Annotated in this window: 79 protein-coding genes and 1 pseudogene; 30 read left to right on the forward strand and 50 right to left on the reverse strand. The window is 74.0% G+C overall.

Annotation, left to right across the window (positions count from 1 at the left end; all coding sequences use genetic code 11):
• Positions 1 to 515 precede the first annotated feature (515 nt).
• The 14 genes from IH54_RS0118530 to IH54_RS0118605 all read right to left on the reverse strand — a co-directional run bounded on the left by IH54_RS0118530 (position 516) and on the right by IH54_RS0118605 (position 26,204).
• On the reverse strand, positions 516 to 1,514 hold the full coding sequence (locus IH54_RS0118530; RefSeq protein ID WP_031518170.1) for an acyltransferase domain-containing protein: 999 nt from the start codon (positions 1,512 to 1,514) through the stop codon (positions 516 to 518).
• 428 nt (positions 1,515 to 1,942) lie between these two features.
• A complete protein-coding gene (locus tag IH54_RS41750; RefSeq protein ID WP_031518172.1) occupies positions 1,943 to 2,881 on the reverse strand; it encodes an AfsA-related hotdog domain-containing protein in 939 nt (312 codons plus the stop codon).
• Between the two features lie 22 nt (positions 2,882 to 2,903).
• Entirely contained in the window at positions 2,904 to 4,958 is a 2,055-nt protein-coding gene (locus tag IH54_RS0118540) for a beta-ketoacyl synthase N-terminal-like domain-containing protein (RefSeq protein ID WP_052397599.1), read from the reverse strand.
• Entirely contained in the window at positions 4,955 to 5,242 is a 288-nt protein-coding gene (locus IH54_RS0118545) for a hypothetical protein (protein ID WP_031518176.1), read from the reverse strand. The genes IH54_RS0118540 and IH54_RS0118545 overlap by 4 nt, the downstream gene beginning before the upstream one ends.
• Positions 5,239 to 19,323: a type I polyketide synthase gene (locus IH54_RS47940; protein ID WP_052397600.1), complete on the reverse strand. Its 14,085-nt coding sequence runs from the start codon at positions 19,321 to 19,323 to the stop codon at positions 5,239 to 5,241. Before IH54_RS47940 ends, IH54_RS0118545 begins: the two co-directional genes overlap by 4 nt.
• Positions 19,324 to 19,376: 53 nt before the next feature.
• Positions 19,377 to 19,823 carry an ester cyclase gene (locus IH54_RS0118560; protein ID WP_031518178.1) on the reverse strand — a complete coding sequence of 149 codons (447 nt, stop codon included), beginning with the start codon at positions 19,821 to 19,823 and terminating at the stop codon, positions 19,377 to 19,379.
• Positions 19,786 to 20,709, reverse strand: coding sequence for an MBL fold metallo-hydrolase (locus IH54_RS0118565; RefSeq protein ID WP_159011927.1), 924 nt, complete (start codon positions 20,707 to 20,709; stop codon positions 19,786 to 19,788). Before IH54_RS0118565 ends, IH54_RS0118560 begins: the two co-directional genes overlap by 38 nt.
• Before the next feature lie 5 nt (positions 20,710 to 20,714).
• Positions 20,715 to 21,155, reverse strand: coding sequence for a nuclear transport factor 2 family protein (locus IH54_RS0118570; protein WP_031518182.1), 441 nt, complete (start codon positions 21,153 to 21,155; stop codon positions 20,715 to 20,717).
• 5 nt (positions 21,156 to 21,160) lie between these two features.
• Complete coding sequence (locus IH54_RS0118575; protein WP_031518185.1) at positions 21,161 to 21,493, reverse strand: antibiotic biosynthesis monooxygenase family protein; 333 nt, start codon at positions 21,491 to 21,493, stop codon at positions 21,161 to 21,163.
• Entirely contained in the window at positions 21,490 to 22,131 is a 642-nt protein-coding gene (locus tag IH54_RS43360) for a cupin domain-containing protein (protein WP_234343606.1), read from the reverse strand. The genes IH54_RS0118575 and IH54_RS43360 overlap by 4 nt, the downstream gene beginning before the upstream one ends.
• Positions 22,132 to 22,531: 400 nt before the next feature.
• Positions 22,532 to 23,152, reverse strand: a complete 621-nt coding sequence (locus tag IH54_RS0118590) for a LuxR C-terminal-related transcriptional regulator (RefSeq protein ID WP_159011931.1) — start codon at positions 23,150 to 23,152, stop codon at positions 22,532 to 22,534.
• Between the two features lie 249 nt (positions 23,153 to 23,401).
• Complete coding sequence (locus IH54_RS0118595; protein WP_052397602.1) at positions 23,402 to 24,658, reverse strand: beta-ketoacyl synthase N-terminal-like domain-containing protein; 1,257 nt, start codon at positions 24,656 to 24,658, stop codon at positions 23,402 to 23,404.
• Positions 24,655 to 25,959 (reverse strand): beta-ketoacyl-[acyl-carrier-protein] synthase family protein, encoded by a 1,305-nt coding sequence (locus tag IH54_RS0118600; protein ID WP_031518190.1) that lies wholly within the window; start codon positions 25,957 to 25,959, stop codon positions 24,655 to 24,657. Before IH54_RS0118600 ends, IH54_RS0118595 begins: the two co-directional genes overlap by 4 nt.
• Positions 25,956 to 26,204 (reverse strand): acyl carrier protein, encoded by a 249-nt coding sequence (locus tag IH54_RS0118605; RefSeq protein WP_159011933.1) that lies wholly within the window; start codon positions 26,202 to 26,204, stop codon positions 25,956 to 25,958. The genes IH54_RS0118600 and IH54_RS0118605 overlap by 4 nt, the downstream gene beginning before the upstream one ends.
• A gap of 224 nt (positions 26,205 to 26,428) precedes the next feature.
• Between IH54_RS0118605 and IH54_RS0118610 the strand changes: the two genes are divergently transcribed.
• The 6 genes from IH54_RS0118610 to IH54_RS0118635 all read left to right on the forward strand — a co-directional run bounded on the left by IH54_RS0118610 (position 26,429) and on the right by IH54_RS0118635 (position 31,367).
• Entirely contained in the window at positions 26,429 to 27,280 is an 852-nt protein-coding gene (locus tag IH54_RS0118610; RefSeq protein WP_031518192.1) for an SAM-dependent methyltransferase, read from the forward strand.
• An 86-nt stretch (positions 27,281 to 27,366) separates the two neighbouring features.
• The gene (locus IH54_RS39930; protein ID WP_031518193.1) at positions 27,367 to 28,068 is read left to right on the forward strand and encodes a class I SAM-dependent methyltransferase; all 702 of its coding nucleotides are present in this window, start codon (positions 27,367 to 27,369) and stop codon (positions 28,066 to 28,068) included.
• Positions 28,068 to 28,754 carry a sensor histidine kinase gene (locus tag IH54_RS0118620; protein ID WP_159011935.1) on the forward strand — a complete coding sequence of 229 codons (687 nt, stop codon included), beginning with the start codon at positions 28,068 to 28,070 and terminating at the stop codon, positions 28,752 to 28,754. The genes IH54_RS39930 and IH54_RS0118620 overlap by 1 nt, the downstream gene beginning before the upstream one ends.
• Complete coding sequence (locus IH54_RS0118625) at positions 28,751 to 29,446, forward strand: response regulator (protein ID WP_052397603.1); 696 nt, start codon at positions 28,751 to 28,753, stop codon at positions 29,444 to 29,446. The genes IH54_RS0118620 and IH54_RS0118625 overlap by 4 nt, the downstream gene beginning before the upstream one ends.
• Positions 29,446 to 30,300, forward strand: a complete 855-nt coding sequence (locus IH54_RS0118630) for a class I SAM-dependent methyltransferase (RefSeq protein ID WP_043181478.1) — start codon at positions 29,446 to 29,448, stop codon at positions 30,298 to 30,300. The genes IH54_RS0118625 and IH54_RS0118630 overlap by 1 nt, the downstream gene beginning before the upstream one ends.
• Complete coding sequence (locus tag IH54_RS0118635; protein WP_031518197.1) at positions 30,300 to 31,367, forward strand: FAD-dependent monooxygenase; 1,068 nt, start codon at positions 30,300 to 30,302, stop codon at positions 31,365 to 31,367. The genes IH54_RS0118630 and IH54_RS0118635 overlap by 1 nt, the downstream gene beginning before the upstream one ends.
• A 77-nt stretch (positions 31,368 to 31,444) precedes the next feature.
• Here the strand turns inward: IH54_RS0118635 and IH54_RS0118640 are convergent, their stop codons facing one another.
• From IH54_RS0118640 to IH54_RS0118660, 4 genes are all read right to left on the reverse strand, one after another.
• A complete protein-coding gene (locus tag IH54_RS0118640; RefSeq protein ID WP_031518198.1) occupies positions 31,445 to 32,449 on the reverse strand; it encodes a tyrosine-protein phosphatase in 1,005 nt (334 codons plus the stop codon).
• A gap of 30 nt (positions 32,450 to 32,479) precedes the next feature.
• Positions 32,480 to 33,055 carry a PadR family transcriptional regulator gene (locus tag IH54_RS0118645; protein ID WP_031518199.1) on the reverse strand — a complete coding sequence of 192 codons (576 nt, stop codon included), beginning with the start codon at positions 33,053 to 33,055 and terminating at the stop codon, positions 32,480 to 32,482.
• A 266-nt stretch (positions 33,056 to 33,321) separates the two neighbouring features.
• Positions 33,322 to 35,352: an ABC transporter ATP-binding protein gene (locus IH54_RS0118655; protein WP_078862333.1), complete on the reverse strand. Its 2,031-nt coding sequence runs from the start codon at positions 35,350 to 35,352 to the stop codon at positions 33,322 to 33,324.
• 767 nt (positions 35,353 to 36,119) lie between these two features.
• Complete coding sequence (locus tag IH54_RS0118660; RefSeq protein ID WP_159011937.1) at positions 36,120 to 37,373, reverse strand: hypothetical protein; 1,254 nt, start codon at positions 37,371 to 37,373, stop codon at positions 36,120 to 36,122.
• 341 nt (positions 37,374 to 37,714) lie between these two features.
• Between IH54_RS0118660 and IH54_RS0118665 the strand changes: the two genes are divergently transcribed.
• The 8 genes from IH54_RS0118665 (at position 37,715) to IH54_RS41765 (ending at position 43,770) form a co-directional block, all read left to right on the forward strand.
• A complete protein-coding gene (locus tag IH54_RS0118665; RefSeq protein ID WP_031518202.1) occupies positions 37,715 to 38,560 on the forward strand; it encodes a lysozyme in 846 nt (281 codons plus the stop codon).
• Between the two features lie 399 nt (positions 38,561 to 38,959).
• Entirely contained in the window at positions 38,960 to 40,228 is a 1,269-nt protein-coding gene (locus IH54_RS0118670) for a phosphatase PAP2 family protein (RefSeq protein ID WP_267965208.1), read from the forward strand.
• A gap of 27 nt (positions 40,229 to 40,255) precedes the next feature.
• On the forward strand, positions 40,256 to 40,834 hold the full coding sequence (locus IH54_RS0118675; protein ID WP_031518204.1) for a hypothetical protein: 579 nt from the start codon (positions 40,256 to 40,258) through the stop codon (positions 40,832 to 40,834).
• Positions 40,824 to 41,030 carry a hypothetical protein gene (locus IH54_RS43365; protein WP_078862335.1) on the forward strand — a complete coding sequence of 69 codons (207 nt, stop codon included), beginning with the start codon at positions 40,824 to 40,826 and terminating at the stop codon, positions 41,028 to 41,030. Before IH54_RS0118675 ends, IH54_RS43365 begins: the two co-directional genes overlap by 11 nt.
• Positions 41,014 to 41,538 (forward strand): DUF6879 family protein, encoded by a 525-nt coding sequence (locus IH54_RS0118680; RefSeq protein WP_031518205.1) that lies wholly within the window; start codon positions 41,014 to 41,016, stop codon positions 41,536 to 41,538. The genes IH54_RS43365 and IH54_RS0118680 overlap by 17 nt, the downstream gene beginning before the upstream one ends.
• On the forward strand, positions 41,528 to 42,370 hold the full coding sequence (locus IH54_RS0118685; protein ID WP_031518206.1) for a helix-turn-helix domain-containing protein: 843 nt from the start codon (positions 41,528 to 41,530) through the stop codon (positions 42,368 to 42,370). Before IH54_RS0118680 ends, IH54_RS0118685 begins: the two co-directional genes overlap by 11 nt.
• A 69-nt stretch (positions 42,371 to 42,439) precedes the next feature.
• Positions 42,440 to 42,904: a hypothetical protein gene (locus tag IH54_RS41760; RefSeq protein ID WP_031518207.1), complete on the forward strand. Its 465-nt coding sequence runs from the start codon at positions 42,440 to 42,442 to the stop codon at positions 42,902 to 42,904.
• Between the two features lie 71 nt (positions 42,905 to 42,975).
• A complete protein-coding gene (locus IH54_RS41765; RefSeq protein WP_159011939.1) occupies positions 42,976 to 43,770 on the forward strand; it encodes a hypothetical protein in 795 nt (264 codons plus the stop codon).
• Positions 43,771 to 43,890: 120 nt separating this feature from the next.
• Here the strand turns inward: IH54_RS41765 and IH54_RS0118700 are convergent, their stop codons facing one another.
• Together IH54_RS0118700 and IH54_RS0118705 are read right to left on the reverse strand one after the other, a co-directional pair.
• Positions 43,891 to 44,610: a GNAT family N-acetyltransferase gene (locus IH54_RS0118700; RefSeq protein WP_324607805.1), complete on the reverse strand. Its 720-nt coding sequence runs from the start codon at positions 44,608 to 44,610 to the stop codon at positions 43,891 to 43,893.
• 40 nt (positions 44,611 to 44,650) lie between these two features.
• Positions 44,651 to 44,887, reverse strand: coding sequence for a tautomerase family protein (locus IH54_RS0118705; RefSeq protein ID WP_031518210.1), 237 nt, complete (start codon positions 44,885 to 44,887; stop codon positions 44,651 to 44,653).
• Positions 44,888 to 45,087: 200 nt separating this feature from the next.
• On the opposite strand from IH54_RS0118705, the gene IH54_RS0118710 reads away from it, so the two are divergent.
• Positions 45,088 to 46,065 carry a helix-turn-helix transcriptional regulator gene (locus IH54_RS0118710; protein WP_078862336.1) on the forward strand — a complete coding sequence of 326 codons (978 nt, stop codon included), beginning with the start codon at positions 45,088 to 45,090 and terminating at the stop codon, positions 46,063 to 46,065.
• Positions 46,066 to 46,075: 10 nt separating this feature from the next.
• Here IH54_RS0118710 and IH54_RS0118715 read toward each other — a convergent pair whose 3' ends face one another.
• Positions 46,076 to 46,681: a TetR/AcrR family transcriptional regulator gene (locus IH54_RS0118715; protein ID WP_031518212.1), complete on the reverse strand. Its 606-nt coding sequence runs from the start codon at positions 46,679 to 46,681 to the stop codon at positions 46,076 to 46,078.
• Between the two features lie 67 nt (positions 46,682 to 46,748).
• Here IH54_RS0118715 and IH54_RS0118720 point away from each other — a divergent pair, with 67 nt between their 5' ends.
• Positions 46,749 to 46,943: a hypothetical protein gene (locus IH54_RS0118720; protein ID WP_031518213.1), complete on the forward strand. Its 195-nt coding sequence runs from the start codon at positions 46,749 to 46,751 to the stop codon at positions 46,941 to 46,943.
• Between the two features lie 106 nt (positions 46,944 to 47,049).
• Here IH54_RS0118720 and IH54_RS0118725 read toward each other — a convergent pair whose 3' ends face one another.
• The 6 genes and pseudogenes from IH54_RS0118725 to IH54_RS0118750 all read right to left on the reverse strand — a co-directional run bounded on the left by IH54_RS0118725 (position 47,050) and on the right by IH54_RS0118750 (position 51,191).
• The gene (locus IH54_RS0118725; protein ID WP_234343610.1) at positions 47,050 to 47,334 is read right to left on the reverse strand and encodes a CPCC family cysteine-rich protein; all 285 of its coding nucleotides are present in this window, start codon (positions 47,332 to 47,334) and stop codon (positions 47,050 to 47,052) included.
• 121 nt (positions 47,335 to 47,455) lie between these two features.
• Positions 47,456 to 47,857 carry an SSI family serine proteinase inhibitor gene (locus IH54_RS41770; RefSeq protein WP_063762328.1) on the reverse strand — a complete coding sequence of 134 codons (402 nt, stop codon included), beginning with the start codon at positions 47,855 to 47,857 and terminating at the stop codon, positions 47,456 to 47,458.
• Positions 47,858 to 48,019: 162 nt separating this feature from the next.
• On the reverse strand, positions 48,020 to 48,277 hold the full coding sequence (locus IH54_RS0118735) for a DUF397 domain-containing protein (RefSeq protein WP_031518216.1): 258 nt from the start codon (positions 48,275 to 48,277) through the stop codon (positions 48,020 to 48,022).
• Positions 48,274 to 49,113, reverse strand: coding sequence for a helix-turn-helix domain-containing protein (locus IH54_RS0118740; RefSeq protein WP_031518217.1), 840 nt, complete (start codon positions 49,111 to 49,113; stop codon positions 48,274 to 48,276). Before IH54_RS0118740 ends, IH54_RS0118735 begins: the two co-directional genes overlap by 4 nt.
• Positions 49,114 to 49,353: 240 nt before the next feature.
• A pseudogene (locus tag IH54_RS43370) lies at positions 49,354 to 49,538 on the reverse strand (IS5/IS1182 family transposase); the annotation flags it as partial.
• 123 nt (positions 49,539 to 49,661) lie between these two features.
• Positions 49,662 to 51,191 carry an MFS transporter gene (locus IH54_RS0118750; protein WP_234343612.1) on the reverse strand — a complete coding sequence of 510 codons (1,530 nt, stop codon included), beginning with the start codon at positions 51,189 to 51,191 and terminating at the stop codon, positions 49,662 to 49,664.
• A 122-nt stretch (positions 51,192 to 51,313) separates the two neighbouring features.
• Between IH54_RS0118750 and IH54_RS0118755 the strand changes: the two genes are divergently transcribed.
• Positions 51,314 to 51,679, forward strand: a complete 366-nt coding sequence (locus IH54_RS0118755) for a winged helix-turn-helix transcriptional regulator (RefSeq protein WP_031518220.1) — start codon at positions 51,314 to 51,316, stop codon at positions 51,677 to 51,679.
• Positions 51,680 to 51,932: 253 nt separating this feature from the next.
• Here the strand turns inward: IH54_RS0118755 and IH54_RS0118760 are convergent, their stop codons facing one another.
• The gene (locus tag IH54_RS0118760; protein ID WP_031518221.1) at positions 51,933 to 52,577 is read right to left on the reverse strand and encodes a gamma carbonic anhydrase family protein; all 645 of its coding nucleotides are present in this window, start codon (positions 52,575 to 52,577) and stop codon (positions 51,933 to 51,935) included.
• A 294-nt stretch (positions 52,578 to 52,871) separates the two neighbouring features.
• On the opposite strand from IH54_RS0118760, the gene IH54_RS0118765 reads away from it, so the two are divergent.
• The 3 genes from IH54_RS0118765 to IH54_RS0118775 all read left to right on the forward strand — a co-directional run bounded on the left by IH54_RS0118765 (position 52,872) and on the right by IH54_RS0118775 (position 55,748).
• On the forward strand, positions 52,872 to 54,134 hold the full coding sequence (locus tag IH54_RS0118765; RefSeq protein WP_031518222.1) for an MFS transporter: 1,263 nt from the start codon (positions 52,872 to 52,874) through the stop codon (positions 54,132 to 54,134).
• Positions 54,135 to 54,246: 112 nt separating this feature from the next.
• Positions 54,247 to 54,957 carry an MOSC domain-containing protein gene (locus tag IH54_RS0118770; RefSeq protein WP_031518223.1) on the forward strand — a complete coding sequence of 237 codons (711 nt, stop codon included), beginning with the start codon at positions 54,247 to 54,249 and terminating at the stop codon, positions 54,955 to 54,957.
• 218 nt (positions 54,958 to 55,175) lie between these two features.
• The gene (locus tag IH54_RS0118775; RefSeq protein WP_031518224.1) at positions 55,176 to 55,748 is read left to right on the forward strand and encodes a DinB family protein; all 573 of its coding nucleotides are present in this window, start codon (positions 55,176 to 55,178) and stop codon (positions 55,746 to 55,748) included.
• Positions 55,749 to 55,891: 143 nt separating this feature from the next.
• Here the strand turns inward: IH54_RS0118775 and IH54_RS0118780 are convergent, their stop codons facing one another.
• Positions 55,892 to 57,253 carry a cation:proton antiporter gene (locus IH54_RS0118780; RefSeq protein ID WP_052397606.1) on the reverse strand — a complete coding sequence of 454 codons (1,362 nt, stop codon included), beginning with the start codon at positions 57,251 to 57,253 and terminating at the stop codon, positions 55,892 to 55,894.
• A gap of 506 nt (positions 57,254 to 57,759) precedes the next feature.
• Here IH54_RS0118780 and IH54_RS0118785 point away from each other — a divergent pair.
• Positions 57,760 to 58,443 (forward strand): pentapeptide repeat-containing protein, encoded by a 684-nt coding sequence (locus tag IH54_RS0118785; RefSeq protein WP_031518226.1) that lies wholly within the window; start codon positions 57,760 to 57,762, stop codon positions 58,441 to 58,443.
• Between the two features lie 18 nt (positions 58,444 to 58,461).
• Here the strand turns inward: IH54_RS0118785 and IH54_RS0118790 are convergent, their stop codons facing one another.
• On the reverse strand, positions 58,462 to 59,151 hold the full coding sequence (locus IH54_RS0118790; RefSeq protein WP_043181481.1) for a DUF6215 domain-containing protein: 690 nt from the start codon (positions 59,149 to 59,151) through the stop codon (positions 58,462 to 58,464).
• A 137-nt stretch (positions 59,152 to 59,288) separates the two neighbouring features.
• On the opposite strand from IH54_RS0118790, the gene IH54_RS0118795 reads away from it, so the two are divergent.
• Positions 59,289 to 59,945, forward strand: a complete 657-nt coding sequence (locus IH54_RS0118795) for a phosphotransferase (RefSeq protein WP_031518228.1) — start codon at positions 59,289 to 59,291, stop codon at positions 59,943 to 59,945.
• On the opposite strand, the gene IH54_RS0118800 is transcribed toward IH54_RS0118795, so the two are convergent.
• Positions 59,936 to 60,997 (reverse strand): hypothetical protein, encoded by a 1,062-nt coding sequence (locus IH54_RS0118800; RefSeq protein WP_052397608.1) that lies wholly within the window; start codon positions 60,995 to 60,997, stop codon positions 59,936 to 59,938. The genes IH54_RS0118795 and IH54_RS0118800 overlap by 10 nt on opposite strands.
• A gap of 297 nt (positions 60,998 to 61,294) precedes the next feature.
• Here IH54_RS0118800 and IH54_RS0118805 point away from each other — a divergent pair, with 297 nt between their 5' ends.
• Complete coding sequence (locus tag IH54_RS0118805; RefSeq protein ID WP_052397609.1) at positions 61,295 to 62,971, forward strand: esterase-like activity of phytase family protein; 1,677 nt, start codon at positions 61,295 to 61,297, stop codon at positions 62,969 to 62,971.
• 59 nt (positions 62,972 to 63,030) lie between these two features.
• On the opposite strand, the gene IH54_RS0118810 is transcribed toward IH54_RS0118805, so the two are convergent.
• The 3 genes from IH54_RS0118810 to IH54_RS0118820 form a co-directional block, all read right to left on the reverse strand.
• Complete coding sequence (locus tag IH54_RS0118810; RefSeq protein WP_159011942.1) at positions 63,031 to 65,256, reverse strand: hypothetical protein; 2,226 nt, start codon at positions 65,254 to 65,256, stop codon at positions 63,031 to 63,033.
• Between the two features lie 271 nt (positions 65,257 to 65,527).
• Positions 65,528 to 66,331: a DUF6928 family protein gene (locus IH54_RS0118815; protein WP_052397611.1), complete on the reverse strand. Its 804-nt coding sequence runs from the start codon at positions 66,329 to 66,331 to the stop codon at positions 65,528 to 65,530.
• Positions 66,332 to 66,460: 129 nt separating this feature from the next.
• Entirely contained in the window at positions 66,461 to 68,050 is a 1,590-nt protein-coding gene (locus IH54_RS0118820) for a Na+/H+ antiporter (RefSeq protein ID WP_031518233.1), read from the reverse strand.
• A 244-nt stretch (positions 68,051 to 68,294) separates the two neighbouring features.
• Here IH54_RS0118820 and IH54_RS0118825 point away from each other — a divergent pair, with 244 nt between their 5' ends.
• Entirely contained in the window at positions 68,295 to 69,044 is a 750-nt protein-coding gene (locus tag IH54_RS0118825; protein WP_031518234.1) for a class I SAM-dependent methyltransferase, read from the forward strand.
• 12 nt (positions 69,045 to 69,056) lie between these two features.
• On the opposite strand, the gene IH54_RS0118830 is transcribed toward IH54_RS0118825, so the two are convergent.
• From IH54_RS0118830 to IH54_RS0118870, 9 genes are all read right to left on the reverse strand, one after another.
• Positions 69,057 to 70,025, reverse strand: coding sequence for a bile acid:sodium symporter family protein (locus IH54_RS0118830; protein WP_052397621.1), 969 nt, complete (start codon positions 70,023 to 70,025; stop codon positions 69,057 to 69,059).
• Between the two features lie 415 nt (positions 70,026 to 70,440).
• Entirely contained in the window at positions 70,441 to 70,938 is a 498-nt protein-coding gene (locus IH54_RS39945; protein WP_043181484.1) for a hypothetical protein, read from the reverse strand.
• A 14-nt stretch (positions 70,939 to 70,952) separates the two neighbouring features.
• Positions 70,953 to 71,846, reverse strand: coding sequence for an isocitrate lyase/PEP mutase family protein (locus tag IH54_RS0118840; protein WP_031518237.1), 894 nt, complete (start codon positions 71,844 to 71,846; stop codon positions 70,953 to 70,955).
• A 218-nt stretch (positions 71,847 to 72,064) separates the two neighbouring features.
• On the reverse strand, positions 72,065 to 73,177 hold the full coding sequence (locus tag IH54_RS0118845) for a serine hydrolase domain-containing protein (protein WP_234343614.1): 1,113 nt from the start codon (positions 73,175 to 73,177) through the stop codon (positions 72,065 to 72,067).
• Positions 73,174 to 74,103, reverse strand: a complete 930-nt coding sequence (locus IH54_RS0118850) for a DUF6895 family protein (protein ID WP_031518239.1) — start codon at positions 74,101 to 74,103, stop codon at positions 73,174 to 73,176. Before IH54_RS0118850 ends, IH54_RS0118845 begins: the two co-directional genes overlap by 4 nt.
• On the reverse strand, positions 74,100 to 75,047 hold the full coding sequence (locus IH54_RS0118855; RefSeq protein ID WP_052397612.1) for a DUF6895 family protein: 948 nt from the start codon (positions 75,045 to 75,047) through the stop codon (positions 74,100 to 74,102). The genes IH54_RS0118850 and IH54_RS0118855 overlap by 4 nt, the downstream gene beginning before the upstream one ends.
• Positions 75,044 to 75,763 carry a hypothetical protein gene (locus IH54_RS0118860; RefSeq protein WP_234343616.1) on the reverse strand — a complete coding sequence of 240 codons (720 nt, stop codon included), beginning with the start codon at positions 75,761 to 75,763 and terminating at the stop codon, positions 75,044 to 75,046. Before IH54_RS0118860 ends, IH54_RS0118855 begins: the two co-directional genes overlap by 4 nt.
• Positions 75,764 to 75,779: 16 nt before the next feature.
• Entirely contained in the window at positions 75,780 to 75,968 is a 189-nt protein-coding gene (locus IH54_RS0118865; RefSeq protein WP_031518242.1) for a hypothetical protein, read from the reverse strand.
• A 162-nt stretch (positions 75,969 to 76,130) separates the two neighbouring features.
• Positions 76,131 to 78,683, reverse strand: coding sequence for a tetratricopeptide repeat protein (locus IH54_RS0118870; protein WP_159011944.1), 2,553 nt, complete (start codon positions 78,681 to 78,683; stop codon positions 76,131 to 76,133).
• A 347-nt stretch (positions 78,684 to 79,030) separates the two neighbouring features.
• Here IH54_RS0118870 and IH54_RS0118875 point away from each other — a divergent pair, with 347 nt between their 5' ends.
• The gene (locus IH54_RS0118875; RefSeq protein WP_031518244.1) at positions 79,031 to 80,104 is read left to right on the forward strand and encodes a methyltransferase; all 1,074 of its coding nucleotides are present in this window, start codon (positions 79,031 to 79,033) and stop codon (positions 80,102 to 80,104) included.
• On the opposite strand, the gene IH54_RS0118880 is transcribed toward IH54_RS0118875, so the two are convergent.
• From IH54_RS0118880 to IH54_RS0118900, 5 genes are all read right to left on the reverse strand, one after another.
• Positions 80,093 to 80,707 carry a histidine phosphatase family protein gene (locus IH54_RS0118880; protein WP_031518245.1) on the reverse strand — a complete coding sequence of 205 codons (615 nt, stop codon included), beginning with the start codon at positions 80,705 to 80,707 and terminating at the stop codon, positions 80,093 to 80,095. The genes IH54_RS0118875 and IH54_RS0118880 overlap by 12 nt on opposite strands.
• Before the next feature lie 340 nt (positions 80,708 to 81,047).
• The gene (locus IH54_RS0118885; RefSeq protein ID WP_031518246.1) at positions 81,048 to 81,596 is read right to left on the reverse strand and encodes a hypothetical protein; all 549 of its coding nucleotides are present in this window, start codon (positions 81,594 to 81,596) and stop codon (positions 81,048 to 81,050) included.
• Between the two features lie 491 nt (positions 81,597 to 82,087).
• Complete coding sequence (locus IH54_RS0118890) at positions 82,088 to 83,578, reverse strand: hypothetical protein (protein WP_052397615.1); 1,491 nt, start codon at positions 83,576 to 83,578, stop codon at positions 82,088 to 82,090.
• A 281-nt stretch (positions 83,579 to 83,859) separates the two neighbouring features.
• Positions 83,860 to 84,834 carry an oxygenase MpaB family protein gene (locus IH54_RS0118895; RefSeq protein WP_052397616.1) on the reverse strand — a complete coding sequence of 325 codons (975 nt, stop codon included), beginning with the start codon at positions 84,832 to 84,834 and terminating at the stop codon, positions 83,860 to 83,862.
• A 113-nt stretch (positions 84,835 to 84,947) separates the two neighbouring features.
• Complete coding sequence (locus IH54_RS0118900; protein WP_031518249.1) at positions 84,948 to 86,372, reverse strand: FAD-binding oxidoreductase; 1,425 nt, start codon at positions 86,370 to 86,372, stop codon at positions 84,948 to 84,950.
• 352 nt (positions 86,373 to 86,724) lie between these two features.
• On the opposite strand from IH54_RS0118900, the gene IH54_RS0118905 reads away from it, so the two are divergent.
• Positions 86,725 to 87,924, forward strand: coding sequence for an esterase/lipase family protein (locus IH54_RS0118905; protein WP_199923414.1), 1,200 nt, complete (start codon positions 86,725 to 86,727; stop codon positions 87,922 to 87,924).
• Here the strand turns inward: IH54_RS0118905 and IH54_RS0118910 are convergent.
• Positions 87,879 to 88,562 carry a lysophospholipid acyltransferase family protein gene (locus tag IH54_RS0118910; protein ID WP_031518251.1) on the reverse strand — a complete coding sequence of 228 codons (684 nt, stop codon included), beginning with the start codon at positions 88,560 to 88,562 and terminating at the stop codon, positions 87,879 to 87,881. The genes IH54_RS0118905 and IH54_RS0118910 overlap by 46 nt on opposite strands.
• Positions 88,563 to 88,743: 181 nt before the next feature.
• On the opposite strand from IH54_RS0118910, the gene IH54_RS0118915 reads away from it, so the two are divergent.
• The 4 genes from IH54_RS0118915 to IH54_RS42480 all read left to right on the forward strand — a co-directional run bounded on the left by IH54_RS0118915 (position 88,744) and on the right by IH54_RS42480 (position 95,944).
• Positions 88,744 to 90,009 carry a beta-ketoacyl-[acyl-carrier-protein] synthase family protein gene (locus IH54_RS0118915; RefSeq protein ID WP_031518252.1) on the forward strand — a complete coding sequence of 422 codons (1,266 nt, stop codon included), beginning with the start codon at positions 88,744 to 88,746 and terminating at the stop codon, positions 90,007 to 90,009.
• Between the two features lie 654 nt (positions 90,010 to 90,663).
• Positions 90,664 to 92,895 (forward strand): MMPL family transporter, encoded by a 2,232-nt coding sequence (locus IH54_RS0118920; RefSeq protein WP_052397617.1) that lies wholly within the window; start codon positions 90,664 to 90,666, stop codon positions 92,893 to 92,895.
• A 65-nt stretch (positions 92,896 to 92,960) separates the two neighbouring features.
• Positions 92,961 to 93,899 (forward strand): acyl-ACP desaturase, encoded by a 939-nt coding sequence (locus IH54_RS0118925; protein WP_031518254.1) that lies wholly within the window; start codon positions 92,961 to 92,963, stop codon positions 93,897 to 93,899.
• 161 nt (positions 93,900 to 94,060) lie between these two features.
• Positions 94,061 to 95,944 carry a serine/threonine-protein kinase gene (locus IH54_RS42480; RefSeq protein WP_063762326.1) on the forward strand — a complete coding sequence of 628 codons (1,884 nt, stop codon included), beginning with the start codon at positions 94,061 to 94,063 and terminating at the stop codon, positions 95,942 to 95,944.
• A 103-nt stretch (positions 95,945 to 96,047) separates the two neighbouring features.
• Here IH54_RS42480 and IH54_RS43375 read toward each other — a convergent pair.
• A partial coding sequence (locus IH54_RS43375) for an isocitrate lyase/PEP mutase family protein (RefSeq protein WP_052397623.1) occupies positions 96,048 to 97,621 on the reverse strand: 1,574 nt, incomplete at its 5' end.

Genomic DNA, 97,621 nt, shown 5'->3' on the forward strand with positions numbered 1-97,621 from the left:
TGCTTCGGTGGGTGGGGTCGGGTGCCACTCCGGGGGTACCTCCTCGGAATGCGCGTTCGCCCTCATCCGAGGTTGGCAAGGGGCTGGGAAGCGCATTCCTGCGGGGGCACCCCCGGATCGTCCCCCTCCCGACGTCTCGTCGGCGGCTGCCTGCCGGTGGGGGTGGGGGTGGGTGGGCGCATCGTCCCCCCTCCAGCGTTGCGTAGGCGGCTGCCTGCCGGTGGGGGTGGGTGGGGTGATCGTCTCCCTCATCCTGCGGTGCGTTGGCGGCGTGCCTGCCGGTGGGTGATGTCCACGGGACCGCGGTTCGCCCCCGACGGCGGGTCGCCCCCACAGGTGGACCGCAACTGTCGCTCCTACTCGCACGGGTGGTGGGGGTGGGAAACACCCCGCGCCGCAGGCGCGGGCACCCCCCGCGGCGGGGCAGCCGACCGCCGGGGGCGCGGGGGAGAGCGGGGCGGATCGTCCCCCCTCCCCCGTCGCGTCGGCGGCCGCCCGCCGGTGGGGGTACGGGTTCAGGCGCTCAGGGACAGTGCCGTCTTCACCGCCTCCTCGAAGACGGGGCCCGCCGGGCGGCGGGGGGTCGGGGGGAGGAGGGACAGGACCGTGTGGGGGCCCGACTGGACGGACGGGTCGAGGCGGAGGGGGGCGGCGCAGCTGCCCCGCGGGCCCACTTCGAGGAAGACGCGCGGGGGTGTCGGGGTCAGCAGGGGGGCGATCGCGGGCCAGAAGAGGACGGGGCGGGCCATCTGAGCGGCCCAGAAGGAAGGGGTCACGGCCTCCGTAGGGGTGACCAGGCGGGTGGTGGAGGTGGAGCGGACGGGGAGGGACGGCGGAGTGAGGGTCACCGTCGCGAGGAGGTCCGCGAAGCGGCGGGCGGCGGGAGCGCACAGCGGGCTGTGGAAGGGCTGGCGGGCCCGGACCGGGACGCATGCCACGACGGACGCGGTCAACGCCTTCTCGGCGACGCGGAGTTCGGCGGTCGCACCGGAAAGCACCGTCTGGTAGGGGCTGTTGACCGCGGCGACCGCGATTCCCTGCGCCGCCAGGTCCGCACCGAGGACCTCGCGGATACGGTCCGGCCCGGCGGCAACCGCGAGCATCCCGCCGGGCGGCGTCGCCGCCATCGCTGCGGTGCGCGCGGCCAGGACACGGCCGCCGTCCGCGATGCCGAAGACCCCGGCGACCGCGGCTGCGGCAAGCTCCCCGACGCTGTGCCCGACGAGCACGCTCGGCCGCAGCCCGCGCGCGAGGACCGCCGTGCCCAGCGCCGCCCCGACAGCGAAGAGCAGCGGCTGCGCGCGGCTGCAGTCGTCGAAGTCGGGCCCGGGCCGCTCGGCGAGCCAGTCGGCGCGCAGCGCCGGGCCGTCCGCGCCGGACGCGGCGAAGAACTCGTCCATGGCCGCGGTGAAGACGGGCTCGGCGCCGTACAGGTCGGCGCCCATGCGCGGCTGCTGCGCGCCCTGGCCGGGGAAGACGAGGGCGACCTCGCGCGGGATGTCGGTGGGTTCCACGGGTTCGCCGCCTCCTTGGCAGGGCCGATCATCAGTACGGGGGGGTGGGGTGGGGCTCCCGGAGCCGGGTGGCTACCGGGATTGCGCTGGGTGGGCTGCCGGGGCTGGGTGGGTGCCGGGGCTGGTGGGCTGGTGGGGCTGGTGGGCTGCCGGTAACGGTGGGTGCCGGAACCGGTGGGTGCCGGAACCGGGTAGGTGCCGGTAACGGTGGGTGCCGGAACCGGGTAGGTGCCGGAACCGGGCGGACGACCGTAGCGGACGCTGTGGCTTCCGGAGCCCGGGGGGCTTACCGGGACCGGATGGGTGCCGGAACCGGTGGGTGCCGCAACCGGTGGGTGCCGCAACCGGGGGCAACCGGCGCGGGCCCCGCCGCCACCGGAACCCCGCGGGCTACCCGGACCCGGGCCGGGGGACGGCAACCCGCCCGTTTACCGCGGCTCGGTGAGTGTGAGTGTGCCGCTCGCTACGCGGACGCCGCCCTGGTCGATGCCCACGGTCGCGGTGATCGCGCCGGGCTCGCCCGTCACGGACACCACGCACTCGGCGGGCACGTCGATCTCGACGAAGATCCCGAAGTCGAGTTCGGCGCCGGTGAGTACGGCCTCGCCGTTGCGCAGGCCGGCTTCCGTGGCGGTGTGGAGGGCTGCTTGGCGCATGCCCTCGATGAGGAGGGAGGCGGGGATGTGGTCGTAGTCGCGGTCGAAGAAGGAGGGGTGGGTGCGGTCGACGAGGAGGGGGAAGCGGCCGGGGCGGTCGGGGACGGCGGGGGCGATGACGACGTTGGACGGGTCGCGGCGGCCGACCGCCTCGGGCTGGAAGGGCTTGGTGTCGGGGGCGGCGGGGGCACCGGCGGTGTCGGCGAAGCGCCGGGTGCGCTGGTAGGCGCGGATCTCGCGGTAGGACTCGCGGGGGAAGAGGACGCTGTCGAAGGAGAGCGTCATGGCGGGTGCACCGGCGACCGCGAAGGTGCCCGCGATGTCGTAGGCGGTGTCGCTCCTGGTGACGCGTACGGTCACGACGCCCTGCAGCGGCGCGGAGCCGTCCGCACGGAAGGCCGTCAACTCCGGTACGCCGAGGGTCAGGTGCTGGACGGCGGAGGGGGTGCCGCGCTGCACGTCGAGGTAGCCGTGCCGGACGACGACGAAGGCCTGCCGGAAGGCCTCGATGATCGCGACGGGGTCGTGCCAGGGCGCGACCTGGTCCGACCACAGCGGGTGGCCGGGCTCGACGCGCACCGCGATCGCGTACTCCTCCGGGCCGACCTGGGTGTGGTCGGTGACGAACACCTCCACGGCGGAGCGGCGGTTGACGGTCGCGGGCGGCACGAAGGTGTCGAAGGTCAGGGCGGCGGCAGGGTCGTGGGGCATCGGAACCTCCAGGGGCGGGACGTCAGCGCTCGTCGAGGAAGCGCGCCAGCGAGCGGATGGTGGGGTGGTCGAAGATGTCCGCCAGGCTGATGCGCGCGTCGGTCAGCGCCTGGAGGCGGCCCCGCAGCTCCACCGCGGAGAGGGAGTTGAGCCCGTGCGCGGTGACGTCGTCGTCGAGGCCGATGGTGCCGTGCTCGCCGAGGACGTCGCCGAGCGCGGCGCGTACCGTCTCGACGCTGTCGACCGCGGGGGCGGGGGGCCCCGCAACGGGCTTTTGCGCCAGAGGGGTTCGGTCGGCCGGTGCGGGCCAGTGGCGCTGCCGGGCGAAGGGGTACGGGGGCAGGGTGATCCGGCGGGCGCCCGTACCGGCGAAGACGGGGGCCCAGTCGACGGTGCCGCCCGCGGCGAAGCGCTCGGCCTGTGCGCGCAGCGCCGTCTCCCCCACGACGGTGCCGGGTTCGGGGGACGCGGCCAACGTCCGCAGGCCCGCGATGAGTTCGGCGGCGTCGGTGCCGAGGACGGCCGCGCGGCAGGCGAACCGGGCGCGGTGCAGGAGGGTGAAGCCGACGTCCACGGGGTCGGCGTCCGCGCCGTCGAGGGCGGCGAGCAGCCGCCGGGCGTGGGCGGCGAGGGCCTGCGGGGTCTTCGCCGAGAGCACCCACGGCACGGCGGGCGGCGGCTTGCGGTCCGGCTCGGTGACGGGCGGGGCCTGTTCGAGGACGACGTGCGCGTTGGTTCCGGAGATGCCGAACGCCGACACGGCCGAACGGCGCGGCCGGCCGGTGACCGGCCAGCCCTGCGCGCCGGTCGCGAGCCGCACCGCGCCGGCCGTCCAGTCGACGTGCGGGCTCGGCGCGTCGACGTGCAAGGTGGCGGGCACGACGCCGTGCCGCATCGCCGCGACCATCTTGATGACGCCCGCGACGCCCGCGGCGGCCTGCGTGTGGCCGAGGTTGGACTTGAGCGAGCCCAGCACGAGCGGCCGGTCGGCGGGCCGCCCCTGCCCGTACGTCGCGAGCACCGCCTGCGCCTCGATCGGGTCGCCGAGGGCGGTGCCGGTGCCGTGCGCCTCGACCACGTCTACGTCGCCGGGTGACAGGCCTGCGTCGGCGAGGGCGGCGCGGATGACGCGTTGCTGGGCGGGGCCGTTGGGGGCGGTCAGGCCGTTGGACGCGCCGTCCTGGTTGACGGCGCTGCCGCGGACGAGGGCGAGGACGTCGTGGCCGTGGCGGCGGGCGTCCGCGAGCCGTTCCAGGACGAGGACGCCGACGCCCTCCGCCCAGGCCGTGCCGTCGGCCGCGGCCGCGAAGGACTTGCAGCGGCCGTCGGGGGCCAGGCCGTGCTGCCGGGCCATGTCGACGAAGCCGCGCGGGGTGGCCATGACCGTGGCGCCGCCCGCGAGGACGAGGTCGGTCTCGCCCACGCGCAGCGACCGGCACGCAAGGTGGACGGCGACGAGCGAGGACGAGCAGGCCGTGTCGAGGGTGAGGGCCGGGCCTTCGAGTCCGAGCGCGTAGGCGACCCGGCCGGACACGAGGCTGCCCGCCGTGCCCGTCAACCGGTAGCCCTCGGTGCCGACTTCGACCAGGTCCTGGCCGTACTCCTGCGCCATGTGGCCGACGAGGACGCCGGTGGAGCTGCCCGCGAGCGTGTGCGGGTCGATCCCGGCGTCCTCCAGCGCCTCCCACGCGACTTCGAGCAGCAGCCGCTGCTGCGGGTCCATCGCGACCGCCTCGCCGCGGCCGATGCCGAAGAAGCCCGCGTCGAAGTCGGCGGCGCCGGGCAGGAATCCGCCCTCGCGGACGTACGTGGTGCCGGGCCGGTCGGGGTCGGGGTGGTAGAGGGCGTCGAGGTCCCAGCCGCGGTCGTCGGGGAAGCCGGAGATCGTGTCGCGGCCGTTCGCGACGACGTCCCACAGCCCGGCCGCGGAATCCGCGCCGCCGGGGAAGCGGCAGCCGATGCCGACGATCGCGACCTGGTCGTCGCCGCTGCCGCGGGCCCGTCCGCGCAGCCACTCGATCTCCTTGAGCGACTCGCGCAGCGCCTTGACGAGCCGGGCCTCGGTGTACTCGCTCATCGCGGGTCTCCCCACCCGGAGTCGTAGGGAAGGTAGGGGTCGAACCACTCGTCGAACCAGTCCTCCGGCCAGTCCAGCGGTTCGAACGTCTCGTCCTGGACAGGAAGTTGCGGGACGAAGGCGGCGCCCATGGAGACCAGGACGTGCCACAGGGCGAAGGCCCAGTCCCGGCGGTAGAGGGCGGGGTCGACGCGCGGGCGGGCGGACGGTTTGCGGGCTGCCCGCCCGGCGGTGCGGGGGTCGCGGGGCGAGGGCTCCGGTTCCGGTGCGCGGCGGCCGGTCATCGCGGACCGCCCTCGCCCAGCGCGTCCGCGATGAGGGCTTCGACGTCCATGGTCTCGATCAACTCCCTACGGCTCGGCTCCGCGTCCGGCTCCCCTTCCGGGGGGACGAGGATTCGGTGGATGTGGTCGGTGAGGGCGGCGGGCGTCGGGTGGTCGAACACCGCGGTCGCGGCGAGCGGAGTGCCGGTCAGCGGCGCGAGGGCGTTGCGGAGCTCCACCGCCTGCAGTGAATCGACGCCCAGGTCACGGAAGTTGCGGGCCAGGTCGAGGGGCCGCCCCTCGGGGTGGCCGAGCACCGCGGCGAGCCTGCGGCCCACCAGTTCGAGCAGCCGCTCCCGCCCGGCGTCGCGGTCGAGGCCCGCGAGGTCGGCGCGGAGCCGGGCGGCGTCGTCGTCCGGGCCCTGCGCCGGGTGGGCGGCGGGCGCGGTGAGGGCGACCGCGGCGACATGGGCGCGCGGCGCGGCCAGGGCGGCGTCGAACATCGCGAGCCCGGCGGCCTCGGAGATCGGGGCGAGGCCGCGGGTGTGCAGCCGTGCGAGGTCGGCGGCACCCAACTGTGCGGCCATCCCGCCGTGTTCGCCCGCCCACAGCCCCCACGCGACCGACACCGCGGGCAGCCCCGCGGCCCGGCGCCGCGTGGCGAGCCCGTCCAGGAAGGCGTTCGCGGCCGCATAGTTGGCCTGGCCCGGCGAGCCGAGCGTGCCCGCGACGGAGGAGAAGAGCACGAAGGAGGTGAGGCCGGGGAGTTCACGGGTGGCCTCGTGCAGATGCCAGGCGGCGTCCGCCTTGGCCGCGAGCACCGCGGACAGCCGCTCCGGGGTGAGCGAACCGAGCACGCCGTCGTCGATCACGCCGGCCGCGTGCACGACGCCGGTGAGGTCGGGCGTGACCAGCGCGGCCACCGCCGCCGGGTCGGCCAGGTCGCAGGCGACGATCTCGGCGTCGGCGCCCAGGCCGGCGAGCCGCGCCCGGAGTTCGCCCGCGCCGGGGGCGTCGGGCCCGCGCCGCCCGGCCAGCACCAGCCGCCGGACGCCGTAGGCCGTGACCAGGTGCCGGGCGAAGAGCGAGCCGAGCCGTCCGGTGCCGCCGGTGACGAGGACGCGGGAGGCGGGGCCGAAGGGGCGTGCCTCGTGCGGGACTTGCGCCGGGTGCGCCGCGAGGGGGGTGAGGCGGGGTGCGTAGGCCGCTCCCGCCCGTACCGCCACCTCCGGCTCGCCGAGGCCCGACACGGCCCGCGGGTCCACCTCCCCGTCGGTGTCGACAAGCACGAACCGCCCCGGCTGCTCCGCCTGCGCGGCCCGCACCATCCCCCACACCGCGGCCCCGGCGGGATCCGCGACCCCGCCGCCGTCCACCGCGACGGCCCCCCGCGTGACGACCACGATCCGCCGCGCCCCGTCGCCCGCGAGCGCGCCGAGCACCCCGCGGGTGAGGGCGTGGAGCGAGGCGACGGCGTCCGCGCCGGGCGGGGACACGGCCCGCAGGACGGCGAGATCGCGCCCGAGGGGGGTGAAGGTGACGGCGTCGGGGGCGTGGGCGGATCCCGCTCGGCGCTCCGGCACGGGGACGAGGGCGGCGCCGAAGCCGGAGAGCGTTGCCGGGGCCGGGGCCACCGCGGGCCGCGCGCCCGCACGGACGCGGCCGGCGGCCGGGCGGACCGCGGGGACCGTCCGGACGAGCGCGGCGCCGAAGCCCGACGCGAGCGCGGGGGCCGGGGCGGGACCGGCGAACAGGCCGGGCACCGAAGGCAGCGGCTCCCAGGCCAGTTCGCGCAGCAGCGGCGCGGCCGGGCCCGGGGGGCGCAGGCGGACGGCGGCCGCCGTCAGGACGGGGTGGCCCGCGACGTCGTACGCGGTGAGGGACAGGGCGTCCGGGCCGGACGGGGTCAGGCGGGCGCGCAGGGCGGTGGCACCGGGGCGGTGGAGGGTCACGCGCTCGAACGCGAAGGGGACGTCCGTGCCGCCGCGGGCCGTGCCGGCGGGCCAGGCGTGCAGGGCCGCGTCCAGCAGCGCCGGGTGCAGACCGTAGCCCGCGGTGCCGGTGCCGGCGTCCGGGGCGATCTCGGCGAGTACGGCGTCGCCGTCCCGCCACAGCGCCCGCACGCCGCGGAAGGCCGGGCCGTAGCCGTACCCCTGCTCGGCGAGCCGCTCGTACGCCCCCTCCGCGTCGATCGCGACAGCACCGGCGGGCGGCCACGAGGCAAGCTGCGGCAGCGCCGTGTCCGGAGCGCCCAGCGCCGCGGTCGCGTGGACGGTCCAGGGCGCGCCCGGCGTCTCCGGGCGGGCGGACAGCACCACCTCGCCGGACGGGCGGGCGACCGCCTGGAGCGTCACCCTGCCCTCCGCCGGAAGCGGCAGCGGGGCCTGGACGAGCAGCTCGCGCAGCGCGGGCGGGGCGCCCACGGCCGCGGCGGCGTGCAGGGCCAGTTCGGCGAACAGGGCGGCGGGGACGAGGACTTCGCCGCCCACCGCGTGGTCGGCGAGCCAGCCGGGCTCGGCGCGGGAGACCGTGCCGGTCAGCACGGCGGTGCCGTCCGCGGGCAGGTCCATGCGGGCGGTCAGCACGGGGTGGCCGGCCGCGGTGAAGCCCGGCCCGGCGGTGGCGGGCGGTTCGGCCCGCAGCCAGTAGCGCTGCCGGTCGAAGGCGTAGGTGGGCAGCTCGGGCAGCGGCCCGGCGGGCGGCTCGCCGAGCACCGCCCGCCAGTCCACCGGCCTTCCGTGCGCGGTGAGTTCGGCGAGCGCGGGAAGCAGCGTGGCGATCTCGGGCAGGTCGCGGCGCAGCAGCGGGATGCCCGTCACGGGGGTCGGGATGCTCTGCGCGGTGAGCGTGGTGAGCGCCCGGCCGGGCCCGATCTCGACGAAGGTGTGCGCGCCGGCCTCCGCGAGGGCGGTGACGCACGGCAGGAACCGTACGGCGCCGCGCGCGTGCCGCATCCAGTAGTCGGCGGACCGCAGGTCGTCCGGCCCGGCGGGCGCGCCCGTGACGTTCGACATGAGCGGGATCGTCGGGGGGTGGTACGTGATGTCCGCCGCGACGGCGGCGTATTCGCCGAGCCGGCCGTCGAGTTCGGCGGAGTGGAAGGCGTGCCGGTTGCGCAGCTTGACCGAGCGCCTGCCGCGTTCCCGCCAGGCGGCGACGACCCGGTCCACCGCCTCCGGGGTGCCCGAAACGACTGTGGCGTTGGGGGCGTTGACCGCCGCGATGGACACGCCGGGCTCCAAGGTGGGCTCGATCTCGTCCGCGCCCGCCTGGATCTGCACCATCGCACCGGGCGGCAGCGCCGCCATCGACCGCCCCCGCGCGGTGATCAGCCGCGCGGCGTCCGGCAGCGTGAGGATGCCGGCGACATGGGCGGCGGCCAGCTCGCCGAAGGAGTGGCCGAGGAGGCGGTCCGGCCGCAGCCCGCAGGACTCGACGAGCCGGAAGAGCGCGACCTCGACGGCGAAGAGCGCGGGCTGGGTGAATTCCGTCTGGTCCTGGAGGATGCCCGCCTCTGGCGTGCCCTTGGCGGCGAACAGCAGCTCGGCGAGAGGCCGTTCGAGGTTCGCGTCGAGGGCGGCGACGACCTCGTCGAGAGCGGCGGCGAAGACCGGGAAGTGGGCGTGCAGGCTCGCGCCCATCCCGGCGTACTGGCTGCCGTGGCCCGGGAAGAGGAAGACGAGGGGGCCGCCGGTGGGGGGCTTCTCGGGCGGTTGGCCCTCGCTGAACGCCGCGAGCCTGTCCAGGAGTTCGCCGCGGTCGGCGCCGGTGAGGACGGCCCGGTGCGGGAGTTGCGCGCGGGTCGCGACGAGTGAGGCGGCGACGGCGGCGGGGTCGAGCCCGTCACGCTCCCGCACGTACCCGAGCAGCCGCGCCGCCTGCCCGCGCAGGGCGCGCTCACTGCGGGCGGACAGCACCCAGGGGATGACGGGCCAGCCTGGGCGTCCGGTACCGGTGGCTTCGGCCGACCCACCGGCGCGGGCCGCGGGGGCGGTCGCGGGCGCGGGGGTAGTCGCGGGCGCGGGGGCGGTCGTGGGCGCAGGAGCGGTCCCGGCCGCAGGAGCAGTCGTGGGCGCAGGAGCACTCCCGGCCGCAGAGGCACTCACGGCCGCGGGAGCACTCCCGGCCGCAGAGGCACTCACGGCCGCAGGAGCGGTCCCAGGCGCAGGGGCAGTCCCGGGCGGTACGGCGGCGGTACGGCCCGCCGGAGTGGCCTCGTCGGCGGCGGGCGCGGAGCCCGCGGGCAGGGTGGCGGCCTCGTCCTCCTGCGCGGGACGGGGCCCGCCCGGTACGGCCGACGCCGCATCGCGCGCGGGCACGCCCGCCTGATGCCCCGGCCCGGATCCCACCGGCGGCGTTCCGCCCGGCCCGGAACTCTCCCCGGGCGAGCCGGGCACGGGTTCGCCCGGCCCCACCGGCGCGGAGGCGGGTTCGCCCGACGCCGCCCTCGCGGAAGCGGATCCGCCGGGCCCGGACGCCGCGAACGCCGAGCCGCCCGACGCAGGCGCCCCAAGCGCGGGCGCGCCCTGCCCGGACTCCGCCTCCGTCCCCGACCCCGCCGGGGGCTGTTCAAGGATCACGTGGGCGTTCGTGCCGGAGATGCCGAAGGCCGAGACGCCGGCGCGGCGGGGGCGGTTCGTCAGCGGCCACGGGGTGCGGGCCGTCGCCAGGGTCACCGCGCCCGTCGACCAGTCGACGGCGGACGTCGGCGGGTCGGCGTGCAGGGTGGGGGGCATCACGCCGTACCGCATCGCCGCGACCATCTTGATGACGCCCGCCATACCCGCCGCGGCCTGCGTGTGGCCGAGGTTGGACTTCACCGAGCCGAGGAGCAGCGGGCGGTGGGCGGGACGGTCCTGGCCGTACGTCGCGAGGAGCGCCTCCGCCTCGATCGGGTCGCCGAGCACCGTGCCGGTGCCGTGCGCCTCGACGGCGTCCACGTCGGCCGCCGCGAGGCCCGCGTCGGCGAGGGCGGCGCGGATGACGCGCTGCTGGGAGGGGCCGTTGGGGGCGGTCAGGCCGTTGGACGCGCCGTCCTGGTTGACCGCGCTGCCACGCAGCACCGCGAGCACACGGTGGCCGAACTCGCGGGCTCGAGAGGCACGTTCGAGCACGAGGACGCCCGCGCCCTCGCTCCAGCCGGTGCCGTCCGCGCCCGCGCCGAAGGACTTGCAGCGGCCGTCCGCGCCGAGGCCGCCCTGCTTGGCGAAGTCCAGGAAGACCCGCGGGGTGGCCATCACGGTCGCGGCCCCGGCGAGCGCGAGGTCGCACTCCCCCGACGCGAGCGACCGCGCCGCGAGGTGCAGCGCGACCAGCGAGGACGAGCACGCCGTGTCGACGGTGACGGCGGGCCCTTCCAGGCCCAGCGCGTACGCGACCCGGCCGGACGCGACGCTGCCCTGGCTGCCGATGAGCCGGTAGCCCTCGACGCCCGCGGCGGCGTCGTCCGCGCCCGAGCCGTACTCCTGGGCCATGATCCCGGCGAAGACGCCGGTGCGGCTGCCCGCGAGGGTGTCCGGCGCGATGCCCGCGCGCTCGACGGCCTCCCAGCTCACCTCCAGCAGCAGCCGCTGCTGCGGGTCCATGGCAGCTGCCTCGTGCGGGTTGATGCCGAAGAAGTCGGCGTCGAAGGCGCCCGCGTCGGCGAGGAAGCCGCCCTGCTCCGCGGGGACTCGCGCAGGGTCCCAGCCGCGGTCGGCGGGGAGGGGGCCGATGACGTCCCGGCCGCCGGCCACGGCCTCCCACAGCTGCTCCGGTGAGTCGATGCCGCCGGGGAAGCGGCAGCTCATGCCGACGACGACGATCGGGTCGGCGTCCGAGGCCGCGCCCGCACCCGTGCCCGCCACGGGGGCGGGCCGCGGGGTCGTCCGCCCGGCGGTGCGGTCGCGCAGGTAGTCCGCCAGCGCGGACGGCGTGGGGTGGTCGAAGACCACACCTGCGGGCAGCGGGATGCCGGTTGCGGCCTTGAGCCGGTTGCGCAGCTCGACGGAGAGCAGCGAATCGAAGCCGAGGTCGCGGAAGTTGCGGTCGGGGTCGACCTGCCCGGCCCCGCCGTCCCGCCCGAGCAGCCGGGCGGCCTCGGTGCGGGTGAGGGTGAGCAGGTCGGTGGGGGTGGGGGTGGCGGTCGGCACGGCCTGGGACTTGCGGCGGGCGGGCGCGATGTCCCGCAGGACGGTGGGGAGTTCGCCGCTGTCGGCGGACGCCTGCAGCGTGGTGCGGTCCGCGACGAGCGCGGCGACGTACGGGCGCTGCTGCGCGAGTGCCGCGTCGAAGAGCGACAGGCCCGCCTCGACGGGGAGTTCGGCGAGCCCGCGGCGCCGCAGCCGGGCGATGTCCGCGTCCCGCAGCTGCCCCGTCATCCCGGCGGCGCGGTCCCACGGCCCCCACCCGATCGCGAGCGTCCGCAGCCCGCGACTGTCACGGAGGGCGGCAAGGGCGTCCAGGAAGGCGTTGGCGGCCGAGTAGTTGGCCTGGCCGGGCCCGCCGGTGACGCCGAGCACGGAGGAGAACAGGACGAGGGCCGCGCCGGTCCGCGCGGTGGCCTCGTGCAGATGCCAGGCGGCGTCCACCTTGGGCCCCAGCACGGCGTCGAGCCGCTCGGGCGTCATGGCGTCCAGCACCCCGTCGTCCAGCACACCCGCGGTGTGCACGACCGCCGCCACGTCGGGCGTCACCACCGCGCGGACCGCCGCGCCGTCCGTGACGTCGCATGCCACGACCCGTACGTCCGCGCCCAACTCCGCCAGCTCGGTGACGAGTTCCCGCGCACCGGGCGCGTCCGCCCCACGCCGGGAGGCGAGCACGAGCCGCCGCACACCGTGCCGCACGACGAGATGCCGCGCGAGCGCGGACCCGAGCCCACCCGTCCCACCGGTGAGGAGGACGGCTCCGCCGGGAGAGGCGGCAGGGTCGCCGGTCACGGCCGCCCGGAGGGCGTTCGGTCGAGGCTCGGCCGCCTCGTACGCGGCGGCGGGCGCGCCGATGCCCGCAGCGGACTCTGCCGCGCTGCCGGCCGACAGCGCCGGTTCGCCCGCGCCGGGCACACCGGAGGCCGCCGACGACCCCCGTTCGCCGGTGGGCGCCTGCGCGGGCCCGGTCCCGCCGAGCCAGGCCGCAAGGCCCTCCGCGGGCGGGGCGTCCGGGAGCGGCGTCAGCCTCGGCACGCGGATCACGCCCGCGCGGATCGCCACCTCGGGCTCGCCCGTCGCCAGCACCGAGGCGATGTCGATGTCTGCGCCCTCGTCGGCGTCGGCCAGGACGATGCGGCCCGGCGATTCCGCCTGGGCGGCGCGAACCAGTCCGCGGACCGCGGCGGACGCGGGGTCCGGGGGTCCGGCGGCGCTGCGGGTCGTGACGAGGAGGGTGCTGGAGGAGGTGCGTTCGTCGGCGAGCCAGTCCTGGAGGGCGGCGAGGACGCGGTGCGTCGCGGCATGCGTGACGTGGAGCACGTCGGCGCCGGGGCCGGACGGGGCCGGGTCGGCGCCGGGAACGTACCGGGGCGCACCGGCATCAACACCAGGGGCGTACGGGCCCGCACCGGCACCGGGTACGTGCGGCAGCGAACCGGCGTCACCGCCAGGCGTGCGGGGAGCCCGGTCGGCGTCGGCAGCAGGAACGTACGAGGCAGCACCGGCGCCAGGAACGTCCCGGGGCGACCCGGCGTCGACGCCGGGGACGTACGGGCCCGAGCCCGCACCGGCACCCGCACCGGCACCGACACCCGCACCCGCACCCGCACCCGCGTCGAGGATCACGGCGTCCGGGAGCGGGGCCGTACGGTCCAGGTCCTCCCATGCGGCGACCGACACCGGGACGGCGCGCGGCCGGTCGAGTACGCGCCAGGTCAGCTCCAGCAGGCGGTGCGCGGCGTGGCGTCCGGCGCGCGTCACGGCGGCCTGCTGCTCGGGCGAGAGGCGGCGCAGTACGAGGGAGTCGGCGGTGAGGACGGGCCGCCCCGCGGGGTCGTACGCGGCGAGCGCGACCTCGTCCGGCCCGCCGCCCGGTGTGACGGCGACCCGCAGCGCGCTCGCGCCCGTCGCGTGCAGCCGCACCCCGCCCCAGGAGAAGGGCAGCGCGAGCCCTTCACCGGCGACGGTGAGCAGCACGGCGTGCAGGGCCGCGTCCAGGAGCGCGGGGTGCAGGCCGAAGCCGCCGTCCTCGGCGCCTTCGGGGAGCGCGACCTCGGCGAGGACCTGCTCGCCGAGCCGCCACACCCCGCGCAGGCCGCGGAAGACGGGCCCGTAGCCGTAGCCGCGGGCGGCGAGCCGTTCGTACGCGTCCGCGAGGTCGACCGGCTCCGCCGCGGCGGGGGGCCAGGCGGCGGGAGCGCCGGTCAGGGCCTCCCCTGCCGCACCGCCGGGCGCACCGGCGGCAAGCCCCTCCCCGGCCCCCTCTTCCGCGAGTTCGCCGCGCGCGTGCGTCATCCAGTCGCCTGCGGCGCCGTCCGGCCGGGAGTGCACGGTCACCGTGCCGTCCTCGGCCGTGACGCGGACGGCGACGGATCCCTCCGCCGGGAGGACGAGCGGGGCCTGCACCACCAGGTCGGCGAGGCCCGGGCGGGACGTCTCCGCGGCGGCGCGCAGCGCCAGGTCGAGGAAGGCGGTCGCCGGGAGGAGGGGCGCACCGGACACCGCGTGGTCGGCGAGCCAGGGGTGGGTGGACAGGGAGACGCGGCCGGTCAGCAGCACCGCGCCGGAGGTGGGGACTTCGGCGACGGCCGCCACCAGCGGGTGGTCCGCTGCGGTCAGTCCGAGCCCGGCGGCGTCGAGGGAGGGGCGCGGCGCCGGCCAGTACCGCTTGCGGGCGAACGCGTAGACCGGCAGCGGGACTTGCCGGGCGGCGGACCCGAACGCCGGCTCCCACGTCACCGCGCCGCCGCGCACGTACCGCTCGGCGGCGGAGGCCAGGAAGCGCGCGGTGCCGCCCTCGCCGCGGCGCAGCGACCCGGTCACCGTGACCACGCGGGAGGCCTGTTCGGCGGTCTGCTCGATGTGCATCGCCAGCGACGGGTGCGGCGAGCACTCGACGAAGTGCGTGAAGCCGTCGGCGAGCAGCGCCTCGACGGCGGACCGGAAGGCCACCGGCTCGCGGCAGTTGCGGTACCAGTACCCGGCCGTCAGCTCCTCGCCCGCCGCGACCGCGCCCGTCACGGACGAATACAGCGGCACGGCGCCGGCGTTGGGTCGCACGAAGTCCAGCAGCTCGGCGAAGCGCGGCTCCAGCGGGTCGACGAGCGGCGAGTGCGAGGCGATCGACGCGACCGTCCGCGCGGGCACGCCCGCCGCCCGCAGCTCCGCGACGAACGCCGCGAGTGCCTCCTCGGGCCCGGCGACGGTCGTGCCGTTCGGCCCGTTGACGCCCGCGATCGTGAGGCCGGGCCCGAGCCGCCGCGCGACCTCCGCCGCCGGGGCGCCGACCGAGGCGATCGCCCCGGTGAGCCCCTCCGCGAGCAGCCTCGACCGCGTCACGACGAGCCGCCCGGCGTCCTCCAGCGACAGCGCCCCGGCGACGTACGCGGCGGCGATCTCCCCCTGCGAGGACCCGACGACGGCGTCCGGCCGCACCCCGAGCGAGCGCCACAGCTCGGCCAGCGACACCATCACCGCGAACAGCGCGGGCGGTACGACATCGGCCCGCTCCAGCCATGCGGCGTCCGCGGCGTCCCGCACGGTGTCCAGCAGCGACCAGTCCACGAGCGGGTCGATCACCCGCGCGCACCGCGCCATGTGCGCGGCGAACACGGGCGAGGAGTCGAGGAGTTCGGCCGCCATCCCGGCCCACTGCCCGCCCTGCCCGGGAAAGACGAACGCCGTCCTGCCCGGCTCCTCGTCCGCCTCCCCGTAGGTGACGTTCCCGGCCGGGAGCCCCGCGGCCACCGCGGAGAGCCCCGCGGCCAGCTCGGCGGGGCCGCCGCCGACGACGACCGCGCGGTGCGCGAAGCGGGAGCGGGTGGTGACGAGGGAGCGGCCGATGTCGGAGGGGCCGCCGGCCTCCCCGTCCGACACGTGCGCCAGCAGCCGCGCCGCCTGGCCCCGCAGTGCCTCCGGGGACTTCGCCGACAGGACCCACGGGAGGGCGGGCCAGGGCGGCTCGGCCCCTTCGCCCGACGCCACCACCGGTGTCGCCGGGGGCTGTTCGAGGATGACGTGGGCGTTCGTGCCGGAGATGCCGAAGGAGGAGACCGCCGAGCGGCGCGGGCGGCCGGCGGTCGGCCAGGGCTCGGTGCGGGTGGCGAGGCGGACCGCGCCGGAGGACCAGTCGACGTGCGGGGTGGGGGCGTCGACGTGGAGGGTGGGCGGCACCACGCCGTACCGCATCGCCGCGACCATCTTGATGACGCCCGCCAGGCCCGCGGCGGCCTGCGCGTGGCCGATGTTGGACTTCAGGGAGCCGAGCAGCAGCGCCTTGCCGCGTGGGCGGTCCTGGCCGTACGTCGCGAGCAGGGCGTGCGCCTCGATCGGGTCGCCGAGGGCCGTGCCCGTGCCGTGGGCCTCGACGACGTCGACGTCCGCCGGGGCGAGCGACGCGTCTGCCAGGGCGGCGCGGATGACGCGCTGCTGGGAGGGGCCGTTGGGGGCGGTCAGGCCGTTGGAGGCGCCGTCCTGGTTCATGGCGGTGCCGCGCACCAGGGCCAGCACCTCGTGGCCGTTGCGGCGGGCGTCGGCCAGGCGTTCCAGGACGACGACGCCGACGCCCTCCGCCCAGGCGGTGCCGTCCGCGTCCGCCGCGAAGGACTTGCAGCGGGCGTCCGGCGACAGCCCGCGCTGGCGGGCGAATTCGAGGAAGACCCGCGGGGTGGACATCACGGTCGCGCCGCCCGCGAGGACGAGGTCGGTCTCGCCCGCGCGCAGCGACCGGCACGCCAGGTGCAGGGCGACGAGCGAGGACGAGCACGCGGTGTCGAGGGTCACCGCGGGCCCTTCGAGGCCGAGCGCGTACGCGAGCCGGCCGGACGCGACCGCCGACAGGCCGCCCGTGATGCGGTAGCCCTCGACGGAGTCGGCGGAGTCCCAGCCGTACATCCCGACGAAGGCGCCCGTACGGCTCCCGGCGAGCGTGTGCGGGTCGACCCCGGCGTTCTCCAGGGCCTCCCACGTCACTTCGAGCAGCAGCCGCTGCTGCGGGTCCATCGCGAGGGCCTCGCTCGGGCTGATCCCGAAGAAGCCCGCGTCGAAGCCGGCGACGTCGTCGAGGAAGCCGCCCTCGCGGACGTACGTGGTCCCGGCGCGGTCGGGGTCGGGGTCGTACAGCCGCGCCAGGTCCCACCCGCGGTCGGCGGGGAAGCCCGAGATGACGTCCCTCCCGCCCGCCGCGACCTCCCACAGATCGGCGGCGGAGGCGATCCCGCCGGGGTAGCGGCAGCCGATCCCGACGATGGCGACGGCGTCGTCCGCGGCGCCCCCGCGCACGGCCTCCGCCGTCCAACCACCCGCCGCCGCACGGTCGTCGGCCCGGCCGCCCCCGGCGGAGGAGCCGCCGCGCGCGGCATCCGCCGTCCAACCGCTCACCGCCGTACGGTCGTCGGACCGCCCGCCCCCGGCGGAGGAGCCCCCGCGCACCGCCTCCGGCGTCCAACCACCCACCGCCGCAAGGTCGTCGGCCCCCCCGCCCCCGGCGGAGGAGCCCCCGCGCACGAGGGCGACGGCGTCGTCCGCGGCACCCCCGCGCAGGGCCTCCGGCGACCAACCACCCGCCGCTGTAAGTTCGTTGTCCCGTTCGCCCGCGGCGGAGGAACCCCCGCGCGCGGCATCCGCCGTCCAACCGCCCACCGCCGCACGGTCGTCCGACCGCCCGCCCTCGGCGGGGGAGCCGTCGTCGCGCGGATCTCCCCCGGCGGCGGGGCCGGACCGGCCGGCCGCGGGCGCGGGGCCGGCGGCCGCGCGGGCCGCGGCCTCCTCGGTGGCCGCGGTCTCCGCCAGCCGTGCCGCGAGTGCGGCGGGCGTCGGGAAGTCGAATGCCTCGGTCGCGTCGACCTGCCGCCCGAGCACCTCGGTGAGCCGCTCGGCGAGTTCGACGATCGCGAGCGAGCCGAAGCCGAGGTCCTTGAAACTCCGCCCGCGCGGCACCGCGTCGGCGTCCGCGTGCCCCAACTGCGCCGCGATCTCGGCCCGTACGGTGGCGAGCAGCGATTCGCCGGACACCTCCCGCGCGGGGAGCGCGGAAGGCGCGGAAGGCGCCGCGTCGCCGGGTGGAGCGGACGGCTGCGGGGCGTCCGGCCCCGGCCGGTGACCGTCACCGGACCGCCGGTCGGCGCCGCCCGCCGGGCTTGCGGCCGCGCCTGCCCCGGCACCGCCGCTCGCGCCGTCGTCCGGGGATGTCGCGTCCCGTGTCGCGGCCTCCGGCGCCGGGGAGCCGTCCCCTGCCACGTCCGCGACCGCACCCGGCGCCCCGCCACCGCCGGTGCCCGGTGTCCGCTCGCCGCCGGACGGAACCCCGTACGCCCGGCGCTCGAACGCGTACGTCGGCAGCTCCACCGCCCGCGCGCCCGTGCCCGCGAAGACCGCCGTCCAGTCGGTGTCCGCGCCCGACACGAAGTCGGCCGCGGGTGACGACGGCCCCCGCCCGTACACCCCGGACGGGTCCTCCGCTGCCGCCAACTCCTCCAGCCCCGCGCGCAGTTCGGTGGCGTCGCCGCCGAGCACCACCGCGCGGACGGGGAAGGCCGTGCGGGTCGCCGCGAGGGAGTAGCCGGTGTCCAGCGGGTCGTCCTCGAGGGACGAGGCGAGCAGGCGGCCGGCCTGGGCGCGCAGGGCGGCCGGCGACTTCGCCGAGAGCACCCACGGGATCACGTCGGGGCCCGGCCGAGCGGGAGCCGGGGCGGGCACGGGCGGGGCCTCCGCCAGGATGACGTGGCAGTTCGTGCCGCCGAGGCCGAAGGAGCTGACGCCGGCGAGGGCGGGGCCGTCCGGCCAGGGGCGGGGGGCGGCGTTGACGCGGAGGTTCAGGGCCGCGAGGTCGATCGCCGGGTTCGGCTCGGCGAAGTGCAGGCTCGCGGGCAGCTCGCGGTGCTGGAGGCTCAGGACGGTCTTGAGCAGGCCCGCGATGCCGGCCGCGGTGTCGAGGTGGCCGATGTTGGTCTTGACCGAGCCGACGAGCAGCGGCGCGGTACGGGTCGGCGCGGTGCCGAGCGCGCCGCCGAGCGCGGTGGCCTCGACGGGGTCGCCCACCGCCGTTCCCGTGCCGTGGAGTTCGACGTACTGGACGGCGCCGGGGTCGATCCCGGCCTGCCGGTAGGCGCGGGAGAGCAGCTCCTGCTGGGCGGCGGCGCTGGGGGCCGTGAGGCCGTTCGTGCGGCCGTCGTTGTTGACGGCGCTGCCCGCGATGACCGCGGCGATGCGGTCGCCGTCCGCGAGCGCGTCCGCCAGCCGCTTGAGGACGACGAGGCCGCCGCCCTCGCCGCGGACGAAGCCGTTGGCACGCCGGTCGAAGACGTGGCAGCGCGCGTCGGGCGACAGCACCCCCATCTCGGCGAGGCCCACGTGCTCGTCGGGCGCGAGCATGAGCGCGGCGCCGCCCGCCACCGCGAGGTCGCACTCGCCGCTGCGCAGCGACTGCACCGCCAGGTGCACGGCGACGAGCGACGAGGACTGCCCGGTGTCGACGGTGAGGCTCGGCCCGTGCAGGCCGAGCGCGTACGACAGCCGGTTGGCGATCATGCTGCGCTGGCGGCCGGTGAAGGTGTAGTGGTCGGGCGCGGCGGGAGGCGCGGCTTCGGCAGGCGCGGACACGAACACCCCGGTGTGGGTGCCCGCCAGCCGGTCCGCGGTGAGCCCGGCCCGCTCCAGCGCCTCCCAGCCCAGCTCCAGGACGAGCCGCTGGTGCGGGTCCATGGCGGCGGCCTCCCGCGGGAAGATCCCGAAGAAGCCCGCGTCGAAGGCGTGGATCGCGGGGATCGCCGTGATCCCCGCGGCATCCGCGCCGCCCGAGGCCCCCGCCTCCCCCGGGACGTCGTCGAGGAACGCACCGCGCCGGGTGGCCGTACGTCCCGGTGGCGGGTCGGTGACCGCGTCGCCGCCCGAGCGCAGCAGCCGCCACAGCCCGGACGGCCCGTCCGCCCGGGGCAGCCGCGCGGCCAGTCCGATGATCGCGAACCCGTCAGTCATGATGCATCTCCTCGACGAAATCCCGGATGGGGACGCGGGGGCCGGGGCGCCGGTCAGGCGCCGGCGTTCTCCCGGCGGAAGGCGGAGGTGTCCGGCGGGGCGATCTGGCCCAGCTGGATCATCAGGACGTGCAGGTCGTTGCAGGCCCAGTGGTCGCTGACCTTGCCGTCCCTGACCTTCGCGATGTGGATCTCGTTCCAGCTGATGACCCGGCCGGTCGGCTCCGCGCCGAAGACCAGGCCCTTGTGGGTGCCGGTGAGCTTGACGTGCTGGATGACGTATTCGCCGTCCTCGAAGTCGCGGATGATCTCGGCCTTGAGGTCGGGAAAGCCCTGCCGCTCGATCTTGATGACGGACTTGACGCCCTCGCGGCTGGTGTCCATTCCGGGAGGCGCGTTGTGGTTGACGAAGTCCTCGGTCATCAGCTCGTCGAGGACCTCGGTGTCGCCCTTCGAGAACGCCTCAGTGAGAATGCGGCGAATGTTGACCTTGTCGGACACGGTGTTCTCCTTCGAATGGCTTGCCGGTCATCTCGGCAAGGGCTACCTGGATGTTCACGAGGGTTCGTTCGGGTTCGAGCCAGCCCGCCGCCGGGCCCGGGTCGAATGACGACCAGACCGTTTCCGCGGGCAGTTCCTCGGCGTGCGCCAGCCGCGCGGCGGCCAGCACCCGGTCGAAGTAGTCGGCGAGGTCGTGCAGGGCGCCGATCCCGGCCGGGACGCCGTGGCCGGGTACGACGGCGGCGGGCTGCAGCGCGATGAGCCGGTCGAGGGCCGTACGCCAGCGGCTCACCCGGCCGTGCACCGCGAGCGGGGTGACCCCGGCGAAGCACAGGTCACCGCTGACCAGCACCTTCTGTGCGGGCAGCCATACCGCGAGGTCGGCCGCCGAGTGGGTGTCGGTGAATTCGAGCACCTTCGCCCCGGAGGGGAGGGCGCGTTCGATGCCGTCGGGGGGTACGGGCTCGGCGGCGACGCTGTCCCAGTCGGCGAGCCGCGTCGCGAAGCCGGGCATGACCTTCGCGAGCAGGGCGGGCAGGCCGCGCTCGCCGATCATCTTGCGCATGCCGGCCACCGTGCGCGGGTGGGCGACGATGGGCACGTCGTCGAAGAGCAGGTTCCCGCCGATGTGGTCGGTGTGGATGTGGGTGTTGACGACGAGCCCGGGGCGGCGGCCGCGGCGCTCCAGCGCGGCCGGGATCGCGGCCGCCATCTCCGGCAGCAGCATGGTGTCGACGACCGTGACCGGCTCGCCGAGCAGCAGCACGCTGTTGGACTGGCCCGCGCCGCCGTCGCCGTTGACGAGCGCGACGACGCCGTCGGCGACCTCGACCTCCCGGACCTCCGGGACGGCCTCCAGCGAGGCCCCCGGTATGCCGGCCGGCACGGCCGTCACACCTTCCAGGACGTGCCGGCCCCGCCGCTCTTCCCCTCGCCGGCCTTGGCGGCGTGCAGCTGCTGGATCTGCTGGATCAGGCCGGTGCGGTCGAGCATCGCGTGCCAGGACACGATGCGGCCCGCGTCCGCGCGGATCACCTCGATGACGTTCCAGGTCAGCCGGGTGTCGGTGCCCTTGGGGATGCCGGTGAGCGTCAGCTCGACGGCGAGCGCGGTGCCGTCCCCGGATTCGACGATGCTGTCGACCTTGTGCTCCAGCTCGGTGTAGAGGCCGCGCTGCTGGGCGAACATGTCACCGAGCCGCTTGGCGCCCTTGGTCTCCTGGCTGGCGGTGCGGATCTCCACCTCGCCGTCGCACAGGTCGTACAGCAGGAAGCCGTTGACCTCCTCGACCGCCTGGTAGACGGCCTCCCACAGTTCGCGGGCGGTCTTCATGGTCGTCATTTCCCTTCGCCGGACATGATCCAGTCGACCTGGTAGACGTGTACGTCCACGTTGTCGGCGTATTTGTGCAGCTCGGTGATGAGGGCGCGGCCGGCCTCGCTGCGGATGTGCTCCTGGAAGGCGGCCAGGGTGCTCCACTGGGCGTAGTTGGTGACCCGGGTGCCGTCGACGGAGCAGTGCACGTTCGCGGAGACGAACCCGGGCATGTGCCGGACGATGTCCTCGGTCTCCCTGCGGATGGCGGCGGACAGCTCCTGCTGCTTGTCCGGCGTGCAGTGGAAGACGTTGATGTACGTCATGAGCCGGTCCTCGGCGGAGATCGTGCTCATGGCCGCGCCCCCGCCGTCGTCCCCGACGTGCCCAGCGTCTCGGCGACGACCGTGAAGCTGCGGAACTCAGGGTCGGAGTAGCAGGCGCGCATCGGCCGGACCAGCTCCTTGTGCTCCTCGGACTTCTCCCAGGTGAAGAAGTCGGCGAGCGACGTCCACTCGCTCACGATGAGCCAGCTCGCCGGGTCGTCCGGCGCCTGGCAGATCTGGTCGCGGATGTGGCCGCGGGTGGCCGCGACGCTGAAGCGGACCTTCTCGTAGGCGGCGAGGAACTCCTCCCGCCTGTCCTCGGCGACCTTCATCCCGAACAGCACGCGGGCGGTGCCCGCGGCGGTGTCCTCCTGCTCGGCGTCCTCGGACCCCTCGGCCCCCAGCACCTCGGTGTCGATGTGGGCCAGCGACGGGTCCGGGGCGAGCGGGCCGATGTGGTAGACGGTCAGCGACTCGGTGGTGCCGACGTTCCGCAGCCGGTGCCGCTTCCCGATGGGCACGTAGATCCCCTCGCCGGCGCCCACCGCCCATTTCTCGCCCTCGACCTCCAACTGGAGATCTCCGGTGATGTTGTAGAGGAACTCCTCGCCGTAGGGGTGGAAATGCTCCACCACATGCTCGCCGGGCTGGAGGATCGCAGTTCCCATGTAACCGGACCTGCTACCCACCGAACCCGGGTGGAGCACCATGCGCAACTGGCCGCCGCGCGCCCGATAGGGCTCTATTTCCTCGGCGCGGATCCGGCCTACCCGTGAATCACTCATGAGGAAATCCTCGCCGTCGGGCGGCCGCTGCCGCATCGGAATTCTGCCGCGAATTCCCTGCGGGAATTCCGCGGCCGGACTACGGGAAACCCGCAGGCCGGGAATCCGGGAATCCGGGAACGGGTCCGCCCCGGCGCCGGCGCGCGGGGCGCCGGCGCCGGGGCGGACCCGGTGGAGCGGGGTGGGGCGGTGGAGCCTGGTCGGGCCGGTGGAACGGTGGGGTTCGGTCGTGCCGGGCCGAGCGGTGGGGCCGGCGGGTCCGGCAGAGCGGTGGCGGGCCCGGTCAGCCCACCGCCGCGTGCGTCCGGAAGCCGTGCGTGCAGGCGTACACCGCCAGCTGGGTGCGGTCGCGCAGGTCGAGCGCCCGCAGCAGCGAGGAGATGTGCGTCTTCACGGTGGGCCGGCCCAGTTGGAGCTGGTCGGCGATCTCGACGTTGGTCAGCCCGTGGCCGATCAGACCGAGGATCTGCCGCTGCCGCGGGGTGAGCTTGACCGTTTCGCCCGGTCCTGCCGGGGTCTCGTTGGGGACGTTGTAGCGCAGGGTGCTGACCAGCTCGCCGGCCACCTGCGGGTCGAGGGCGACACCGCCGCGGTCGACGGCGCGTATCGCGTCGACCAGGACCTGCACAGGGGTGTCCTTGTGCAGGAAGCCCTGGGCGCCGCCGAGCAGCACCTTGATCGCGGTGCCCGCGTCCAGGCTCGCGGACAGCGCGAGGACCTTGACGCCCAGCCCGTCCGTCTGGCTGACCAGCTGCCGGGCGAGCAGGTGCTCGACGTCGAAGCCGTCCAGGTCCATCAGCAGCACGCGTGGCCGATGATCCCGCAACAGCCTGGGACTATAACTCTCGGTGTCGAATTCGACCACGACGTCGATACCCGGGACACCGCACAGAACCGCCATCATTCCTGCCCGGTACACGCCAGGACCACCGCAAACTGCGACAGGCAACAAATCGTCTAAACCACGTACAATGTCCATCGAGACCCCCGCAGAGTGATAAACCATCTGTGGATTTGTGGGACAGACAGCACTGCCATCCGCAGGTGGCTCCCCTTCGGCGCGCACGCGTAATCAGTGGAGCCGGTGTAATCGGCGCCAAGCGCACTTGCACCGAATACCGGTACCGCATGTCCCGGGTCTGACGGCGTCGGCTCATCTCCCCCCGGCGGCAGGGGCGTCCGCGCCGTGCGGCGGGAGTGCGCGCAGCACCAGCGCGCTGTTGAAGCCGCCCTGGCCGCGCGCGGCCACCAGCACCGCCCGCAGCGGACGCTCGCGCGGTTCGCGGACGAGGTCGAGGCCGTACGCCGGGTCCGGGTCGTCGAGATTGCCGACCGGCGGGATCACCCCGGCCCGCATCGCCAGCAGCGCCGTCGCGACGTTGAGCGCGGAGCCGCCCGCGAGCAGCCGCCCGGCCAGCCCCTGCGGGGCGGTGACGGGGACGCCGAACGGGCCGAAGACGGCACGCAGCGCGCTCGCCTCGGCTGCGTCGGCGTCCGGGCGGCCGGCGCCGTCCGCCAGCACCATGTCGATGTCGGACGGGACCAACCCGGCCCGCTCGACGGCGAGTTCGACGGCGCGGGCGTACTGCCGGCCGTCCGGCGCGGTGTCCCGGTAGTGGTGGGCGTCGTGGGTGGCGGCGTAACCGGCGAGGGTGGCGTAGCCGGCGGGCCCGGACCTGGCGCGTACCGCCTCCTCGTCCTCGACCAGCAGCACCGCGCCGCCCTCGCCCGGGACGTGCCCGGCCGCCGCGCGGTCGAAGGGCTTGTAGCCGGCCCTCGGGTCGGTCGCCGTGGACAGCTTGCCGCCGGCCATCTGGGCGGTCAGCGCGTACGGGGCGATCGGCGCCTCGGTGCCCCCCGCGAGCACGGCGCCGGTGCCGCGCCGGATCGCGCGGTCCGCCCAGCCGAGGCTGTCGAGGCCGGACGCGGCGTCCGCGACCAGCACCCCGCAGGGGCCCTTCGTGCCGTGGTGGATGGCGAGTTGGCCGGTGCTCGCGGCGTAGAACCAGGCGATCGACTGGTAGACCCCGACCGCCTTGCGGCCCCGGCTCCACAGCGCCTGGATCTCGCGCTGCCCGAATTCGTTGCCGCCCGAACCGCTGCCCAGGATCACGGAGGTGGCGTACGGGTCGTGCGCGGCGGGGTCGTAGCCGGCGTCGTCGAGGGCCATCGCGGTCGCGGCGAAGGCGAGCCACGTCCAGCGGTCGGTCTGGATCGCCAGTCGGCCGGGGACGTGCGCGTCCACGTCGAAATCCGGGATCTGGCCCGCCAGTTGTGTCGCGTAGCCGCGGGCGTCGAAGGAGTCGATGCGCCGCACCGCCAGCTCCCCGGCGAGCGTCGCGCGCCAGTGCTCGGCGGCGCCGACACCGGTCGGCGCCACCACGCCGAGCCCGGTGATCACGGCGGTCATCGGGTCACCGCCGTGAGGACGACGGCCGACTGGAAGCCGCCGAAGCCGCTGCCGACCGACAGCGCGGCGGCCACCCGGTGGTCGCGCGCGGTGTTGGGCACGTAGTCGAGGTCGCACAGCGGGTCGGGCTCGGAGTAGTTGGCGGTGGGCGGCACGACGTCGTGCTCGATCGCCAGCGCGGTCGCGGCCACCTCGATGGAGCCGATCGCGCCGAGCGAGTGCCCGACCATGGACTTGATGGAGCTGACCGGCACCCGGTAGGCGTGCTCGCCGAGGCTCGCCTTGAAGGCGGCGGTCTCGTGCCGGTCGTTCTGCTTGGTGCCGGAGCCGTGCGCGTTGACGTAGTCCAGCGCGGTGGGGTCCAGCCGGGCCTGGTCCAGCGCGCTGCGGATGGCGACGGCCATCTCCGCGCCGTCCGGGCGCAGTCCGGTCATGTGGAAGGCGTTGCAGCGGTTCGCGTAGCCGCGGATCTCGGCGTAGATGTGCGCGTCCCGCCGCCGGGCGTGCTCGTACTCCTCCAGGACGAGCACCGCGGAGCCCTCGCCCATCACGAAACCGTCGCGCGTGGCGTCGAAGGGGCGGGAGGCGTGCGCGGGGTCGTCGTTGCGGGTGCTGGTGGCGCCGATCGCGTCGAAGCAGGCGATGGAGATGGGGGTGATGGGCGCGTCGCTCGCGCCGGCGAGCGCGACGTCGGCCATGTCGTCCTGGATGAGCTGGTACGCCTGGCCGATCGCGTCGATGCCCGAGGTGCAGCCGGTGGAGATCACCGACGCCGGGCCGTGCGCCCCGAAGCGGAAGGCGACCTCGGCCGCCAGGCTGCTGGGTATCCACGCCTGGTAGAGGAAGTCGGAGGCGAACTGCGGGTCGACGAGCCAGTTGCGGCCGCCGTCGCTCGCCACGACGTACTCGTCCTCGAGGCGGGTGCTCGCGCCGACGGCGCTGCCCAGGCACACCGCCATCCGGTCGTGGTCGACACCGCCCGGGCCCTCGGCGTCCAGCTCCAGGCCGGAGTCGGCCACCGCCTCGTCGGCGGCGACCAGCGCGAACTGCACGGAGCGGTCGTTGCGGAAGACCTCCTGCCGGGTCAGGCCGGCGGCCAGCGGGTCGAAGTCGACCTCCGCCGCCAGTTGGGAGCGGAACTGCGCGGGGTTGAACAGCGAGATCCGCCGGGTGGCGGTGCGCCCGTCGGTCAGCATCTGCCAGAACGCCTTGCGGGTGGCCCCGCCGGGGGCGACCACCCCGATCCCGGTGACCACGATCCGCCGTCCGCCGCCCGGAGGGCCGGCCACGGGGCCGCTCATCGTGCCCGCTCGCTCAGTCCCTCGTTGACCAGCGCCACCAGCTCGCCGAAGGTCGCATGGGCGTGCTCGTCCTCCAGCGCGATCCCGTAGCGGTCCTCGATCTCCGCCCTGACCTGGAGCTGCGCCAGCGAGTCGAGGTCGACGTCGCTGAGCGTGGCGCCGGGGTCGGCGGTCACCGCGGAGCGGGGCAGTCCGGTTTTGACGACCAGGATCTCCATCAGCTCGTTAATTGTGAATGTCGGCACAGCGATTCCCCTTTCACATTTACAGCAACGGAACCCGGCGACTCAGGTTACGCAATATCCGGCAGGAATATCTTCAGCCCAGAGAACTAAATCGACTCATACCCGAGAACGAGGCCCACCCATCCTCGGGGACGAACCTTTGCCGACCGGAGGAATTATTGACGCAATTTCCGGGCCGGTGCTTCACTGGCGTCAATTGATTTCCCGATTGCGAGGAGACGGTAATGGACTCGTCAGCAGCGGCCTCCGTATCCGCGGCGCCGGCCGGCGCCGGGGTCACCTCGGTCGCGGTCGCGATGGCCAGGGCGCTCGAATCGGCCCGGCCCGACCGGATGTTCCACGACCCGTACGCGCAGGGGTTCGTGGACGCGGCCAAGGACGTGCTGGAGCCGGCCGAGTGGCCCTCGCTGGAGGCGTGGGTCGACCTGTTCTACTCCCGCGGGGTCGTCCGCACGCGCTTCATCGACGACTACGTGTGCGAGGCGGTGGCCGGCGGCTGCCGGCAGGTCGTCATCCTCGGCGCCGGGCTCGACGCGCGCGCCTTCCGGCTGCCGCTGCCGGACGCGGACGTGTACGAGGTCGACACCCCGTCCGTCTTCGGCTTCAAGGACGCGGTGCTGGCCGCCGCGGGCGCGAAGCCGACCGCCCGCTCCCGCACCGCCGTGCGCGCCGACCTGCGGGAGAACTTCGCCGCCCGGCTCGCCGGGCACGCCTTCGACCCCGCCCGGCCCACCGCGTGGGTCGCCGAGGGCGTACTGCCGTACCTCACCGGCGAGCAGGCGCGGAAGGTCGTCGGGGACGTCGGGCGGCTGTCCGCGCCGGGCAGCAAGCTCGTCTTCGAGCACTCCGACAAGGCCGGCCCCGACCCGCGGGCCAAGAACGCCGCCCTCAGCACGCCGGGCGCGGACCGGATCAGCGCGATGGTGCGCGGCGGCCTCGGCCCGGAGGGGCGGGACTGGGTGGCGGGGCAGGGCTGGAGCCTGCACGTGACCGACCGCGGCGAGTTGGGCGCGCGCTACGGGCGGCCCGACGGGCGGCTGCCGGGCGGCCAGTTCGTCACCGCGACCCGCGTCTGACGCGGCGGGGCCGAAGTCCGCCGCCGAACGCCGACGAACGCCCACGAACGCAGAGGACCGCGAAGGACGCCGAAGGATTGACTGCCATGGAATCGAACCGCGCGCAGACCGAACTTTCCGAACCGACGCAGGAGCGCATTCAGGCGGGTGCCGAGTCCTATCGGCGGCCCATGCTCGCCGCGTACGACCTCTTCGTGCTCGGCATGATGAGCCGCTTCATGTGGCGCTGCCCGCGCAGCAGAATGCTGGCACACTACAACCGCCACGCCGGGGCCGCGCATCTCGATATCGGGCCGGGCACCGGATGGTTCATGGACAAATGCAGATTTCCGGTGGAATCCCCGTCGATCACCCTGCTCGACCTCAACGAGGTCGTCCTCGCGACGGCCGCGCACCGCATCCGGCGCTACCGGCCCGAGATCCGCACCGGTGACGCCTTCCAGCCCTTCGACACGCTCGGCGGCGCGCGCTTCGACTCGGTCGGCATGAACTTCCTGCTGCACTGCCTGCCGGGCACGATGGCGCAGAAGGCGGTGGTCTTCGACCACGTCACGCCCCATCTGCGGCCCGGGGCCCGGGTGTTCGGCGCCACCGTGCTGGGCCTGGGCCCGCACCACAGCAAGCGCTCCGGCAAGCTGCTGGCCAAGCTCAACCGCAGCGAGGTCTTCAGCAACCTGGCCGACCGGCAGGACGACCTCGCCGAGCAGCTCGGCGCGCGCTTCACGGACGTCGAGACGGTCCGCTCCGGGACGGTCTGCCTGTTCGCCGCGCGCCACCCGGGGGCGTGATGAGCGGCGAACCGTCCGTATCGGCCCAGGCGTTGCACGACGGAGTGCTGCAGGGCCTGGCCGTCGCCCGCATCCGGCTGGGCCGGGCCCTCGCGGGGCCCGGCCCCGTGCCCCGCGAAGTGGCCGAGGAGTTACGGGAGTTGCTGGACGGCGAAATCGCGGGGCTGCGGCGGCTCATCGCGGGGGACGGCTCCGTGGCCGCCGGCCCCGCGGACGCCCCGGACGACCCGGACACACCGGATGCCCCGGACACACCGCCCCACGAGGACCTGCCCAGCGCGCTCGCCGCCACCGCAGCGCACCTCCAGTCGGCGACCGGCGTCCGGATCCGCGTCGACAACCACACCGCCGGGTCCGGGAGGTGGACGGGCAACGACCTCGTCGCGTATCGGATCGTCCGGGAGGCCCTGCACAACACCGCCCGGCACAGCGGCGCCGCGCACGCGTGGGTGTCGCTCGCGGCCTCCGGGAGCCGGCTGGTGTGCGTCGTGTCGGACGACGGCCACGGGTTCCTGCCCGGCCGGGCGGCCGCGCCCCGCGCGCACTTCGGGCTCGGCGCGAGCTACGCCCGCGCGCGGGCGGCGGGCGGCTACCTCGCCGTACGGTCCGGCGGCGACGGCACCTCCCTCACCCTCTCGCTGCCCCGGCAGCCGCACACGCCGTCCGACGGAGGGACCCGGCGATGACGAGCCCCGACCGCGCGAGCACGACCGTGCCCTCACACGCACCCGCACCCGCCCCTTCGCCCGCACCCACCGTCCTCATCTGCGACGACCACCCGGTCGTCCGCTACGGCATCCGCACCCTGTTGGACGGCGAGCGCTACCGCATCGCGGGGGAGGCCGCCGACCTGCCCGGCACCGTCGCGCAGGTCCGCCGGCACCGCCCCGACGTGCTGCTGCTCGACCTGAGCTTCCTCGGCACCCTCAGCCTCCCCGTCCTGCCGACCGTACGGGCGCTGTCCCCGGCCACCCGGGTGCTCGTCCTGACCATGCGCAACGACCTGGACTCCGCGCGCGACGCGCTCGCCGCCGGGGCCCACGGCTTCCTGCCCAAGGACGCCGCCGCCGAGGAGCTCGTCGCCGCCGTCGACGCGCTCGCCGCCGGCGGCCGCTACCTCCAACCCGCCCTCGGCGCAGCCCTGCTGGACAGCCCCGCGGGCCCCGACGGTCCGCTCAGCCGCCGCGAGCGGGAGGTGCTGGGCCTGATCGCCGACGGCCTCACCCACCCGCAGATCGCCGACGAACTGGGCCTGTCCGTCCGCACCGTCGAGGCCCAGCGGGCCTCGATCAAGGTCAAGCTCGGCGTCAGCCGCCGGGCCGAACTGATCAGCCACGCACGACGGTTGCGGCTGACCACGACAGGAGGAGAGCGCTGATGCAGACGGGCCGGCCCAGCCGCACCGCGATGAGTTCGGCGCACGCCCGCGCCGCCCACCAGACGGCCGACTCGGCGCGGGTCTTCGCCGATCCGCTGGCGGCGCGCATCCTGCCGTCCGCCGCCGGGCCGGGCAGACCCGCGGGCGGTGCGCCGCACGGCATGCCCGCCGAGGTGCGGCTGTTCATGGCGCTGCGCCACCGGGTCGCGGAGGACGCGCTGCTCGCCGCGACCGGCACCCGGCAGGTGGTCATCCTCGGGGCGGGCCTCGACACCTTCGCGTACCGCAACCGCAATCCCGCCCTGCGGGTCTTCGAGGTCGACCTGCCCGCCACCCAGGAGTGGAAGCGGGAGCGGCTCGCCGCGGCCGGCATCGACGTCCCCGACACGGTCGTCTTCTGCCCGGCCGACTTCGCCGAGCAGACCGCCGAGTCGGCGCTGGTGGCCGCCGGGTTCGACCGCGCCGCGCCCGCGTTCTTCCTGCTGCTCGGGGTGGCGCCGTATCTGGAGCGGGAGGCGCTGCTGGACACCGCCCGCTTCGTCGCGGGCCTGCCCGCGCCCGCCGAGCTGGTCTTCGACTACAACCAGCCCGCCGCCGCGCTGCCCCCGCACCGCAGGCCCGCGCTCGCCGCGCAGGCCGAGGCCATGGCCCGGATGGGCGAGCCGTGGCGGTCCTTCTTCACCCCGCCGGAGATCGCCGCCGAGCTGGCCGACGCGGGCTTCGGCAGCATCGTCGACGTCGGCTGGCGGGACTGCGTGACGCGGTACGACCTCGACCCCGCGCTGCCCGACCTGTTCGGCGGCCGCATCGTGCACGCCCGCACGTCGTCGTCCCCCTACGAGAGGAGCCAGTGATGCACGCCCTGGTCATCGGCGGCGGGGTGGCCGGTCCGGCCACCGCCGTCGCGCTGCGTTCGATCGGCGCGGAGGTCACGATCTGCGAGGCCCGCCCGGCGGAGGACAAGGACGCCGGGCTGTGGGTCATGCTCGCCCCCAACGGCCTTGCCGCGCTGGACGTGCTGGGCCTGAAGGAGGCGGTGCTGCGCGAGTCGCTCGCGGGCGCGGCCGGTCCCTCCGGCTTCGCGCCGATCCGCCGGGCCGGCCTCTACCGGGTGCTGCGCGAGGCCGCGGCGGCGGCCGGGGCCCGTATCGTGCACGACCGCAAGCTGGTCGCCGCGGACACCTTCGCGGACGGCGTGGTCGCGCGCTTCGCCGAGGGGCCGGCCCTCTCCGGCGACCTGCTCGTCGGCTGCGACGGCATCCACTCCCGCACCCGCACGCTCATCGACCCGGACGCGCCGCGGACCCGCTACGTCCCCCTGCTCAACCTCGGCGGCTTCGCCTCCGGCGTGGACGCCCCCGGCGAGCCGGCGCAGCTCCAGTTCGTGCCCACCCCCAAGGGCTTCTTCGGCTACACCGTCTCCGGCAGCCGCGAGGTGTGGTGGTTCGCGAACCTCCCCTGGGGCGCCGAGCCCACCCGCGCCGAGCTGGCCGCGATGGACCGCGCCGCCCTGACCGCCCGCCTCCTGGACACCTTCTCCGCCGCGCCGCGCTTCGTCTCCGACGTCATCCGCGCGACCTACACCGACCTCTACGCGCTGGCCACCCACGACCTCCCCACCGTCCCCGTCTGGAGCCGCGACCGCCTCGTCCTCCTCGGCGACGCCGCCCACGCCACCACCCCCACCTCCGGCCAGGGCTCCTCCATGGCCCTGGAGGACGCCGTGGTCCTCGCCAAGTGCCTCCGCGACCTCCCCTGGTCCCAAGCCCCCACCCGCTACGAGCAGTTGCGCCGCACCCGCGTGGAGTCCATCGTCGCCCTCGGCGCCCGCGCCTCGGCGGCCAAACTCAACGCCGACCTCCCCGACAACTCCCTCGATTGGGTCCTCGACCACCGCATCGACTGGCCCTCCCGCGTCTGAGAGCCCGCTGTCGGAGCGGCCCGTACACGCCTGAGGGGCGCGGCGAACCCGCCGCGCCCCTTTCGGTGTTCGCACCCTCAGACCACCAGCTTCTCCCGCAGCGCGGCCAGCGTCTGCGCCGTGACGCCGCACGCGGTCGTGAGGTAGGAGTCGATCGAGCCGTGGCGCTCGCGCAGCGTGGCGAGGGTCGCGGACATCGCGGAGCGGGGGGCGCCGAAGACGGCGTGGTAGCGGGATTCGTCGAGGCCGAGGCGGCGCAGACGGGGGAGCATCGCGGTCAGGCGCTGCTCGCTGTAGTGGCGGCGGCTGAGGGTGTAGTCGTCGAGGATCGCGGGGGTGGGGACGCCGAGGGCGGACAGCAGGAGGGCGGCGGCCATGCCGGTGCGGTCCTTGCCCGCGGTGCAGTGGACGAGGGCGGGGGCGCCGTCCGGGGTGGCCAGGGCGGTGAGGACGCGGCCGAAGGTGGCGGCGTCCTGGTCGGCCATGTCGAGGTAGACGCGGTGCAGGAAGTCGTCGGGCAGGTCGTCGAGGCGCCCGGTACGGAAGAGGTCGCCGAGCAGCGTCGTACGGGACGCGTCGCCGCCGATGTCGTACGGCTCGTGGCGGACGGCGGCGGGGAGCGCCGAGGGGGCCTTGGCGCGCTCGTCGGGGGTGCGCAGGTCGTAGGCGACGCGCAGGCCGAGCGGAGCGAGGGCGGCGAGGTCGGCGGGGGTGAGGCGGTCGGGGGCGTCGGCGCGGAAGACCAGGCCCCAGCGGGTGCGGCCGCCGCCTTCCGTGGGGTAGCCGCCGAGGTCGCGGAAGTTCGTCGCGCCCTCCAGCGGCAGCACGCGTTCGGCGGCGAGCACGGCGGGGCCGCCGCCCGTGGGGGCGACGCGCACGTAGTGGCGTCCGGGCCCGAGCCCGTCGAGGGCGATCCGGCGGGCGCCGTCCACGACGCGGGCGACGGGCGGGCCGCTGCCGGCCGCCTCGGGCGTCGGCCCGACCGCGACCTCCACGGCACCCGGGCCCGCCGCCTCCCACGTCACGTCGAGCCCGCCCGTGGCGCCGCGCACCACGTCGACCGCCAGCACGACCGTTCCCATGTGCTTCCTCCGCTCGTTGACGAAGTGCGCTTACGTACGGCCTTCCGGCCAGGGCAGCTCGCCCGCCTCGATCCCGGCGGCCACCCGGTCGAGCCAGGCCAGTTCGGCGACCCGCAACGCCTGGGCGTAGTCGGCCTCCAGCGTCACGACCCGCGGCAAGTGGGCGGTGTCGGCGTCCAGTTGGGCGGCGACCCGGTCGTGCTCGGCCTGGATCGCGGCGCGCCGCTCCCGCAACAGCGCGGCGGCGGTGGCGGGTTCGAGGTCGAGGATGTGCGCGAGCCCGGCGACGAAGACCGGGAAGTCCTGCGCGGGGCTGCGCAGGTAGTCCCGCACGAGCGCCTCGGCCACGGCGACCCCCTCGTCGGTGATCGCGTACACCGTCCGCTCCGGCCGCGCGCCCGCCCGCTCCGACGTCACGCTCGTGACGAGCCCGGCCTCGGCGAGCCGCCGGATCGCGTCGTAGAGCGACCCGCCGCGCATCTTCACGACCTCGTCCACATGCCGCTCCCGCACGAGCGCCTGGATCTCGTACGGATGCCTCGCCCGCTCCCTGAGCAGGCTCAGCACCGCCAGCGTGAGCGGGGTCCGCACCGCGCGTGCCGCCATCCCGCCCCCTCCCCTTGACCGACTTCGATTACCCGAGTTCGACTATACTCCTCGGGTCCCCTACGTGCGGCCCGCATCCGGAATGCCGCTTACATGGACGTATGCGACGGTGAGGGGGGAACGGGAGGAGGGCGGAGCGATGAGGGCGTTGGAGACGATCGGGTTCTCGCTGGCGGTGATCGCGATCTGCGTCGGCACGCTGCTCGTGCTCATGGGCGGCACGAAGTACCAGCGCAAGGACTGAGTTCGGGAGGTCCGCGGGCGGGTCACAGCGTGGTGGGGGCGCGCTCGGTCTCGCGGTCGTTCTGGAGTGTCCACAGGTCGTGGAAAAGTCCGGGGGAATCGCGCAGCTCGGCGAAGGTGCCGTACTGGACGAGGCGGCCGCGGTCGAGGACGGCGATCTTGTCGGCGACGACGACATTGGTCAGCCGGTGCGTGACCAGGACGACCGCGCGGTCGGCGGCGAGCGTGCGCAGGCCGGTGAAGATGCGGTGCTCGGCGCGCGGGTCCAGGGCAGCGGTGGGCTCGTCGAGCACCAGCAGGCCCGCGTCGCGGTGGAAGGCGCGGGCCAGCGCCACCCGCTGCCACTGGCCCCCGGACAACTCCTGGCCGCCCCACCACTCGCGGGCCAGCAGCGTGTCGAGGCCCGAGCGCAGCGCGTCCACGACGTCGTCGGCCCCCGAGGCGAGGGCCGCGGCGCGTACGGCGTCGTCCGCGCCCGCCAGCGGCTGGCCGAGGGTGATGTTCTCGCGGGCGGTCAGCGGCCACTTCGCGTACTCCTGCGGGACGACCGCGACCCGCCGCCAGGCCGCCTGCGCGTCGAGCGTGCGGGTGTCGGCGCCGTCCCATGTGACGCTGCCGCTGCCGGGGAGGTAGAGGGCGGCGAGCAGCTTGCTCAGCGTCGTCTTGCCCGAGCCGTTCTCGCCGACGAGCGCGAGCACCTCGCCGCGCCGCACCTCCAGGCTGACGCCGTCCAGGGCGGGCCGCTCGGCGTGCGGGTAGGTGTAACCGAGGCCCTCGGTACGGACGACGGCCGGGCCGTACGGCACGGTGTCCCCGCGGTCGACGCGGTGGCCGCCGGCCTCGTCCAGGAAGTCCGACCAGTCGTCGAGGTACATCCCCGTACGGAAGATGATCGCCCCGTAGCCGACGACCCCGCGCAGCCCCGTCCCCACCGACCGCAGCGCGAACGTCGCCGTCCCCGCCGCCGCGACCGACACCCGCCCCGTAGCGATCAGCCACAGCAGCGTCGCCCACACCGCGCCGGACGCCACCCCGCCCGCCAGACTCCCTGCCAGCGCCATCTTCGCCGCCCGCCACGCCGCCCGGTCCGTCGCCGCGTCCACCCGCGCCCCGGCCGAGCGGTACTTGCCCAGCAGGAAGCCCGCCATCGTGCCCGAGCGGATCTGGTCGGCGTTCTGCTTGTCGACCAGGTACCAGCGCAGGATGCCCAGCAGCCGCCGGTCCTTCATCGTGTCCAGCGAGGCCAGGTACGTCAGCCGCGCCGCGCGTACGCCCGCGATCGCCTGCGGGGTCGACGCGAGCACCAACAGCGGCAGCAGCACCGGGTGGACGGTCGTCAGCACCGCCGCCGCCGCTACCAGCGAGGCCGCGGCCGCCAGCACGCTCTGCGACTGGTTCAGCAACTCCTGCGACACCTCGACCCCGCGGTCGGCGGCGTCCCAGCGGTCGTTGTAGCCGGGGTGGTCGTACGCCGCCAGCTCCGCGTGCGTCGCCGCGTCCAGCAGCCGCAACTCCGCCTCACGCGAGATCCGCGGCGCCAGCCGGGTCGACAGCGCCGTCACCGCTATCCCCAGCACCGCCCGCAGCCCCGCCGCCGACGCCAGCAGAACGAGCGAGGGCGCGGCCTGGTGCAGCCGCGCGGCGATGTGCCCCGACCCGATGACGGCGGTGATCGTGCCCGTCATCGCCAGCAGCCCCAGTGCCTCCAGCACGCCGGAGACCACCTGGCACACCAGCAGCGCGACCACCGCTGCGCGGTCCACCTGCCACGCCATCCCCAGCGCACGGCCGATGAGCTGCGGCAGCCGCCGCGCCATCGCCCCGAGCGTGATCGCCTTGCCGGCCTCCAGCCGCCGGTCCCCGGGGAGGTCGAGCTTCAGCACTTCCGCGTTCGCGGGGCCCGCGGGGCTTGCAGGGTTTTCGGGGCTGCCGGGCTTCGCGGGGCCCGCGGCTATCTCGGCGCCGGGCGACTCGTCCTGCGCCGCCGCGGAGCCCCCCTCCCCCGCGGTACCGCCCGCGCGCTGCCCCGGTGAGCCCGATCGCCGCTTCGTCATGACCCCGCCTCCCCCACCCGTGGTGGTCTCGCGACGCGGCTCATGGCGTGTCGGCCGCGATCCGGCCCACCAGTGTGCTCCCGCCGCCCACCCCGGCACCGCCCCCGCCGCAAACCTCGTCCGGCGCGCGGACGCATGCCCCCCGCATATGGCGTACGCCGGAGCGCACCGCGCCACCACGCGAGGTGAGCGTTGCCCCGCCGCCCGCTCCGAATGGCTTGCGCTACCGCGCGTCCGGCGGCGAGCGCTTTCGGGTGCAACCGCACCGCGGGGCGAACGCTTCCCCCGCCCGCCCCGGACGGGCCCGCGCCGCCACGCGAGGGGTGCGCGTTGCCCCGCCGCCCGCTCCGAATGGCTTGCGCTACCGCGCGTCCGGCGGCGAGCGCTTACGGGTGCGACCGCACCGCGGGGCGAACGCTTCCCCCGCCCGCCCCGGACGGGCCCGCGCCGCCACGCGAGGTGAGCGTTGCCCCGCCGCCCGCTCCGAATGGCTTGCGCTACCGGCGTCGGGCGGCGAGCGCTTTCGGGTGCGGCTGCACCGCGGGGCGGACGTTCCCCCCGCCCCGGACGGGCCTGCGCCGCCACGCAGGCGGCGAGCGTTTACGGGTGCGACCGCGCCGCGCGGTGAACGCTTCCCCCGCCCGCCCCGGACGGGCCTGCAGTGCCACGCGAGGGGTGAGCGTTTTCAGGGGCGGGGGGAACCGCGCTCCCCCGGAGTTTCGCCTGGGAGGTACCCCCACGCGCCCCCGGCGGCGGACCGCACCGCCCTACGCCGTCGGCCGCTTGCGCCTCGCGGCGAGCGTCAGCGCGGCGCCCGCCGCGGCGAAGAGGGCTGCCGCCCCGGCAAGCAGGTCGGCGTGCGAGGTGCCGGTGTGGGCGAGCTGCGAGGCGGCGCCGGAGTCCACCGCACCGGTCCCACCGGTCGTACCGGTCGTACCGCCGGAAGCGGCCGGCGTCGTCGCGGACGGCGAGGACGTCGGCGTACCCCCCGCCGCGGGCGCGTAGTGCAACGCCCCTTGCGCCGAGGCGATCGTGCCGCCGAGCCGCAGCAGCGAGTCGATCGTCAGGTCCTCCGCCGTCGTGCGGTTGCCGCTGCCCGCGGGGAGGGAAAAGCGCAGGTCGAAGCTGTGCTTCTGCTGGTAGGCGAAGCCCGCGGGGATGTCGGGGAGCGCCCAGCCCTCGCCCGGCTCGATCGCGCGGGCCTGCTTCCAGGCGCCGCCGCCGGTGCGGTATTCGAGGGCGAGGCCCTTGAGGTCCGGCAGCGCGTCGCCCTTGGCGGGGTGGACCTCGACGATCGTCTCCAGCGGGCTGGTGAAGCTGCCGCCCGCACCGTTGTCCACCTCGAGGGTGGTCTGCCCGGGGTGACCGGGCGAGAGGCTGACGTCACCGGTGAAGTGCTCGGTGATCTTGCCGTCGGGGAGGGCGGGCGACAGGTCGAAGTCCATCGGGGCCGCGGGGTCGGGAGTGACGTGCCCGCCGGAGGGGACGGAGATGTCGACGGCGGCCTGCACCCCGTCGTCGTTGCCGGGGAAGCCGGCGGCGAAGCCGAAGGTGACCTTCCAGCTGTAGCTGGACCCGGCCGGCAGCTGGAAGGGGTCCTTCAGCGCGTTGCCGCCCTTGGGGAAGAACTGCGCGAAGAGTCCCGGGTTCTCGCCCAGTACGGAAGTGTCCGTGGCGGGCGCGGTCAGCGGCTGGACGCCGACCGTGAGCTGGCCGGGCGCCAGCGGGCTGGGACCGCCGGCCGGGGTGAAGATCACGGTGCCGGTGAAGGGCAGCGCCTTGGCGGTCGGGTTGCTCACGGTGACCGTGAAGCCGTCCTCCCCGTGCCCGCGGGTGACGGTGTCGCGGACGACATCGGTGACGGTCACGCCCAGACCGTCGGTGGAAGCTGAGCCGGAAGCAGAACCGGCGGCAGAGCCGGAAGCGGGCGCAGCCGAGGCGGCGGCCGGTACGAGCAGGACGCCACCGATGACGGCGGCAGCGACAAGAGCGGCGGATGCGGCGCCACGTCGAACGGACACGGGAATTCCCCCCAGAATTCATGAGCATGGGTCACGGTGGAACCTCGCACCGCGATCGGTGCGAAGCTGCTGGTGAGAGTCTCGGCGATCAACGGTCCCGGGCCCATGGGTGAACCGTCACCGCTCGGCAACAGACCCCTGGGTGAACGCCCGGTGCCCCGCGGGTGGTTGCGCGCCGGTCCGCGCCGGGACACGCCGCCCGCACCGTCCACCCGCACCCCGCGCGTGGAAGTTTTTTTTCATGCGCCTTGTGCCGGACGAAAGTTACCTTCACTCTTGGCTTGGACGATGCCGTCCCCACACCCCCCACCCGGAACTCCCTTCCCGTCCGGAGGAATCCCATGATTTGGCATGCCCCCGTCAGCTCCCGCGGGCTGGCCGCCTGCGCGGTGCTGGCCTGCGCCGCCCTCGGTGCCACCGCGATACCGGCCGCGGCCGCCCCTTCCCACACCGCCAAGAACCCGATCACCCACCCCGAGCTGGACTGGGCCGGGTCGCAGACCGCCAAGCACCAGTCCGCCTCCGCGGACGCGAGCCACCTCACCGTCACCCCGAACGTGGCGGGTACGCCCGGCCTCGACGTCAGCGGCTACCAGGGCAACGTCAACTGGTCCTCGGTCGCGGCGAACGGGGGGCGTTTCGCGTACGTCAAGGCGACGGAGTCCACGACGTACACGAACCCGTACTTCACCCAGCAGTACAACGGTTCCTACAACGCGGGCCTGATCCGCGGCTCGTACCACTTCGCGACGCCCAACACGTCCTCGGGCGCCACCCAGGCCGACTACTTCGTGGCCCACGGCGGCGGCTGGTCGAAGGACGGCAAGACGCTGCCCGGCATGCTCGACATCGAGTGGAATCCGTACGGCGCGAGCTGCTACGGCCTCTCGGCGTCCGGAATGGTCAACTGGATCCTGTCGTTCAGCAACGAATACCACGCCAAGACGAGCCGCTGGCCGGTGATTTACACGGCGACGAGCTGGTGGAGCCAGTGCACCGGCAACACGGGCGACTTCTCGTCCACCAACCCGCTGGCGCTGGCCAACTACAACGGCAGCCCCGGCACGATGCCGTACAAGTGGCCTTACCAGACGATCTGGCAGTACGCCGACAGCGGCATCTTCCCCGGCGACCAGGACACCTTCAACGGCGACTTCAGCCGGGTGCAGGCCCTGGCCAACGGCTGATCCCGCCCCGGCGGCAGCACGCCGCCGAGGGGACCGGAGCCCCCATCCGCTACGCGCGTAGCGGATGGGGGCCCGTCCTGCACCCGGGGCCCTTCCACGTACGTGGCGCGCACATGCATGGCAGCGGCACCCGCTCTTCGCGTTCCGTTAACATGTTCGAGCCTATGGCGAATCTCCTTCGCCGCTCGTTCACCGGAAAGCCCTGCATTACGGCATGAAAAACGCGATATCCAGCCCCATTCTGACAAATCGGCCAGTCCGTTGACGCAGACGACCTCGCGAATACGGGCCCGAATACCCCGGCAGTCCCGGACGTCCCGGCACCCGGACCGCTCCACCGACGCAGCGCCCGCCACCGGCGCGGACGCGGCGGTGAAGCCGATCCGGGTGCCGGGATGGCTGTGGGGCGTGGCCGGGGTCGTGACCGCGGCCTTCATGGCCGGGATGGAGATCGCCGCCCGGCACTACGACCTGCCGGGGCCGGTCACCAACCAGGTGAAGGAGGTCGTCCTCGCACCGAAGTCCGGCTTCCTGCTCTACGCGAGCATGGCGCTGATGATGGTCGTGCTCACCTGGCGGGAGCGGGCGGTCGCGCTCGGCGCGGCGGTCGGCATCGACGCCGTCTTCCTGCTGGTGCGCTGGGCTGCGGGGGCGAAGCCGGCGTTCGGCAACGGGGCGCTGTGGGTGATCATCGGCTGCGTCGTGATCGCGCTGACCCGCCGCACCGGGCGGGAGCGGGAGCTGCTGCTCAAGGGCGTCGGGCTGGGGCTGCTGCTGGTGACCGGGCGCAAGGTCGGCGACACATGGCTGCTCATCACGTCGAAGGCCCGCCCGTCGGTGCTCGACCCGTACGCCGAGACCGCCGACCGCGCGCTCGGCAACCCGTCGTGGCTGGTCGGCCGGATGGTGCACGCCACCGGGCCGGTCGGCGAGCACCTGCTGGACTACGTCTACATCCAGCTCGCGGTGGCCGCGGTCGCCGTCGCCTTCTACCAGCTGCGGCACGTCGCGACCGAGCGCGCCTTCCCGCGCCGGCACCTCGTCCGCACCTTCCTGGTCATCGGCCTGGTCGGGCCGGGCATCTACATGCTCTTCCCGACCGTCGGCCCGGTCTTCGCGTACGGCGGCGACGGCGGCCACTGGGCGCTCGCGAACCTCTGGCCGCACACCCCGCCCGCGCTCACCGCCCCGCACCCGATGCCCTTCGACGAGGTCACCCCGCGCAACTGCATGCCCAGCCTGCACACCGCGTGGGCCACCGCGATCTTCGTCCACTCCCGCCGCGGCCCCCGCGCCCTGCGCTGGGCCGGCGCCTTCTGGCTCGTCGCGACCCTCCTCGCCACCCTCGGCTTCGGCTACCACTACGGCGTCGACCTCGTCGCGGGCGCCGTGTTCTCCCTCACGATCGAGGCCGCCCTGCGCACCCTCGACCGCGGCTGGGACCCCCGCGGCCTGGCCCTCGTCGGCTACGGCACGGCCGTCTTCACCGCCCTCCTCCTCTCCTACCGCTACCTCCCGATGCAGATGGCCCACCACCCCTGGCTCTTCGGCCCCCTGCTGATCCTGTCCCTCGCCTCCGTGATCACCGCCTACGCCCGCACCACCCGCCCCTGGGACCCGCCCCTGCCCCGGACACCGGATCCGGAACCGGCGGCGGTGCTGGTCTGAACTGAGCGTCCTGCCAGCGTGCGCGCCATGGCCGCCGGGGTGGGGAAGCTGGTCGGGGAACGGGTCGTCCAGATGGAGTCGGGGTCGGACGCCGGATACCGGCAAGCCATGTCGGCGCTTTCCGGGGCCGTACGCGAGGGGCTGCCCGGCAGCCGGAAGCGGAAGCTGGACGCCGCGATCGAGGCGCTGGCGCCCGTGCTGCCGCTGCTGTCCGGGGACTTCGCGAAGACCGCGGTGCTCGCGGGGGCCATGGTGGGGTGGGGCGGTTCGCCCATGCCGCGTACGTGGGTGGCGGCCGCGACGACCGGCGACCCCGCGCTCGGCGCCGCCGATCCCGCGATCCGCGCCTTCCGGCTCTTCGACGGACACGGCGCGTACGTCCATCCTGGCTCGCCCGCGTCCACCCGGTGGTGGAGGACGACCTCATGGCCCCCTGACCGGCCGCCCCGGCCGCATCTTGCCGACTCGCCGTACGCTGAGGCCGCTTTATGCGATGACGCAAATATTGGGGCTTTCGCATGGACGCCCCGGACGCCCCGCCATTACCGTCGTGACAACCGGCCCGCACGAGGCCGGTCCGAGGGGGTTCACCGTCATGGCTCATGAAGAACTGACCCTGCTCACCGGCAACGGCAACGGCACGTGCGGCAAGGACGACTGTCCGAACGTCTACCGGACGGCATCGGGGTCATTCGTGGTCCAGGGAGAGGTGTCCCACGCCTTCACGACGCCTGACGGAGAAGCACTCGTGGAGATTCCGGAGGAGATTTTGAGGGAGGCCGTTCGTGCTCTTGGCTGGTGAGGAATGGGTGGCTCGGTTTGAAGGGTTCCAGTGGGAGGCCTGGCGACTGGAGACTCTTCCGCAGTACCTCATGCCGCAGGAGGAGGATGAATTCGCGGCATTCAGGGCCGGGGCGCGTATCGACCCCCGGGAAGTCTCGAACGAGTACACGGACCGGCTCCGCCGACAGGTGGCGGAAGGACGCTCGCAAGGGCGCGTCCATATCGTCACCCGCCCGCTCTCGCCATACCTGCGATTCGAGTTCTCCCAGTATTACGCACCCCACTCGCTGGCGGGCGAGGAGATCCGCATCCTGGATGTGACGAGTCGGGCCAACCCCCTGGAAGGCGTTCAGGATTTCTGGATCTTCGACGGTACGGAAGTGGTCCTGATGAACTACGACCCGGACGGGCGCCAGCTCAGCCGCGAGGTCCGTGGCGGCGTCGCGGCGCAGTTCGTCGAGTACCAGCGCATCGCAGTCGCCGCATCGGTGCCCTTCGAGGAGTACGTGAAGGGCCTTGACGCTTGATCCCGAGACGCTGGGACCTGCCAGGTCCGACCTGGCAAGCTCGCTGAGGAGCCAGCGCAGACGAGCCGGGAGGACACAGACCTGGCTCGCCCGCCGCTGTGCGATGTCACAGACCAAGGTCAGCAACATCGAGAGCGGGAAGCTCACACCGTCTCTGGTCGACGTCGAACTCATCCTGGACGCCCTCGGCGCGGAGGAAGGTTCCGCGGCAGAGATCATCGCCCTCGCGCGGACCGCGAACACGGAATGGCAGGATCATTGGTCCTCGCGCCGGCGAGGTCTGGACAAGAAGCAGAACGAGTTGGCCAGGCTGGAGAGCGCGTCGAAAGACTTCCGCTTCTTCCTCCTGTCGATGATCACCGGACTGCTCGCCACGCCGGATTACGTGCGCGCCAGCATCGCCGATGTTCCGGGCGACCAGTCGAAGACCATCGCCAAGAAGCTGGAACGGCAGCAGATTCTCTATGATCCCGCCAAGTCGTTCACCTTCATCCTCACCGAGCAGGCGGTCAGGTGGCCACTCCTGCCACCCATGGCGATGGCCGTGCAACTGGATCGCCTCGCATCGGTTTCCCGCATCCCGCAGGTACGCCTGGGTGTGATCCCGCTGGACGGGTACGTCCCGGAGCGGCCGCTCAACACTTTCACGGTCTACGATCAACGGCTTGCAACGGTGGAGACCGGAACCGGCGCGCTGATATTGCGGGATCGCAAGGATGTGTCCGCCTACCTCAAGGACTTCGAAACATATGAGCAGTACGCGCTCTTCGGGGATGAGTGCCGCGAACTCCTCGCCGATTGGTCCGTGATTTTTACCCGACAACGCCAATAATTCTGGTTCCGCAGTGCTCCCTTCCTTAGCGTGTCCCTCGTCGCACCCACCAGTGGGAAGGGAAGCCGCATGACCGACACGACCGCGTATCTCGTCGACCCGCGCGAACTCCTGTCGCCGGACGACCGCGAGCGGATCATCACGACTGTCCGCGCGCAGCACCCGGGGATCACCGAGGACCGCGCGAACACCGGCGTCGGGCAGATGGCCGCGTTCCTCGCGGCCTGCGCCTCGTCCGACCGGCCGCTCAGCCCGTCGCCCGAGGTCGACGACTACTGGCCCGCATGGCTGATGCACACCGAGGCGTACATGGCCTGGTGCACCGACCGCTTCGGCGCGATGGTCCACCACAAGCCCGGATACCTCGACCCGGAGGAGCACGGCGGCGGCAAGGTGCTCCGCCGGCGCGCCGTCGACACGATCACAGAGCTCGGATTCCTGGTGGACCCCGGCTTCTGGCCCGAGATAGACCTGGCGGAGTGCTCGCAGTGCCACGCCAACTGCTCCGACAGCCCCCTGACGCCTGAGGGCTGACCCCCCACGGCGGGCCGGCGCTCCGGGAAGCCGGGGCTCCGGCCCGCACCGAGCGAGGAGGACGGCCATCCGTGATCCGCACCCGTTGGACAGACCTCCCCGACGACGCCCGACGAGCGGTTGAGCACGTCATCGGCCCCGTCCGCTCCGCCACCACACCGGTCGCAGGTGTGATGTCCGCGTTCGTCGCCCGACTCAGCACCGGCGGGAAGGCGTTCTTCGCGAAGGGCACCCCCGCTGACGCGCCGGACGCATGGACGTACCGCCATGAGTTCCGCGTCGTCGCGCACGCGCCCATGGCGCCGCTCCCTGAGTGGGAGGCGGAGGGGGCTGGGTGGCTGTTCTACGGCTACAGCGTGCTCCCCGGGCGGCACGCCGATTTCGCGTGCGGCTCACCGGACCTCCTCCCCGTCGCGGAGGCGCTGGCGCTGCTCTCGGCGACGCGGTGGCCGACGGAGATCGGCAAGCGTCCGCTGCGGGATCGTCTGGCGCCGTTCACCCCCGCCGGCCAAGGGCCGGTCCTCGACGGGTCGGCGCTCGCGCACACCGACCTCGGGGAGCGGAACATCCTGGTCTGCGGCCCCACGGTGGGCCTGGTCGACTGGGCCCTGTCCTGCCCCGGGCCGGAGTGGGCCGACACCGCGTTGTGGATCCCCCGGCTGATCGCGGCGGGACACGGCTTCCGCGACGCGGACGCCCTCGCCCGCGTCGTGCCCGCCTACGCGGAAGCCGCCCCGGCCGCCCTCGCCGTCTTCGCCCGCACCGTCCGTGCGTTCTGGGAGCACCGCGCCGAGGCGGATCCGATGCCGCACCGTGCCGCCCTGCTCTCCGCAGCGCGGGAATGGGAGCGTTCGGCCGCCGGATAGGGTCGCCCGGCACTCCGGTCGGCAGCGTCAGCCCCCGGCCCGGGTGCCGGATCCGGAACCGGCGGCGGTGCTGGTCCGAGCCGGGCCCACTTTCGGCTGACGCGCCGGGGGGGCGGGGGTTCAGGCGGGCGGGGTGAGGACCGCGCCCGTCAGGGGTCCGTACGACGTCCAGCCCAGGTGTTCGTAGAGGGCGCGGCCCTCGGTGGTCGCGCCCAGGACGGCGGCCGGGGATCCGGCGGCCGCCGCCGCGTTGCACAGGGTGTGCATGACCAAGCTGCCGAGGCCGTGCCGCTGGTGGTCCGGCGCCGTCTCGATCTGGTCGATCACGGCGGCCGCGCCGGGTGCGGGGACCGCGATCTGGCCGCGCGCGGCGAAGGCGTGGTCGCCGGTGGTGACGAGCGCGCGGGTGAGGCCGCCACGGGTCCAGGTGCGCAGCCGGTAGCCGCCCGGGCAGCGGGGTTCGGGCACCGGGGCGAGCCGGGTCGCCATCAGGAAACCGGGGGTGTCGAGCGCCCAGCCCGGGGCGAGCCAGGCCTCGACGATCTCCGGTTCCAGGAAGCACTTGATCCATGTCCCTGGCGCGGTGACGGTCCGCATGAACATACGGACGAGCCCCTCGTCCGCGTCCGGCAGCACGTACCGGCGCACCTGCGGCACCAGCCCCACGTCGACCGTGAAGCCCCACGGCTCCTCGACCGGCGGGGCAGCCGCCCGGGAGACCACCCAGCCCTCGACCCACGCGCGCTTCAGCTCCGCGAGGCCAAGGCCGAGGTCGAGGCCAGGGCCGACGCCGAGGCCGTCCGTACCGCCGGCACCTGACGAGGTAATGGTCTCAGTCACCTAGCGAACCTTACACACGCCCGCCCGACATGTCAGCGGGTCATCCGGCGTCCGCCGCCGGCTCCGCCGGTGCCGCCTCGCCGAGCACGGCGAGGGTCAGGACGTTTCCGCCGATGCCCCAGCCGCCGTCGGCCACCTCCTCGACCAGGACCATGGTGTTGCCGCGGACCTGCTCGCCGTAGATCTCGATGTACAGCTCGGTGGTACGGGTGACGATCTGCTCCTTCTGCTGCGCGGTGAGGGTCTTCTCGGGGACCTTGAAATTCGCGAAAGGCATGGCCGGTGGGCTCCTGATCGTTGAGTCGGACGCGTGGAACTGATCGGTGCGGGCGGGGCGGCGGCGTGCGGCCGGCGCCCTGCCCGCGCCGTCCACGATCGGCCGCTCCGCCGTCCTCGGCCAGGGCTGCACCTACCCGGGGGACGGCACCCCCTGGATACGGCCTGGATACGGCCTGGCGCGCGAGCGACGATGGAGCGGTGAACCTTCCGCAGCTCGGCGCCTTCCTCAGGACGCGCCGCGACCGCATCCGTCCCGCCGACGTCGGCCTGCCGCACGGCCCGCGCCGGCGCGTCCCCGGGCTGCGCCGCGAGGAGGTCGCGCAACTGGCCGGGCTGTCGGCCGACTACTACACCGAGCTGGAGCGCGGCAGCACGAAGAACGGCGTGCAGCCCTCGGCGCAGACCCTGGCCGCCCTCGCCCGCGCCCTGCGGCTCGACGGCGACGAGCGCGACCACCTGTTCCGGCTGGCCGAACGGCCCGTGCCGCCGCCGGCGCACGGGCCTGCGGGGCATGTGCAGCCCGCGCTGCTCGCGCTCCTGGACCGGCTCGCCGACACGCCCGCACGCGTCATGACCGACCTGCACGAGACCCTGGTGGAGAACAGCCTCGCCCGGGCCCTCCTCGGCGGCTCCCCGCCGCCGCGCGGTCCGGCGGCGAGCTTCGTGTACCGCTGGTTCACCGACCCGCGAGCCCGCGACTACTACCTGCCGGAGGACCACCCGCACCACTCGCGGGTCTTCGTGTCCGACCTCCAGGCGGCGGCCGCCCGCCGCGGCCGGGACACGGAGGTCGCGAGGACGGTCGCCGCGCTGCGCCGCCGCAGCCCGGAGTTCGCGGCCCTGTGGGACACCCAGGACGTCGCCGTCCGCCGCGAGGAGCGCAAGCGGATCCTCCACCCCGCGCTCGGCGTCATCACGCTCGACTGCCACACCCTGCTCAGCGAGGACGGCCGCCAGCGCCTGCTGTGGTTCACCGCGCCGCCCGGCAGCCGGGGGGCCGAGCAGCTGGCCCTGCTGTCCGTGATCGGCACCCAGGAGCTGGGCGCGGAGGAGCGGGCCGCCCGAGGGGAGGGCGCGGCGCCCGAGGGGCCGACTGCGGACGCGGGACCGGCCATGCACGCGGGACCGGCCACGCACATCGGACCGGCCCTTCCGGAGCCCGGCGCGCAGCGCTGACCCGCCGCCGTCAGCCCGCCCGGTGGGCCAGGTCGGCGAGGTGGCCGGCCAGCAGGGCGCGGGCACGGGGCGGGGTCAGACGGGTGGGGCGGGCGAGGAGCTGGAGGACGAGGCCGTCGAGGAGGGCGTGCAGTCGGGCGGCCTCGGCGGCGAGGACGCGGCCCTCTCCGAGCCTGCCCAGCTCCGCCAGCGCGGCGACCGCGCTCTCGACGGAGTCCCGGATCAGGTCGTCGACCTCGGCGCGGCGCTCGGCCGCCGCGGGGTCCCGGTGGGCGAGGACGACGAGCGCGAACCACGCCTCGGACTCCAGCCGCCGCTCGTCGTCCAGCGGCAGCAACTGCTCCAGGTGCGTCTGCACGAACTCCGGCGAGAGCGCGCCCGCGGCGGCGTTGGCCGCGGCGACCCGTTCCCGTACGGCGGCCACGGCGTGGTCGACGGCGAAGAGCACCATGGCCGTCTTGTCTGCGAAGTAGTGCCGCAGCGCTCCGGCCGACCAGCCGGACTCCCGCGCGACCGAGCGGACGCTCACCGCGTCGAAGCCCTCCCGCAGCGCGACGCGCCACAGCGCACCGGCCAGCTCCGCGCGCCGCTCCTCGTGGTCGACCACCTTCGGCATCCCGCCATTATCGCACGCCCGTGTTATCTTGTAAGTGACACAGCCGTGCTAAAAAGGGGGTACGGGCATGCGCCGTTTCGACAAGGCCTCGCGGTGGACGTTCGCCGCCGTCACGATCGTCCTCAACGTCGCCCGCCAGGCGGCCTTCCCGCCCTCCGAGGTCGGCTCCGCCGCGACGATCGGCCTGGCCTTCGCGGTCGTGGCCATCGCCTTCGCCCTCACCGCGGCCTTCCGGACGATGTTCCGCTCGGGCGGCGACTAGGACCCGTCCGGCCGGTCAGGTGGCCGCCCCCGCGCCCGGGCCGTCCCTGCGCCGTCCGCCTCCGCCGGCGGGGCACGTACGCGACCCGCGCACGCGAGAGGCCCGGCTACTCTGCCGGGTCCGGGACCTGGCGGTGCGCCTCCGACAGCCACAGGCCCGGTCCGCCGTGCGTCACGGACCCTTCGTCCGTCTCGGCCACGTACGCGCGGTAGTCGAGGCGGGCCTGCGTCAGGCTCAGGCGCCCGTTGGGCCCGCCGCGGACCATGTGGGCGTCCGCGTCATCCTGCCCGTCGTCCTCCCAGCCGCACTCCAGGCAGATCTCGAAGTCGGCCCGCTCCTTCAGGGTCAGTTGGAAGCAGCAGGGGCAGGCGACGAGATCCGCGGAGGTCATGGCTGACATCGTTGCCCGCCCGCGGGCGCGCACACAAGGCGCGAGCCGGGTACGTGACGCGTGACCCGTACGGACCGGGCCGCCGCCGGATGACGCGGCGGCGCCCGACGCGCGGGGCGGGTCAGAAGCGGAAGACGTAGTCGCTCAGGACCCCGGCCGCGCAGTCGTTGGTGTAGGTCTGCGTGAAGGACACCGTCTTGAAGTGCCAGGTGCCGCTGACGCTCACGGTGACCGGGTCGTAGGTGGCCGGACACGCCGCCCACACCGTGGGCAGCTTCGCGAACTGCCCGTCCACGGCGATGAGGGACGCGCAGGCCGCGTCGGGGGTGGGATGGCTGCCGCCGGTGGGCTCGCACTGGAGCGTCACCGAGTGGTCCTTCTCCCCCGGGGTGGGCCCGCTGAAGACCTTGCTCAGGACGAGGCTCGTCCCCGCGTCGGCGGCCGACGCCTGGGCGGCGGGCACGAGTGACGCGGCGGTGGCCGCGAGGCCGACGGCCAGGAGTGCTACGGGAGTTCTTCGCACGTTCTCCTCCAACTCGTCGTACGGATTCCCCAGTCATTCCGTACGCCGCAGCAGGCGGCAAGGTGCATGTTCGGCCACTTTCCGGCCACTCGCGGCCCCGCACACACGCCGACCGCCGCCCGGGCAGCGGAGAGCCCGAACGGCGGTCGGTACGACGCGGTTCTACGCGGTCGCCACGTCCTGCGCCGCGGCGAACGCGGCGAACGCGGACCATGCGTCGGGGCTGAACGTGAGGGCGGGGCCCTCCGGGTCCTTCGAGTCCCGTACGTGAACGGCCCCGGGGTGGGCGGCGACCTCGACGCAGTTGCCGCCTTCTTCGCTGCTGTGGCTCGACTTCCGCCAGGCGTAGGCGATCTCCACGCAGTTACCGCCCTGGCTGCCGCTGTAGCTGGACTTGAACCACTTCAGGGACTCGGTCATCGCTCTCCTAGCAGCTGCTCCAACAGGCCCTTCGTTTCCTCGGGGTTGAGAGCCTGTGATCGCAGCATCGCATACTTCGCGGCCAGGATGCTGACCTCGTCGGGGTCGTGGATGAGTTGGCTGCCGCGCTGCGTCTCGACATACGCGAGGTGCTCGTGATCAGGGGTTTCCAACAGCACGAATGGCCCGGAAAGCCCTGCGTGACCCGCCAGACCGAGAGGCAGGATCTGGATCGTGATACCCGGCACGCCCGCACACGCGCGCAGATGCGAGAGCTGTTCTCGGTAGACCTCGGAACCGCCAAAGCGATCCCGCACTGTTGCCTCGGACAGAACGAAGCTGACGATGGGAGGCACGTGGCGTTGCAGGATCTCCTGCCGTTCGAGTCGAGCGGCGATCTGACCTGTGGTTTCCTCGGGGCTCTGAACCGGCACGCGGTAGTCATAGAGCGCGCGCATGTATGCCTCGGTCTGGAGGAGACCTGGCAATACCTGGTTCTCGAACGACGAGATGGTAATGGCAGTTCGTTCCGCGTCCATGAACGCCAGCGCCCAGACGGGAATCGCAGCTGCCAGGTCCGGCAGGTTCTCGACGCCCACCTCCAGCGTGCCGCCGGTATCCAGCAGTTCGTCGAACTGCTGCGCCAACTCCAGCGTCAGCGGACGACGGCCCTGCTCGATGGACTCCAGCGTGCTGAGGCTGATCACGGCAGCCGTGGCCAACTGGGGCTGCGTGTAGCCCCGCGCCGCGCGAACCCGCCCTAATTGCGCACCCAGAGCCTCGAAGGGAGTCGGGTATTTCTTCCTCGGCCCTCGCCGAAACCGTGGGTTCGCCATGACTCTGGATTACCCCACCCCCACCCTGCGTGTCTGCCCTCCTTACCCGTACAAACGAGATGTACGGCTAAGCAATTCGCCCGCGCCCCCGAATACGCCCCCCGAGCGCCCCCGGCGCGAGCACACCAACGCAACGCGCCGGTGCCGAGGCCGAAACCCCCGCACCGGCGCGGTGAGCGAACAGCGAACGTGGAATCCGGACGGCGCGTCACCTCACCACAGCACAGTGAGCCTTTTCCGTCATCGCTCTGAGCTGGTCAGATGCAGGGTGAGGACGGCTTGGACGAGGCCGTGATCCGGGTGGTGGCGCACGGGATCTCGCGCAGGAGCCACCAGTTTTTGAGGGTGGCCTTGGTTTGTTCGACGAGTGCGCGGATCTTCGCGTGGGACCGATTCACGGCCTTCCGACCTGGGGAAAGGGTCTCTCATCGTCCCCAGTACGGGCCCTTTTCGACTCACACGTTCCATCATCGGTTGAGATACGGCTTCTGAGCCAGACCCAGATCAGCCGCAAGCTGGCCGGGGCCGCCGCGTGGTCCCTGACCGCTCTATGGCTTCTCCGGCGGGCGCAACACAACGGCTGCGGCGGCAGCCGTGGCGATCAGGCCGACGGAGGCGATGACCAGCACGGTGGTGAAGCCCTGACCATAGGCCTCTCGTGCCGTACGCAGCAGTTCCTGCGCGGTTTCGGACGGGAGGCCGGCGGCAACATTTTCGGCGCTGGAGAGCGATTCACCGACCGCTGCCCGCTGGGCCGGATCGAGATCTGACAGTGGGGGCAGACCGGTCCGGTACACGGCGCCAAGGACGCTGCCCAGGACGGCGACACCGAGGCCGGCGCCGAGTTCGAAGGAGGTCTCCTGGATCGCGGCCGCCTCCCCCGAGCGCTCCGGCTGGGCGGCGCCCATGATGGAGTCGGCACCGAGTGTCATCACGATGCCGGCACCGTATCCCGCGCCGAGCAGCGGGAGGAGCAGCACGCCGTAGTGGCCGGTGTCGCCGGTGGTGGCCATGGCGGAAAGGGCGGTGGCGAATAGGACGAGTGCTCCGGTGAGCGCCCACCGGTTGCCCCATCGGCTCGAGATCCCGGGTGCGGTGATCGCGCCGATGGCGTTGGCGGCCGCGAGGGGCATCAGAGCGAGTCCGGCGCGCGGGGGTGTGTACTCACCCACCTGCTGCAGCCACTGGGTGAGGAAGAACAGCAGGGCGACGTAGGAGCCGAAGCAGCCGATCACGCACAGGGTGGCGGTGGTGAAGCGACGCTCGCTGAAGAGGGAGAAGTCGAGGAGCGGCTCGTCGATGCGTCGCTGGCGGCGTGCGAAACGGTGGAGCAGGAAGCTCCCGATGGCGGCCGCAGTGAGAATGGGCCGGTTCACGCCCGCGTGTTCGCCGGCCTGCTTGAGCGCGTAGACCACGCAGGCCAGGCCGATGACGGACAGCGCCACGCTTGCCAGGTCCCAGCGGCGGGGGACGGGATTCTTCGACTCGGGAATGACTCTGCCACCGACGGCGAGCAGGACGACGACGATCGGAACGTTGATCAGGAAGACCGCACCCCAGCCCCATCGCGCGGTGACCAGACCGCCGACCAGCGGGCCGATCGTGGCGCCGACACTGTGGGCGGAAGTCCAGATCCCGATGGCGAAGGCGCGCTCGCGGTCGTCGGTGAAGACGACCCTGATGATCGCCACTGTGGATGCCATGATCATGGCGGCGCCGATTCCGAGCGCGGCCCGCGCCGCGATGAGCTGCGCCGTCGAGGTGGAGAAGGCCGCCGCCGCCGAGGCCAGTCCGAAAACGGCGAACCCGCTGAGCACCATGCGGCGCCGACCGAGGCGGTCGCCGAGCGTGCCGCAGGTGACGAGCAGGGCCGCGAGCGTGAGCGAGTAGACATCGACAATCCACAGCAGTCCCGAGGGCGTGGGATTGAGTTCCCGGCTCATGCTGGGCACGGCGACGTGCAGCACGGTGAGGTCGATGCCGCACAGCAGCAGGCTTCCCGACACCACGGCAAGCACCAGCCACCGCCGTTTGGACGGGGCCTGAGAAGGCCCCGTGTTTTCCGTCTTGCCGGTCACCCGCACCGGTGACGGTGCCTCCCTTTTTGACATACGCTCAACTTCAGGGAGAACCAATGCTCCTGACAAGTACGGTCTTTGATGTTCCCTAGGCACATTCTGTATACCAATGGAGGTCAGCAGTGCGTTCTGGCGTCGAGGACGTTCCGGAGGAATGTGCGGTCGAGTTCGCCATGGAAATACTCGGGGGTCGTTGGAAGCTGGCCGTGCTCAAACAGCTGGTCTCGGGCACTCACCGGTTCGGTGAACTGAGGCGCGCGCTGCCGGGTGTCACCTCGCGCATGCTGACCCGCCAGCTGCGGGAACTGGAGGCCGACGGCCTGGTGACACGCACCGTGTATGCCGAGGTGCCGCCGAGGGTCGAGTACGCACTCACCGAGGTCGGGCACAGCTTGGAGTCCATTACCGACGAGCTGGATAAATGGGGCCGCTGGTACCGCGAGACGATACGCCGCGAGGCACCCTTCGACCTTCGTCCCACGGCGTGATCCGGCGCGAAGGCCGAGGGAACCGGCGTCACAGCGTCGTGCACATCTCCTTGTGGGCGAGGCGCGGTGCCCGCGTCCGCGCGTCCCCCGGATCGGGCCGACACGTCCACGCCGGACGGGTAGACAAGCATGCGAAGCCTCTGGTGGAGACGGTTCTCTTGGTCGAAAACCCATCTGTCGGGGGCTTCACTTCGTTGTCACCCCAACTGTGCAGCATCAGCAGGTTGGAAAAGGCTCATTGGCCCATGAGGCGTCATTGGCCGAGATTCAGAACCTCGTCGTCCGCGTGCGTGCCGAACTCGGCGACGCGCACCTCCGCAATGTGCTCGTACCGGTTGATCCGGTCGGTCCACTCCGCGTCGACGCCGAACGCCACTTGCGCGAAGCCCACCTGCCCGATGGCCTCGGCAAGGCCGGGATCGCCAGGGGCCAGCAGCCGCACCGGCGCGTCAAGCGCCACGGTGTGCGGCGGCACGAAGTACTCGTCCGGCAGAACGGTGCGCGCATGGACGAGCGCGCCGACAGCGACAACCGAGCCGGCCCCCAACCGTGCGCGCTGCAGGACCGTCGCCGCGGTCGCCACGTAGACGCATCTGCCGACCTCGCAGCCCAGCAGCGTGGCGTGCGGCCCCACGAAGACGTGGTCGCCGACAAGCACCGGCTGATCGCCGGCGACCGCAGACCCGCGCAACACCGCGTTCTCGCAGATCACCGCCGCCTCTCCGACCTCGATCCGAGACCCCTCGGCATCGAGCACCGCACCGTACATCACCCGCGCCCTCGGCCCCACGCGGACATCACCGACCAGCGTGGCCGTCGGGGCGATGTAAGCGGTGGGATGGACCTGCGGTTCATGCCCGCGATGCCGGATGCGGATTCCCTGCGGTTCAGCGATCATGAGCGGATTCTCGCCCGACCGACCACGAGCATGCTGGCAGATTTCCGACATCGCGTTCGCCGAGACATGTGCCATCCGCGATCTGCGGCACTACATGACGACCGGGACCGGCTCGCGTGATCGTGTCACGAGCTCTACGGGAGTACAGGTCGGACCGGCCTGGTCGAGCGGGCACGCGTGGGTGATCTGCCGGGGAGCGGCCCGGCAATGTACGGCGGTGCTAGTGTCGATCCGTTTCCCACCCGCCGTCCGGGCATCCTCGGATCACGGGGGGAACGTGACGGAGCGCGCACGATGACTGCCGAGGAACAGACCGCGGCGCATGCGACACCGACGGCTGCCGGCCCGGTCCGGGACGGCTCGACCGCACCAGAGGATCCAGGCGGACCGGGGAAGTCCGGACGGTGGCCGGCCACAGCGGTCTTCTTTCTCAACGGGCTCACGCTGTCGACGTATGTCGTCCGGCTGGCATCGCTGAAGAGCAAGCACCATCTGAGCGACGGGCAACTCGGGCTCATCGGCATGGTTTTCGCCGTGGCGGCCATCGCCTCCATGCAGGGCGTGGGCCCCCTGGCGGCGCGGATCGGGACGCGGCCGGTGCTGCGCACCTCGCTCGTCGTCATGCCCGTGCTGCTGGCGCTTGTCGGCCTGGTGGGCGGAGTTGCCGAACTCGTGGTGGTCGTCATGGCGCTCGGCGCCGTGCACGGCGCCACCGACGCGGCCATGAACACGCACGCCGTCACCGTCCAACAGCGCGTCGGACGTCCCATACTCAACGGCTGCCACGCCGCATGGAGCATCAGCGCGGTCGTGGCCTCACTCGCCACGGCTGCCCTGGAACGTGCGGGCGTCTCGTTCGCCACGCACCTCGCCGTAGCCGCCGCCGTGCTCATGGCGGGAGGGCTGCTGCTGGGACGGCTGTTGGTGGAGACCGGCACGCGCGACCGCGCCCCCACGTCCATGCCCGCACAGCGCCACCGAGGCCGACGCGGAGGCTGGAGCCGCCAGGTCGTGGCACTCGGCCTGACGGGCACCGCGCTGATGGTCTGCGAAGGCGCCGCCCTCGGGTGGAGCGCGATCTTCCTCCACGACTCCCGGGGCGCGTCACTCGGCCTCGCGGCGACGGCCGTGACCGCCTACACCGGCGCTCAGGCGGTCGGCCGGGTGATCGGCGACCGCTTGACCCTCCGCTACAGCGCCCCTGCCCTTTTCCGTACCGGCGGCCTCGTCGCGGCATGCGGCCTGGCGACGGCGCTGCTTTCGCCGAACCCGGCCACGGCCATCGGCGGGTTCGCGGTCGCGGGCGCGGGCGCCTCGGTCCTGATACCGCTGGCCTACAGCGCGGCCGGGCAGGCAGAGGCGGACGGCCCGGAAGCCGCCGCGCTCATCTCCCGATTCACCACCTTCACCTACGCGGGGATCCTGTTCGGCCCCGCCGTGATCGGCTGGGCCGCCGAGTTCGCCGGCCTGACCTGGACGCTCGCCGCGCTGATCCCCGTGCTGTGCGGTGTCGCACTCCTGCGCCCACTGCCGAGCCGCCCACAGCACAACCGGTGACGAGCGTCGGGACGAGCGTCTCGTCCGCCCACCAACCGCTGGGGCCGTCGGCCCGGGTCTGTACGGTTCGCTGCACAGAGTCGGGTCCTGGGCGTGCGCTAGCCTCGGCCCGGTGGCGAACGTCGTGGGCACGATCGAGCAGCTGTGGCGGTACCCGATCAAGTCGACCGGCGGCGAGAAGCTCAGGAGCGTCGAGGTCGACGCGCGGGGCGTCAGGGGCGACCGGCTGTTCGCAGTCCGCGATGCGGAGGGCAAGTTCGGTTCCGGGAAGAGCACCCGGCGTTTCAGGCGCATGGATGGCCTCCTGCACCTGAGCTCCCGCTACACGGACGATGCCGACGAGCCGGAACTGATGGACCAGCACGGCCGACCTGTAGCCGACGCCACGGCTTTCGTTCGCGCCTACCTCGGCCGAGACGACGTCGAGGTGGCCCGCGAGGGCGATGTCTCGCACTTTGACCAACTGCCGCTCAGCATCCTGACCACTGCCACCCTCGACTGGGTCCGCCGGGCAGTACCGGACGTGCCCATCGACGAACGTCGGTTCCGGCCGAACATCCTCGTGCGCACCCCGCCCGGCACTCCACCGTTCGTCGAGGACGACTGGTTCGGACGCAAGGCCCGTATCGGAGGCACCCTGCGCATTGAACTCGTGCGCTCCAGCGAGCGTTGCGTGATGACCAACCAGGCGCAGCAGGACCTGCCCCACTCGCCGCTGGTCCTCAAAGCCATCGCTGCGGCGCACGACAACCGGCTCGACGCGCTCGCCAGGGTGGTCGACGCCGGGCAAGCCCGGCTGGGGGATGCTCTCGCACTCGAATAGCGATGCGGCGCGGGAGCGCCCTCGCCCGGCGGCCACCGATCGCTTCGGAACAACTCGTCCAGCGTGCCTCGGCGCACCCTCGCGGCGAACGGCACGTCCGTCACCCACCTCCCGGGCAGCCGACAGGCACCGGCCGCGGTTGACCGGGGCGGGCGGGCCGTCCATCCTGATCAACCCCACCGCCCGCCGCGGAACGACCTGCCCCGGAGCTGACCGACATGGCTGACGTGAACGCGCCCGACCCCGTCACCCGCGACGTTCTCGCGGTCTTCGAGAACGTGCGGTTCCGGCTGTTCGAGCGGCTGGAGGGCCTGACCGACGCGGAGTACCTCTGGGAGCCGGTCGACGGCTGCGTCAGCATCCGGCCCGGCGACGACGGGGTCTTCCGCGTCGCCACGCTGTTCCCGGAGTCGGGTCCGGACGAACCGGATCCCTTCACGACGATCGCCTGGCGCATCTGGCACATCGGCAACCTCTGCCTGCGCGGCTACGTGATCCACTTCTTCGAGGACGTTCCCGCGCTCGGCGACCGCCACGAGTGGCCGGGCACCGCGAAGGAGGGCGTCCGGGCGCTGGCCGAGGACTGGGAGCACTTCGTCTCCCGTGTCGCGGCCCTCGGCGACGAGCGGCTCCTGGCGCCGATCGGCATGGGCCCCGGCGGTTGGGCCGACGAGACCTATCTGAAGCTCGCGCTGCACGCCCTGAAAGAGGTCACCCATCACGGCGGCGAGATCGGCCTGCTGCGGGACCTGTACCTGCGCGACCCGCGCGACCTGCCCGGAGGCGCCTGATCCGGTGGTGGGCGGCCTCTTCCGGCGGCCGGGGCGCGGACGGCATCGCGCGCCGGTACGGAGGGCGTCGCGCGCCGGTACGGAGGGCGTCGCGCGCCGGTACGGAGGGCGGGCCCCCGTACCGGCGCGGTGGAAGGGCCTGGTCAGCCGTGGGAGCCGGGTTCGGCCTTCTGGGCGGCGGGCTCCTCCGCCGGAGGGGCCGGGTCCGGGGTGCGGGCGGGGGGCGGGACCTCGACGCCCGCGCTCGCGAGGACGCCGGAGCGCGGGAGCAGCGGGCCCGCCAGCGCCGTGGTCACGAGGGCCATGATCACCATCATGGTGAACATCTGGCTGTCCAGGACGCCCAGTTGGACGGCCACGTTGAGGATGATCAGCTCGGTCAGGCCGCGGGTGTTCATCAGCAGGCCGAGCGCGCGCGACTCCGTCCACGACAGGCCGAAGACGCGGGCCGGGCCGATCGCGCCGAGGAGTTTGCCGAGGCAGGCGACGGCGACGATGGCCAGCAGCTCGACGTACTGGCGGCCGCCGAGTCCGTTGATGTCGACGCCGAGGCCGGTGACGATGAAGAAGACCGGCAGCAGCACCGTACTGACGTTGTCCAGCGGCTTGCGCAGGTGCTCGGTCAGCTCGCGGGCGGGCTCGCGCGGCATGATGAAGCCGAAGAGGAACGCGCCGAAGATCGCGTGGATGCCGATCCAGGTCGTGGCGTAGGCGGAGAGGAAAGCACCCGAGGCGAGCATCACCAGCAGCTCGCGCCATTTGCGGCGGGCGGCGAAGAAGCCCACCAGGCGGGCCAGCGCGGGCTTGATCACGAAGAACATCAGCGCGACGTAGACGGCGCTCAGCGACAGCACCTGCGCGAGGTCGCGCGGGCTGCCCGAGGTCACCAGCGCGGAGACGTACGCGAGCATGCACCACGCGAGGATGTCGTCCACGGCGGCGCTGGCCAGCGCCAGCGTGCCCACCCGGGTGTGGCCGAGGTTGCGGTCGGTGATGATGCGGGCGAGCACCGGGAAGGCGGTCACGGACATCGCGGCGCCCATGAAGGTGGAGAAGGTGGTGAAGGAGATGTGGTGCCCGGCCACGGTGTTGTGGTGCGGGTAGAGGAAGACGGCGACGAGCACGCCGAGCCCGAAGGCACACGCGATCGACGACATCGACACGGCCGCGGCGAGCCCACGGTGCGGACGCAGGATGCGCTTCTCGAACTCCCACCCCACCATGAACATGAAGAGGGCGAGCCCGACTTGCGACACCGCGGAAAGCATCGGGCGCGAATCGACGGGGAAGAGTTTGTGCGTCAGGTCGCCGGGGAACTGCCCGAGAACGCTCGGCCCGAGAACGATACCGGCGAGCACCTCGGCCATGACGACGGGCTGCCGAAACCGCGGCGCAATGCCGCCGAGGGCGAGGCCGACCAGCAGCACGAAGGCGATACCGGCCATCATGATGGCGATTTGTAAATCGGCGTGCGGGGCGAGCGAATGCAGCGCGACGTTCGTCATGTGAGCGGATCTCCTCAGGAGGCCGCCGAACCGCGCGGGCCGCGCGGCTCCGGCGGGAGCGGTCACAGCGGTCGTGATGCCCACCAGGCGCTACGGGCAGCCTGGTTGAGAACACAAGGGACGGGCGCGGCGGCGTGCGGGCACGCGCTGGCCTAAATGTGGCGCCAGGACACTGGGCGAGGATGACTGTCCTCCGGACCTCTCCGGAGGCAGCGAGTGTAATTTGCCAGAGGCGCGGGCGTCTACGATTACCCGGGCAGGGGAAATTCCCCCGGACGACGGCGGATTCACGCCAGAGCGGACACCGCAGGCCGGAACGGGTGCGTGTGAGGTGTTATCCCGCGTTTCATGAATTCCTCACACCCGACGGTGAATTCATCACATCGAGCGGATGAATCCACCCGGCGGCCCGGCCGTCCCGCCATCCCGTAGAAGTCGTGAACGATGGCATCCGGACCCTCCCGGCCCCGGCCACCCCCGACCTGACGCACCCAAGGAACACCCCCGTGGACACCCGCCGCTTCGGCGCGATCACCGTGACCTTGCCGAACCTGGACTCGTTCGGCGCCACCCTGACCGACGTCCCCCACCTCGGCACCACCCACGATGCGATCGAGGCCTTCCGGTACGCCGACGAGCGGCTACGCGATCTCGACCTGACGGCTACGCGCTTGGTCGGCGGCCGACTCGAAGGTGTCCGGGCCGACCGCGTGCGACTTGACGAGGCGCGCCTCCACGCGGTCGAGTTCACCAACTGCACCTTCGACGCCCTGCGCTGCGCGCGCGGCAAGTTCAGCCGCGTGCTCTTCCGCGACTGCACGCTCATCGGCGCCGCCTTCGAGGAGTGCACCTTCGACAACGTGCTCTTCGAGGGCTGCCGCCTCGACTACGCCACCGTGGCCGGGGCCCGCGCCACCGGCCCCCTCGTCTTCACCGGATCCTCCCTCAGCGAGGCCGAGTTGACCGGCAACGAGTTTGCCGGGGAAACCGCTGTCCACCACTGCACCCTGCACCGGACTGCCTTCCGGAGCGGCAACTACCGCGGGACCGATCTGCGGGGGAGCGGGCTGGACGCGCTGGTCGGGGGCGCGAACCTGACCGGCGCCGTCGTCAGCTCCGGTCAGGAGCCGCAGCTCGCGCGGGCGGTGCTGGCCGACCTCGGGCTCAGCGTCTCCGGGGAGGAGGTGTGAGCGGGGAGGGTTCGCGGGTCAGGTGGTCGTCCAGCCCGGGAGGGTGGGGAGGAGGGAATCGGCGACGCGGAGGAGGGTGGTGTCGTCCGGCGGGGAGGCGCCGTCGGTGCGCCAGAGGGTGAGTTCGAAGGATTTGCCGGAGCCCGCGGGGTCCATGGACACGGACAGGACGGTCGACGGGGCGCCGGGCGCGGATCCGCCGGAGCCGGAGCCGAGGCTGATCCTGATCGCGCGATCCGCGTAGGAGACCGCGGGGTGGCCCAGGACGGTACGCTGCCGCGCGTCCGCGCCGAAGATCTTCACCACCTGGGCCATCGGGAGGTTGTGGTACGTGGCGGCCAGGTTCACGGTCCAGGTCGGGAACGAGACCTGGGCGTAGGGGCCGGACAGGCCCTTGTCGTCGGTCGGCGGCGTGCTCCCGCTGGTCGTCGTGGACTTCGCCTCCTCCCCCGGCGTGCCCAGTAGTTCGGCCAGGTTGGGGACGTACAGCAGCTCGCACAGCTGCGTCCCGGACAGGTAGGGGGAGCCCTTCGCCGTCGGCTTGTCGTGCGAGCACGTCACGGCCGGGGACGATCTCGCGCCGTCGTCGGGGTGCGTGTGCCGGAAGATGAGCAGGGCGGCGCCGAGCCCCCCGATGAGCACCACCGCCGTGATGGCCTGACCCCAAGCGCCCGCGCCTTTCGGCCGAGCCTGATTCTCCCCGGACATGTCCCCCGCCTGCGACAATTCTTGATATGCGGCGGAGGGACACTAACCTTTGCCCGCCGGGCGCACAAGCGTTCCCCTGCGAGGAGTTTTGGGCCCCGATCGGGCGGCGGCGCAAGGGAGTTGGCAGACTCCCCCGCATGGACCTGATCGCGAAGGGCCGCGAGGCGGACGTGTACGCCGTGGGCGAGGGGTGGGTGCTGCGCCGCTTCCGGGACGGGGGCCGCTCCACCGCGCAGGAGGCGCGCATCCTGCGGTGGCTGACCGCCGCGGGCTACCCCGTACCCGTCGTGCACGCAACGGACGGGGCCGACCTCGTCATGGAGCGGCTGCACGGCCCCACCATGGCCGAGGCGCTGCGCGAGCACCCGTGGCGGGCGGCGGAGTACGGGGCGGTACTCGGGGGGCTGCACCGCGAGCTGCACGAGCTGCGGGCGCCGGAGTGGCTGCCGCCTCTCGGGGAGGACGGCGCCGGTGACGCCCGGGTGCTGCACCTCGACCTGCATCCGGAGAACGTGCTCCTCACCGCGGACGGCCCGCGCGTCATCGACTGGTCCAACGCGCGGGCCGGGGGGCCCGAGGTCGACGTCGCCATGACGTCGGTGATCCTGCGCTGCCTCGAACTGCCCCTGGCCACACGGCTGGTGCTGCGCACCCTGCTGCGGTCGGCGAACCGCACCGCAGGTGCCGACGTGCGCGCCGGCCTGCCCGCCGCGACCCGCCTCCGCCTCGCCGACCCGACCCTCAGCCCCGCCGAGATCCGCCTCGTGGAGGACCTGCAACGCCGCTACGGCTGAGCGCCCTCCTCGTCGTACGCGTCCGAGTCCGCGTCCTCGTCCGAACCCGTGTCCTCGTCCGCGTCCTCCTCGCCGTCCTCCGCCGCGTACGGGTGGACGAAGCGGTCGTCGGAGAGCGGGGTGAACCAGTCGGCCACGGGGGACGGGGCCGTGGTCGCGTCCAGGCCCGCGGCGAAGTCGCCGAAGGCGGTGCGGACTTCGGCGTCCAGCAGGCCGTAGAGGTCGGCGGTCGCCTCGGCCCGGTCCAGCAGCAGACGCATGAGCAGGCGCTCGGCCGGGCAGGCCGGGGGCGCGGGCAGCGGCTGGGCGAGGCGGCCGGTCATGGTCACCGCGGTCGTGACCAGGCGGCGGACGAAGAGCACGTCGTAATGGCCGGTGTACTCCGCCGGGAGGTCGTCCAGGACGAGGAAGGGATCGCCGCGTCCGGCGCACCCCGGGCCCGTGGGTTCCAGCCGCCCCAGGTCTGCGAACAGCTCGTCGACGAGCAGGTGGACGCCGTAGACAAGGGCGCCCGCGGCGATCTCCGCGGCGCTGCCCGCAGTGTGCGGGAAGGCCCGCAGCTGGGGGGCCATCGCGCGCAGCCTGCGCCGCATCGCGTCGGCCTCCGCACCCGCGCTCCCCGGCGCGTCCGGCCCGCCCGCCGGGTGCGCACGGGCCGCGTGCCGGCGGGCCCGCTCGGCAAGGTCGGACGGCGGAGCGTCCGGGCCGTCCGCGGCGTCCAGGCTCTCCTGGGCGATGCCGTCGTGCAGCTGCACCTCGCACCGGGTGACCACCCAGTGCGCGAGCAGCCCGCTGCGGACGAGCACCTCCGTCACGACGGCGTGCACCGCGTCCTCCGCGGGCTCCAGCCCGGGGGCGTCCACGACGACCTTGAGCAGCGCGCCGCGCGGGTGCCCGGCGATCACCCGGCCGAGGAGGGTGACGCCGGGGCCGTCGGGCCCCAGCGCCTCGAAGTGCCGCTCCAGCAGGCTGACCGCGCCCTCGCACTGCAGCGCGTCCAGCGCGGGCGCACCCGCGGGGATCTCCGCGTCGACCGTCACCGCGTACGTCATGAGGCCGCATCGTTCCTTACGGGCCCACCCCGGGGGACCGGAACGTCTCAACTGGTGGACGCCCACCGGCGACTCTGGTAAAGCGGCGCACCCGCACCCCGCGGGCACGCCACCGCACGCTCGCGGGCACACCACCGCACCCCGCCCGGGCACACCCGCCCCACCGGTCCCCGCAGGGAACACGCACGTCACAGCCACCTCGGGCGGCCCGGCCGGCGCCAAGAACGGTGCTGGTTTCAACCGGGGGTTCACCCTCGGGCGGCGCGGAGTTCACCGGGGAAGGACACCTTCGGGGGCATGACTTCACGATCCCTCCTCGCGCGCAGGCGTACGCGCGTCGCGATGGCGATAGGCGTGGCCGTCGCCGTCGCGGGCGCGGGCACCGCGGCCGCGCAGAGCGCCGGACGGCTCTCCCCGTCGCACGACTTCCGCGCGAGCGCGGACGCGTACTCCACGCACGGCGGCACCGTCTCCGGCGACGTCCTGCGCAACGACTCCGGCGCGACCGCGGTCGTCCGGCACACCGCCCCCGCGCACGGCGCGCTCACGATCGGCGCGGACGGCAGCTTCAGCTACGAGCCTCAGGCCGGCTTCCACGGCACAGACACCTTCACCTACACCACGACCGACGCGGTGGAGCTGTTCGGGGACACCACGGCGAAGGGCACCCCCCTGGCGCCGCTCGCGCAGGTCAAGGGGCCGAACGGCACCACCACGCGGCTGTCCGGCGAGGGCTACGGCTCGTCGCTGACGCCCGTCCCGCACAAGAAGGGCTACTTCTACGGTCTGACGGACCGCGGCCCGAACGCGGATGCCCCCGACGGCAACAAGTCCGAGATGCTGCTGGACTTCACCCCGCAGATCGGCGAGTTCAAGCTCGTGGACGGCAAGGCGGAGCTGGTCGCGCAGGTCACGCTGAAGGGCCCGAAGAGCCTGGGCGGCGTCAAGTACAGCGGTCTGCCGCCGCACGACACCACCGAGGTCATCGACGACGTCGACAAGACCAACGCCAACGGTGGCACCCCCGTGCCCGTGGCGCGCGACGCGTACGGCTACGACTCCGAGGGCCTGGTCGCGCTGCCCGACGGCAGCTTCTGGGTGTCGGACGAGTACGGCCCGTACATCACGCACTTCGACGCCGACGGCTACGAGCTGGGCCGCCTGACGCCGTACCGCGACAGCGTGGACAACGCCGAGCACAAGATCCTCGGCTACCTGCCCGCCGAGCTGGCCCACCGCGCCACCAACAAGGGCATGGAGGGCCTGACCGTCAGCCCCGACGGCCGCACCCTCGTCGGCATCATGCAGTCCGCGCTGCAGCAGCCCGACCTGGGCAGCACGAAGGCCAAGAACGTCGCGCCGACCCGTATCGTCACGGTCGACCTGCGCACCTTCGCCACCAGGCAGTACCTGTACCTGCTGGACGACCCCGACTCCACGGGCGACGCCAACAGCGAGATCACCGCGCTGTCCGGCACGAAGTTCCTGGTCGACGAGCGGGACGGCAACTACCAGCCGTTCGCGAAGAAGACGCTGTACACCGTCGACGTCAACGGCGCCACCGACGTCAGCGGGCTCACCATCGGCGGCAAGTCGCCGGAGGCCTTCGTCGGCAAGGACGGCACGAACGACGCGCTCGCCGCGCTGACCGCCGCGGGCGTGAACGTCGCGCAGAAGCAGCAGACGCTGGACGTCGGCGCGCTGGTCAGCCAACTCGACCCGACCGGCGGCTTCTTCGCGCACGACAAGGTCGAGGGCGTCGCGACGCCGGACGGCGGCAGGACGCTGTACCTGTCGAACGACGACGACTTCGGCATCGACAGCATCGCCGTCGACCCCGACGGTACGTGGACGGTCCACCAGAAGGTCCTGCCGTCGACGGGCGCGGAGGACAGCGGCGAGATCCTCAAGGTCGACACGACCAGGCTGCCGGCCGTGCTGAAGACCGTCACGGTCACGATCACCGTGCGCTGAGGACGGCGTGACGAGGGCCCGGCCGTCGTGACGGCCGGGCCCTCGTGGTTGTCAGAGCCTTACTTGGCGAAGTACAGGTACCGCCACGAGGTGTAGGTCGTCGAGTTCACGTTGTCGCCGGACAGCGTGTCGATGTACGCCGACCTGACGCGCGCCTTGATACCGGACTGGCCCGGTGCGCCGAGGTCGACGGTCACCTTCCCGGACTTGCTGAGCAGGAAGTACTCCGACTCGGGGTACCACTTTCCGGCGTAGTAGACCTGCAGGTCCACGCGCGCGGCGCGTCCGGGGTAGTACGTCATGGACGTCGTGACGTACGGAGCCGTGGACTTGTGGAACCAGTAGTACGTCGTCGAGCCGATCTTGCCCGTCCTGTACTGGTGGGAGATGGCGGTCGAGAGCGAGACCCGGGTGTACACCTTCGCCTCCACCGCGTGGGGAGAGGTGAGCGCGTCTCCCCGGTAGACGACGGTGAAGGTCGTGTCCCGCACCAGCTGGAGGGACGCGGACAGGTCGCCGTGGGAGTTGACCGTGCCCGTCTTCAGGAGCTTCTTGCCCAGGTCCGAGCCGTAGGGGTCGTCCCAGATCTCGACCACGCGGTTCCTGTACGTCGCACCGAGGTGCGCGGTGAAGGTGACCGTGGAGTGGTAGTTGTACGTCTTGCCGGTGTTGCTCAGGGTCAGCGTCGTCGCGTTGCGGGGCACCAGGACGCTGCGGGACGCGCTGACCGCCACGTGCCCTGCGTCGCCCAGGAAGGTGACCTTGTACGTGACCGTGCCGCCGACCGGCGGGACGTCGGTGAAGGCGTACGACCCGTCCGCCTTGAGGGTGGCGGCGACCAGCCCCCTGCCGTTGGGGCTCGCCAGGTCGGTACGGACGACCTGGAGCTTGGTGCCGGCGGCCACCGGTACGGTCGTGGACAGCTTGCCCGTCACCGTGAGGGTCTTGGCGCGGGTGGCGGTCGCCGGGGCGCTCACCGTCAGGGTCGGGACGTTCTTCGTCGGGTCGGTGAGCGGCTTGAGGGTGTAGCTGCTGCCGCTTCCCACGAGCGCGAAGACACGTGAGGAGTCCGGGGCCCACGCCAGGTCGCCGACCGCCCCGCCGACCGCGAACGTGCGGAGCGGCTTGGCGGCGTTCGGCCGGTAGACCGCCACGTTGGTTCCCGTCGCCTGGGCGACCAGCCCGTCGGCGGCGACGTCGGCGAGCTGGCCCCCGGGGTAGACGCTGCCGGCGGTGAACTTCCCGTTCGCGTAGTTGTCCAGCTGCGAGCCGTTGACCAGCACCTGCGAGGAGCCGGGCACCAGGTCGATGTCGGAGATGCCGGAGTTCAGCGTGTAGTCGCCCGCGTACCAGGCAGTGCGCTGCGGGGTGCCGCTGGAGACGTCCACGACGGCCATCGAGTCCGTGGAGATACCGGTCTGGCCGATGACGAGGACGCCCGGGACCGACGGGTTGGTGTCGAGGATCCCCGGACCCCAGATCCCCGAGAACTGCCCGAGCGTCACCGGGTCCACCGGGGTCGGAGTCGTCGTCGGGTCGGGGGTCGGAGTCGCCGTCGGCTCCGGCGTGGAGCTCTCGGACGGCTCGGGTGTAGCCGTGCCGGTCGACTCGGGCGTCGTCGTGTCGGACGGCTCCGGAGTCGCGGACTGCGTCGGGTCCGCGGTCGGGGAGACGCTCGGGTCGGGCGTCGGCGGCTCAGTCGGTTCCGCGGTCGTCGTGTCGGACGGCTCCGGAGTCGCGGACTGCGTCGGGTCCGCGGTCGGGTCGGCCGTCGGAGGCTCCGTCGTGTCCGCGGAGAGCGACCGGGCCGACGAAGGGGCGGCCGTCACGGACGGGTCGACCGACCCCAGGTTGCCGCTCCACTGGTCGCCGTACGTGAACCAGACCTTGCCCGCGGCGAACGCCACGTAGCGCGGGCCCTTGTTGGTGGCGACGGAGTAGCGGGTCTTGACGTCGAGGGTGGCCGCGTCGAGGGCCACGATCTGGTGGGCACCCTCGGAAGCCGCGTAGAGGACGGACCCGTCGTCGGACACCGTCAGGTCGGAGACCCCGCTGATGCCGCTCACCGAGTCGACCAGATTGCCGTTGTAGTCGGTGGCCACGATCTTCCCCGACGAGCGGTCGCCGACGAAGACCTTGTGCAGTGCACCGTCGACGGCGATGCCACCGGGTGAGGTGACAACTGCCGACGCCGCGGTAGCGGAACCCGCTACCGCGATGCTCAGCGCCGCCGAGCTGAATGTGACCGCGAGCGCTGTCGCGGTAGAAATGCTGCGCCTACGCACAGTGATTTCCCCCCACAGGAAAATCCGGTGAACCCGCCGGAGTCGAGAGCGCCGCTCAACCCTCGCGCCATCCTCGGGGAAACCGGGCAGATGTGCGATGTGCGGCTGCTGTGCGCAGCATACGACACGGCTACGACCACGCACACCGCGTATCCCCGAAACGCTGCCGCCGGGCAGGCGGGGGGCTCAGGCCGAGGCCCGGCGGGCGGACGGACGGGCGGACGGGCGGACGGGCGGACGGGCGGACGGGCGGACGGGCGGACGGGCGACGCTACTCGCCGGAGACGGCCTGGACTCCGCCGCCCGCGAACGGCGGGGCGACCTCGGCGAGCGAGCCGTCCGGCTGGAGGCCGTAGAAGCGCGGCGGGGGCATCGACTCGACCAGCCGCCGGATCTCCGCCGCCCGCTCCTCCGGCGTCGGGCCCGCCGGGTCGCGCAAAGCGAAGCCGCGCAGCGGCACCGCCCGCGGGTCGACGTCCGCGGGGGCAGGGCAGCCCTCCACGGTGAAGCCGAAGAGGGCGCGCAGCGCGTCCTCGCCGAGCTGCAGCGGGTGGAAGGGGAGCGAGTAGGCCTCCTCCTCCCCGTCCTCGTCGGGCCACGGCACGACGTCCGCGGGGCGGTCACCGGCCCAGTAGGGGCGCTCGAAGGGCAGCGGCTCGCCGATGTCCTCGGTGATCCCGTCCTCCGGGGAGACGCTCAGGGAGCGCACCAGCACGCCGTCCTCCCACACCGCGAAGGCCAGCCAGTCGACGGCGCTGTGCATGGCGTGCAGCACCAGCCGCCGCCCGCGGCTCGCCTCGACGAGCCGGGCGGGCAGCTGGGAGGGGAAGTCCAGCATCACGCCCTTGTCGCACACCAGGTCCAGCCCGGGCCAACTCCCGGCGAAGGCCGTTCCGTTGGCGGGATAGGTGTCTTCGAGGGTGCCGTCCGCGGCGGGGGTGACCTCCCAGCCCGGGTAGAGCCGCCGCATCAGGGCGTGCGTCCGCTCCCGGTCCGGCTCCCCCGTCGCGACCTGCCGCAGCGCGTCCGGTACGGCCCCGTCGGCGTACCCGAGCAGTCCGGTCTTGGCTCCCACGGTTGTCTCCCCCTGTGCTCGTGCGGTGCGCTGGATGTGATCGTCGTGCGTGATCGTCTTCGGGCCCGCACCGTATCCGGCCGCACTGTCAGTGCCCGAATCCGCCGGTGGGGAGGGGTGGTCGGAGCGTCACGGGCCGCCCAGGGCGGCTTCCTCGCGGTCGAGGTCGAGTTGGAGTCGGCGCCGGGTGGTGTCGCTGATGCGGTGGCCGTCGTAGAGGCGGAGCAATTCTTCGCGTTGGACGATGATGGCCTCCTGGCGGAGCAGGCGGTAGGCCTCGTCGGCAGTGTTTACGTTCCCGTTCCCGTTCCGGTCACCCTTACCGTCACCGTCGGCCCCGGCGGCACGGTCCAGGCGGTCGGCGAAGGCGCGCCGGACGCGGTCGAGGGCGGTCGCGGGCGCGGCCTCCAGCCCGGCGAGCGTGTCGACGTGGGCGAGGGCGGCGCGGCTGAGCGCGTCCCGCGCGGCGGCCTCCTCGCGGGCGGTGTGCTCGGGCTCCAGGGCGAGGCCGGAGCGGCCCACCACCCCGGCGAGCGTCAGCCCCTGCACGACGAGGGTGAGAACGACGACGGCCGTGGTGAGCACCAGGACCAGTGGCCGCCCGGCGAGCGGCGTCCCGTCGTCGGCGGTCAGCGGGATGGACAGCGCGGCGGCGAGCGGCATCACCCCGCGCGTCCCGGCCCACGTCACGACCCCCGCGGCCCGCCACGGCAGCCGCCCCGCCGCCCCGGCCGGCTGCACCCCGCGCGTCAACGGCAGCGTCCACAGCACCCGTACGGCCAGCAGCACCGCGGCGAGCCCGAGCGCCTGCACCGGCCACCACCGGCTGCCCGCGGGCAACTCCTCGACCAGCGCAGGCAGTTCCAGCCCGATGACGCCGAAGACGACGCTCTCCAGCAGAAAAACCACCACGGCGTAGACCGCCTGCACCTGCAGCCGTACGTGCGCGTCGCCCAGTTTGTGCCCGGAGCGCCCCAGCAGCACCCCGGCGACGACGACCGCGGTCACCCCGGACGTATGGGCCGACTCACCGAGCACGTAGGCGGCGTACGGGGTGACGAGCGCGATGACCGTCTCCAGGACGGGGTCGGTGGTACGCCGCCGGATCAGCCGCACCGCCCCCGCGACGGCCCCGCCGACCGCGGCCCCGCCACCGCCCAGCAGCAGGAACTCGCCACCCGCGGCGGGCACGCCCACCGCCGCCCCGCCCGCGGCCACCGCCACGCCCACCGCGACCTTGAACAGCACCAGCGAGGTCGCATCGTTGAACAGGCTCTCCGCCTGCACCAGCACCTGCACCCGCCCCGGCAGCGCGAGCCGACGCCCCAGCGCCGTCACCGCGACCGGATCGGTACTGGCCAGCACCGCCCCCAGCACGAACGCCATCTCCGCCGGGAGCCCCGTCACCGCGACGGCCACGAAGGCGATCGCCGCCGCCGACGCGAAGACCAGCCCCAGCGCGAGCACCGTCACCGGCCGCCACACCGCCTTGAGGTCCCGCAGCGACAGCTCCTCCGCGGACGCGTACAGCAGCGGCGGCAGCACCACCAGCGCGATCGCCTCCGGGGGGAGATCCAGCGCCGGGACCCCCGGCACGAGCGCCACCCCGACCCCGGCCAGCACCAGCACGGACGGCGCCGGCAACTGCCACCTGCGCGCGAACGTCGCGACCACGGTGGCCAGAACGACCAGCAGAAGAACAACCCCTACAGCGTGCACCTTGCGTACGACCCCACGACGACACCGGGCCGACCGCCGCCCTTACGCGACCACCGCACCCACGCCGACCAGGCTTCCCGGCACACCAGGGGTCATTTTATCGGAACCTTGACGCCTCCCTCGGGGATGAGCTCTGCGCTGACGCGCGGGGGTGAGCTTTGCGCTGCCGCGCCGGGTGGCCTTTCGCTGCCGCGCCGGGCGAAATCGAGGTGCCCGGCGGACATGGGCTGCCTAGGGTGACGGGATGGATGCCGCCGACTTCTACACCGGTCTCGTCGCCGACCTCTACGCCCCGCTCAAGTCCTTCTCCCAGAACCCCGAGCCCTACGCCGCCTTCGTCACCGAATCCGGTCTGCCCGCGCTCGAACTGGGCTGCGGCGACGGCGAGCCGCTGCTGGAGCTGCGGCGTCGCGGGCTCGACGTGGACGGCGTCGACTCGTCCGGCGACATGCTCGACCGCCTGCGGTCCGCGGCCGCGCGGGAAGGTCTCGCGGTCTCCGTCTTCCAGCAGCGCATGGAGGAGCTGTCGCTCCCGCGCCGCTACCGGTCCGTCTTCCTCGCCGGGCCGACCTTCACGCTGCTGCCCACCGACGCGCTCGCGCTCGCCGCACTGCGTGCGGTCCGCGCCCATCTCGCCCCGGGCGGCTCGGCCCTCGTCCCGCTCTTCACGCCCGGACCGACACCGGCCGCGGACATCGGCCGCGTACGCTCCACCGCCGGGCCCGACGGCGCCGAGCTGCGCTTCCGCGTCGTCTCCGAGCAGCGGGACGAGGGCGCCCGCACGCAGACGACCCTGCTCCGGTACGAGCGCCTGCTCGGCGCGGAGACGGAGGTCCTGGAGCGGCCGTGGGTCATGCACTGGTATCCCCGGCGGATCTTCACGGACCTCGCCGCGGCGGCGGCCCTCACCGTCGTCTCGGTGACCGACCCGCACGGCGGGGCCGTCCCCGAGGATGCGACCGACGTCCACGTCCGGCTCCGCGCGGCGGACTGACGTACGGACCGCTCACGCCGGAGCCGGCTCCGGGGCGCCCGGCGCAGCCGGGGACGGCGCGGGGCGGCGGGACCAGTGGGTGGCGATCACCGCGCAGACGGCGAGCTGCATCTGGTGGAAGAGCATCAGGGGGAGGATCGCCAGGCCCGCGCGCGGGCCGAAGAGGGCCGCGGCCATGGGCAGGCCCGTGGCCAGGCTCTTCTTCGAGCCGCAGAAGACGATCGCGATGCGGTCCTCCTCGGGGAAGCCGAGGCGGCGGGCGGCGAGGGAGGTCGTGGTGAGGGCGACGGCGAGCATCGCGGCCTCCACCAGGAGGAGGGCGGCCAGGCGCGGGAGGGTCACCTGGTGCCAGATGCCCTCGGACACGCCCTTGCTGAAGGCCGTGTAGACGACCAGCAGGATGGAGACGCGGTCGAGGCGGCCGAGGACGCGCTTGTGGCGGGTGACGAAGCCGCCCGTCCAGCGGCGCAGGAGCTGGCCCGCCAGGAAGGGGGCAACGAGCTGCAGGCCGAGCGCGGCGAGGCCGTCCGCGGAGAAGCGGACGGTGGAGCCGATGAGCCAGGCCGCCAGCAGCGGGGTGAGGAGCATGCCCAGCAGGGTGCTGTACGTGCCCGCGCAGATCGCCGCCGCGACGTTGCCGCGGGCGGTGGAGGTGAAGGCGATCGACGACTGCACGGTGGACGGCACCACGCACAGGAAGAGCAGCCCCGTCGCGAGCTGCGGGCTCAGCAGCGCGGGCGTGGCGGCCGCGCCGACCGCGAGGCCGAGCAGCGGGAAGAGCACGAACGTCGCCGCGACGACGACGGAGTGCAGCCGCCAGCCGCGCAGGCCCTCCACCGCCTCGCGGGCGGAGAGCCTGCTGCCGTAGAGGAAGAAGAGCAGGCCGATCGCGATGTCCGCCGCGTCGCCCGCCGCGACCGCCGCGCCGCCCTCGGCGGGCAGCAGCGCGGCGAGCCCGACCGTACCGGCGAGTGCGGCCATGTACGGGTCGGCCACCCGGCGCACTGCACGCAGGACCCGCCCGGAGGGGCCCCGGCCATCGGGCGCGCGGGAAACCGGACCCGCCGGCCCCCGCGAGCCACCGGACGTACGGGAACCCGGACTTCCCGCTCCCCGTGCGGAAGGACCCCGGCCATCGGGCGCGCCGGAAGCCGGACCCGCCGCCCCCCGCGAGCCACCGGGCACGCCCGAAACCGGACCCGGCGCCCCGCGCGAGGCGCCGGGCGTACGGGAAGCCGGACCCGCCGGCCCGCGCGGGGAAGGGCCCCGGCCGCCGGGCGCGCGGGAAGCCGGACCCGCCGTCCCGAAGCGGGAGTCCGGGCTGTGCGGACCTGCGTGCGGTGGGCCGGAGCCGGGGTCGGGGCTCGGGCCGGGCGGCCGGGGCGGTACGGACACCTCAGTCGTCCCCTTCCGGTTCCTCCGGGGCGGACGCGGGCTTCGCGCCCGGGGCCGGGGGTGCGTGGGTGACGTCGACGTCGCCGCCGTCCCCGTCGTGGTCGCTGCCCGCCGTGCCCTTGCTGCGCAGCATCGTGTTGAGGGTCCTGTCGACCTCCAGCCAGGAGTCGGCGTTGGAGTTGTCGATGATCAGGAGCCCGTTGTTGTCGCCGTGCGTCTGCTCGGGCTGCGAGGGCTCGTCGTCGTCACGGCAGCAAGGGGGCGCGGCCGGGGCGGAGTTCGCGCCGCCCGCATCCGCGTCCGTGCCCGCCGCCGTACCCGTACCCGCCGCCGTACCCGTGCCCTTGCCGCCCGGCGCCGTACCCGAGGCCGCGGACGCCGACGTCCATCCGCCGCCCGCGGCCAGCAGGCCCGCCGCCAGCAGGGAGACGACGCCCGCCCGGTGTGCGGCCGTCCGGCCGGGACCCGCGTGCCGCCGTACGGCGTGCCTGCCGCTCATCGCGCGCGCCCCGCTCAGACGCCGACGGGCACGCCGACCGGCGTGCGGTCGTGCGGGACACCCGACGTGCCGTGGTGGCGGCTGATGTTGCGCTCCAGCAGCTGCGTGGAGGCGGCCACGCCGACCGCGCCCGCGCCGCGCACCTCGGGCAGCCGCCCGTCCGCCGCCTTCAATTCCGTCAGCGCGTTCTCGATCGCCGTGTGCGCGGCGAAGAGGCACGGCGTGCTGTAAATGGCGACGTCCACACCGAGGTCGGTCAGTTCGGTCAGGGACAGCCGCGGCGACTTGCCGCCGCCGATCTGGTTGAAGAGCAGCGGCTTGTCGCCGATCACCTCCCGGATGCGGTGGACCCAGTCGACGCTGCGCACCCCGTCGACGAGCACGACGTCCGCGTCCGTCTCGGCGAGCGCGGCGGCCCGGCGCAGGATGTCGGACTCCTCGGTGGCGTCGGTACGGGCGACGACCAGCAGATCCGTCCGGCTGGCGAGCACCAGTTCCAGCTTCTCCAGGTATTCCTCCAGCGGCAGCGTGAGCTTGCCGTCGGCGTGCCCGCAGCGGCGCGGCCGCTTCTGGTCCTCCAGGATGACGCCGGAAGCCCCCGCCCGCTCCAGCCGCTGCACGACGTGGCAGGCGACCTCCGGGTCCACGTAGCCGTCGTCGATGTCCACGAGCAGGTGGTGCTGCGGGAAGGCCAGCCGCAGCCGTTCGGCGAAGGCGACCATGTCCGGCCAGGCGATGAAGCCGATGTCGGGGAGGCCGTAGTAAGAGGCGGCGAAGCCGAAGCCGGAGACGAAGAATCCGTTGTAGTGCTGAGCGGCGATAGAGGCCGAATACATGTCGTAGACCCCGATGAGCGGGGTGGTCCCGGCGGAGGCGATCTCGTTCCGCAGGACGGTTCCGTACTGCACGCGTTCTCCCTGGCTGGTGATGGTGGTACCTACGAGGCATGGGCAGATGTGCCGCGGGCACGCGCGAACGCATGCGTACGGCAAGGACGCACGGCATATGCACATGCCGAAAACTTTGCCCAGCTTTGCCGAATTTTGGCGTCAATGCCAAGCTCTGATGGTTTTTGCGGCTCTATCGGGCTATTTCTCGGCACGCCGGGTGGACGCGGCTCCGATGATCACAACGCCGTGAGGGCGTGCAGCAGCCCGTACGAGGCGCCGACGATCGCGGTCAGCCGGTCGTGCCGGGTCGCGAAGCCCGCGACGGCGGTGCGGGTCGCCGGGTGGAAGCCCAGGAAGCACTGCTGGCCGAAGGTCGCGCCCGCGTGGAAGAGCAACGGGCCGCCGGGCGCCGGGTGCTGGTACCACGTCAGGGTGTGCACCTCGCCGCGGTGCCGGGGCGTGCGGCGGCGCAACTGCGGGATCTGCACGTCGCGCAGCGCCCCCGCCTTCGGGTCGAGCAGCGCCTCGGCGTACGCGAGCAGGTCCGCGGGGGTGGCGAGCAGGCCGCCCGCGGGGCTGAAGGCCGCCATGTCGACGGCGGGCATCGGGGTGCGGCCGTCACCGCGGTGACCGGTCGCCGCACCAGCCGCACCAGCCGCAACGCCCGCACCGTCCGCGCTCGGGCCGAGTGCGGCGCCGGTCAGGCCGAGCGGGCGCAGGACGCGGCGGGCCAGCAGCTCGGCGTACGGGGCGCCGCCGGCGTGTTCGAGGACGGGGCCGAGCAGGGCGATGCCGAGGTTGGAGTAGTGCCAGCGGGTGCCGGGCGCGTGCCGCGGGCGGGCGGCGGCGAGGGCGGCGAGCAGGCGCTCGCGGGTGTAGCCCGCGTAGCCGTTGGTCTGCGGGTGCAGGATCGCCGGGGCCAGCAGGTCGCGGGGCACGCGGGGCAGGCCCGAGGTATGGGTCGCGAGGTGGCGCAGGGTGATGCGGTCGGCGGCGGCGCCGTACGTGCCCGTGCCCGCCCCCGCGCCCGTATCCGTACCCGCGGCCGGGAGGTGGGCGGCGAGCGGGTCGTCGAGGGTGAGGGCGCCCGCGCGGGCGAGGTCGGCCAGCAGCAGGACGGTGAAGGTCTTCGTGAGCGAGCCGAGCCCGTACGCGAGCTGCTCGCGCCGCCCGGCGGGGCCCGTAGCCGTGCCCGTACCCGTACCGCCGGACGCGTACGTGCGGCGGCCCGCGCGGCTGACGGCGAGGACGACGTCGGGGGCCCGGACGCGGGCGAGAGCGGCCTGCATCAGGGGGACTTCGGGGGCCGTGCCGGTCTCGGCGGTCGGCGGCGGGAGGGTCGCCGTCACGCCGCCACGTCCGCGGACAGCGCGCGCGAGGTGGCCATCGCGGACGCGAACGCCGCGACCAGCGTGGGGTGGTGGACCTCGTCGAAGACCGTCGCCGGGTCGCCCTCGGGCAGCGCGCCGCGCACCGGCATCGCACCGTCCGCCCCCTGCACGGCGGCGTACCGCTCCCACACCCCGGCGTCCAGCGCGGGACGCGGCAGGCACGCGTCAACCACCAGCAACTCCCCCACCAGATCCCAGTGTTCGAGCTCCGCCCAGTCCTCCAGCCAGGCGGGCAGATAGCGCGCGAGGTAGTCGGCGACGGCGGGCGGGATGCCGTCCGGGTCCGCGCCCCAGTCGGTGAGATGGAAGACGGTGTGGGTGATGTGGTAGGCGATGTGCAGCTGCACGGTCCAGGGTTCGGGCATGCGGCCGAGCCAGGTCGCCGCGAGGGCCTGCTCACGGTCGCCGCTGGGCATCAGCCCGATCTTGCGCTCGGCGTTGAGCACGCCGAGCCGCCGGTTCGGCATCATCTCCAGGGCCTGCCAACTGACCGTCGTGCGGGCGAGGTTGATCGCCGCCTCCAGTCCGGGGTGGCGGTGGCCCAGCTCGTACAGGCTCGCGTAGATCTCCAGCGGGACGGGCGACATCGGCTCCTCGCGCTGGAGTTCGGCGAGCAGGTTGCCGCCGTCGAGCAGGTCGCGCCACGTGAAGTCCAGCAGCCGCGAGGACGCGTCGTGCTGCCGCGAGCCCGCGACTCCCTCGCGCGCGAGCACCCGCATGTTGACCGCCAACTCGCCGACGGGCTTGAGCCGTTCGACGATCCCGCGGCCGGTGGCGCGGTCCTCGTCGGTGAGCCGGAAGTGCTCGCGGTTCGCGTCCAGCCAGGCCAGCGCCCGGTCGCCGACGGCGTGCAGCAGCGCGGGGGGAGCGGCGCTCGCGGTCACGGTGTCGCCTCGCTTTCCATGGATGCTCGGGCAAGGGTGGACGCGAAGGCGGCCACGAGGGTGGAGTGGTAGCAGGCCAGGAAGATCTCGTGCTCCGTCGCGCCCGGCGGCGGCGGGTCGCCGCTCTCCGGGACGGCGCCGTCGGAGGTGCGGGCGGCGGCGAAGCGGGCCCACTGCCCGGCGTCCGGCGGGCGCCCCGGCAGGCACGCGGCCACCGCCAGGAATTCGCCCGTCAGGTCCCACAGCCGCTCCTCCGCCCAGGTGTGCGTCCAGGCGGGCAGCCACAGCCCCAGGTACGCCGCGAGGTCCGCGGGCAGCCGCTCGGGCGCACGGCCCCAGTCGGTGGTGTGGAAGACGTCGTGCGTGATCCCGTACGCGCCCTTGCGGTCCAGCGCCCACGGCTCCGGGCGCAGCCCCAGGCCGGTGCGGGCGAGGACGTCCGCGAAGTCCGCGTGCGGGGGCAGGCCGATACGGCGCTCGGCGTTGAGGACGCCGAGCGTGCGGGTGTGGTCGTCGCGGGCGACCCGCCACCGCCGCAGCGCCGTCGTCGCGCCGATCAGCTCCTCGGCCCCCGGATGCCGCAGGCCCGCGCCCGCGAAGACCCCGTACAGCTCCACCGGATACGTCGCCGCGGGCTCACCGTGCACCAGCTCGGCGAACAGCTCGCCGCCGCGCGCCTCCTTCCACGCGAAGGCGAAGAGGTCGGCGGCGGCGTCCCGGACGGCGGGCAGCGGGTGCAGGGCGGTGATGACGCGCATCAGCTCGGCCAGCTCGCCCAGCGGCTTGAGGGTGAGGTTGGGGTCGGCGTCGGTCGTGACGTCGGCGGGGAGCCGGAAGCAGGGGCGCATGGCGTCGAGCCGGCGCAGCGCCCCGCCCGCGACGTCGTCGAGGAGGTCGCGCAACCCGTCACCAGACCTGCCGGCGACCTCCTCCGCCGGGCTCACCGGGGGCCGCCGCCGGGGAAGCGGCGGGCGGCGGCGGTGTGCAGGACCACCCGGGGGTCGCCGCCGCTCATCCGGTGCACGTACACCAGGCCCGCGTCGAGCCCGAGCGTGCCGGGCACGTCCGGGGCGCGCACGAGCCAGCGCCCGACGCCCGCCGCCTGGAGCCAGTCCCGCCGCCGCACCGCCCGGACGAAGCCGCGCGCGAGGTCGTCCGTCCGCCCGGCCAGGCCCGCGGCGAGCGCGGGGGCCAGCCCCGGCAGCGAGAGGGCGGCGAGCTGGGCGGCGCGGTGCGAGAGCCGCGGCCACGGGTCGGTGCGCACCCATGTGTCGTCCCCGCCTCCGGCCGCGCCGGCGGCCGGCGCCTCGGCCGCCGCCGCGGGCAGGTACGCGCGGGACGCCTCGGCGAGCCCGCGGTAGCTCCACCACGACACGTCGGAGGCGTCCGCCCCCGGCGGGTAGGCGGCCAGCGCGTCCCGTACGAGCCGCGCGTCCGGCGCGTCCGCCCCGCCCCGCGCGGGATCGAGGCCCAGCGCGTAGGGCGCGAGCACGTCCGCGCCCAGCACCCGGATGGCGGCGAGCGCCACCCGGTCGTCCTGCGCGAGAAGGGCCGACAGCGCGTAGGAGCCGCCCTCGCCGTCAAGGGCGAGGGCGACTCCGTTGGCGACATCGGCCACCGCAGCGCTCAGGGGAGAGTTCTCCTGCGCCTGCTCGGCCAATGGTCTCCCCCTGCCGTCAGCGGTCGTCCGTCTTCACGGGCCGGGGGGTGGGGGGCGAGACGAGCAGCAGTCCTGCGAGAAGCAGGCCGCCGAAGCACTCGCGGCTGTCTCGGTAGATGCCTTCCGGTTCTGCGGAATCCAGCAGTCCTTCGACCTCGGCGGCGAGGGCCGTCGTCTCGACCGGGGCTGTCAGCTCCGTAGCCATGGGACCAACTCCTTCTTTCCGGTTGGGTCTCCAGATTGGCATTCCTGGCATATGCCCGCAAATCGGACAGCGCGTCCCAGTGCTCCCTTGGGTTCCGGCGCTGCGCCGGGCCCCGAGAGGGAGCGCTTCAGGCCGCCCGGGAGGGGTCGGCCACGGCGCCCCTCACGTCCGGACGACGGAGAAGCACATGATCCCCGACGGGGTCGGGCTGTCCGGGACGGTGCCGGGGTGGAGGCGGGTCCGGGTGGAGAGGAGGCGGTCGACGCGGTCGGCCTCGGGCAGGCGCCACTGGGCGCGGTAGGACTCGGCGGCCTGCTGCCAGGCGGCCCGCGCGGCGGCGGCGCGGCCCAAGTGGGCCTGGGCATTGCCGAGTTGTTCGAGGACGTCGGCCTCGAAGTAGACGTTGCGCCGCGTGCGGTGGATGCGGACCGCGTGCTCGTAGTGCTCCAGGGCGGAGGCCGGGTCACCGGTGCGCTGGGCGATGAAGCCGAGGTTGACGGAGGCCTCGGCCTCGGCGTCGGTCTGGTCATGGGAGCGCGCCAGGACGTACGCGGCCTGCGCGTGGGCGTGGGCCTCGGTGTAGTCGCCGACGTGGGTGGCGGCGCGGGCCGCCGCGTTGAGGGACAGGCCGATCCAGACCGGGTCGCCGATCGTGCGGAAGAGGGCCAGCGCCCGGGTCGCGTCGGCCAGCGACTGGCGGCCCTCGCCGGCGTAGTGGTCGGCGGCGGCGAGGTGGAAGTGCGCCTCGGCCAGGCAGAAGACGTCGCCCGCCGCCTCGGCCAGCCCCTTCGCGCGCCGCAGGTGGGGCAGCCCCTCCGCGTGCCGGCCCGCCCGCACGCAGGCGCCGCCGTAGCCGCAGCGCACCATGTACACCGCCTCGGGCTGCCCCTCCAGGTGCGGCAGCGCGGCCAGCGCGTCCCGCCAGGACACCAGGTCGTCCCGCATCCTGCCCCGGCGGATGCGGTACGTCATCAGGGCCCACGCCGCCTTCCAGACCACCTCGTGGCGGCCGCGGGCGACGGCGTCCTCGCGCAGCGTGCCGAGGTTGACGTACTCCGTGTCGAGCCAGGCCAGCGCCTCCGCGAGCCCCCGAAAGCGGACCGGCGCGGCCCCGGCGACGGGCTCGGGCAGCGCGATCGCCGCCCGCTGCGGGTAGAGCTGCCGCTCGGCCCGGAAGAGGGAGTGCAGGTAGAAGTCGCCGAGCCGGGCCCGCGCCGCCTCCACGTCACGCGGCGGCGCCGCCCGGCCCTGCTCGGCCGCGTACAGCCGCACGAGGGCGTGCGTGCGGTAGCGGCCCGGGGCCGGCTGCGCCACCAGGTGCGCGTCGTCCAGCTCGCGCAGCAGCCCCGCGGCCCGCTGCGCCGGCTGCCCGGTCAGGGCGGCCGCCGCCTCCGTGCCGACCTCCGCGTACGGCACGGACCCGAGCAGCGCGAACAGCGCCGCGGCCGGCGCGGACAGCGCCCGGTACGACGACTCCAGCGCCGCCCGCAGCCCGACCAGCGAGCCCTCGACCTCCAGCGCGTCCAGCCGCGCGCTCTCGTCCCGCAGCTCGGCGGCCAGGTCCGCGAGCGGGAAGCCGTCGCGGGCGCCCCAGCGCGCCGCCGCGATCGTCAGCGCCAGCGGCAGGCCCCCGCAGCGGTCGAGGATCTCCTCGGCCGCCGCGGGCTCCGCGGCCACCCGCCGGAGCCCGAGGCGGCGGCTGAGCAGATCCCGCGCGTCGTCGGCGGGCAGCGCGTCGAGCCGGATGCGGCGGGCGTCGTGCGTCGTGGCCAGCCCGTCGAGCCGCCGCCGGCTCGTGACCAGCACCGGCGTCGAGCCGCTGCCCGGGAGCAGCGGCACCACCTGCCGGGTGTCGGCGGCGTCGTCCAGCACCACCAGCATCCGGCGGCCGGCGACCATGCTGCGGTAGAGCGCCGCCTGCGCGTCGAGCGCGGGCGGGATCGCCTCCTGCGGCATCCCCAGCGCTTGCAGGAAGCCCTGCAGGGCGGTGGCCGGGTCGACGGGCGGCCCGCCGGAGTCGAAGCCGCGGAGGTTGACGTAGAGCTGGCCGTCGGGGAAGGCGTCGGCGTGGCGCCGGGCCCATTCCAGGACGAGGCTCGTCTTGCCCATTCCGCCGCCGCCGCAGACGGTGGTGACGGCGGCGGACTCGCCGCGGGGGGCGGGGGCGGTGGAGTACGTGTGGTGGGCTCCGGCGTGGTGCGGGCCGTGCTCCCTGCGGTGGTCCTCACCGGGTTTGCCGTGCGTGCCGGGTTTGCCGTGCGTGCCGGGTGCGCCGCCCGGCTCGTCCGCGCGTGCCAGCAACTGCGCGGAGATCCGCCGCAGTTCCTCTTCCCGGCCGGTGAAATGCCGTGTACCGGCGGGTAATTGCCGCGGAATCGGGACGTCGGGCGGCGGGCTCTTGACCCGCGGCATCAGCGGCGGGGACGGGACCTGGCGGGCGGCCCCGCGGCGCGTGCCGGACACCACGTCACGCCACTGCTCCCGCCACGCCGCCGGATCCCCGCCGCAGGCCTCGACGTAGGCGAGGGCGACGTCCAGGGTCGGCAGGGCGCTGCCGCCGGCGGCACGGGCGAGGGTCGAGGCGGAGTAATGTGCCGCGCGGGCCATCGTCCGGTAGGACGGCGCTCCGGCGGACTGCCGTAAGGCACGTAACTGCGCGGCGAATTCGGCCACCGGCCCGGCACCGGGGTCCACGGCTCGTTCTGGGCGTCCCACCAGCCTCCCCCAGACCACTAGCCCGTCTTTGTCTCATCTCCCGCGACAATTCTGCCTGACAAATCAATGTACGGACATGCTGGGACGCAAACCCGCCACCCAGGTGTCGCCGACATGACCGGTCCGCGACGCGCGAGACCGCAGGGTGCTGACGGGGCTACGTGTCGTAGGGAGTTGCGATGTCGGGGAACCCGCTCGGGAACCAGTCGGGGAGCGCCTCGGAGAACACGCAGGGGAGCACGTCGGGGAATCTGCCGGAGAGCCGGCCGGAGAACGGGCAGGCGGCGAACGCCCGCCCGGCGCAAGGCCGTCGGACGGCTCCGGGGAATCGGAGCGCGCATCAGAAAATGCCGCCGGCCCGGCTGGTGCGGATCGTCGAACGGCTGCGGGAAAGCGTGTTCCGGCTGCACCAGAAGATGATGCCGCCCCCCGTGACCATGCTGGAGCTGATCACCGCGGGGATGGTGAGCCAGGCGATCCAGGTCACCGCCACCCTCGGCATCGCGGACGTGCTCGCCGACGGCCCGCGCACCCCGGAGGAGATCGCCGAACGGGTCGGCGCGCACCCCGACGGCGTCAACCGGCTCCTGCGCGCGCTGGCGAGCCACGGCGTCTTCCGCGCCGACCGCTCCGGCCGCTTCGCGTTAACCCCGCTCGCGAGCACGCTGCGCTCGGACGCGGAGACGCCGATGCGCTCGATCGCGATGTTCACCAACGCGCCGGAGCAGCGCGAGCACTGGTCCTATCTGCTGGACGCGGTACGCACCGGCGAGCCGGTCATGGAGAAGGTCCGGGGGGTCGACGTCTGGACGTTCTTCGAGAAGAACGAGGAGCTGGCCGGCGTCTTCAACAACGCGATGACCGACTTCTCGAACTTCACCCTGGCACCGGTCACGGCCGCCTACGACTTCTCGCCCGTCACCTCCGTCGTGGACGTCGGCGGCGGGCAGGGCGCGATGCTCGCCGCGATCCTGGCGCGGGCACCGCGTGCGAAGGGCGTCGTGTTCGACCTGTCGTCGGCGGTGGCGGGCGCGGAGGACACGCTGCGGGCGGCGGGCCTCGCCGACCGCGGCTCGGTCGAGGCGGGCTCGTTCCTGGAGCAGGTGCCGGAGGGCGGCGACTGCTACCTGCTGAAGAACGTCATCCACAACTGGCCCGACAGGGAGGTGGCGTTGATCCTGCGCAACATCCGCCGCGCGATCGCCCCCGGCGGCCGCCTGCTGATCGTCGAACTCGTCATCCCGGAGGGCAACGGCCCCCACCCCGGCAAGCTCTCCGACCTCGACATGCTCCTCCTCGTCGGCGGCCGCGAACGCACCGAGGCCGAATGCCGCACCCTCCTCACGCAGGCCGGCTTCCACCTCGACCGCGTTGTCCCGACCGCTTCCCCGCTCTCCGTCCTGGAGGCGTCACCGGTCTGAAGCCCGCTGTGCGGCGTTCAGGGTGTTCCAGGCGGATATGCACGGCCGGCCGTCCTCCGCGGCCAGGATGCCGAGGGTGCCGGGGTGCGGGTGGCCGAGCAGGCGGCTCTCGGACGCGTCGAGGCCGAGCCAGCGCACGGCGAGGACGCGCGCGAGGTGGCCGTGCGCGACGACGGCGACGTCCCCGCCGTCCAGCAGCGGCCGGACGCGGTCCAGCACGGCGTCCGTCCGCGCGGCCACCTCCGCCAGCGTCTCGCCGGGGTGCTGGGCGTCGCCCGGCACGACCCCGTCCCGCCACAGGTCCCAGCCCGGCCGCGCCGCCCGGATCTGCTCGGCGGTCAGCCCCTCGTAGCCGCCGTAATCCCACTCCAGCAGATCCGGATCGGCCTCGACCCCGACCAGCCCGGCAAGCTCCGCCGTCCGCACGGCCCGGCCCAGCGGACTGCTGAACACGGCCGCGAACCGCCGCCCTGCCAGCCGCACCCCCAGCCCCCTGGCCGCCGCCTCGCCCGCTTCCGTCAGCCCGACATCCGTCCGGCCGGCATGCCGCCCCGACAGGCTCCACTCGGTCTGCCCGTGCCGGATCACCATCAGCTCACCCATGGGCGGACACGTTAGCCACCGGCGGGAATCCCCGTCCCACGGGATCCGCCGCTCACGGGATCGGCCCGGCACGCCCTAACATCCCGGGCCATGGCGATGTTCGTGCACCTCACCTCGGCCGGGACCACCCCTTCACCGTCGTGAGCCGCGACCTCCTGGAAGCCCTCCGGTCCGGGAACTGGCAGCCCCCTCAGCCGTGAACCGTGCCGACTCCGCTGCGGGGCCGGTCACCGGCAAGCTCCCGCCCGTCCTGGCCCCGCGGCGGACCGCCCGGCCGGGAACGCGACGGGCCGCCCGCCCCCGGAAGTCGGGGGCAGGCGGCCCGGCGTGGAGCGGAGCGTCAGTTGCCGATGCGCGGCAGGCCCGACAGCGGGCCCGGCAGAGCGGTGTTGGTCTGCTGGGCGCGCATCAGGGCGACGACCGCGCCGACCGCGGCCAGGATCAGGCTGATCCAGAAGCCGAAGGCGTGGCTGACGATGTCGCCGAAGTCGTCGTGCGCGAAGATCGCGATGACGTAGAGCACGAAGCTCACCGCGAAGCCCACGAAGGTGATCATGCGCGGGGCCGCGGGCAGCGAGACGGTCGGCACGAAGAGGCTCAGCGCCAGCACGGCGGCGGAGGCGACGCCTATCGCCATCGCGAACCAGGCGATGAAGAAGCCGTGGTCGAAGTTCCAGGCGTTCCAGTCCTGGCTGTAGTGCGCGCCCATGATGTTCGCGGACGCCGACTCGTAGGCGAAGAAGGAGAAGATGAAGAGAAGGGCCCCGGCTCCGAGAATCACCCAGTCGAGGCGATTGACGGATGCGGGGTCGAACGAGCCCCCGGGCCGGCCGCCCGCGTTCGGCGGCGGAGCCGGCGGGCCAGGGGGCGGCGGCACCTCGTACGTCATGGCGTGTTGTCTCCCTGCGCGTTTGAGCTATTTGTCAGTCGGCCGCTGAGACTAGCGCCTGACGTGTCCCACGTCAGCTCATCGCACAGCGTTGTGAGCGGTGACCCGAATGAGCGTGGAGCTACGCCAGAAACGGCTGGGGCGAGAGTTCCGGTGGCGTATCCGGGGGAATGAGCAGCACTTCCGCATTTGCCCCCCGGTAAATCCGAGCGGGCGTTCGGATGGCCATGGGCGTACGTCAAGTCCTCATGATCTTGGTGCAATTGGGGCGTAAAGCACGGTTGTGGGGTAGGAGGGACTCCGTTTGTCACGGCCGGGTCCGGAATGCCGCCGTGAAGTCGCCGCTGCGACGACGGCGTTCGGATCGTTACGAAAGCGTGCCGGTTTCCGGGCCGGGCCGCACCCGACCGCCCCGCGCACCACTCCCCGCCGCCCCGCGCACCGCTCCCCGCCGCTCCCGCACCCCGTTCCCCGGCCCCCTTCGCGCGCGGCTACTCGTCGCTCTCCGCGCGGCTCCACTCCCCCGCCGTCACGGCCGTGAGCGCCCCGTCCCGTACGGCCAGGGTCCCGCCCGCCAGGACGAGGTGCGCCGGGCCCGTGAACGCGGCTCGGTTCAAAAGGAGTTCCGCCGGGTCGAGGCCCTCCAGCGTCGCCGACCGCCACCGCTCCCCGCCGTCCGCGGGCGGCGGTACGGCCAGGTGCACCAGCAGTTCGCCCTGCCCCTCGCGGCTGCCCCACCTCCGGGACTGGCGCTCGTACGACAGCGCCCGCAGCCGCGCCTCGGGCGGGATGTCCGCGGGTACGGACGGCGCCGCCGGCTCCGGCAGCAGGCCGGGCAGCTCCGGCCGGTGCCGCACCATTTTCAGGCCCTCGCGGAAGACGGGCACCATCTCCGGGCCGCCGCGCCGGAACCACTCCTCGGTCAACTCCCGGTAGGCCGCGTCCCGCCGCCGCCACGAGCGGTGCGCGCCCGCAGCGATCACGTCCGAGCCCGCCCCGGCGAAGGTGCGGTGCAGCGCGGCGAGCGGGGACTTGTGCGCCGACGAGGAGAACCTGGCCCGGCGGACGGTGACCATCGCCCAGCGCATGAGCGCGGCGGCGGTGTCGGCGTTCCGGCCCACGATGACGTACGGGGGGCGGCGCGCCCCGGGGCGCCGGAAGCGGCTGTCGGGCGGCACCGTCGCATCGGCGCGGCGGCCGGAGGGGGACAGATGCCAGAAGGTGTCCTCGACGGCAAGGTCAGCGGCCGCCGCGCGCAGCACGCCCCGGGTGCCGAGGCCCAGGGCCCAACCGCCCCCCTCCGCAGCCACGGTGACGCTGCGGGCGTCGGCGATGTCGACGTCGACGTCGGTGACGCCCGTCAGGAGGACGGCGAAGGACGCGAAGTTGTCCGGCCTGGCGTCGGGCGCCGGGTAGCGGCGGGGGACGCGAACCGCGAGGCGGGCGTCCAGCCGGTCGCCGCTGTGCTCGATGACGAAGGAGCGCAGGTCGGCCGCGTCCAGGTCGTAGTCGCCGGGCAGGGCGTCGACGATCTGCGCAGTCAGCGGCTCGTGCGTCGGCCGGACTTGCCCGGCGTAGTCGCGGTACCGCCCCGGCGGGGCCTGCGGCGGCAGCCGGAAGGGCACGGTGAGCCCGGCGGCGGCCGCACGGTCCCGTATCCACTGCTGCCGCGACTCGCCGAGGTCGGCCATCCACCGCAGCGCCGTACGCGCGTGGAACTCCCGCGTCCAAGGCGTCGCGGACTCGGCGGCACGGAAGAACGGCAGGGTGTTGTTGTCCCAGACGTCCGCGGTGCGGACGAGCAGCTGCCGGTCGAAGCGGCGGGCGTCGGCGCAGGCGCCGACGATCTCCCACGACTGGTCCACGAGCGCCCCGAGCACCGCGAGCGAGGATCCCTTGCGCAGGCCGGCGGCGGGGACGGGGTCGGGTACAGGAGCGGACGCGGGCGCGGGCGCGGGCGCGGGCGCGGGATCCGGGGTCATGCGGGGATGGTCGCACGGAGCGGCGGGCTCCGCGCCGGTGCGGGCGGACCGCGGTGGGCCGGAGGCCTGGCGCCTGCCGCGTGGGGCCCGCGCTCCCGTGGGCGAACTGCCCTGCGGCAGCGCCCTCTCACCGCGGCGGGCCCGCGCGCCGCGGCGGCACGGCTGCACGGCTGCCCCGCGGGACGGCTGCCCGACGAGGCGCCGCACGGCGGGACGGCGCCCGACGGCACGGCCCGCGGCGGGACGGCCCGCGGCGCCCGCCCAGCCCCGCGCCCGCTCCCTCAGGGCGCCCCCACCCGCTCCCGCGGGCGGCGCGCGGAGTAGCGGGACCGGGCCTCCTCGACGGTCAACGTCACCGCCTCCGCGGGGGGTTGCGCCGAGAAGTGCTCGCGCAGGACGTGGCCGCAGGTGGGGGCGATGGACGTGGTCAGGGGCACGGCGAGGGCGGGCCGGGCGGTCAGGCGCATCGCCCGGCGCAGCAGTGGGCGGCCCAGCCGTACGGCGGCGGCGGTCGCCCGCGGGCGCGGGAAGCCGGTGACGCGCCAGAACCAGTCCGGCATCGTCGCGACGGTCAGCGCGGCGGTGACGCGCGACACCGCGCCCAGGCGCGGCCCGACGCTGCTCAGCGGCGGCCACAGCAGGTAGCGCATACCGTCGTTCGCGCGCTCCGACGTGCACAGGCCGTGCCGCAACCCGGCGTAGTAGGCGGCGACTTCGGCCCGAGAGCGCGGCACGTCGGCGGGCGAGCAGGTCTGGAGCCCGGCGGCGGTCGCGCACTCGGCCCAGTAGCGGCGGTCCTCGGTGTGGCTCAACCGGCCGGGCCCGTAGGCCTCGTAGCACGCCTGCATCGACTCCCACGCGACGATGTGCACCCACAGCTGCGAGTCAGGGCTGTTGGCGCCGTAACGGCGGCCGGTCACCGGGTCGGTGCCGGTGACGCGGGTGTGGATGCGGGTGACGGCCTCGGCAGTGCGGACCGCGGTACGGGCGTCGCCGAGCGCGATGGTGAGCAGGTAGCCGAAGGTCTGGTCGAAGCGGCCGTGCGGGTTGCGGTACATGCCGCCGCTGTCGGCGGCGGCCGCGGCGAGCAGCGGGTCGAGGTGCTCCAGGACGATGGCGCGCTGGAAGCCGACCAGCGAGGTCGGCGCCGCCCACACCTTCCAGCTGACCGAGTCCGGCCCGAACAGGCCGTGGTCCAGGGCGCGCAGCGGTCCGCGCTGCACGGCGGTGAGGGTGGCGGCGGGGGCGGGGCGCATCACGGGCTCCGGGCTGGGATCGGTACGGGGAACGGAAGGGGGGTCTGTGCGGGTGGCAGTACGGGGGTCGGTGCGGGGTTCAGGGCCGGGGTCGGTGCGGGGTTCAGGGCCGGTCACCACGCGTTCCACTCCGCTCCGTCGGGCGCGCACCGCGCGAAGTCGCCGTCCGCTTCCGCGTAATGCGTCCAGAACTGGTTCCGGAAGGTGAACTCCGGGTCCAGCTTGGCCTTGTAGCGGAAGAAGTCGTCAATTGCCGGGTAGGCCCGCCGCAACTGCTCGGGCGCGGCGTAGCGGTGGTAGCTCAGGTAGTACGTGCCGCCCACGTCGAGCGCGCAGTCCAGCAGCGCGCGCATGACGTGCACGGTGCGGGCGATGGCGGCCCCGTCGAGCGGCTGGCGGAAGTAGACGACGGCGGCGACGCGGTCCTCGGTCGCGTACGACAGGAAGGCGTCGGTGTTGCGGGGTACGAAGCGCATCGTCGTGTTGAGCAGCTGGAACCTTTCCGCACGCAGCACCTCCCGCCCCGCGTCGAGGAATTCGGTGATGCGGTGCGCGGGCAGGAAGAACTCCTGCAGCCAGTAGCCGGACCCTTTCCGCGGGATGCTCAGCGCCTGGATCGACTCCTTGGCGACGTTGTTGCGCCGTACGGTCTCCATCCGCGCGCGGTGCTGCACCTCCCACCCGAAGCGGCGCTCGCGCATCCACGAGCTGTAGGTGCAGCCGAGGAAGAGCCCGCGCTGCTTGAGCAGATCGGTCCGGCTGAGCGGTTCGCTGCGTACGGGTTCGCGGCTGCGCCCGCCCGGGTTGAGCCGGTAGTCGACGCACAGCAGTTTCTCCCACAGCTCGGACGGGGTGACGGCGAGCCGCGCGTAATGGAAATGCACGGGGCTTTCCGCGGGTTCCGCGGTGGCGGCGGCGGTGACTTCGCGGAGCGTCCGCGGATATTCCCCGGTGGGCATCACCGCGACGCGCGACTTGCGGTATTCGTGGTTCCCGGTGAGTTCGATCGTGACGTCCAGCAGGACGCCGACGAGGCCGAGTCCGCCGAGGACGAGGCGGAAGACGTCGGGTTCGCGCTCGCGGTCGGCGGTGACGATCTCACCGTCGGCGAGCACGACCCGCAGGCTCAGGACCGTCGCGGCGAGCACGCCGGTGTCGATGTTGCGGCCGTGCGCGTTGATGCTGACCGAGCCGCCGACGGTGAAGACGCCGTAGCTCTGCGTCACGCGCGGCGACAGGCCCAGCGGGTCGAGCGCCTCACGCAGCGAGTCCCAGGTCACGCCCGCCTGGACGCGCGCGGTGCGGGCCTCGACGTCGATGTCGAGGATGCGGTCGAGGGCGCCGGTGTCGATCTGCACGGCCCCGTCCGCGAGGGTGAGGCCGCCCTGGTTCCAGCCGCCGCCGCGGATGCACACCCCCGTGCCGGTCCGGCGGGCGCGGGCGAGCACGTCGCGCACCTCGCGGGCGTCGCGCGGGCGGACCAGCCCGGCGGCCTCGGCGGCGTACGTGCGGCTGCCGTCGGTGATCAGCGTGCTCATGGTGGCAGGGCTCCCGGAACGTGTCGGCGTGGTCGGATCACGGCAATCGGAACGGCCGAATCGGCGGCCGTGGCTGTTGCGTGTGCGGTTGCGGAATGCGGCGGCCGGAGGCCGGGGGCGACACGGAGGGCGCGGTGGCGCCGCTGAACGGACGGCCGCGGTGAATTCGCGCCGTCGGTGCCGCTGTCGAGCACAGCCAACCCCAATTGACCGTACGCAACCGGGCTATTTCGGGTTTGACGCCACCAATTCACTCAACTGCCGGACGCAACCGATCAATTTGGTGGGTATCGTCCGCCAGGAGCGAGCGGAAAACCACTCCCCGGCCCGACCAGTAGGACAGGACGATCAGGTGGACGCAATTCGCAGCCAGAACGAAGCCGGCCCCCCGCACCACGCGGGCGGTGCGCCGAAGGCCGGGACAGCCGGGACGAGCGGTGCGGACCGGCCCGCCCGGACGCCGGGCGCGAGCGCCGACTGCGCCGTGCCCTTCCTGGCGGGCGACGGCACCTCGCTCAGCCTGGTCAACGTCCGCGGCCGGCACGCCCCTACCCGCGGCCCCGTCCTGCTCGTGCACGGCGCGGGGGTGCGCGCCGCGACCTTCCGGCCGCCCACCGGGCACACGATCGTGGACGCGCTGCTCGCCGCCGGCTTCGACGTGTGGCTGGAGAACTGGCGGGCGAGCGTCGACCGGCCGCCCGCGCCCTGGACGCTCGACGACGCGGCCGCGTACGACCACCCGGCGGCCGTCGCCGCCGTCCTGCGGCACACCGGCGCCGACCGGCTGCCGGTCGTCGCGCACTGCCAGGGCTCGACGAGCTTCGTGATGGCCCTGATCGCCGGACTGGTCCCGCAGGTCGACACGTTCGTCTCCAGCGCGGTGTCCCTGCACCCGGTCGTGCCGCGCGCCGCGGCCCGCAAACTCCGCTACCTCACCCCGCTCTTCGGCGCCGTCTCCCGCTTCGTCGACGCGCAGTGGGGCCACGCCCCGCGCGGCCTCGTCCCGCGCCTCACCTGCGCGGCGGCGGGCGCGCTGCACCGCGAGTGCGACAACGGGGTGTGCCGCATGGCCAGTTTCATGTTCGGCGCGGGCCACCCCACGCTCTGGCGGCACGAGAACCTCGACGAGGCCACGCACGAGTGGCTGCGGGACGAGTTCGGCTGGGCGCCCGTCGACTTCTTCCGCCAGATGGCGCGCTGCGTACGCCGCGGCGCCCTCGTCCCCGTCACCGCGAACCCGCTGCTGCCCGCGGACTTCACCGCCGCCGACCCCCGTACGGACGCGCGCCTGGTCTTCCTCACCGGCTCCGCCAACGCCTGCTTCGACCCGGTGAGCCAACTGCGCAGCCACGAGCACTTCACCGAGCGCCGCCCGCGCGAGGCGCACTCCCTGCACATCGTCGAGGGCTACGGCCACCAGGACGTCTTCATCGGCAAGGACGCCGCCCGCGACGTCTTCCCGCTCGTCGTCGCCGAACTCACCGGCCGGGCACCCGTGCCCGCGCCTCAGGCCGCCGTACGGGCGCGGGGCGGGGCGAACATGTCCACGTAGGGCAGGCCGCTCAACCCCTGGACGGCGTCCATGACCGCGGCGGTGAACTCCCGCGCGCTACGCAGCGGTGAGCCCTCCGGGGCGGGCGGCGGGGGGAGCGGGGCGCCGAAGCGGATCGACACCGCGCCGCGCTCCCACGCCGGCAGGCGGCGGCCGATGGGCTGCACCCGGTCGGTGCCGGTGATCCCGACCGGTACGACCGGCACCCCCGCGGCCATCGCCAGGTGCGCGACGCCCGTGCGGCCCCGGTAGAGGCGGCCGTCGGGCGAGCGCGTGCCCTCCGGGTAGACGCACACCAGTCCGCCGCCCCGCAGCACCGGCAGCGCCGCCGCGAGCGCCGCCAACGCCTCACGCCCGCCCGCTCGTTGCACCGGGATCGCCCCCAGCCCGCGCATCAGCAGCCGCATCCCGGCGCCGCTCGCGCCCGTCCCGGTGAAGTACTCCTCCTTGGCCCAGAACGTCATCCGCCGCGGCACCGCCGACATCAGGAAGTACTCGTCGCACACGGACAGGTGGTTGGCGGCGACGATTGCCCCTGTGCGGCGCGGAACATGGTGCACGCCGCCGACGTCGAGGTCCCACAGCGCGCGCAGCGGGCGGCTGCCCAGCAGCCGGAAGGTGTCGTAGAGGTAGGCCATGCCGCCTCGTCTACCGGCGCGCGCGACCGGCGGGACGCCCGACGCCCGGCATTCCGCACGGAATTCACCGCTTTGCCACAGTGCGTCGCCTGCGGACCGGGGCTGCCGCGCGGCTTGACTGAGCCCCGGTTCCCTCGCCGCGGCCGTCCCCGCCGTGGTCCGTACGTGCCAGGAGGCACAAGTGGAAAAACGTATCCGCGTCGTCGTGACCGGACTTGGTGCGACGACCCCGGTGGGCGGCGACAGCACCGCGTTCTGGCAGTCCCTGCTGGGCGGCTCCTCCGGGGTGCGGGCGCTGACCGCGCCCTGGGCGGCCGAGCTGCCGGTGCGCATCGCGGCCCCCGCCGCCCGCGACCCGGCCGGGGTGCTGGACCGGGTCGAGGCCCGGCGCCTCGACCGCTCGGCGCAGTTCGCGCTCGTCGCCGCGCGCGAGGCATGGGCGGACGCGGGGCTGGGGCGTCCCGGCTCCTGCACCGAGCCCCGCCGGACAGCCACCGTCGTGAGCTCCGCCGTCGGCGGCTGGCACACCCTGCTGGGCAGTTGGGACGCCATGACCGCGGGCGGGGCCCGCGCGGTGCCGCCCCTCACCATCCCCAAGCTCATGCCCAACGCGGCAAGTGCGCGTATCAGCATGGAATTCGGCGCGTACGGGGGCGCCCACGCCGCGGTCAGCGCGTGCGCCAGCGGGGCCGAGGCGATCGCCTGGGCCTGCGACCTCATCCGCTGCGGTCGCGCCGACGTCGTCCTCGCGGGCGGCTGCGAAGCCGTCATCCACCCGCTGGCCATCGCCGCTTTCGCCGCGATGCGGGCGATGTCGCGGCGCAACGCCGATCCCGAGGCCGCGTCCCGGCCCTTCGACGCCGACCGCGACGGGTTCGTCCTCGGCGAAGGTGCGGGCGTGCTCGTCCTGGAGTCCGCCGCCCACGCCGCGCGGCGCGGCGCCCGCGTCTACGCCGAGGTGGCCGGGCACGGTGCCTCCGCCGACGCCCACCACCTCGCCCAGCCCGACCCCGCCGGACGCGGTGTCGCCGAGGCGCTCGCCGCGGCACTCGCCGACGCGGACGCCTCCCCGTACGACATCGCCCACGTCGCCGCCCACGCGACCGCGACCCCCGCGGGGGACCTCGCCGAGGCCCGCGCCCTCGCGGGCGTCCTCGGACCCGCGGCCGTCCGGCACGCCGGGGTGACCGCGACGAAGTCCATGACGGGGCACATGCTCGGCGCCTCCGGCGCGGTGCAGACGATCGCGGCGGTCCTCGCCCTCCACGAGCGGGTGGCTCCCCCCGTCCTCAACCTCTCCTCGGTCGACCCCGAGATCCGGTCCCTCGGCATCGACCTCATCCGCGACAAACCCCGCGAGCTCCCTTTCGACGGCCCGCTCACCGCCCTCAGCAACTCCTTCGGCTTCGGCGGCCACAACGTGGTCCTCGTCCTGCGCACACCGTGAGCCCCGGGGCTCACGGTGAGCTTGCGGCTTCCCCGCCGCGCAGGGGCCCACGCCTGACGGCGCGGGGGGTGCCCACGCCTGACGGCGCGGGGGTGCCCACGCCTGACGGCGCGGGGTGTCTCCCACCCCCACCACCCGTGCGGGTGGTAGCGAAAACTTCTGTCGACCTGTGGGGGTGCGCCACCGTCGGGGGCGAACCGCAGTCCCTCACGCCTCCACCCCCACCGGCAGGCAGCCGCCCACCAGACGCCGGGAGGGGGACGATCCGGGGGTGCCCCCGCAGGAATGCGCTTCCCAGCCCCTTCACGGCTACGGAAGAGGGCGAACGCGCATTCCGAGGAGGTACCCCCGGAGTGGCACCCGACCCACCCACGCCGGGCGGCGAGGTGCCCCGCCGGGTACACCAGGGGCGCGTGGGGGCACCTCCCAGGCGAAGCTCTGGGGGAGAACTGCGCGAACAACCCCCACCAAGGGAAGGTCGCGCGGGACACCGCAACAGGCACCCCGTAGCGCCCCCTTGCCCCGCGAGCAGCGCGGATTGCCACCGCTCGGGTGACCGTGGGAGGCAAGCCCGGTGGCGGCGCGACAAAGTGCGGGGCGCCACGGTAAGAAGCGTCAAGTGCGTACGTTTTGCCACCTCATGGGTGGAATCCGATGACCGAGGTCCACGCGGCGCCGGGCCGCGCAAGGCCCGAGACCCACCTACCGAACCGCACCCCGCGGGGCCCGCGGGCTTCGCGGGCATGGCGCAGACCATGGCTCACCCTCGTCCTCGCGGCGCTCCTCGCCGCCTGCGCGGCGGCCGGCTCCTACGGCCTGAAGGACCACCTCTCCCTCGGGGGTTACATCGCGGACGACGCCGAGGCGGGCCACGCCGACAGCTGGCTGGACGCCCACTTCGGCGCGGGCGAGCCGCAACTCCTGCTGCTGGCCCGCGCGGAGAGCGGGACCGTGGACACGGCGGAGGCAGCCGCGGAGGGACGCCGGATCACCGCCGGGCTCGCGGCCGCTAAGGACGTCACCGCCGTCCACGCGTACTGGAACTCCCCCACGGATGAGCTGCGTTCGCCCGACCACCGGGAAGCGCTGCTCACCGTACGGCTGCGCGGCGACGACACGCAGGCGACGTACGCCTCGGAGCGGCTCGTCAGGGACTTCGCCGGGCGGCACGGGCCGCTGACGCTCTCCGCGGCCGGGCCGGGGCCGACGCGTACCGAGATCGTCGCGCAGACGCGGCATGACGTGGCGCGGGCCGAATTCCTGGGCGGGCCGCTGACGTTGCTGATCCTCGTGATCGCGCTGGGCTCGCTCGTGGCGGGCATGCTGCCGGTCGCGGTGGGCGGCGTGGCGGTCGCGGGTGCGCTGCTCGTGCTGCGGCTCTACGCCGCCTTCGCGCCGGTGTCGATCCTGACGATGAACCTGACCACGTCGCTCGGCTTCGGTCTGGCCGTGGACTACTGCCTGCTGATCGTGAGCCGTTACCGGGAGGAGTGCGTGCCGGGGCGGGTGCGCGAGGAGGCGGTCGCGGCGGCGGTCCGCACCGCGGGGCGGACCGTGCTGTTCTCCGCGCTGACCGTCGCCTCGTGCGCGGCGGCACTGCTGCTCGTGCCGCTGTACTTCCTGTCCTCGATGGCGGTCGCGATCATCGCCGTGACGCTGCTGGCGGCGCTGTGCGCGGTCGTGCTGCTGCCCGCGCTGCTCCTGCTGGCCGGTGGCGTACTCGACCGGTTCGACCCCTTCGCGCCGCTGCGCCGCCGCCTGGCGGCGCGCTTCGGCAGCCCCTGGCACCGCGTCGCGCACACCGTGATGCGGCGGCCGCTGCTGTGGCTCGCGGCGGTGGGCGTGCTGCTCGCCGCGCTCGCGGCGCCCGCACTGGGCGCGCGGGCGACGATCAGCGACGAGCGCGTGCTCGCCCCCGACTCGCCCGTGCAACAGGCCTCGCAGCGCGTCGACCAGGCTTTCGACGCGCGGGCCCTGCGGCCGGTCCGGCTGGTCCTGCCGGGTCAGCCGGGCCGGGCCGCGTCCCGCTACCTCGCGGACGTGTCCGAACTGCCGGGCGTCGTCAGCGTCACCGGCCCCACGGGCGTCCTCGTGCACGGCAGGGTCGTGGACGACGACGCCGCGAGCATCCGCCGCCACACCGCGCCGGGCGGCGCGTACGCGGAGGTCGTCACGGCGGGCGCGTACGACTCCGAGCAGGTACAGCACCTGGTCGGTACGCTGCGCGCCGAGAAGCCCGACCCGCGCGTCATGGTGGGCGGCTACGCGGCGAGCGTCACGGACACGAAGGACGCGATCACCTCGCGGCTGCCGTGGGTGCTCGGCGTCGTCGGGTGCTGCCTGGCCTTCTTCCTCTTCCTCTTCACCGGCAGCGTGGTGGTGCCGGTGAAGGCGCTCGCGATGTCCGCGCTGAGCCTGGCCGCGACGCTCGGCTTCCTGGTGTGGGTCTTCCAGGACGGCCATCTGCGGTCCGTGCTGGGGGACTTCACGGTCGACGGGCGGCTGGAGATCTCCACGCCGGTGCTCGCGGGCGTCATCGTCTTCGTCCTGACCGTCGACTACGAGGTCTTCCTGCTCTCGCGCGTGCAGGAGGAATACCGCGCGTCCGGCGACATGCGCGCGGCGGTCGCGCACGGGCTGAGCCGCACCGGGGGCCTGCTGACCTCCGCCGCGCTCGTGCTGTCCGTGCTCATGGCGATGATGGCCGCCTCGCGGGTCGAGGTCACCAAACTCTTCGGCGTGGGTGTCGCGTTCGCGCTGGTCCTGGACGCCGTGGTGATCCGCGCGCTGCTCGTGCCCGCCGTCATGAAGCTCGCGGGCCGCGCCAACTGGTGGGCTCCGCCCGTCCTTGCGCGCGTGCACGCGCGACTCGGCGTGCGCGCCTGAGCCGCTGCTGACCCCCTTCCTCCCGTCCCCCGGTACTTCACGAAGCGAGGCATTCCGTGCCGTCCGTGTCCGACATCGCGCCGCCGCACGTCCGGGTGCTCCACGAGCTGGAGCCCGTCGTCGAGGCCAACCTCAACCGCCATCTGGCCCTGGCGAAGGAGTGGTTCCCACATGCGTACGTGCCCTGGTCCGCGGGCGCCGACTACGACGGGCCGCTCGGCGGCCGGGCGTGGGCACCCGCGGACTCCGCGCTGCCGGGCGCGGCCCGTACCGCCCTGGTGGTCAACCTGCTCACCGAGGACAACCTCCCCAGCTACCACCGGCAGATCGCGACGCTCTTCGGCAGGGACGGCGCGTGGGGCACCTGGGTCGGCCGGTGGACGGCCGAGGAGGGCCGCCACGGCACCGCGATCCGCGACTACCTGCTCACCACCCGCGGGGTGGACCCCTGCGCGCTGGAACGTTCGCGCGTGATCCACATGACCCAGGGCTTCAGCTCCCCGCACGAGGACGACCCCGTGCACGCCATCGCCTACGTCACCCTCCAGGAGCTGGCCACCCGCATCTCGCACCGCAACACCGGGCGCATCAGCGGCGATCCGCGCTGCGAGGCGCTCCTCACGCGCATCGCAGCGGACGAGAACCTGCACATGGTCTTCTACCGCAACCTGCTCGGCGCGCTGCTGGAGATCGCGCCGGACGCGGCGGTGCGCGGGCTGCGCGACGTCGTCACCGACTTCCGGATGCCGGGCCACGGCATCGACAACTTCGCCCGCCAGGCCCGGGAGCTGGCGTACGCGGGGGTCTACGACCTGCGCATCCACCACGACGAGGTGCTGCTGCCGCTGCTGCGCCACACCGGTGTCCTGCAACTGGCAGGGCTCACCGGCGAGGCCGCCCGCGCGCAGCAGGAGATCGGCGACCACCTGGCCCGGCTCGACGCTTCCGCCGCCCGTTTCGAGAGCCGCCGCGCGGCCGTCCTGTCCACGGCGGCGCGCGCCTGAGCCGCCGCCGCCCGGGTGTTCTGTGACCGTGCTCTGACGCCACTCGTATCGTTTCGTGGCTCAACTATCCCTATGCTGTGCCCGGTTCGGGAGTCGAGAGCGGAGGCGTGCCCCGGCGACGGCGCAGGCCGCCGGGCGGGGACGCGGAACGGGGGTTTCCCATGCCCGGCAGGGAGAGCGGCGGACGCGAGGGCGCGGACGCGGAGGGCGCCGGCGACGCGGAAGCCACGGGCGGCGCCGAAGGCACGGTCAAGCCGCTGTCCGCCGGGGACCCGCGCCGGATCGGCCCGTACCGCGTGCTCGGGGTGCTCGGCGCGGGCGGGATGGGGCGGGTGTTCCTCGCCCGCTCCGAGGGCGGTCGCGCGGTCGCGGTGAAGGTCGTGCACCAGGAGTACGCCACGGACACGCGCTTCCGGGCCCGCTTCCGGCGGGAGATCGCGGCCGCCCGGACGGTCGGCGAGCGCCACACCGCGCCCGTCCTCGACGCGGACCCGGACGCCGAACCGCCCTGGGTGGCCACCGGCTACGTCGCAGGCCTCTCCCTGGAGCAGGTGGTGCGCCTGCAGGGCCCCCTGCCCGCGTCGTCCGTCCACGCACTCGCGGACGGCATGCTGCGCGCCCTCAAGGACATCCACGCCGCCGGCATCGTGCACCGCGACCTCAAGCCCTCCAACGTCATGCTCACCGTCGAGGGCGTCCGCGTCATCGACTTCGGCATCGCGCGCGCCGTGCAGTCGCCCGTCGAATCCCTGCTGACCAGCACGGGCATGGTCATCGGATCGCCCGGCTTCATGGCCCCCGAGCAGATCTCGGGCGACGGCGCCCGCCCCGTGAGCGACGTCTTCGCCCTCGGCTGCATGCTCTCCTACGCGGCGACGGGCAGGCACCCCTTCGCCCACGGCGCCACCAACCAGCACGCCGTGATGTTCCGCGTCGTGCAGGCCGAACCCGAACTCGACGCGATCACCGACGAGCCGCTGCGCGCGCTGGTCGCGCGCTGCCTGACCAAGGACCCCGACCGGCGCCCCACCGTGGACGAGCTGCTGTCCGGCCCGGACCGCCCCGTGCCCGCCGCCGCGGCCGACGCCTGGCTCCCGGCCGCCGTGGTCGTCCGGCTGGCCCGCCTCTCGGCCGGTCTGCTCGACATCGAGTCCGGGGCGGAGGCCCCTTCGGGGAAGAGCGGCGAGACGGTGCAACTCCGCGGCCCGAAGCCGACGGTGGCGGCGACGGCCGTGTCCGAGGCGCCCCCGACCCCGGCCCCGGCGCCCACCCCCACTCCGGCCGAGCCCCCGCAGCGGGCCCGCAAGCGCTCCTGGCTGATCGCGGTGGCCGTGGTCCCGGTGGTGGTGGCGGGCGGCGGCACCGCGCTGGTCCTCCTCCCGGGCGACGGCGGCAGTCCCGGGGCCTCCGCTTCCCACTCCTCGACCGCACCGCCGAGCGCCTCCAACTCCCCCTCGGCGGCAGCCGCCTCCCCCTCCGGCACGGTGTCACCCGGCACCACGGCGCAGCCCACCACCCCGCCGCCGACGCCCGCCCCCGGCAAGAACGGCAGGAACGGCCAGGACGGCAGGAACGGATCCCCGGCCCCCGCCAACCCCGGTACGGGCACGTCCCGTTCGACCTCCGGCGGCACCACCGGATCCACCACCACCTCCGGCGGCTCCACCGGCGGCGCCTCATCCCCCAAGCCCCCGTCGAGCGCCGTCCCCGCCACCTTCGTCGGCACCTGGAGCGTCCCGTCGGCGAACAGCTTCGGGAACGACCCGCAGAAGCTCGTCGTCTCCCGCGCCGCGATCGGCCAGAACGCCGTCCGCTACTCGTGGGACGTCTACGGCATGGGCCACTGCGAGTACACCGCCCGCCTCGACTCCGTCTCCGCCAACGGCAAGCAGCTCCACGTCACCTCCGGCACGATCGACCCCGCCCACTCCGGCCAGTACTGCAACGACGTCGCCGCCTCCACGTTCGTCTCCGACAGCGCGGGCACCATCCGCCGGGTCTACTCCACGTCCAACCCGAACGGCATCACGTACAACCGGACCTGACCTCGCGGGATCGGTCACCCCGAACGCACGGAGTAGGGGCCGCGAGCCGGGATCCTGCGGCACCGGGCGGGGCCTCTGCCGCCGGTGCCGCCCCGGCGGGGCTTCACGGACCCGCCAGGGCCTGCACATCCTCGTACGACAGGGGTGCCGGCTCGGGCGGGAGGGCGTCGCGGACGGCGGTCGCCGTCGTCAGGGCCGCGGAGAGGGCCGTGCGGTAGAGGAGGGAGCCGAGGCTGACGCGGCGGACGCCGAGGGCGGCCAGCGCGGGGAGGGTGGGGCCGGCCGGGGTGTGGAGGATGTTCAGCGGGACGGTGAGGGTCGCCGTCAGGGCGGCGATCGCGGCGGGATCCGCCAGGCCCGGCACGAACACCCCGTTCGCGCCTGCCTGTTCGTACGTCGCGAGCCGGGTCGCCGTCTCGCCCTGGTGGCAGCCGAGCCAGTGCGTGTCGGTGCGGGCGTTCACGAACAGCGCGGGCGCGGCCGCAGTGACGGCGGCGACCTTGGCCGCGTGCAGTTCGACGGGCGCGAGCGTGCCGTCCGCGCGGCCGTCCTCCAGGTTGACGCCCGCGGCGCCCGCCTCGTACAGCCGTACGGCCAGCTCTGCCACCTCCTGCGGATCGTCGCTGAAGCCCCCCTCGACGTCGACGCTGAAGAGGAAGCCGCCTCGCCCGAGGCGTCGGGCCAGCGCCAGGGTCTCCTCGGCCGTCGCCGCCTGCCCGTCCGGCAGGCCCGCGGCCGCCGCGACGCCCAGGCTCGTCGTGCCGACCGCCCGGAAGCCGTGGCGCGCGAGGAGCGCCGCGGACGCGTAATCCCACGCGTTGGGGAGCAGGAGCGGGGCCGCCTCGTCGTGCAGGCGGGCGAACGGGGTGCGCGGGCGGTCGAGCAGGCCCTCGGCCAGCGCGAGCGCGTGCGCCCGGCCCGGGCAGACGCGGGGCGGGGCGCCGAAGGCGAGGGGGACGGGGTGGGTGCGGTGGGCTGCCGCGAGGTCCATTCGCACGGTGTCGCCTGCGGCGATCGCCTGGCCCGCGATCCGCGTCGCGCGGGTGGCGACCCGGCGCATCTCCGCCACGGGCGGGGTCTCGCGCAGGACGCGGGCCAGGGGGACGGGGCCGCTCGCCGCGCGGGCCGGGGGGACGGCGGGGGCGACGTCCGGGGCTGAGGCGGTGGCCGTCTCGACGAGTGCGGCCGTCGCCGCGCAGGCCTGGACGAGCAGGCCGATACGGTTGGCGGCTGCCTCCAGCGCGGCCTCGTCCGCCGGGTGCGCGGGGTTCAGGAGCTGGGCCAGCAGGTGGGTCACCGCCTCGTCCGCGGCCGCCTCCGCTTGGGCGTCCGCCGCTCCGAAGTAGGGTCCGGCCACCGCGGTCACCGCCTCCGCGGCCGCGGCGGGGTCCGGCATGCCCAGCGCTTCCGCGAGCGTACGGACCACGCGGTGGCGTACCTCGCCGTCAGGCCGCGCCGCTGCCGCGCGACGCAGGGCCGCGGGCTCCAGTCGGGCCAGCTCGGCTTCCACGAGGGCGCGGCGGCGGCGGTGGGGCTCGCCGGAGCTGAAGCGGGCGACGGTGGAGCGGAGCCGTGCGGTGCCCGTGCCGGGGGCGGGGGTGTGTCCGGGCCCGGGCCCCGGGGCGGGGGCGGCCCCGCGGGGAGGGGCCGACCCGCGGGCGGGGGCGGGGGCGGGGG

Source organism: Streptomyces sp. NRRL F-5123 (assembly GCF_000721495.1).
Lineage (GTDB): Bacteria > Actinomycetota > Actinomycetes > Streptomycetales > Streptomycetaceae > Actinacidiphila.

What these genes read in the sequence shown, in the direction of transcription:
- IH54_RS41750 (WP_031518172.1), bottom strand. Translation starts at nt 2,881, where the DNA reads ATGCCCCACGACCCTGCCGCCGCCCTGACCTTCGACACCTTCGTGCCG.
- IH54_RS0118540 (WP_052397599.1), bottom strand. Translation starts at nt 4,958, where the DNA reads ATGAGCGAGTACACCGAGGCCCGGCTCGTCAAGGCGCTGCGCGAGTCG.
- IH54_RS0118545 (WP_031518176.1), bottom strand. Translation starts at nt 5,242, where the DNA reads ATGACCGGCCGCCGCGCACCGGAACCGGAGCCCTCGCCCCGCGACCCC.
- IH54_RS47940 (WP_052397600.1), bottom strand. Translation starts at nt 19,323, where the DNA reads ATGACTGACGGGTTCGCGATCATCGGACTGGCCGCGCGGCTGCCCCGG.
- IH54_RS0118570 (WP_031518182.1), bottom strand. Translation starts at nt 21,155, where the DNA reads ATGAAGACCGCCCGCGAACTGTGGGAGGCCGTCTACCAGGCGGTCGAG.
- IH54_RS0118575 (WP_031518185.1), bottom strand. Translation starts at nt 21,493, where the DNA reads ATGAGCACGATCTCCGCCGAGGACCGGCTCATGACGTACATCAACGTC.
- IH54_RS43360 (WP_234343606.1), bottom strand. Translation starts at nt 22,131, where the DNA reads ATGGGAACTGCGATCCTCCAGCCCGGCGAGCATGTGGTGGAGCATTTC.
- IH54_RS0118590 (WP_159011931.1), bottom strand. Translation starts at nt 23,152, where the DNA reads ATGATGGCGGTTCTGTGCGGTGTCCCGGGTATCGACGTCGTGGTCGAA.
- IH54_RS0118595 (WP_052397602.1), bottom strand. Translation starts at nt 24,658, where the DNA reads ATGACCGCCGTGATCACCGGGCTCGGCGTGGTGGCGCCGACCGGTGTC.
- IH54_RS0118600 (WP_031518190.1), bottom strand. Translation starts at nt 25,959, where the DNA reads ATGAGCGGCCCCGTGGCCGGCCCTCCGGGCGGCGGACGGCGGATCGTG.
- IH54_RS0118610 (WP_031518192.1), top strand. Translation starts at nt 26,429, where the DNA reads ATGGACTCGTCAGCAGCGGCCTCCGTATCCGCGGCGCCGGCCGGCGCC.
- IH54_RS39930 (WP_031518193.1), top strand. Translation starts at nt 27,367, where the DNA reads ATGGAATCGAACCGCGCGCAGACCGAACTTTCCGAACCGACGCAGGAG.
- IH54_RS0118620 (WP_159011935.1), top strand. Translation starts at nt 28,068, where the DNA reads ATGAGCGGCGAACCGTCCGTATCGGCCCAGGCGTTGCACGACGGAGTG.
- IH54_RS0118625 (WP_052397603.1), top strand. Translation starts at nt 28,751, where the DNA reads ATGACGAGCCCCGACCGCGCGAGCACGACCGTGCCCTCACACGCACCC.
- IH54_RS0118630 (WP_043181478.1), top strand. Translation starts at nt 29,446, where the DNA reads ATGCAGACGGGCCGGCCCAGCCGCACCGCGATGAGTTCGGCGCACGCC.
- IH54_RS0118635 (WP_031518197.1), top strand. Translation starts at nt 30,300, where the DNA reads ATGCACGCCCTGGTCATCGGCGGCGGGGTGGCCGGTCCGGCCACCGCC.
- IH54_RS0118640 (WP_031518198.1), bottom strand. Translation starts at nt 32,449, where the DNA reads ATGGGAACGGTCGTGCTGGCGGTCGACGTGGTGCGCGGCGCCACGGGC.
- IH54_RS0118645 (WP_031518199.1), bottom strand. Translation starts at nt 33,055, where the DNA reads ATGGCGGCACGCGCGGTGCGGACCCCGCTCACGCTGGCGGTGCTGAGC.
- IH54_RS0118655 (WP_078862333.1), bottom strand. Translation starts at nt 35,352, where the DNA reads ATGACGAAGCGGCGATCGGGCTCACCGGGGCAGCGCGCGGGCGGTACC.
- IH54_RS0118665 (WP_031518202.1), top strand. Translation starts at nt 37,715, where the DNA reads ATGATTTGGCATGCCCCCGTCAGCTCCCGCGGGCTGGCCGCCTGCGCG.
- IH54_RS0118675 (WP_031518204.1), top strand. Translation starts at nt 40,256, where the DNA reads ATGGCCGCCGGGGTGGGGAAGCTGGTCGGGGAACGGGTCGTCCAGATG.
- IH54_RS43365 (WP_078862335.1), top strand. Translation starts at nt 40,824, where the DNA reads ATGGCTCATGAAGAACTGACCCTGCTCACCGGCAACGGCAACGGCACG.
- IH54_RS41760 (WP_031518207.1), top strand. Translation starts at nt 42,440, where the DNA reads ATGACCGACACGACCGCGTATCTCGTCGACCCGCGCGAACTCCTGTCG.
- IH54_RS0118705 (WP_031518210.1), bottom strand. Translation starts at nt 44,887, where the DNA reads ATGCCTTTCGCGAATTTCAAGGTCCCCGAGAAGACCCTCACCGCGCAG.
- IH54_RS0118715 (WP_031518212.1), bottom strand. Translation starts at nt 46,681, where the DNA reads ATGCCGAAGGTGGTCGACCACGAGGAGCGGCGCGCGGAGCTGGCCGGT.
- IH54_RS0118720 (WP_031518213.1), top strand. Translation starts at nt 46,749, where the DNA reads ATGCGCCGTTTCGACAAGGCCTCGCGGTGGACGTTCGCCGCCGTCACG.
- IH54_RS0118725 (WP_234343610.1), bottom strand. Translation starts at nt 47,334, where the DNA reads ATGACCTCCGCGGATCTCGTCGCCTGCCCCTGCTGCTTCCAACTGACC.
- IH54_RS0118735 (WP_031518216.1), bottom strand. Translation starts at nt 48,277, where the DNA reads ATGACCGAGTCCCTGAAGTGGTTCAAGTCCAGCTACAGCGGCAGCCAG.
- IH54_RS0118740 (WP_031518217.1), bottom strand. Translation starts at nt 49,113, where the DNA reads ATGGCGAACCCACGGTTTCGGCGAGGGCCGAGGAAGAAATACCCGACT.
- IH54_RS0118760 (WP_031518221.1), bottom strand. Translation starts at nt 52,577, where the DNA reads ATGATCGCTGAACCGCAGGGAATCCGCATCCGGCATCGCGGGCATGAA.
- IH54_RS0118765 (WP_031518222.1), top strand. Translation starts at nt 52,872, where the DNA reads ATGACTGCCGAGGAACAGACCGCGGCGCATGCGACACCGACGGCTGCC.
- IH54_RS0118775 (WP_031518224.1), top strand. Translation starts at nt 55,176, where the DNA reads ATGGCTGACGTGAACGCGCCCGACCCCGTCACCCGCGACGTTCTCGCG.
- IH54_RS0118780 (WP_052397606.1), bottom strand. Translation starts at nt 57,253, where the DNA reads ATGACGAACGTCGCGCTGCATTCGCTCGCCCCGCACGCCGATTTACAA.
- IH54_RS0118790 (WP_043181481.1), bottom strand. Translation starts at nt 59,151, where the DNA reads ATGTCCGGGGAGAATCAGGCTCGGCCGAAAGGCGCGGGCGCTTGGGGT.
- IH54_RS0118795 (WP_031518228.1), top strand. Translation starts at nt 59,289, where the DNA reads ATGGACCTGATCGCGAAGGGCCGCGAGGCGGACGTGTACGCCGTGGGC.
- IH54_RS0118800 (WP_052397608.1), bottom strand. Translation starts at nt 60,997, where the DNA reads ATGACGTACGCGGTGACGGTCGACGCGGAGATCCCCGCGGGTGCGCCC.
- IH54_RS0118805 (WP_052397609.1), top strand. Translation starts at nt 61,295, where the DNA reads ATGACTTCACGATCCCTCCTCGCGCGCAGGCGTACGCGCGTCGCGATG.
- IH54_RS0118825 (WP_031518234.1), top strand. Translation starts at nt 68,295, where the DNA reads ATGGATGCCGCCGACTTCTACACCGGTCTCGTCGCCGACCTCTACGCC.
- IH54_RS0118830 (WP_052397621.1), bottom strand. Translation starts at nt 70,025, where the DNA reads ATGGCCGCACTCGCCGGTACGGTCGGGCTCGCCGCGCTGCTGCCCGCC.
- IH54_RS39945 (WP_043181484.1), bottom strand. Translation starts at nt 70,938, where the DNA reads ATGAGCGGCAGGCACGCCGTACGGCGGCACGCGGGTCCCGGCCGGACG.
- IH54_RS0118865 (WP_031518242.1), bottom strand. Translation starts at nt 75,968, where the DNA reads ATGGCTACGGAGCTGACAGCCCCGGTCGAGACGACGGCCCTCGCCGCC.
- IH54_RS0118875 (WP_031518244.1), top strand. Translation starts at nt 79,031, where the DNA reads ATGCCGCCGGCCCGGCTGGTGCGGATCGTCGAACGGCTGCGGGAAAGC.
- IH54_RS0118880 (WP_031518245.1), bottom strand. Translation starts at nt 80,707, where the DNA reads ATGGGTGAGCTGATGGTGATCCGGCACGGGCAGACCGAGTGGAGCCTG.
- IH54_RS0118885 (WP_031518246.1), bottom strand. Translation starts at nt 81,596, where the DNA reads ATGACGTACGAGGTGCCGCCGCCCCCTGGCCCGCCGGCTCCGCCGCCG.
- IH54_RS0118890 (WP_052397615.1), bottom strand. Translation starts at nt 83,578, where the DNA reads ATGACCCCGGATCCCGCGCCCGCGCCCGCGCCCGCGCCCGCGTCCGCT.
- IH54_RS0118895 (WP_052397616.1), bottom strand. Translation starts at nt 84,834, where the DNA reads ATGCGCCCCGCCCCCGCCGCCACCCTCACCGCCGTGCAGCGCGGACCG.
- IH54_RS0118900 (WP_031518249.1), bottom strand. Translation starts at nt 86,372, where the DNA reads ATGAGCACGCTGATCACCGACGGCAGCCGCACGTACGCCGCCGAGGCC.
- IH54_RS0118910 (WP_031518251.1), bottom strand. Translation starts at nt 88,562, where the DNA reads ATGGCCTACCTCTACGACACCTTCCGGCTGCTGGGCAGCCGCCCGCTG.
- IH54_RS0118920 (WP_052397617.1), top strand. Translation starts at nt 90,664, where the DNA reads ATGACCGAGGTCCACGCGGCGCCGGGCCGCGCAAGGCCCGAGACCCAC.
- IH54_RS42480 (WP_063762326.1), top strand. Translation starts at nt 94,061, where the DNA reads ATGCCCGGCAGGGAGAGCGGCGGACGCGAGGGCGCGGACGCGGAGGGC.